This is a genomic window from Thalassospira lucentensis, assembly GCF_001613805.1.
GTDB lineage: Bacteria > Pseudomonadota > Alphaproteobacteria > Rhodospirillales > Thalassospiraceae > Thalassospira > Thalassospira lucentensis_A.
In genome coordinates this window covers 1-115,343 of record NZ_LPVY01000022.1, presented here as the reverse complement: position 1 = coordinate 115,343, position 115,343 = coordinate 1, and the positions used below count along the sequence as shown (strand labels likewise).

Annotated in this window: 111 protein-coding genes and 1 rRNA gene (1 of these 112 running past the window's edge); 49 read left to right on the top strand and 63 right to left on the bottom strand. The window is 55.4% G+C overall.

Going from position 1 to position 115,343, the window contains the following annotated elements:
- Positions 1-180, top strand: the end of a protein-coding gene (gene choW, locus AUP42_RS18695; protein WP_062953115.1) for a choline ABC transporter permease subunit. It extends 669 nt beyond the left edge of the window; the window shows 180 of its 849 coding nt (coding positions 670-849); the start codon falls outside the window, past its left edge; it ends in the stop codon at positions 178-180.
- Between the two features lie 2 nt (positions 181-182).
- Complete coding sequence (choV, locus tag AUP42_RS18690) at positions 183-1,379, top strand: choline ABC transporter ATP-binding protein (RefSeq protein ID WP_062953114.1); 1,197 nt, start codon at positions 183-185, stop codon at positions 1,377-1,379.
- Positions 1,380-1,442: 63 nt separating this feature from the next.
- Here the strand turns inward: choV and moaD are convergent, their stop codons facing one another.
- A complete protein-coding gene (gene moaD, locus AUP42_RS18685; protein ID WP_062953113.1) occupies positions 1,443-1,694 on the bottom strand; it encodes a molybdopterin converting factor subunit 1 in 252 nt (83 codons plus the stop codon).
- Positions 1,695-1,967: 273 nt separating this feature from the next.
- On the opposite strand from moaD, the gene AUP42_RS18680 reads away from it, so the two are divergent.
- From AUP42_RS18680 to aroQ, 4 genes are all read left to right on the top strand, one after another.
- Positions 1,968-2,969: a sialic acid TRAP transporter substrate-binding protein SiaP gene (locus AUP42_RS18680; RefSeq protein ID WP_062953112.1), complete on the top strand. Its 1,002-nt coding sequence runs from the start codon at positions 1,968-1,970 to the stop codon at positions 2,967-2,969.
- Positions 2,970-3,049: 80 nt separating this feature from the next.
- On the top strand, positions 3,050-3,598 hold the full coding sequence (locus AUP42_RS18675) for a TRAP transporter small permease (RefSeq protein ID WP_062953111.1): 549 nt from the start codon (positions 3,050-3,052) through the stop codon (positions 3,596-3,598).
- On the top strand, positions 3,595-4,896 hold the full coding sequence (locus AUP42_RS18670; protein ID WP_062953110.1) for a TRAP transporter large permease: 1,302 nt from the start codon (positions 3,595-3,597) through the stop codon (positions 4,894-4,896). Before AUP42_RS18675 ends, AUP42_RS18670 begins: the two co-directional genes overlap by 4 nt.
- A gap of 10 nt (positions 4,897-4,906) precedes the next feature.
- Entirely contained in the window at positions 4,907-5,359 is a 453-nt protein-coding gene (gene aroQ / locus AUP42_RS18665) for a type II 3-dehydroquinate dehydratase (RefSeq protein WP_062953109.1), read from the top strand.
- Here aroQ and AUP42_RS18660 read toward each other — a convergent pair.
- Together AUP42_RS18660 and AUP42_RS18655 are read right to left on the bottom strand one after the other, a co-directional pair.
- Entirely contained in the window at positions 5,356-6,042 is a 687-nt protein-coding gene (locus AUP42_RS18660) for a GntR family transcriptional regulator (protein ID WP_062953108.1), read from the bottom strand. The genes aroQ and AUP42_RS18660 overlap by 4 nt on opposite strands.
- A 203-nt stretch (positions 6,043-6,245) precedes the next feature.
- Complete coding sequence (locus tag AUP42_RS18655; protein ID WP_231858346.1) at positions 6,246-7,190, bottom strand: LysR family transcriptional regulator; 945 nt, start codon at positions 7,188-7,190, stop codon at positions 6,246-6,248.
- 152 nt (positions 7,191-7,342) lie between these two features.
- On the opposite strand from AUP42_RS18655, the gene AUP42_RS18650 reads away from it, so the two are divergent.
- The 10 genes from AUP42_RS18650 to AUP42_RS18605 all read left to right on the top strand — a co-directional run bounded on the left by AUP42_RS18650 (position 7,343) and on the right by AUP42_RS18605 (position 17,756).
- Positions 7,343-8,215 carry an ABC transporter permease gene (locus tag AUP42_RS18650; protein WP_062953106.1) on the top strand — a complete coding sequence of 291 codons (873 nt, stop codon included), beginning with the start codon at positions 7,343-7,345 and terminating at the stop codon, positions 8,213-8,215.
- A gap of 10 nt (positions 8,216-8,225) precedes the next feature.
- Positions 8,226-9,035, top strand: a complete 810-nt coding sequence (locus AUP42_RS18645; protein WP_062953105.1) for an ABC transporter permease — start codon at positions 8,226-8,228, stop codon at positions 9,033-9,035.
- Positions 9,036-9,143: 108 nt separating this feature from the next.
- Positions 9,144-10,298: an ABC transporter substrate-binding protein gene (locus tag AUP42_RS18640; RefSeq protein WP_062953104.1), complete on the top strand. Its 1,155-nt coding sequence runs from the start codon at positions 9,144-9,146 to the stop codon at positions 10,296-10,298.
- A 91-nt stretch (positions 10,299-10,389) separates the two neighbouring features.
- Entirely contained in the window at positions 10,390-11,487 is a 1,098-nt protein-coding gene (locus tag AUP42_RS18635) for an ABC transporter ATP-binding protein (protein ID WP_062953103.1), read from the top strand.
- 23 nt (positions 11,488-11,510) lie between these two features.
- Positions 11,511-12,884 carry an aspartate aminotransferase family protein gene (locus tag AUP42_RS18630; protein WP_062953145.1) on the top strand — a complete coding sequence of 458 codons (1,374 nt, stop codon included), beginning with the start codon at positions 11,511-11,513 and terminating at the stop codon, positions 12,882-12,884.
- Entirely contained in the window at positions 12,881-13,810 is a 930-nt protein-coding gene (locus tag AUP42_RS18625) for a 3-keto-5-aminohexanoate cleavage protein (RefSeq protein ID WP_062953102.1), read from the top strand. Before AUP42_RS18630 ends, AUP42_RS18625 begins: the two co-directional genes overlap by 4 nt.
- Before the next feature lie 55 nt (positions 13,811-13,865).
- Complete coding sequence (locus AUP42_RS18620) at positions 13,866-14,909, top strand: histone deacetylase family protein (protein ID WP_156484655.1); 1,044 nt, start codon at positions 13,866-13,868, stop codon at positions 14,907-14,909.
- On the top strand, positions 14,906-16,048 hold the full coding sequence (locus AUP42_RS18615; protein ID WP_062953101.1) for an NAD(P)/FAD-dependent oxidoreductase: 1,143 nt from the start codon (positions 14,906-14,908) through the stop codon (positions 16,046-16,048). Before AUP42_RS18620 ends, AUP42_RS18615 begins: the two co-directional genes overlap by 4 nt.
- A gap of 22 nt (positions 16,049-16,070) precedes the next feature.
- On the top strand, positions 16,071-17,366 hold the full coding sequence (locus tag AUP42_RS18610; RefSeq protein ID WP_062953100.1) for a M20 family metallopeptidase: 1,296 nt from the start codon (positions 16,071-16,073) through the stop codon (positions 17,364-17,366).
- Between the two features lie 42 nt (positions 17,367-17,408).
- Positions 17,409-17,756 (top strand): RidA family protein, encoded by a 348-nt coding sequence (locus AUP42_RS18605; RefSeq protein WP_062953099.1) that lies wholly within the window; start codon positions 17,409-17,411, stop codon positions 17,754-17,756.
- A gap of 86 nt (positions 17,757-17,842) precedes the next feature.
- Here the strand turns inward: AUP42_RS18605 and AUP42_RS18600 are convergent, their stop codons facing one another.
- A complete protein-coding gene (locus AUP42_RS18600) occupies positions 17,843-19,081 on the bottom strand; it encodes a bifunctional alpha/beta hydrolase/OsmC family protein (RefSeq protein WP_062953098.1) in 1,239 nt (412 codons plus the stop codon).
- 101 nt (positions 19,082-19,182) lie between these two features.
- On the opposite strand from AUP42_RS18600, the gene AUP42_RS18595 reads away from it, so the two are divergent.
- Positions 19,183-19,692 (top strand): GNAT family N-acetyltransferase, encoded by a 510-nt coding sequence (locus tag AUP42_RS18595; protein WP_062953097.1) that lies wholly within the window; start codon positions 19,183-19,185, stop codon positions 19,690-19,692.
- Between the two features lie 55 nt (positions 19,693-19,747).
- Here the strand turns inward: AUP42_RS18595 and AUP42_RS18590 are convergent, their stop codons facing one another.
- From AUP42_RS18590 to AUP42_RS18580, 3 genes are all read right to left on the bottom strand, one after another.
- Positions 19,748-20,248 (bottom strand): thioesterase family protein, encoded by a 501-nt coding sequence (locus AUP42_RS18590; RefSeq protein ID WP_062953096.1) that lies wholly within the window; start codon positions 20,246-20,248, stop codon positions 19,748-19,750.
- Positions 20,245-21,195 (bottom strand): ornithine cyclodeaminase family protein, encoded by a 951-nt coding sequence (locus AUP42_RS18585; RefSeq protein WP_062953095.1) that lies wholly within the window; start codon positions 21,193-21,195, stop codon positions 20,245-20,247. The genes AUP42_RS18590 and AUP42_RS18585 overlap by 4 nt, the downstream gene beginning before the upstream one ends.
- 138 nt (positions 21,196-21,333) lie before the next feature.
- Positions 21,334-22,185, bottom strand: coding sequence for an alpha/beta hydrolase (locus AUP42_RS18580; protein WP_062953094.1), 852 nt, complete (start codon positions 22,183-22,185; stop codon positions 21,334-21,336).
- Positions 22,186-22,387: 202 nt separating this feature from the next.
- Here AUP42_RS18580 and AUP42_RS18575 point away from each other — a divergent pair, with 202 nt between their 5' ends.
- Complete coding sequence (locus tag AUP42_RS18575) at positions 22,388-22,882, top strand: hypothetical protein (protein WP_062953093.1); 495 nt, start codon at positions 22,388-22,390, stop codon at positions 22,880-22,882.
- An 11-nt stretch (positions 22,883-22,893) separates the two neighbouring features.
- Here AUP42_RS18575 and AUP42_RS18570 read toward each other — a convergent pair whose 3' ends face one another.
- The 5 genes from AUP42_RS18570 to AUP42_RS18550 all read right to left on the bottom strand — a co-directional run bounded on the left by AUP42_RS18570 (position 22,894) and on the right by AUP42_RS18550 (position 28,512).
- The gene (locus tag AUP42_RS18570; protein ID WP_082824850.1) at positions 22,894-23,964 is read right to left on the bottom strand and encodes a D-TA family PLP-dependent enzyme; all 1,071 of its coding nucleotides are present in this window, start codon (positions 23,962-23,964) and stop codon (positions 22,894-22,896) included.
- A gap of 38 nt (positions 23,965-24,002) precedes the next feature.
- Positions 24,003-25,472, bottom strand: coding sequence for a M81 family metallopeptidase (locus AUP42_RS18565; RefSeq protein ID WP_062953092.1), 1,470 nt, complete (start codon positions 25,470-25,472; stop codon positions 24,003-24,005).
- A 90-nt stretch (positions 25,473-25,562) separates the two neighbouring features.
- Positions 25,563-26,618, bottom strand: a complete 1,056-nt coding sequence (locus AUP42_RS18560) for a DctP family TRAP transporter solute-binding subunit (RefSeq protein ID WP_170954019.1) — start codon at positions 26,616-26,618, stop codon at positions 25,563-25,565.
- A gap of 95 nt (positions 26,619-26,713) precedes the next feature.
- Positions 26,714-27,994 (bottom strand): TRAP transporter large permease, encoded by a 1,281-nt coding sequence (locus tag AUP42_RS18555; RefSeq protein ID WP_062953091.1) that lies wholly within the window; start codon positions 27,992-27,994, stop codon positions 26,714-26,716.
- Positions 27,991-28,512, bottom strand: coding sequence for a TRAP transporter small permease (locus AUP42_RS18550; RefSeq protein WP_062953090.1), 522 nt, complete (start codon positions 28,510-28,512; stop codon positions 27,991-27,993). Before AUP42_RS18550 ends, AUP42_RS18555 begins: the two co-directional genes overlap by 4 nt.
- A 375-nt stretch (positions 28,513-28,887) precedes the next feature.
- On the opposite strand from AUP42_RS18550, the gene AUP42_RS18545 reads away from it, so the two are divergent.
- On the top strand, positions 28,888-29,772 hold the full coding sequence (locus AUP42_RS18545; protein ID WP_062953089.1) for a MurR/RpiR family transcriptional regulator: 885 nt from the start codon (positions 28,888-28,890) through the stop codon (positions 29,770-29,772).
- Between the two features lie 28 nt (positions 29,773-29,800).
- Positions 29,801-30,751 carry a sugar kinase gene (locus AUP42_RS18540; protein ID WP_062953088.1) on the top strand — a complete coding sequence of 317 codons (951 nt, stop codon included), beginning with the start codon at positions 29,801-29,803 and terminating at the stop codon, positions 30,749-30,751.
- Here the strand turns inward: AUP42_RS18540 and AUP42_RS18535 are convergent.
- Both AUP42_RS18535 and AUP42_RS18530 read right to left on the bottom strand, forming a co-directional pair.
- Positions 30,745-35,163 (bottom strand): translocation/assembly module TamB domain-containing protein, encoded by a 4,419-nt coding sequence (locus AUP42_RS18535; RefSeq protein ID WP_062953087.1) that lies wholly within the window; start codon positions 35,161-35,163, stop codon positions 30,745-30,747. The two genes, AUP42_RS18540 and AUP42_RS18535, sit on opposite strands and share 7 nt — an antisense overlap.
- A complete protein-coding gene (locus AUP42_RS18530) occupies positions 35,160-37,154 on the bottom strand; it encodes an autotransporter assembly complex protein TamA (RefSeq protein WP_062953086.1) in 1,995 nt (664 codons plus the stop codon). The genes AUP42_RS18535 and AUP42_RS18530 overlap by 4 nt, the downstream gene beginning before the upstream one ends.
- 278 nt (positions 37,155-37,432) lie before the next feature.
- On the opposite strand from AUP42_RS18530, the gene AUP42_RS18525 reads away from it, so the two are divergent.
- Positions 37,433-39,406 carry a GNAT family N-acetyltransferase gene (locus AUP42_RS18525; RefSeq protein WP_062953085.1) on the top strand — a complete coding sequence of 658 codons (1,974 nt, stop codon included), beginning with the start codon at positions 37,433-37,435 and terminating at the stop codon, positions 39,404-39,406.
- A 31-nt stretch (positions 39,407-39,437) separates the two neighbouring features.
- Here the strand turns inward: AUP42_RS18525 and AUP42_RS18520 are convergent, their stop codons facing one another.
- The 3 genes from AUP42_RS18520 to AUP42_RS18510 form a co-directional block, all read right to left on the bottom strand.
- Positions 39,438-40,550 (bottom strand): GNAT family N-acetyltransferase/peptidase C39 family protein, encoded by a 1,113-nt coding sequence (locus AUP42_RS18520; protein WP_062953084.1) that lies wholly within the window; start codon positions 40,548-40,550, stop codon positions 39,438-39,440.
- A 100-nt stretch (positions 40,551-40,650) separates the two neighbouring features.
- A complete protein-coding gene (locus tag AUP42_RS18515; RefSeq protein ID WP_062953083.1) occupies positions 40,651-41,064 on the bottom strand; it encodes a TIGR01244 family sulfur transferase in 414 nt (137 codons plus the stop codon).
- Positions 41,065-41,190: 126 nt separating this feature from the next.
- The gene (locus tag AUP42_RS18510; protein WP_062953082.1) at positions 41,191-41,430 is read right to left on the bottom strand and encodes a YgaP family membrane protein; all 240 of its coding nucleotides are present in this window, start codon (positions 41,428-41,430) and stop codon (positions 41,191-41,193) included.
- A 195-nt stretch (positions 41,431-41,625) separates the two neighbouring features.
- Between AUP42_RS18510 and AUP42_RS18505 the strand changes: the two genes are divergently transcribed.
- On the top strand, positions 41,626-42,348 hold the full coding sequence (locus AUP42_RS18505) for a TenA family protein (RefSeq protein WP_062953141.1): 723 nt from the start codon (positions 41,626-41,628) through the stop codon (positions 42,346-42,348).
- Positions 42,330-42,827, top strand: coding sequence for a GNAT family N-acetyltransferase (locus AUP42_RS18500; protein ID WP_062953081.1), 498 nt, complete (start codon positions 42,330-42,332; stop codon positions 42,825-42,827). The genes AUP42_RS18505 and AUP42_RS18500 overlap by 19 nt, the downstream gene beginning before the upstream one ends.
- A gap of 47 nt (positions 42,828-42,874) precedes the next feature.
- Here the strand turns inward: AUP42_RS18500 and AUP42_RS18495 are convergent, their stop codons facing one another.
- The 8 genes from AUP42_RS18495 to pcaD all read right to left on the bottom strand — a co-directional run bounded on the left by AUP42_RS18495 (position 42,875) and on the right by pcaD (position 49,829).
- Entirely contained in the window at positions 42,875-44,215 is a 1,341-nt protein-coding gene (locus AUP42_RS18495; RefSeq protein WP_062953080.1) for a 3-carboxy-cis,cis-muconate cycloisomerase, read from the bottom strand.
- Between the two features lie 139 nt (positions 44,216-44,354).
- Entirely contained in the window at positions 44,355-45,560 is a 1,206-nt protein-coding gene (gene pcaF, locus AUP42_RS18490; protein ID WP_062953079.1) for a 3-oxoadipyl-CoA thiolase, read from the bottom strand.
- Between the two features lie 11 nt (positions 45,561-45,571).
- A complete protein-coding gene (locus tag AUP42_RS18485) occupies positions 45,572-46,345 on the bottom strand; it encodes a CoA-transferase subunit beta (protein ID WP_062953078.1) in 774 nt (257 codons plus the stop codon).
- A 14-nt stretch (positions 46,346-46,359) separates the two neighbouring features.
- Positions 46,360-47,214 (bottom strand): CoA transferase subunit A, encoded by an 855-nt coding sequence (locus tag AUP42_RS18480; protein ID WP_062953077.1) that lies wholly within the window; start codon positions 47,212-47,214, stop codon positions 46,360-46,362.
- 131 nt (positions 47,215-47,345) lie between these two features.
- Positions 47,346-47,933, bottom strand: a complete 588-nt coding sequence (pcaG, locus tag AUP42_RS18475; RefSeq protein ID WP_062953076.1) for a protocatechuate 3,4-dioxygenase subunit alpha — start codon at positions 47,931-47,933, stop codon at positions 47,346-47,348.
- Between the two features lie 3 nt (positions 47,934-47,936).
- Positions 47,937-48,638: a protocatechuate 3,4-dioxygenase subunit beta gene (gene pcaH, locus AUP42_RS18470; RefSeq protein ID WP_062953075.1), complete on the bottom strand. Its 702-nt coding sequence runs from the start codon at positions 48,636-48,638 to the stop codon at positions 47,937-47,939.
- 5 nt (positions 48,639-48,643) lie between these two features.
- Complete coding sequence (pcaC, locus tag AUP42_RS18465) at positions 48,644-49,036, bottom strand: 4-carboxymuconolactone decarboxylase (protein ID WP_037991466.1); 393 nt, start codon at positions 49,034-49,036, stop codon at positions 48,644-48,646.
- On the bottom strand, positions 49,029-49,829 hold the full coding sequence (pcaD, locus tag AUP42_RS18460; RefSeq protein WP_062953074.1) for a 3-oxoadipate enol-lactonase: 801 nt from the start codon (positions 49,827-49,829) through the stop codon (positions 49,029-49,031). The genes pcaC and pcaD overlap by 8 nt, the downstream gene beginning before the upstream one ends.
- A 130-nt stretch (positions 49,830-49,959) precedes the next feature.
- Here pcaD and pcaQ point away from each other — a divergent pair, with 130 nt between their 5' ends.
- The 5 genes from pcaQ (at position 49,960) to AUP42_RS18435 (ending at position 55,163) form a co-directional block, all read left to right on the top strand.
- Positions 49,960-50,901, top strand: coding sequence for a pca operon transcription factor PcaQ (pcaQ, locus tag AUP42_RS18455; RefSeq protein ID WP_062953073.1), 942 nt, complete (start codon positions 49,960-49,962; stop codon positions 50,899-50,901).
- Between the two features lie 233 nt (positions 50,902-51,134).
- Complete coding sequence (locus AUP42_RS18450; RefSeq protein ID WP_062953072.1) at positions 51,135-52,169, top strand: TRAP transporter substrate-binding protein; 1,035 nt, start codon at positions 51,135-51,137, stop codon at positions 52,167-52,169.
- Positions 52,170-52,252: 83 nt separating this feature from the next.
- Positions 52,253-52,756: a TRAP transporter small permease gene (locus tag AUP42_RS18445; RefSeq protein WP_062953071.1), complete on the top strand. Its 504-nt coding sequence runs from the start codon at positions 52,253-52,255 to the stop codon at positions 52,754-52,756.
- Entirely contained in the window at positions 52,749-54,140 is a 1,392-nt protein-coding gene (locus AUP42_RS18440) for a TRAP transporter large permease (RefSeq protein WP_062953070.1), read from the top strand. Before AUP42_RS18445 ends, AUP42_RS18440 begins: the two co-directional genes overlap by 8 nt.
- Before the next feature lie 102 nt (positions 54,141-54,242).
- The gene (locus AUP42_RS18435; RefSeq protein ID WP_062953069.1) at positions 54,243-55,163 is read left to right on the top strand and encodes a helix-turn-helix domain-containing protein; all 921 of its coding nucleotides are present in this window, start codon (positions 54,243-54,245) and stop codon (positions 55,161-55,163) included.
- A gap of 36 nt (positions 55,164-55,199) precedes the next feature.
- Here the strand turns inward: AUP42_RS18435 and AUP42_RS18430 are convergent, their stop codons facing one another.
- From AUP42_RS18430 to AUP42_RS18415, 4 genes are all read right to left on the bottom strand, one after another.
- On the bottom strand, positions 55,200-55,655 hold the full coding sequence (locus tag AUP42_RS18430) for a host attachment protein (RefSeq protein ID WP_062953068.1): 456 nt from the start codon (positions 55,653-55,655) through the stop codon (positions 55,200-55,202).
- 148 nt (positions 55,656-55,803) lie between these two features.
- Complete coding sequence (locus AUP42_RS18425) at positions 55,804-56,637, bottom strand: ABC transporter permease (protein ID WP_062953067.1); 834 nt, start codon at positions 56,635-56,637, stop codon at positions 55,804-55,806.
- Positions 56,627-57,400, bottom strand: coding sequence for an ABC transporter ATP-binding protein (locus tag AUP42_RS18420; protein ID WP_062953066.1), 774 nt, complete (start codon positions 57,398-57,400; stop codon positions 56,627-56,629). Before AUP42_RS18420 ends, AUP42_RS18425 begins: the two co-directional genes overlap by 11 nt.
- Positions 57,401-57,475: 75 nt before the next feature.
- Positions 57,476-58,537 carry an ABC transporter substrate-binding protein gene (locus AUP42_RS18415; RefSeq protein WP_231858345.1) on the bottom strand — a complete coding sequence of 354 codons (1,062 nt, stop codon included), beginning with the start codon at positions 58,535-58,537 and terminating at the stop codon, positions 57,476-57,478.
- Between the two features lie 382 nt (positions 58,538-58,919).
- On the opposite strand from AUP42_RS18415, the gene AUP42_RS18405 reads away from it, so the two are divergent.
- Positions 58,920-60,134 (top strand): TIGR03862 family flavoprotein, encoded by a 1,215-nt coding sequence (locus tag AUP42_RS18405; protein WP_062953063.1) that lies wholly within the window; start codon positions 58,920-58,922, stop codon positions 60,132-60,134.
- Positions 60,135-60,140: 6 nt separating this feature from the next.
- Here AUP42_RS18405 and AUP42_RS18400 read toward each other — a convergent pair whose 3' ends face one another.
- On the bottom strand, positions 60,141-61,856 hold the full coding sequence (locus tag AUP42_RS18400; RefSeq protein WP_062953062.1) for a reverse transcriptase family protein: 1,716 nt from the start codon (positions 61,854-61,856) through the stop codon (positions 60,141-60,143).
- A 230-nt stretch (positions 61,857-62,086) separates the two neighbouring features.
- Positions 62,087-62,278, bottom strand: coding sequence for a hypothetical protein (locus AUP42_RS18395; protein WP_062953061.1), 192 nt, complete (start codon positions 62,276-62,278; stop codon positions 62,087-62,089).
- A gap of 239 nt (positions 62,279-62,517) precedes the next feature.
- On the opposite strand from AUP42_RS18395, the gene AUP42_RS18390 reads away from it, so the two are divergent.
- From AUP42_RS18390 to AUP42_RS18380, 3 genes are read left to right on the top strand one after another with little or no spacing between them, the layout of a single operon-like run.
- Complete coding sequence (locus tag AUP42_RS18390) at positions 62,518-63,939, top strand: MFS transporter (protein ID WP_082824849.1); 1,422 nt, start codon at positions 62,518-62,520, stop codon at positions 63,937-63,939.
- Between the two features lie 45 nt (positions 63,940-63,984).
- Positions 63,985-64,455 (top strand): MarR family winged helix-turn-helix transcriptional regulator, encoded by a 471-nt coding sequence (locus AUP42_RS18385; RefSeq protein WP_062953059.1) that lies wholly within the window; start codon positions 63,985-63,987, stop codon positions 64,453-64,455.
- Between the two features lie 18 nt (positions 64,456-64,473).
- Positions 64,474-65,253 (top strand): siderophore-interacting protein, encoded by a 780-nt coding sequence (locus tag AUP42_RS18380; protein WP_062953058.1) that lies wholly within the window; start codon positions 64,474-64,476, stop codon positions 65,251-65,253.
- Between the two features lie 72 nt (positions 65,254-65,325).
- Here the strand turns inward: AUP42_RS18380 and AUP42_RS18375 are convergent, their stop codons facing one another.
- The 3 genes from AUP42_RS18375 to AUP42_RS18365 all read right to left on the bottom strand — a co-directional run bounded on the left by AUP42_RS18375 (position 65,326) and on the right by AUP42_RS18365 (position 67,164).
- A complete protein-coding gene (locus AUP42_RS18375) occupies positions 65,326-65,991 on the bottom strand; it encodes an exopolysaccharide biosynthesis protein (RefSeq protein ID WP_062953057.1) in 666 nt (221 codons plus the stop codon).
- A 107-nt stretch (positions 65,992-66,098) separates the two neighbouring features.
- Complete coding sequence (locus AUP42_RS18370; protein WP_062953056.1) at positions 66,099-66,776, bottom strand: hypothetical protein; 678 nt, start codon at positions 66,774-66,776, stop codon at positions 66,099-66,101.
- A 169-nt stretch (positions 66,777-66,945) separates the two neighbouring features.
- Positions 66,946-67,164, bottom strand: coding sequence for a DUF3126 family protein (locus AUP42_RS18365; RefSeq protein WP_062953055.1), 219 nt, complete (start codon positions 67,162-67,164; stop codon positions 66,946-66,948).
- A gap of 359 nt (positions 67,165-67,523) precedes the next feature.
- Here AUP42_RS18365 and AUP42_RS18360 point away from each other — a divergent pair, with 359 nt between their 5' ends.
- Together AUP42_RS18360 and hpt are read left to right on the top strand one after the other, a co-directional pair.
- Complete coding sequence (locus AUP42_RS18360) at positions 67,524-68,186, top strand: glutathione S-transferase (protein ID WP_082824848.1); 663 nt, start codon at positions 67,524-67,526, stop codon at positions 68,184-68,186.
- 195 nt (positions 68,187-68,381) lie between these two features.
- Positions 68,382-68,918 (top strand): hypoxanthine phosphoribosyltransferase, encoded by a 537-nt coding sequence (gene hpt, locus AUP42_RS18355; RefSeq protein ID WP_062953053.1) that lies wholly within the window; start codon positions 68,382-68,384, stop codon positions 68,916-68,918.
- A gap of 41 nt (positions 68,919-68,959) precedes the next feature.
- Here the strand turns inward: hpt and AUP42_RS18350 are convergent, their stop codons facing one another.
- The 4 genes from AUP42_RS18350 to AUP42_RS18335 all read right to left on the bottom strand — a co-directional run bounded on the left by AUP42_RS18350 (position 68,960) and on the right by AUP42_RS18335 (position 72,270).
- Positions 68,960-69,451 carry a hypothetical protein gene (locus AUP42_RS18350; RefSeq protein WP_062953052.1) on the bottom strand — a complete coding sequence of 164 codons (492 nt, stop codon included), beginning with the start codon at positions 69,449-69,451 and terminating at the stop codon, positions 68,960-68,962.
- On the bottom strand, positions 69,448-69,741 hold the full coding sequence (locus AUP42_RS18345; protein WP_062953051.1) for a DUF883 family protein: 294 nt from the start codon (positions 69,739-69,741) through the stop codon (positions 69,448-69,450). Before AUP42_RS18345 ends, AUP42_RS18350 begins: the two co-directional genes overlap by 4 nt.
- 241 nt (positions 69,742-69,982) lie before the next feature.
- Complete coding sequence (pobA, locus tag AUP42_RS18340) at positions 69,983-71,155, bottom strand: 4-hydroxybenzoate 3-monooxygenase (RefSeq protein WP_062953050.1); 1,173 nt, start codon at positions 71,153-71,155, stop codon at positions 69,983-69,985.
- A gap of 197 nt (positions 71,156-71,352) precedes the next feature.
- The gene (locus AUP42_RS18335; protein WP_062953049.1) at positions 71,353-72,270 is read right to left on the bottom strand and encodes a substrate-binding periplasmic protein; all 918 of its coding nucleotides are present in this window, start codon (positions 72,268-72,270) and stop codon (positions 71,353-71,355) included.
- A gap of 285 nt (positions 72,271-72,555) precedes the next feature.
- On the opposite strand from AUP42_RS18335, the gene AUP42_RS18330 reads away from it, so the two are divergent.
- Together AUP42_RS18330 and AUP42_RS18325 are read left to right on the top strand one after the other, a co-directional pair.
- A complete protein-coding gene (locus tag AUP42_RS18330) occupies positions 72,556-73,386 on the top strand; it encodes an HAD-IIB family hydrolase (protein WP_062953048.1) in 831 nt (276 codons plus the stop codon).
- Complete coding sequence (locus tag AUP42_RS18325) at positions 73,379-74,611, top strand: hypothetical protein (protein ID WP_062953047.1); 1,233 nt, start codon at positions 73,379-73,381, stop codon at positions 74,609-74,611. The genes AUP42_RS18330 and AUP42_RS18325 overlap by 8 nt, the downstream gene beginning before the upstream one ends.
- A 58-nt stretch (positions 74,612-74,669) precedes the next feature.
- Here the strand turns inward: AUP42_RS18325 and AUP42_RS18320 are convergent, their stop codons facing one another.
- Positions 74,670-75,509, bottom strand: a complete 840-nt coding sequence (locus tag AUP42_RS18320; RefSeq protein WP_062953046.1) for an SDR family oxidoreductase — start codon at positions 75,507-75,509, stop codon at positions 74,670-74,672.
- Positions 75,510-75,608: 99 nt separating this feature from the next.
- Between AUP42_RS18320 and AUP42_RS18315 the strand changes: the two genes are divergently transcribed.
- Entirely contained in the window at positions 75,609-76,508 is a 900-nt protein-coding gene (locus tag AUP42_RS18315) for a LysR family transcriptional regulator (protein WP_062953045.1), read from the top strand.
- A gap of 26 nt (positions 76,509-76,534) precedes the next feature.
- Here AUP42_RS18315 and AUP42_RS18310 read toward each other — a convergent pair whose 3' ends face one another.
- The 4 genes from AUP42_RS18310 to AUP42_RS18295 form a co-directional block, all read right to left on the bottom strand.
- On the bottom strand, positions 76,535-77,026 hold the full coding sequence (locus AUP42_RS18310) for a hypothetical protein (protein ID WP_062953044.1): 492 nt from the start codon (positions 77,024-77,026) through the stop codon (positions 76,535-76,537).
- A 90-nt stretch (positions 77,027-77,116) separates the two neighbouring features.
- Positions 77,117-77,587, bottom strand: coding sequence for a hypothetical protein (locus AUP42_RS18305; RefSeq protein WP_062953043.1), 471 nt, complete (start codon positions 77,585-77,587; stop codon positions 77,117-77,119).
- 136 nt (positions 77,588-77,723) lie between these two features.
- A complete protein-coding gene (locus AUP42_RS18300) occupies positions 77,724-79,538 on the bottom strand; it encodes an alpha-amylase family glycosyl hydrolase (protein ID WP_062953042.1) in 1,815 nt (604 codons plus the stop codon).
- Between the two features lie 236 nt (positions 79,539-79,774).
- Positions 79,775-80,347, bottom strand: a complete 573-nt coding sequence (locus AUP42_RS18295; RefSeq protein ID WP_197468315.1) for a hypothetical protein — start codon at positions 80,345-80,347, stop codon at positions 79,775-79,777.
- A gap of 173 nt (positions 80,348-80,520) precedes the next feature.
- Between AUP42_RS18295 and AUP42_RS18290 the strand changes: the two genes are divergently transcribed.
- The gene (locus tag AUP42_RS18290) at positions 80,521-81,417 is read left to right on the top strand and encodes a LysR family transcriptional regulator (protein WP_062953041.1); all 897 of its coding nucleotides are present in this window, start codon (positions 80,521-80,523) and stop codon (positions 81,415-81,417) included.
- A 45-nt stretch (positions 81,418-81,462) separates the two neighbouring features.
- Here AUP42_RS18290 and AUP42_RS18285 read toward each other — a convergent pair whose 3' ends face one another.
- The gene (locus tag AUP42_RS18285) at positions 81,463-81,879 is read right to left on the bottom strand and encodes a cupin domain-containing protein (protein ID WP_197468314.1); all 417 of its coding nucleotides are present in this window, start codon (positions 81,877-81,879) and stop codon (positions 81,463-81,465) included.
- A gap of 134 nt (positions 81,880-82,013) precedes the next feature.
- A complete protein-coding gene (locus AUP42_RS18280) occupies positions 82,014-83,729 on the bottom strand; it encodes a thiamine pyrophosphate-requiring protein (protein WP_062953039.1) in 1,716 nt (571 codons plus the stop codon).
- A gap of 137 nt (positions 83,730-83,866) precedes the next feature.
- On the opposite strand from AUP42_RS18280, the gene AUP42_RS18275 reads away from it, so the two are divergent.
- Together AUP42_RS18275 and AUP42_RS18270 are read left to right on the top strand one after the other, a co-directional pair.
- Positions 83,867-84,628, top strand: a complete 762-nt coding sequence (locus AUP42_RS18275; RefSeq protein WP_062953038.1) for an IclR family transcriptional regulator — start codon at positions 83,867-83,869, stop codon at positions 84,626-84,628.
- An 82-nt stretch (positions 84,629-84,710) separates the two neighbouring features.
- On the top strand, positions 84,711-85,340 hold the full coding sequence (locus tag AUP42_RS18270) for a LysE family translocator (protein WP_062953037.1): 630 nt from the start codon (positions 84,711-84,713) through the stop codon (positions 85,338-85,340).
- A gap of 25 nt (positions 85,341-85,365) precedes the next feature.
- Here AUP42_RS18270 and AUP42_RS18265 read toward each other — a convergent pair whose 3' ends face one another.
- Positions 85,366-85,878, bottom strand: coding sequence for an N-acetyltransferase family protein (locus tag AUP42_RS18265; RefSeq protein WP_331710672.1), 513 nt, complete (start codon positions 85,876-85,878; stop codon positions 85,366-85,368).
- A 92-nt stretch (positions 85,879-85,970) separates the two neighbouring features.
- Between AUP42_RS18265 and AUP42_RS18260 the strand changes: the two genes are divergently transcribed.
- Positions 85,971-86,543, top strand: coding sequence for a helix-turn-helix domain-containing protein (locus AUP42_RS18260; protein WP_062953035.1), 573 nt, complete (start codon positions 85,971-85,973; stop codon positions 86,541-86,543).
- 19 nt (positions 86,544-86,562) lie between these two features.
- Here the strand turns inward: AUP42_RS18260 and AUP42_RS18255 are convergent, their stop codons facing one another.
- Positions 86,563-87,504, bottom strand: a complete 942-nt coding sequence (locus AUP42_RS18255; RefSeq protein WP_062953034.1) for an AraC family transcriptional regulator — start codon at positions 87,502-87,504, stop codon at positions 86,563-86,565.
- A 125-nt stretch (positions 87,505-87,629) separates the two neighbouring features.
- Here AUP42_RS18255 and AUP42_RS18250 point away from each other — a divergent pair, with 125 nt between their 5' ends.
- The gene (locus AUP42_RS18250; protein ID WP_062953033.1) at positions 87,630-88,838 is read left to right on the top strand and encodes an MFS transporter; all 1,209 of its coding nucleotides are present in this window, start codon (positions 87,630-87,632) and stop codon (positions 88,836-88,838) included.
- Between the two features lie 128 nt (positions 88,839-88,966).
- Here AUP42_RS18250 and AUP42_RS18245 read toward each other — a convergent pair whose 3' ends face one another.
- Positions 88,967-89,902 (bottom strand): pirin family protein, encoded by a 936-nt coding sequence (locus AUP42_RS18245; RefSeq protein ID WP_062953032.1) that lies wholly within the window; start codon positions 89,900-89,902, stop codon positions 88,967-88,969.
- 500 nt (positions 89,903-90,402) lie between these two features.
- Here AUP42_RS18245 and AUP42_RS18240 point away from each other — a divergent pair, with 500 nt between their 5' ends.
- On the top strand, positions 90,403-94,176 hold the full coding sequence (locus AUP42_RS18240; RefSeq protein ID WP_062953031.1) for an SIR2 family protein: 3,774 nt from the start codon (positions 90,403-90,405) through the stop codon (positions 94,174-94,176).
- Positions 94,177-94,314: 138 nt separating this feature from the next.
- Here the strand turns inward: AUP42_RS18240 and araD1 are convergent, their stop codons facing one another.
- Both araD1 and AUP42_RS18230 read right to left on the bottom strand, forming a co-directional pair.
- On the bottom strand, positions 94,315-95,304 hold the full coding sequence (gene araD1 / locus AUP42_RS18235) for an AraD1 family protein (protein ID WP_062953030.1): 990 nt from the start codon (positions 95,302-95,304) through the stop codon (positions 94,315-94,317).
- 66 nt (positions 95,305-95,370) lie between these two features.
- A complete protein-coding gene (locus AUP42_RS18230) occupies positions 95,371-96,144 on the bottom strand; it encodes an SDR family NAD(P)-dependent oxidoreductase (RefSeq protein WP_062953029.1) in 774 nt (257 codons plus the stop codon).
- Positions 96,145-96,783: 639 nt separating this feature from the next.
- On the opposite strand from AUP42_RS18230, the gene AUP42_RS18225 reads away from it, so the two are divergent.
- Positions 96,784-97,533, top strand: coding sequence for a FadR/GntR family transcriptional regulator (locus AUP42_RS18225; protein ID WP_007092507.1), 750 nt, complete (start codon positions 96,784-96,786; stop codon positions 97,531-97,533).
- A gap of 425 nt (positions 97,534-97,958) precedes the next feature.
- Here AUP42_RS18225 and yjfF read toward each other — a convergent pair whose 3' ends face one another.
- From yjfF to AUP42_RS18205, 4 genes are all read right to left on the bottom strand, one after another.
- On the bottom strand, positions 97,959-98,936 hold the full coding sequence (gene yjfF / locus AUP42_RS18220) for a galactofuranose ABC transporter, permease protein YjfF (protein ID WP_062953028.1): 978 nt from the start codon (positions 98,934-98,936) through the stop codon (positions 97,959-97,961).
- Positions 98,926-99,954: an ABC transporter permease gene (locus tag AUP42_RS18215; RefSeq protein WP_052268416.1), complete on the bottom strand. Its 1,029-nt coding sequence runs from the start codon at positions 99,952-99,954 to the stop codon at positions 98,926-98,928. Before AUP42_RS18215 ends, yjfF begins: the two co-directional genes overlap by 11 nt.
- A gap of 41 nt (positions 99,955-99,995) precedes the next feature.
- Positions 99,996-101,501, bottom strand: coding sequence for a sugar ABC transporter ATP-binding protein (locus tag AUP42_RS18210; protein WP_062953027.1), 1,506 nt, complete (start codon positions 101,499-101,501; stop codon positions 99,996-99,998).
- 173 nt (positions 101,502-101,674) lie between these two features.
- Positions 101,675-102,625 (bottom strand): ABC transporter substrate-binding protein, encoded by a 951-nt coding sequence (locus AUP42_RS18205; protein WP_062953026.1) that lies wholly within the window; start codon positions 102,623-102,625, stop codon positions 101,675-101,677.
- Between the two features lie 178 nt (positions 102,626-102,803).
- Between AUP42_RS18205 and AUP42_RS18200 the strand changes: the two genes are divergently transcribed.
- From AUP42_RS18200 to AUP42_RS18185, 4 genes are all read left to right on the top strand, one after another.
- Positions 102,804-103,823, top strand: coding sequence for an aldose epimerase family protein (locus AUP42_RS18200; protein WP_331710671.1), 1,020 nt, complete (start codon positions 102,804-102,806; stop codon positions 103,821-103,823).
- A 704-nt stretch (positions 103,824-104,527) separates the two neighbouring features.
- Positions 104,528-105,349: an alpha/beta fold hydrolase gene (locus AUP42_RS18195; protein WP_062953139.1), complete on the top strand. Its 822-nt coding sequence runs from the start codon at positions 104,528-104,530 to the stop codon at positions 105,347-105,349.
- A 167-nt stretch (positions 105,350-105,516) separates the two neighbouring features.
- The gene (locus tag AUP42_RS18190; RefSeq protein WP_062953025.1) at positions 105,517-106,326 is read left to right on the top strand and encodes an SDR family NAD(P)-dependent oxidoreductase; all 810 of its coding nucleotides are present in this window, start codon (positions 105,517-105,519) and stop codon (positions 106,324-106,326) included.
- Positions 106,292-106,603, top strand: coding sequence for a hypothetical protein (locus AUP42_RS18185; RefSeq protein WP_062953024.1), 312 nt, complete (start codon positions 106,292-106,294; stop codon positions 106,601-106,603). Before AUP42_RS18190 ends, AUP42_RS18185 begins: the two co-directional genes overlap by 35 nt.
- A 9-nt stretch (positions 106,604-106,612) precedes the next feature.
- Here AUP42_RS18185 and AUP42_RS18180 read toward each other — a convergent pair whose 3' ends face one another.
- From AUP42_RS18180 to AUP42_RS18165, 4 genes are all read right to left on the bottom strand, one after another.
- Positions 106,613-108,196 (bottom strand): gamma-glutamyltransferase family protein, encoded by a 1,584-nt coding sequence (locus AUP42_RS18180; protein WP_062953023.1) that lies wholly within the window; start codon positions 108,194-108,196, stop codon positions 106,613-106,615.
- A 156-nt stretch (positions 108,197-108,352) separates the two neighbouring features.
- Complete coding sequence (locus AUP42_RS18175; protein ID WP_062953022.1) at positions 108,353-109,678, bottom strand: TRAP transporter large permease; 1,326 nt, start codon at positions 109,676-109,678, stop codon at positions 108,353-108,355.
- Positions 109,679-109,684: 6 nt separating this feature from the next.
- Positions 109,685-110,281 (bottom strand): TRAP transporter small permease subunit, encoded by a 597-nt coding sequence (locus AUP42_RS18170; protein WP_062953021.1) that lies wholly within the window; start codon positions 110,279-110,281, stop codon positions 109,685-109,687.
- Position 110,282: 1 nt separating this feature from the next.
- Positions 110,283-111,401 carry a TRAP transporter substrate-binding protein gene (locus AUP42_RS18165; RefSeq protein ID WP_062953020.1) on the bottom strand — a complete coding sequence of 373 codons (1,119 nt, stop codon included), beginning with the start codon at positions 111,399-111,401 and terminating at the stop codon, positions 110,283-110,285.
- Positions 111,402-111,760: 359 nt separating this feature from the next.
- Between AUP42_RS18165 and AUP42_RS18160 the strand changes: the two genes are divergently transcribed.
- Positions 111,761-112,477 (top strand): GntR family transcriptional regulator, encoded by a 717-nt coding sequence (locus tag AUP42_RS18160; RefSeq protein ID WP_062953019.1) that lies wholly within the window; start codon positions 111,761-111,763, stop codon positions 112,475-112,477.
- A gap of 2 nt (positions 112,478-112,479) precedes the next feature.
- Here AUP42_RS18160 and AUP42_RS18155 read toward each other — a convergent pair whose 3' ends face one another.
- From AUP42_RS18155 to rrf, 5 genes are all read right to left on the bottom strand, one after another.
- On the bottom strand, positions 112,480-113,028 hold the full coding sequence (locus AUP42_RS18155; protein ID WP_082824845.1) for a DoxX family protein: 549 nt from the start codon (positions 113,026-113,028) through the stop codon (positions 112,480-112,482).
- Positions 113,029-113,031: 3 nt separating this feature from the next.
- Positions 113,032-113,790 (bottom strand): DNA-binding domain-containing protein, encoded by a 759-nt coding sequence (locus AUP42_RS18150; RefSeq protein WP_062953018.1) that lies wholly within the window; start codon positions 113,788-113,790, stop codon positions 113,032-113,034.
- Positions 113,787-114,674, bottom strand: coding sequence for a DUF692 domain-containing protein (locus AUP42_RS18145; RefSeq protein WP_062953137.1), 888 nt, complete (start codon positions 114,672-114,674; stop codon positions 113,787-113,789). Before AUP42_RS18145 ends, AUP42_RS18150 begins: the two co-directional genes overlap by 4 nt.
- A 58-nt stretch (positions 114,675-114,732) precedes the next feature.
- Complete coding sequence (locus AUP42_RS18140) at positions 114,733-115,032, bottom strand: DUF2282 domain-containing protein (RefSeq protein WP_062953136.1); 300 nt, start codon at positions 115,030-115,032, stop codon at positions 114,733-114,735.
- A 227-nt stretch (positions 115,033-115,259) separates the two neighbouring features.
- Positions 115,260-115,343: ribosomal RNA gene (rrf, locus tag AUP42_RS18135) — 5S ribosomal RNA — on the bottom strand; the annotation flags it as partial.

The window sequence follows — 115,343 nt, the reverse complement described above, 5'->3', positions numbered from 1 at the left end:
CTTTCAATGGTGGTGATTGCCGCCCTTGTCGGGGCTGATGGACTTGGCAAACCGGTTGTTCGTGCCCTTAACACGGTCAACATCGCCCAAGGGTTCGAGGCAGGCCTTGCAATTGTGATCCTTGCCATTGTGCTGGACCGCATCTGCCGCCGCGACAAATCTGAAAATACGGGGCAGTAATCATGAGCAATGCTGTTGAATTTGATAATATCGACGTCATTTTCGGGGATAAGCAGGCTGAATCGCTCGCCCTCCTCGACGCCGGTAAAAACCGTGACGAAATAGCCAAGGAAACCGGCAATATCCTTGGTGTTGCCAATGTCAGCTTTGACGTCCCGCAGGGTGAAATCTGCGTCCTGATGGGGCTTTCGGGCTCGGGTAAATCCTCGTTGCTGCGCTGTGTAAACGGGCTTAACCGCGTTTCACGCGGATCGCTTCGGGTACATGACGGAGACTGGATGGTCGATGTCACCAGCTGTGACGCCAATACGCTGCGCGACCTCAGGCGCAAATGCGTTGCGATGGTGTTCCAGCAATTCGGTCTGTTCCCGTGGCGCACCGTCGAAGACAATGTCGGCTTCGGGCTTGAGCTTGACGGCATGGGACCGAAGGAACGCCGTGAAATCGTGCGTGAAAAGCTGGCCCTTGTCGGGCTGGATCAGTGGGCGGGTAAATATGCCCACGAACTTTCAGGCGGCATGCAGCAACGTGTCGGCCTTGCGCGCGCCTTTGCCACCGATGCACCAATCCTTCTGATGGACGAACCGTTTTCAGCCCTTGATCCGCTGATCCGTAACCGCCTGCAGGACGAGCTTCTTGATCTTCAGGACAAGCTCAACAAGACCATCCTGTTTGTCAGTCATGATCTAGACGAGGCCATGAAACTGGGCAATTCAATTGCCATCATGGAAGGTGGCTATGTCGTGCAGCATGGCACGCCCGAAGACATCGCCCTGCGTCCGGCCAACGGATATGTCGCCGATTTTGTCGCCCATATGAACCCGGTCAATATCCTGCGCGGTCGCGCCATCATGCATCGTGTTGACAGGGACCAGCGCAACGATTCCGGCGAACTTCCTGTAGAGGATGAAGACATTCGCATCACGCTTCAGGACGGGATCATCAAGGCCGCCCACAATGGCAAACGGGGCGAGCTGCGACTGATCAACTATACCGGTGAATTGCCGACTGATCTTGATGCGACCGACAATTCGGTCATCTTCGTTGCCGATGACACCGTGCTTCTCAAGGATCTGATCGAAATGCGAAGCATCACCCAAAACCCGGTTCTGCTAACCCGCGAGGGACGCATTTCCGGCACCCTGGGCCGCAAGGAATTCTTTGAAAGTCTAACGCAAACCGCGACCGTCGCAGACTGACCATCAAAAAGGCGCCCCACAAACCGGGCGCCTTTTTTTAATAATACTATTGAACTTCTCGTTTTATCCGCCGGTTACCGGCGGGAACAGCGCGATCTCACTCGAACCGCGTACATCGCGATCGCCTTGCGCATATTCCTGATCAACTGCCACCCGGATAATCGCCGGATCGGCCAGCGCATCGGCGTAATTCGCCCCCCTGCCCGGCATCCATGCCAGAAGGTCGGCAACGGTTTTCACATTTTCCGGCAGTTCAATATCTTCCTCGGCCATGCCGATACGGTCTTTGACCCAGGAAAAATAAACCAGCTTCATCTTCTATCCCGTTCGCTTCAGTTCTGTGCTTGGCCGCATGCTTGCGCAAACAAGGATTTAGCGCAAGCGCAGATCCTGTTTCCCCCAGAGATTCTAAAGCATTCCTGCGCCAAAAGCATAGCCTTTGCCAATCTCGGTCGCATGGCATGTCAATCACATCCCTGATCGGCGGGCCTATCAAACTTGCAGAAAGTCAATTTTTAACGTATATAATTAAAATCACCATACAAAAATAATAGTAACTTACAATTCACGTATCTAGGGAGACTACACATGACACGGACCATCACCCGCAGAAAAGCTATTGCTACGGGGCTTGCTGCACTCGGTACTGTTGCTATGATCGGATTGGGAAATGTGGCGTTGGCTGCCGAGGCGACCAAACTGCGTTTCTCCGCTGTCTTTTCGGAACAAGACATCCGTGCCGACATGATGAAGCAACTCGCCGGGGCGCTGGGCGACAAGTACGAGTTCGAACTTTATTACGGTGGCAACCTGTTTAAACAGACCACCGAAATCCTTGCTATCCAGCGCGGAAACCTTGAAATGGGCAACGTCGCACCGCAGGATATTGCCACCCAGATTCCCGCCTTCTCGATCCTCAGTTCCGCCTATCTGTTCCGTGACGCCGATCACCTGCGGAAATTTTTCGCAAGTGACGCCGGGACCGAGATGAAAACGATGGCCGAAGAACAGCTTGGCATCCACATTCTGGGCCCGACCTATTTCGGCACCCGTCAGGTCGGTCTGCGCATCGACAAGAAAATCAACACCCCCGAAGATATGGCAGGCGTCAAACTTCGCATGCCAGGTGGTGATGCATGGCAGTTCTTGGGAACGGCCCTTGGCGCCAACCCGACACCGATGGCTTATGCAGAAGTTTATACCGGCTTGCAAACCGGGGCGATCGACGGTCAGGACAACCCTCTGCCGAACGTTCAGAACATGAAATTTTATGAAGTCATGAGCCAGATCGCGATGACGTCCCATCTTGTCGGGTACGATCTTCTGGTCGTCTCGGCCAAGGTTTGGGACGGCATGAGTGCCGAGGAACAGGAAGCCTTCCAGAAAGCCGCCGATGAGGCAATCAACTGGAGCCAGGAACAACACCTGAAGAAGGAAAAGGAACTGTCTGATTTCTTCAAGGAACAGGGGCTTGAGATTTATACTCCTGACGTTGATGCATTCCGTGCCCATGCCCAAAAGATGTATCTTGAATCCGAACTTTCGAAAGACTGGCCGGAAGGAATGCTTGAGCGCATCAACGCGCTTTAATATCGCCAGCCTGTGATTTGAACGAAACCAAAGCGTGCGGGATCTAATTCCCGCACGCCCCGGACCGGAAATTACGATACATGACGGACAGGATCAGACAGGTCGGCCTATGGCTGCACCGTCGGGCCGAAAATATCGCAGCACTGATGCTGGCGGTGATGTTCGGTGCCTTCATCGTGCAGGTGGCATTCCGCTATCTGCTGAACTTTCCCATCGGCGGCGCATCCGAACTAACCATTATCATGTGGCTCTGGATCGTTCTGTGGGGGGCGGCCTTTGTTGTGCGCGAACGCGATGAAATCCGTTTTGACATTCTTTACAGCACAGTAGGTCCGAAAATTCGCCGCGGGATGATCATTGTTACGGCCCTCGCACTCCTGTTTCTTTATGGCATATCCCTGCCCGCAACCTGGGATTTCGTGACTTTCATGAAAATTCAGAAGTCATCGTATCTCGACATCCGGTTTGACTGGCTTTTTTCGATTTATGTGATCTTCGCGGTGGCCGTGATCGTGCGTTACCTGTGGATACTAATTGCTGCAATTCGGGGCAAAGGCGGACAACATGAAATCCTTCCCGAAGAAGCTCATGAAACCATAGAACATTCCGAAACGGATACCCGCCCATGAGCCTTGCTGATCCCTTCACTATTTGCATTATCTCAATCATATTTCTCAGCCTGCTGGGCTTGCCGATTGGACATGCAATGATTGCATCATCCATTCTGTATTTGCTGCTTTCCGGTCTGGATATGGGCACCGCATCCGAGCAGCTCCTGAACGGAATGTTTTCAAGCTACATCCTTCTCGCCGTTCCGCTGTTCATCCTTGCCGCCGAGCTGATGAATTCCGGCTCCATGACGTTAAGGCTGCTGAGTTTCTGCAACGCTGTTGTCGGTCGCTTTCCCGGCGGTCTTGCGCTGGTGAATGTCGTCCAAAGCATCATTTTTGCTGGTATGTCGGGCTCCGCACTTGCCGATGCAGCCGGCACGGGCAAGCTGATGCAACGCATGATGACCAAGGATGGCAAATACCCACCAGCATTTGCCGCGGCACTTACCGCTGCTTCGTCCGTGATTGGCCCGATCATCCCGCCTTCAATCCCGATGGTTGTCTATGCGCTCGTTTCTGATGCATCAATCGGTTATCTGTTTCTGGCGGGTGTAGTGCCGGGCCTTATTATGGGCCTGTTTCAGGCCGGATATATTTTTTCATCCGCATATCGCCGGAACTTTCCGGTCGAAACCCCTGTGCCTTTACGTGAACTGCCAAAGGTTACCCTGAATGCATTTCCGGCACTGATGATGCCGGTTGTCCTTCTGGGGGGTATTTATGGTGGCGTGACCACCCCGACCGAGGCGGCCGCAATCGCCGCCCTTTATGCCCTGCTGATTTCGGCTTTCCTGTATCGCAGCCTCAGCCTGAGTGATCTTTATTCTTCACTGCTGTCAAGCGCACGCACCACCACCTCGATCGGTATGCTGATCGCAGGGGCACTGGTATTCAACTATGTCGTGACTGTCGAAAACATCCCCTCTGCGCTTAATATCTGGCTGGGCGGGTTCGATCTGTCGCCATTGACCTTCCTATTGATGGTCAACCTGATCCTGCTGGTACTGGGATGCCTGCTGGAAGGCACGACAATCCTTCTGGTGATCGTGCCGGTATTCATTCCCACCGCAAATGCGCTGGGTATTGATCTGGTTCATTTCGGCGTCGTGTGCGTCATAAATATCATGCTGGGCCTGATCACACCGCCCTATGGCCTGCTGTTATTCGTCATGACCGCCATTTCCGAACGCCCATTGCGCGAAATCGTACGCGAAATACTGCCCTTCCTTATCGCAATGCTTTTTGCGTTGCTGTTATTCACACTGGTGCCCGATATCGCACTCTGGCTGCCCAGACTTTTTGGCTACAAAGGTTAAGAGATCCCCCATGTCAAAACCCATCTATATTCTTAACGGACCAAACCTGAACCGTCTGGGCAGGCGCGAACCCGAAATTTATGGCCGCACCACACTGGCAGATATCGAGGCGATGTGCCGTTCTGCGGCTGGCGATACCGCGGTGGAATTCCGGCAAAGCAATTCAGAAACGCAGTTGATCGAATGGATTCACGAAGCCACGGATAATGCGGCGGGGCTGATCATCAATCCGGCCGCATATACCTTTACTTCAATGGCAATCATGGACGCGTTGAAAATGTTTTCCGCCCCGGCCATTGAACTGCATATTTCCAACATTCACCGGCGTGAACCGATGTATCACCATTCACTGATGTCCGGTGTTGTTACGTCGGTCATCGCCGGTTTGGGCGCACGCGGTTATCCAACTGCGGTGCAAGTCTTGAAAGAAATGATCAGCGAAACGCAGACTGTCGCGGCCTAGGCCGGGATTTTGCCGGTGCCGAGCACGTGGTTCAGCCCGCTTTCCACATGGCTGGTAAGCAAGGCAACCGCGCCCTCGGCATCGCGCGCGATCACCAGATCGCGCAGGCGGGCATGTTCTTCGGCCGCCGGTTTCCCACGAAAATCAAGAACCAGCATGTGATAACGCAGGAAACGGTCGAAAGCGGTTGAATGTGCCGCCATCATCGCGGGCGACGCACAGGCAGAAATGGTCGCATGATGAAATTCCCAATCCTGCTGCACCCATTGCTCAACCTGGCTCATGTCACCTTCGATCAGTTTGGTTTCCACCACTTTGAGCATGTAGTGGGATGAAACAACTCGTGCCTCCCACTGCAGATCCCCTGTTGCGATTGATTGCCGCAAGGCATGCGTTTCCAGCAGCAGACGCAAGGCTGCGATATCGCGAAGACCAGCTTCGGAAATACCGGTGACTTCAAACCCCCGCTGACCTTCTGCAACAACAAAGTTCTCTGCCGCCAGCCGACTGAGGATTTCGCGCAAGGTCGAAACAGCAACACCATAGTGCGATTTTAGTTGATCAAGACGCAGCTTCTGCCCCGGCTTCAACCGCCCTCGGATGATATCTGACCGGATATTGCGAAAGGCAATGTCACCAACGGTTTCGTTATCAGAAGGCAGGAATAAGGACTTGTGTTTCATCTTTGGCTTGATCTCTGAAAGGGTGGCAATCTGGTCACAATAGGCTCTGGGACTGATATTTTCTAAAATACCAGATAAAATAGGGAAATAAAGATCATTTGGCAAAATTCGTAGTATTTCAGGAAATGAGCCTGAAAGTATCAAGAGGCATTTTTCAGCATAAAGCCTGACATAACTCTCGTTTGGTCATATTCTTGAAATCCTTACGGATAAACAAAATAACCATCCGGCGCATTGCCAAGCCGCCCGGTCAGATTGTCGATGAAAAACCGTTCCGCCCGGCCAAGCGACATGCGCGGATTGGTCACCAGATAGATATCAATTGCTGGCGGTGCATCGTAGGGTGGCAGGCGCCATAACTGCCCGCGTTCCATCGCATTTTGCACGACATGGATCGGTAACGGACCAATGCCGAGCCCGGCATTGATCAGGCGGCGCACTTCTTCCAGATGCGGGCTGGTGGCGATCACCTTGCCTTTCATGCCTTCGCGCGCACGCAACACCGCAACCGGGGCCAGCGCATCGGAAAGCTGATCGGTGGAAAACGACACGAATGCTTCGCTACGCAGATCGGCAAGTGTCAGGTTTTCCCGGCCAAACAAATGATGTGTCGGCCCGCAAAAGAACCCGAAATGTTCACGATACAGTTTGCGATATTCCAGCCGGGGATGCTGTTCATTCACAAGACAAATGCCGAAACTTGCCTGCTGGGACAGGACCTGACTTGTGACATGGGCGGATGTCGCAACATTGATTTCATAGGTGACTTCGGGATGTTCGCGATTGAATTCAAACAGCGCATCGTCAAGCGGCGGAAACACCACGTGACTTGCCAGCCACAAGTGCAAGTGCCCGCTTAGCTGATTGCCACTGTCCGACATCACATCGGAAAGTCGGCCAATCGCCCCGCAAATCTCGCGGCATTCATGATAAAGCGCCAATCCCTGTTCAGTGACTTCAAACCGTCCACGATCACGATCAATCAGGCGCGCACCGATCTGATCTTCAAGCCGTTTAAGCGCATTGCTGACACTGGGCTGGCGCAAAAGCAGCCGGTTGGCCGCCCCGGTGATCGACCGTTCTTCGATAATCACTGTAAAGGTATGCAACAGGTTCCAGTCGAATTGCCGTTTTAAAAGGTCGCTCATTTCCCCACCCATAGCAATTGGCTATGCAATCCATTCTACTTATCTATTTGCGCTATGTGCAAGTCTGGGGTGAAATGGTCAGACATATTCATTCACGGCCAGATAACCGCGCATGGCAGGCAATTGCCAGAGCACAATAACGGGAGGCAAAAATGGCCGCAGATGTAGCCGGGGCACGCAGAACGCCCTGGGCCCTGCTATCGCCGTCACTGGCGACGATATCGCTGTTATTGATCATCCCGATGATGTTCATCGTGGTTTATTCATTCTGGCTGCGCACCGCAACCGGTGCCGATCAGGTCGGGTTTTATCTTGATAACTGGGTCGAAGTCCTTGGCGACCGGTTTTACCGCGACATTCTGTTTCAGACCTTTGCCATTGCCTTTTACACCACGGTGATCTGTGCGCTGGTTGGCTATATCCCGGCTTATTTCGTCGCCAACACGCCGATGAAATCCAAAACGTTCCTGCTGTTGATGCTGATGCTGCCCTTCTGGATCAGCTACATCATCCGCACCATGTCCTGGATCAACATCCTTGGCACTTCGGGCGCGCTCAACACATTGATGCTGTCGCTTGGCATCATCGATGAACCGATACAGATGCTTTATAACCAGACCACGGTTGTTCTGGGCCTTGTGCATTATCTGCTGCCCTTCATGATCCTGAATGTCTATGTCAGTCTGGATGGTATCGACAAAAACCTGACCGAAGCGGCTCAAAGCCTTGGCTGTACCGGCTGGCAGGCCTTCCGCGAAGTCACCCTGCCGCTGTCCTTCCCCGGTCTGGCTGCCGGATCCCTGTTATGTTTTGTGCTGGCCGCAGGCACCTATATCACCCCGATTGTTCTGGGCGGGCCGCGTGACGCAATGTTTGCCAATCTTGTGTTCGAGGCCATCGTGACACAGCTTAACTGGCCGCTGGGGTCCGCCCTTTCGCTTGTGCTGCTGGCGCTTCTGGGTGCGCTGGTTGTCATTTACACCCGTTATCTTGGCGTCGATCAGATCGCCAAAAGCTTCAAATAGGGGGAATGTAATGATGTCCGGCTGGTCCCTGATCCGTATCGCAACCATCCTTGTTTATCTGTTTCTTTTTGCGCCGGTTGCGGTTGTCATTCTGCTGGCCTTCAATGCCAACCAGTTCGGCGCCTTCCCGATCGAAGGCTTTTCCATGCGCTGGTTCGAAGCATTATGGAACAATGATGCGATTGTACGGGCATTCAAAACGTCCCTGATACTCGGCGCGCTGACCAGTGCCATTTCAACGACACTGGGCACGCTCGCAGCCCTTGCCATGGTCAGGTACGATTTTCCGGGGAAACGCTCAATCTCGACGCTTCTGGTTGCTCCAATCCTGATACCCGAAGTCGTCCTGGCTGTGGCTCTTTTGCTGTTTCTGCAATTCCTCTCCATGCCCAAAAGCTTTGGCCTGCTTCTGATGGGGCATGTCGTATTTACCCTGCCCTTTGTGGTGCTGGTGGTTCAGGCGCGCCTTGTATCAATCCGGCGCGACGTCGAAGAAGCTGCCATGAGTCTTGGCGCGACACCGATCCAGACATTCTTTGAAATCACCCTGCCGCTAATGATGCCGGCCGTCATGGCCGGGATGCTGTTTTCGTTCACCATCTCGTTTGACGACATCACCGGCACTCTGTTCTGGAAACCGGGCGGGGTTGAAACCGTCCCAACCCAGATTTTTGCCATGCTGCGCAATTCCATCAGCCCGGAAATCAATGCACTGGGCGCTGTGATGGTGATCTTCACCATCGCGCTGCCATTGATTGCCACCGCCATTGCACGCATCGCATCAGCACGAAAAATACGGGCACAAAAAGCCGCTGCCTAACAAACAACAGATACCGCGGGAAACCGCCAAAACCAACAACAAGACCATAAAAAAGAAGACCATAAGACCGACAAGAAAACGGATAAAAACCTTTATCAGGAGGCCTAAATGGACGAGACGAAACGCTATGAACGCCTGCTCACCCGCCTTAAAGACGGCGACATCAACCGTCGCACTTTCCTGACCGTTCTGGGGGCTGCAGGTGTCACCGCCGGGATCACCGGTGGCCCGATGGGCATGCTGGCCCGCAACGCCCTTGCCGCAACACCAGAACAGGTCCGTTTTGATGGCTGGGGCGGCGTGGTATCCGAAGCATTCGAAAAATACGCCTTTGCCCCCTATACCGAAAAAACCGGTATCAAGGTCGTATCAGGCACCTTTGGCGGTGCGGATGAATATATTGCCCGCGTTAAGGCGGGCCAACCGGGCGAGTTCAACCTTGCCCACCTGTCGGGCGTGTTTGACTATGCCCGCTATCATGGTCTGGAACTGACGTCCGAACTGAACGAAGCCAATATTCCGAACCTGAAAAACGTCATTCCCGGCCTGATCGAACCGCTGCGCAAAATCACCGGCGGCACCATTTCGGCAGTCCCGTATGATTACGGCACCACCGGCATTGCCTATAACCGCAAATATATCAGCGACGATGAAGCCAAGGCCAAAGGTGCCAAGCTGATGGTCGATGAAGCTTACAAAGGCAAGATCGGCGGCTGGGGTGAATGGAAAACACGCGTCTGGTACGGTGCCCTCCAATCCGATCAGGACCCGAATGCGATCAAGGATATCGATGCCGTCTGGGACATGATTCGTGCCCATCGCGATCTCGCCCTGAAATACTGGAGCTCAGGGGCCGAACTGATGAGCCTTCTGGCCGAAGAAGAAATCTATGTCACCGAAGGCTGGTCCGGCCGCATCAAGGCATTGCAGGATCAGGGCCACGATATCGGCTATCACGACCCGAAAGGCGGTCTGGGCTGGCAGGAATGCCTGTTCGTTCTGCGCGGAAGCCCGATGGCCGCCTGTGAAGAACTTCTGAACTTCATGCTTGAACCCGAAGTCGCGATTGCGGTTGCCGAAGGCCAAAGCTACCCGCCTGCTCTTGATCCGCAGAAAGTCGAACTCGGCAAAGTCATCCCGACCCTGCCAGCGTTTGATCCATCCGGCACGCTCAAGGAACTCAGCTTCTTTGATCCGGCCTACTGGAACGAAAACGAAGCCGACTGGTCGAAAACCTTCTCGCGGGTTCAGCGCGGCTACTAGGCCGGACTGATCGCATAAACCGGATCTCCGGTCGCTGTTTTCAAACTGGCGACCGGGGCACCACCGCCTTTTTCTGACAGGGTTATTTGTGATGGCTGACATCGAAAATGCGGTCGAACTGCAAAATGTCGTCAAGCGTTACGGCGAATTTACCGCCGTGCAGCGCATGGATCTGACCGTGCCTGACAACAGTTTCGTGACCTTTCTGGGGCCGTCGGGTTGCGGCAAGACCACGACACTTCGCATGATTGCCGGACTGACCGACATTACCGAGGGTGATTTGCTGATCCGTGGCAAACGGGTTAATGCCCTGCCGATCCACAAACGCAATCTGGGACTGGTGTTTCAGAACTACGCCCTGTTCCCGCATAAATCGATTTACGACAATATCGCCTTTGGCCTGAAATACCGCAAGGTGTCCAAATCCGACATCCGCGACAAGGTCAATCGTGCCCTTGATCTCGTGCAACTGCCTCATGTCGCCGACAGGTACCCCAATCAGCTTTCCGGTGGTCAGCAGCAACGTATTGCACTGGCGCGTGCCATCGTGATCGAACCCGATGTGTTGTTGCTTGATGAACCGCTATCTGCCCTTGATGCCAACCTGCGTGAAGAAATGCGGGTCGAACTTAAACGCATTCAGCGCGAACTGGGTATTGCTACGGTTTTTGTGACCCACGATCAATCCGAAGCCCTTGCCATGTCCGACAAACTGGTGGTTATGAATAACGGTGTCGTCGAACAGGAAGGCGCGCCAGAAGACGTTTATAATAATCCCGCATCGGCCTTTGTTGCCGACTTCCTTGGTCATTCCAATATCATCCCCGCCGCCCTTGGTGCACCGGATGCGGCCTTTACCAATGTCGCCCTGCAAAGCGGCGAGACGTTGCTGACGACATCCGAACAGACTGCCAAAGCCAACGGATCAAAAGATGTCCGCGCCGTTATCCGAGCTGAAAAAATCGGGCTATCGGATCAGAACGGTGCCACAGACGGCGTGATCGCCATCCCCGGCAGGATCAAAACGGTCGACTATCTGGGGCAGCAGGCCCGCTATTTCGTCACGGCCAATGGCCGTGACTGGCAGGTGATCAACCCGATTGATGCCCGCCCCCATCACGAAGGTGCCGATGTGTTCATGCACATTGCCGCCCGAAATTGTGTGTTGTTGCCCGGTCATCACGACTGACCGGATTTGGAGTGCCACCCGAAGTGACGCATGATACCCCCAAAACCGGCCATAACCGGGAATCCCGCCTGTTTTATCAAAGCCGTTCGCGTCGGCCGCTGATCGACCATGCCAAGGGCGTCTATATGTGGGATGTCGATGGCAAACGCTATATCGACGCCTCCAGCGGGGCGATGGTCAGCAATATCGGCCATAGCGACCCGCGCGTGATTGCCGCGATGAATGCGCAGCTTGAAAAGGCCAGCTTCGCCTATCGCCTGCATTTTGAAAATGACGCGGCCGAAAATCTGGCATTCCGCCTGGCCGAACGTGCACCGGGCGATCTTGAACGGGTATTCTTTGTCTCCGGCGGGTCAGAAGCCGTCGAAAGCTGCATCAAGCTTGCCCGGCAATATGCCTTGGCGAAGGGGCAAGCCCAGCGGACCAAGATCATTTCGCGTTTCCCCAGCTATCACGGTTCAACCCTTGGTGCGCTTGCCATCACCGGCTATACGCCAATGCATGCGCCCTTCGCCCCGATGATGGTGGACCAACCCAAAATTCCGGCCCCGACCTGCTATCTGGATCGCGATGATCTGAGCGATCATGAACGCGGCCTGAAATACGCCAACATGCTAGAGGCCGAAATACTCAAACAGGGCCCGAAAACCGTTCTTGGCTTCATCATGGAACCGGTTGGCGGGGCTGCGACCGGCGCGCTGGTCGCGCCCGACAGCTACTATGCCCGCATTCGTGAAATCTGCGATCAATACGGCATTCTTCTGATCTATGACGAGGTCATGACCGGTGCCGGGCGCACTGGCAAATATTTCGCTGCCGAACATTGGGGCATCACGCCTGATATTCTGGCCGTATCAAAGGGATTGGCGGCGGGTTATGCCCCGCTGGGTGCGATGATTGCGCCTGATCGTATTGTCGGACCGGTTCTTGATCATGGCGGTTTCATTCACGGCTATACCTATGCCGGTAATCCAATGGCCTGTGCGGCGGGAAATGCGGTTCTTGATGTCATCGACGAAGACAATCTTCTGGAAAATGCCGCCCAAAGCGGTGCGGCATTAAAGGCCGAACTTGGCAAACTTGCCGATGAATTTCCGATCATCGGCGATGTGCGCGGCCTTGGATTGCTGCTTGCCGCCGAACTGGTCAAAGACCGTGAAACCATGGAACCGATTGATCCCAAACATCTTGCGGCTGCCCGCCTTGTGGATATTGCCTATGACAAGGGCCTGATCATTTACTGGCGTCGCACCCGCGGCGGTTATCGCGGTGATCATGTGATGGTCTGCCCGCCCATGACGATCAAGCCAGATCAGTTTGACGACATCCTCATTCCGTTGCGCGCCGCCCTTGGCGACCTTCAGGACGAACTCACCCGTGCCGGAGCCTTCGCATGAGCCGGAAAGTCATCATCACCTGCGCAATCACCGGATCGGTTCACACCCCGTCCATGAGCCCGCATCTGCCAATCACCCCCGACCAGATTGCCGATCAGGCAATTGCGGCGGCAAATGCCGGGGCTGCGATCCTGCATCTGCATGCCCGCGATCCCGAAACCGGCTTTCCAAGCCCGGAACCGGCTGTTTTCGACCAATTCCTGCCACGCATCAAATCGGCTACCGACGCGGTGATCAACATTTCGACCGGCGGCGGCATGACCATGACGGTCAAGGACCGTATTCGTGCGGCAAAGCAGGCCGCGCCCGAAATGGCGTCGCTGAACATGGGCACGATGAATTTTGGCCTGTTCCCGGCCCTTGCCGGGCGCAGCGACTGGAAACATGACTGGGAACCGAAATTTCTCGAAGACAGTCGTGATTTCGTATTCAAAAACACCTTTGCCGATATCGAAACCATTCTGGCCGATCTGGGTGATGCCAATGGCACAAGGTTTGAATTTGAATGTTATGACGTCGGGCATCTTTATACGCTGGCCCATTTTGTTGATCGCGGCCTGATCAAGGGTCCGATTTTCATTCAGTTCGTTCTGGGCGTTCTGGGCGGTATCGGGGCCGATCCCGACAATCTTGCCCATCTGAAACGCACCGCCGACAAACTGTTTGGTGATCAGTACCAGTTTTCGGTTCTGGGTGCCGGCCGTCATCAGATGCCGCTTGCCACGATGTCGGCCACCATGGGCGGTCATGTCCGGGTCGGGCTTGAAGATAACCTGTATCTGCGCAAGGGCGAACTCGCCCCGGACAACGCATCACAAGTTCGCAAAATCCGTGAAGTTCTGGACGGGTTATCCCTTGAAATCGCAACACCGGACGAAGCCCGCACCATGCTGGGCCTGAAAGGTGCCGATCAGGTCGCCTTTTAAGAAATAACAGACTGCCACCAACACCACGACGCAAAGCCAACGAAAGGCGGCGCCCATGATGCATGCCTATTTCTCAGCCGATCAGCTTCGCCATCACGGCCAGACATTCATGGTCGCAGGCGAAGCACGGCCAATCCCCGAAGTCCCCGAACGGGCGGAAATCCTGACCACGGCCATTAAACGGCTTGGCCTTGATTTGCGCACCCCTGATGATTTCGGCATGGGTCCGATTGCCGCCATTCATGCGCCCGAATATCTGAAATTCCTGCAAACCATCCATGCCGAATGGAAGGTTTTTGGTGGTTCTGATCTGGTCGTACCCGGCATTCATCCGTTTGACCGGCTTGGCCCCTATCCAAGGTCCCCGGCGGGCAAGGCCGGTTTTCATATGGGCGATACATCATGCCCGATATCGGCAACCACCTGGCAATCGGCCTATGCCAGTGCGCAAACCGCGATTGCCGCCACCCGCCGTGTCCGCGATGAAAATGCCCAATCGGCCTATGCCCTGTGCCGCCCGCCCGGCCACCATGCCAGCCGCGATATTGCTGGTGGTTTCTGTTACCTGAACAACAGTGCGATTGCCGCACAGGAACTGCGCGCCAAATATGACCGGGTTGCGATCCTTGATGTCGATCTGCATCATGGTAACGGCACGCAGCATATTTTCTATGCCCGTGATGATGTCATGACGCTGTCGATCCATGCCGATCCACGCGATTTCTATCCGTTTTTCTGGGGCCATGCCGAAGAACGTGGACAGGGTGCAGGACTTGGTTTCAACCATAATTATCCCCTGCCCCTTGGCAGCGGTGATGATGCGTTTCTGGCAACCCTTGATCGCGCGCTTGCCATGATCGATCATTTCAGCGCCGATGCAGTTGTCATTGCACTGGGTCTGGATGCATCATCGGATGATCCGTTTGGCGGACTTGCCGTGACACCCGGCGGATTTGCCAAAATCGGTGAAAAAATTGGCAGCCTCAAATTGCCAACCGTGCTAGTGCAGGAAGGTGGTTATGTCAGTAACACACTGGCTGAAAACCTTTTTCAGTTTATCAGCGCCTTTGACGCCACCACCGCTGGGAGCCCCAAATGAAAACATCCGATATCCTGATCATTGGCGGCGGTATTGCCGGCATGTCCGCAGCCTATTTTCTGGCCAAACGCGGCAGGTCCGTCACGGTTCTCGAACGCGAAGATCAGCCCGGCTATCACAGCACCGGCCGGTCAGCCGCACTATACAGCGAAACCTATGGCCCGCAGATCATCCGCAAAATGTCGACAGCCAGCCGGGAGTTTTTCCTGAACCCGCCCGAAGGTTTCACCGAAAATCCGATCCTGACCCCGCGTGGTGTGATCCTGACCGCCGCCCACGGCAATGAAGGCGCGATTGACGAACTACTGACCGAAGGCTGCGCAAATGGCGCGAATGTTGTCCCCCTGACAGCCGATGAGATCAAAAAACTGATCCCGATCCTCAATACCGATCTGATCGCGTGCGGTGCCCTTGAAACCGATGCCATGGATATTGATGTTCATGCGCTGCATTGGGGCTTCATCCGTCATTTCAAAAAGCTTGGCGGTGATCTGGTGGTCAAGGCCGATGTCACCGCAATTGCAAAAACCACAACTGGTTGGCAGGTCACGGCGGGCGGCGAAACCTATGAGGCACAAACCATCGTCAACGCATCCGGTGCATGGGCCGATGAAATCGCAAAACTGGCGGGCGTAACACCGCTGGGCATCACCCCCAAACGTCGTACGGCGGTAATGGTTGATCTGCCATCTGATGTCAATGCGCATGGCTGGCACATGGTATCAGACGTGGGCGAAGGCCTGTATTTCAAGGAAGACGCCGGGCGCCTTCTGGTATCGCCATCCGATGCGACACCGACGGTTCCCCATGATGTCCAGCCCGAAGAACTCGATATCGCCATCACGATTGATCGCCTGATGACGGCAACCACGCTTAAGGTCAATCGCCCCGGCGAAGCTTGGGCGGGCTTGCGCAGCTTCTTTGCCGATGGTGATCCGGTATCGGCATTCGACCCGGATGCGGATGGCTTTTACTGGCTTGCCGGTCAGGGCGGCTATGGCATTCAAACCGCCCCGGCCATGGGCGAATATGCCGCCAGCCTGATTTGCGGCGATGGCGTGCCAGACAGGATGACGAAACTTGGCGTGACCGAAGGTGCCCTTGCCGCCACCCGCCCCGGCCTTGCCCGAACCGCGTAAGGAAGAATACGGAAATCGTGCCATGACCCATTTTGATCGCAATGAACTGCGCCGTAGCGTTGCCAATCGCCGTGATCGTGCGATTGACGACCTGTGTGCATTGGTTCGCCATGACAGCCTTCTGGGCAATGAAACATCGGCCCAGAACTGGATTGCGGATCGTTTTGCCGATATGGGACTTCTGGTCGAACGGGTTGCGATCAATGTTGACGCATTGCGAGATTTACCGGGCTTTTCCCCGCCAGTTACAACGGAATATAGCGGACGGGAAAATATCGTCGGCATTCATAAACCAAAACATCACACCGGACGCAGCCTGATTTTAAACGGGCATATTGATGTCGTACCCACCGGTCCGGTGGCGCAATGGCGCAGGTCCCCGTTTGATCCCTATGTCGAACGCGACTGGCTTTATGGTCGCGGGGCTGGCGATATGAAGGCCGGGATCATTGCCTATTGCCATGCCCTGGCAGCCCTTCATGATCTGGGCCTTGAGCCCGCCGCCCCGGTGATCCTGCAATCGGTTGTCGAAGAAGAATGCACCGGCAATGGCGCGCTGGCCTGCCTGCATGCCGGGTATCGCGCCGATTGTGCGATCATTCCCGAACCGTTCAATCAGACGCTGATGACCGCCCAGCTTGGCGTGATGTGGTTTCAGCTTCATGTCACCGGAAGTCCGGCGCATGTGCTTGATACCTCGGCCGGAAGTAATGCCATTGAGGCCGCCTTTGGCTTTTTTGAAACCCTGAAAGAAGTCGAAGACATCTGGAACCACCCCACCCACCGTCATGCGGCCTATGGCGCGCATGTCCATCCGGTGAATTTCAATCTGGGCAAGATCGAAGGCGGTGAATGGGCATCAACCGTACCGCCGGCGTGTTCGGCTGATATCCGTGTCGGCTTTTATCCCGGTATGGAATTATCCAAGGTCCGCGAAACCATCGAGGCGGTTGCACAAAGTGCGATGGAAAATCACCCGGCCTGCAAGGGTGCTAAATTCGAGATCACCTATCGCGGTTTTCAGGCCGAGGGATGCGTGATGGACGAAAGCCATCCGATGATGACGATGATCGGCAACATCCACCACGAAGTCACCGGCAGTGCGATCAAAAATTATGCCTCCACCGCGACAACGGATGCGCGGTTCTTCCAGATTTACGGCAATATCCCGGCCACCTGCTATGGCCCGAAAGCCGAACGAATTCATGGCATTGACGAACGGGTCTCGATTTCCAGCATGATGGAAGTCACCGAGGTCCTTACCCTGTTCATTGCCGACTGGTGCGGCGTTACCAAACGTGATAATCACGCCGCATAAACCAACCAAAACCTAATCATATCTTGATATCAGGAGACTTTGATGAGCATTCAGCGTTTTCACACCGGCCCGCGCATGAGCCAGGCCGTTGTCCATGGCGACACCATCTATCTTGCCGGCCAGGTTGGCGAACCGGGCAGCGACGTTACCAATCAGACCAAGGAATGCCTTGCCAAGGTTGATGCGCTTCTGGCCGAATGCGGCGCGTCAAAGGAAAACATCCTGTCGACCACCATCTGGCTGGCCGATATGGCTGACTTCGCCAAAATGAATGAAATCTGGGACGCATGGGTCCCGCAGGGCCACACCCCGGCACGTGCATGCGGCGAAGCCAAACTTGCCACCCCGGACTATCTGGTTGAATTCATCGTGGTTGCGGCAAAACCGTAATCCGGTCACTTCCGAACCGAATAAAAAACGCCCGGCTGATTTCGCCGGGCGTTTTTGTTTGCACTTTGCGTCAAGGAAGACCGGCTTTACCGATCCCGCTCATCGCGGGTCACGATCAGCGACTTGGCTTCAAGCGTGCGATGCACCGGGCATTTATTGGCAATCGCGATCAGTTTTTCGCGGATTTCCTCGGTAAAATCACCATGCAGGGTAATGATCCGTTCGAAACGGTCGATCTTGCCGCCCTTCTGTTCGAATTCCGCCCCGCATTCCATGCAATCCGTCGCATGGATTTTATCATGCCGGACTTCAACCCGAATGCCATCGACCGGAATCTGTTTCTGATCGGCATACATACGCATGGTCATCACCGTACATGATCCAAGGGCGGCCGCCAGAAAATCATAAGGTGACGGTCCACTATCAAACCCGCCGACACCTTCGGGTTCATCGGCCAGCATTCTGTGATGCCCGGCCAGAACCATCGCCTGAAACTTGCCAAGCCCGGTTTCACGGACAACCACTGCCCCATCGGGCACGTCCTCGTTGACCGGTTCTTCGTCGGTGATATACCGCCGCGCCCATGCACTGATCACTTCCGCGGCATAGGTCGCATCATCGGGATCACGCAACAAATGGTCGGCACTATCAAGCGACACAAAGCTTTTCGGATGCTTGGCGGCATCAAAAATTCGCGCCGCATTTTCAATACCCACCGTCTGATCCATCGGCGCATGCAGCACCAGCAACGCCTTGTGCAATTTGCCGACCGATTTTCCGATATCATGGGCGCGCAGATCATCAATGAAATGCTTCTTGATCACAAAGGGTCGACCGCTTAACGAAACTTCGGCCTGCCCGTCGCGTTCGATATCTTCAAGGTAACCGGCGAAATTATGGGTCACATGCTCGACATCTGCGGGTGCACCAATCGTTGCAACCGCGGTTGCCTCGGGCACGCTATCGGCAACGGCCAAAACCGCCGCGCCGCCCAACGAATGCCCGATCAGCAAGCGGGGGGCGGCAAATTCATGCCGCAGGAAATCAGCCGCGCGTTTCAGGTCATCCAGATTGGATGTGAAATTGGTTGATGCAAAATCACCGCCCGATCCGCCAAGCCCGGTAAAATCGAACCGCAAAACCCCAATCCCCTGCATGGTCAGCGATTGCGCGATCTTGCGCGCCGCCGTCAGGTCCTTGCTGCATGTAAAGCAATGCGCAAACAGCGCATAGGCCCGAACCGGCCCCGTTGGCAAATCCAACCGCGCCGAAAGCTGCGCACCAAGTGCACCTTCAAAGCTAAGCTTAATTGGCCTTACAGCCATATCTGACCTCCGCCGTCGGTGTTTCGCGAATTCGTTATTTGTTTATACACTTTCTGCGTTAGCATGCGTATCCGCCACCACGAAACCAAGGGTAATACAGTATGACAATACTGGAAACCAAAAGAACGCTTGTCCGTCATGCGACCCATGATGATGCCCCCTTTATCCTGCAACTTCTGAACGAACCGGGCTGGATCCGGTTTATCGGGGATCGCAATATTCGGGATCTTGATGCCGCACGTGACTATATCGATGAACGGCTTCTCAGCAGTTATCTGAAACACGGTTTCGGTTCTTACATTGTGATCGAAAAGGCAACGCATATGGCGATCGGTCTATGCGGCTTTGTCAAACGCGACACCCTTGATGCGCCCGATATCGGCTATGCCATTACCGAAAGCCGTCAGGGCATGGGCTATGCGTTTGAAGTCAGCAACGCCCTGATCGACTATGGTTACGACACCCTCGGGTTTGAGCGGATATTTGGCTATACCCTGCCCGACAATACCGTATCACTAAAACTGCTGACCAAACTTGGCCTGACCTATGAACGGGATCAGGACGTGAATAACAGCGGCGAAATCTGCAAGCTGTTTGTAAAGGTCGCCTGAATGCAAAAACCCGCATCACCTGATGCGGGTTTGATCGTTTCAGGGATGACTATCATCATCCTGCGCGACGAATACCGATCTTGCGCCCGACCCCGCTTGGCACCGGCAAATCGCGATGCGCCACACGGATCAGATCAAGCGTCTTTTGAACATCATCGGGAAATGGTGCCGAACGCCGCGTTTTCATATCGATATGCATCGTGATGATTTCATTGGTCGCCGAAAGCCACCCTTCGGTCCCATGGCGCAATTCATGATACATGTGAATGCGTTTGTGATCGCAATCAAGGATTTGCGTATGGATCACGAACGGATCATTCAGATGAATTTCCCGGTCATAGGTAATGTGCATTTCAAGCGCAAAGGTCGAAAATCCGCGCCGCTCGGGATATGTCCGCCCCATCCCGACACCGTCCAGAAACGCAACAGATCCCAGATCAAATCCGACCACGTAATAACCAACATTGACGTGACCGTTAAAATCGATCCAGTCCTGCGGCACCGTCCCGCGATAGCATTCCAGCATCTCCGGGGCGAAAAGATCGGTACTGATCATTTGCCAGCCTTCCCGACGGCATCGACAACCGCAACCGCCGCAACGAAATCTTCCAGCGAATGGCCAACGGATTTGAAAACGGTGCATTCTGCATCGGTTTGGCGTCCCTTGACCTCACCACGCGTCAGGCCAAACAGATCGCCCAGAATATCGGATTTTGAAATCGATCCGGCATTTAGCGGCTGCACCACATCGCCGCCTTCGGCCGCTGCTCCTTCAAAACTATCAACATAAATCCGGCATTTCTGCATCAGGGCATCATCGGTTTCTCGCATGGTCGGCTTGAACGCCCCGACAAGATCCACATGGGTTCCCTCACGAAGCCATTCACCGCGCACCAGCGGCTCGGTCGAAAGTGTCGCGCATGAAATCAGATCGGCACTCTTGCAGGCCGTTTCCAAATCATCCGTGCCCACCGCCTCAAACCCAAGGGTGGCGGTTTCGGCGGCTAATGCGCGGGCCTTGTCGCCATTGCGGTTCCAGATCGTGACCTTTTTGATCGGACGCACCGAGGCATGCGCATTAATCAGATTGGGTGCCATTGCCCCGGACCCGACCATGACCATTTCGCAGGCGTCCTTGCGTGCAAGGTAATCTGCCGCCAATGCCGATGCCGCCGCCGTGCGGCGTGTGGTCAATTTCGTGCCATCAATAACGGCCGATGGCTGACCGGTCACGGCATCAAGCAGGATATAAGTCCCCGAAACCGCAGGCAGGTTACGCGCCGAATTGCCCGGCACCACGGCCGCAACCTTGACCCCGGCCGCGCCATCCTTTTGCCAGGCAGGCATGATCAGAAACGTCGCGTCATCCTCATTGCTGCGTTCCATGTTGAAATGGCTTCGCAACGGAGCTTCGCAACCGTCGGCAAATCCTTTGCGGAGCGCCTCAACCAGATCGCGGGGCGAGACGAATTTATCGATTTCTTCAGCAGAGATGAAACGCATGGGCCTTCCTGTAAATTTATTTTCGATTTCAGCGTGGTAGCGTGGATATCTTATACCACGTCAAAGGACATGCGTCACAGGATCGCACGCTGTTTTTCACTTTGTTTCTGGTGAATAATCTGCCCGCCTGTTGGCTGCTTAACGCTGCAAAAAGCGTTTCAGATGACCAAACAGCGAACCGGTCCCAAGGTAAAGCTCTTCAAGCACCGTAAAATGGTTCGCACCCCATGCCTTATAGACCGGGACCTTCAATCCCTCGCGCCCGCAATAGGCAGCATAGGCATCACTTTGGCGAACAAATTCGGGGCTTTCGTTACTCCCGACCACGACCATCATTTTGACGTCATGCGGGATAGCATCAAGCATCGGTGAATTGTCCGCCGCCGTCGCAGCATTAAGCCGCACATCGTCATTGATGCTGGTAAAACGGATCGGTTCCAGATCGAAAACCCCCGAAACCGGAACAATCGCACAAAACGGATTGGCATCATCAAGGGTGTCTTCCCAATGATGCGCCGCAAGGCGTGCGACAATCTGCCCGCCTGCCGAATGACCGGAAATGCTGATGCGATCCCGATCCCCGTTAAAATCGCCGACATTCTGATAAATGAAAGTCATGCAACGGACCGCCTGCAGGGTAATTTCGGCAACCGTGACGTCCGGACAAAGATCGTAATTCGGGCAAATGACAGTAAAGCCCGCGGCATTCAGATCGCGGGCAACAAACGCATAATCTTTTTTGTCCTGGCTTCGCCAATAGCCACCGTGGAAAAACACATGCACCGGTGCGTCCGGCTCGGCCGCCGGGTAAACGTCCATGGTTTCCTTTGGCCCGCCACCATAGCGGATATCGGTAATGTGGCGGACACTGGCACGCGTGTCATCGGACAGACGCACAAAACGATCAAAACAGGTCATATATTCCGGCACGGTTTCGCGCGGATTATACTGCCATTCAAGTTCGGCAAGGGTAAAACCACCCCAACTCATCTGAACCTCGTTTGCTCTGCCCGGACCGGAATTATTATCGGTAGATCAAGCCTGTCCGATAATCTTTCTTTATTTTTCCGGTTTTTGCAAATGCTTCACACAGGGGCATAATTTCCGCCACCAAACACTGTGTCGTAATTGCACTGCGGGCACGTCAATGGCAGAATATCGAAAATCAATTTTAAAATCAGTCGGATAGACCATGAGCAACCGCACATTCCAAAGCCCGTTCCCCGCCGATGACGCGGATCGCAACCAGATTTGGGAAATGCTGGTGCCGCGCGATATTGCGGCCTTCGTCGCGGCCGACTGGTCCATGGTCGAAGATGATTTCAAGGCCGACGGCTTTTACGCCATCGATGCCTGCAAATCCGACGATCCTGACGACTGGAAAATGATGTTCCCCGATCTTGCGGCCTATCGCGATGAATGGCTGCGTCAGGCCATCGCCGCACAGGAAATCGACTATGCCGAAGACCTGTTTGATGGTGTTTTCCGTGCAACCGACCTTTCGAAAATCGATATCACCGGCAACCGTGCACTGGTGCGCAAACATTTCAACGGCACGATAAAAAAAGCAGACGGATCAACCGACCGTCTGCTTTGGAAAACCCATTATTACTGCGAAAAACAGCCTGACGGAAAATGGTTGATTACCGGTTTCACCGGCTATCTGCCCAATCACGATCCGGCATAGGCAATCGTGCCTTAAAGCACGCAACCACGCGCGGCAACATCAACCGTTTCAATGTCGCCATCGCGCACCAGATGCACCTGATCAAGCATGTTGCTGACAACGCAGACATGGTTCGGAATGATTTCAATCCGCTGGCCAATCTCGAACGGCTGTGTCACCGGATCAAAATGCAGAATGCCATGTTCTTCCGAAAGCGATTTGACCGCGACATCGGGGTACCCGACGACATAGCCATATCCTTCAAGGCCCAGAAGATCAGACGTCAGGACCTTTGACCCGGCATCAATGATCGCCCGGCCCGGGGTTGGCAAGGATACGATTTCGGTCAAAACCCGAAGCGCGCAATCATCTTCCTTGCAAACGCCGCGCGCCATCAGGGACCGGTCGTTATAGATGTAGGTACCAATGCGATGTTCGGTCACGGACGGTACTTCGTGGGCCAACCACATATCGGGCGTCCCGCCGGAACTGCGCACCGGGCATTCAATGCCAATCGCATCCAGTTCCTTCATGGCCGTGGTAAAAAATACCTCAACCTTGGCACCACCGCCGGTCGCCGGATAGGTCATGAGCCCGGCAAACCTGATCCCCGGCAATGATTGGATTTTCTTTGCCAGCTCAACGGCTTCTGCCGGGTTCTGCACCCCGCATCGCCCGCCGCCGGTATCGCATTCAATCAGGATTTCAAGCGGCTTGTCACTATCGGCAAAGGCCTTGGACAATCCCTCAACCACAACCGCATTATCGGCCACCACGCGCAGGCTTTTTACGCGGTTAAACAATGCCCGCAATCGCGCGAGTTTGCGTTCGCCCAATACGTTATAGGTCAGAAGAATATCATCCAGCCCCGCATCTGCCATCACTTCGGCCTCGCCGATTTTCTGGCAGGTGATCCCGATTGCACCAGCCTTCATCTGCTGGGCGGCAAAGGCCGGGATTTTATGGGTTTTGATATGCGGGCGCAGCCCGATCCCGTGTTTGTCGCAATAAGCCTGATAACTTTCGATATTGCGGTCGACAGTATCAAGATCAACAACCGCGCACGGCGTATCAAGTTCGGGATATTGGGGCATTCCGGTCATCGGGGCAGCGTCCTTATCAAATCCGGTGGTGGCAGAAATCAGCTTGCGATGGCCGCAAACGGGTCATCGACAATCGGCCAAAGCGGACGGGTCAAATGGCGATATCCGTTGGTTTTCGGATCGGACGGATAAGGTCCGTGGACATCGACATAAATGATCTCGCCCGCGATCTTGGCGAACGCATCGTAGAAGTGATTGGTCGATTTGATAAACAGATATTTTTTCGCCGTCGGATCAATGCCCATATTCGAAAACAGGCTGGGGTCGAAACTTTGCGATCTGTTGGAATTCAGGATCACCTCGCCCCCGCCCGGAAGCTCGATTACCGCGCAATCACCCAGCGGCACGATGCTGTCACCGAAATACTGCCATGACTCACGGCGGATCTTTTTGACACGCACTTCGGCATCAATCGGTGCCCCGGCATGTGCACCGGTTTTCCCGCCAAAGCGTAACGGTAATGTCGCCCCCTCACCGGCCGAAATGCAAATCCGGACCGCCATCGGGTCCCAGATGGTGCCAACCGCAAAATCACGAAGCCCGCGTTCCATCGCCGCACGCAACAAAATCGTGCTGTCACCCGGAACACCGCCACCCGGATTATCCCAGACATCGGTCAAAACGATGGGTTTGGCATCGCTTGCCAATGCCTGATCAAGAGCAGCATCAGGCGTCAGGAAACTGGGTCTGGTCACCCCGCGGAACCCGAAAAGCTCCTGCCCCAAAAGCTGGGCAATATCATGTGCCTTGTCCGGATCATTGTCGGTGGTCACAATCACCTTTGCACCAAGATCGGGCACATCACCAGCCATAAAGCCGTGAATGAAAGATACCGACAGGACTCCATCCGTTCCTTCAAGGGCTTTGGCGCGATCAATATAGGATCGCATCGGCTCCCGCGATGTCGGCAAAACTTCGATCATATGGCAGTCAAATACCGCCTTGATCGGCTTGATATCGCCGCGCAGCGTGCGCAATACAAGATCAACAACCGCACGACCGGTTTCAACGAAATCGGTATGAGGAAATTCCTTGAACGCAACGATGATATCGGCGTTGGAAACACGCAGCTCCGTCAGATGACTGTGCGGATCAAAACTGGTACCGATAATTACGTCGGGGCCAACGATTGCGCGGATACGCGAAATCAGATCACCTTCGCAATCCAGATATCCTTGCGCCACCATCGCCCCATGCAGGCCCAGAATAACCGCATCAACCGGCATCGCTGCACGCAACTGGCCCAGAACCTCGTCACGCAACTGTTCATAGGTTTCCCGATTGACCAATCCTCCCGGCTCCGCCCAGGTGGCAGTCCCTTCGATCAGATCCCAGCCTTCCTTTGCCGCCCGCACACGCGCCTCGGTAAAGACGGCACTGCACAGTGTCGGGGTCACCGGATGCTGTCCGGGCGGTGCATAGAAGCTTTCCTTGAAATCGGAAAAATCGGTGCGCAACGGCGAGAATGTGTTGGTTTCGGTCGCAATAGAGGCGCAAAAAATCCTCATGACCCCATCCTTTTTGTTCTTTGTAATCATCATATTTTATGTGCAAAAGAAAAAAGCGTGCGGGTGAAGCACCACCCGCACGCGCATGGATTATTCCATGTAGCGGTGGGCGTTGGCTTTATCGACTTCCGTCTGGAACAGTTCGAGAAGTTCAACGCCTTCCGTGCCCAGGGATTCCTGAACGTGTTTGACCACGACCGGCTGGGTCACATCTTTAAGCTTCTGACGCTCTTCCGCGCTCAGTGCCGTGATTTCCATTTTGTCGGTCAAACCGGCAAGACCACGATCAGATGCCTCGATCACGCGCGATACACCACGGCTGGCAACAACGCAGGACTGCGCAGCATAACGGATGATTTTCTGTTGGTCGGCAGTCAGATCATCCCAGAATGCTTTCGACAGCATGAAGGTGTAAGGCGAGAACAGGTGATTGGTCAGGGTAAGATAACCCTGCACTTCGTTGAATTTGGCAAAGGTCACGGTCGGAACCGGGTTCATCTGGCCATCGATCACGCCCGTCTGAAGACCGGCATAAACTTCGCCCCACGCCATCGGATAGGCTTCTGCACCCAGTGCCTGCATGATTTTCTGATGCGACGGCAGCGACATGGTGCGAACACGAATGCCCTTGAAATCGTCCAGCGTCGCAATCGGATGCTTGGAGTTGGTCACGGCAAAGAACCCACCGGTATCCGGGAAACCAAGAACCTTGACATCGCCAAGGGTGTTTTCGATGTCGCTTGCCAGTTTCTGACCGAACGGACCATCAAACACGTCATAGGTCGATGCGTTGCTGTCGAACGCGAATGCGAGGTTCAGAACATCGATACGCGGATAATAGGATGCAATCGCCCCGGTCGAGGTCAGGGTCGCCTGAATAAGACCATCGCGGACCATCTGCACATGCTCGGCGGCCGAACCAAGCTGGTTGGACGGATAAACCTCAACCTTGATCTCGCCATTGGTGTCGGCTTCGACAATGTTGGCGAAAACAGCGGTGCAGGCATGCGCCGGGTTTTCAAACGGGTCCATTTTGTTGTCATGGGCAAATTTCAGAACCTTTGGCTCTGCATAGGCCAATGACGTCGTGCTGGCCAGCATGGCCGTCGCAAGGGCAAATGCCCCCAAACGTTTCATCGTTTTCATTCTACCTCTCCTTGATTAAGGCCTTTTATTTCTGTCCGCTTGTCACCTTTCGGTGCCCCGGTCCGGACCTGACCGGGGCGTTTCATTGCCGCCGGTTACCTGAAACCAAGCAATCGCGGGATCGCGAGTGCAAGATCGGACCAGAAGGCAAACAGGAACAGCACACCCAGTTCCGCCAAAAGGAACGGCCAAAGCTGGGCGGCAATTTTTTCAAGCTTTTCACCTGTGACTGACGACAGCACGAACAGGCACGCACCCACGGGCGGCGTCATCAGGGAAATGTTAAGCGCAAGGACAAAGATGATCCCGGCATGGATCGGGTCCATCCCGATCTGGACCGTCAGCGGCACCAGAACCGGGGCCAGAATGATCAGGATTGCATTGATATCCATGACCATCCCGATCATCAGCAACAGGGCAACGATCATGAAAATGACCATATAGGGATCAGACGACAGCCCCAGAACAAGGCTCGCGACTTCCTGTGGAATGCGATTGAAGCTCAGCCACCAGCCAAGGATCGACGCAAAGGCAATGATGATGAAAATCACCCCCGTAACGCGCGCGGTGCGGATCAGCATCTTGAAGAAGTCGGCAAATGTCAGCGCACGGTAAATAAAGATACCGATAAACAGCGCATAGGCGACGGCGACCGATGCCGCCTCGGTCGGGGTAACAATACCGCCCAGAATACCGCCCAGAATGATCAATGGCATGATCAGGGCCGTGATCGATGATTTGAAAATCTTCCAGATTTCCAAAAGGTTCGCACGACGTTCATTTTTCGGCAGGTTCTTGGACCGTGCGGTCACCGCAATCACCGTCATGCAGATCAGACAGATCATCAAGCCCGGCAGGATACCGGCGGCAAACAGCCCACCGATGGAAACCCCCATCAGCGATCCATAAACAACCATCAATCCCGACGGTGGAATGGTCGGGCCGATGATTGACCCGGCCGCGGTCACCGCACAGGCATAATCCCGGCGATAACCCCGTTCCACCATGGCCGGCACCAGTGTTTTGCCAAAGGCCGCCGCATCGGCGGTCGCCGCCCCGGTCAGTCCGGCAAAGAAAACCGATGCCAGCATATTGGTGTGCGCCAACCCACCACGAAAATGCCCAACCAGCGCCTGCGCAAACAGCACAAGGCGGCTGGTAATCCCGATATGGTTCATGATCTCGCCAGCCAGAATAAAGAACGGCATGGCAAGAAACGGAAATACGTTCAGACCGTTAAAGACCTTGCTGGGCCCCTGAACAAGGAACATGCCCCCGCCCATGTCATAAAGGCCAATAACCCCGGCAACGCCCAGCGCAAAGCCGATCGGCATGCCCAGAACCATCAGAACGACAAAAGTAATACCGACGATCATTCTGCGCCCTCCGCGAGATCAATGGGAACGAAGCGGCCCTGATCGCGAAGCGCGACCAGCAATAACTGAATGGCAGCAAGAAGGGATGCAACCGGCACCGCGGCATAAGGCAGTGCCAGCGTCATGCCAAAGATCATCGCCTGACGGCGCATACCGCCCGCGGCAAAATCAAAGCCGTAAATCGCCAGATACAGAAATGCACATAGCGCAATCAGATCGACACAGAACAGAACCGTGCGCTGCACGGGCATCGGCGTGTTAAGGATAAACATCCCGATGCCGATATGTTCGCGCCGGGCAATCCCGGCCGACACCGCCAAAAGTGCCGCCCAGATCATCAGGTAGCGCGCAAGTTCTTCGGGCCAGGGCAGTTGCCAGTGGAAAATGTAACGATCAATTACGCCCAGCCAGACATCCAGCACAAGGGCCAGCATCAGGACGGCAATCACACGTTCGACCACCCAGTTTAGCGACCGGCTGATCATTGCGGCTGTGGTTTCAACACGGCGCAGCGCCATCTTACTTAATCTCTCCGCTGATGAATGTTTTATGTAATTTTTCTACATCCTGAGGATATTTTTGTAGCTTGTCTACATATTTTTGAGTCATAATTGCAAATATCACCACGAATGATCCGCGAACAATGACATTATAGGTAGTTAAACTACATTTTTACCTATATTGTTTGGGCTACCCACCCAAAACCACCGGAAGACAACAACGGCGATCAAACAATTCGGCAATCAACGCCCTACCCGCTTTACGGTTAAATCCGGCAGGATGGATAATCTGGGGACCAAGATCGAAGCTATCGCCAGCAAACCAAAAAGTGATATTTATCAGCGGGGTGCCGACAACAGCACCTCATATTCGAGAATGATCGGAACGCTCGCATGCAACCTACTGTCGATATCATCAGCCTCCTGCGTCGAAAGGCCGGTACCTTTCCCGCACGTGAACAGCGGGTTGCCGACTACGTTCAGGATCACCTGCAGGACGTCACCACCATCGCCCTTTCCGATCTTGCGCAAAACGTTGGCGTCAGCGAACCGACCGTGATCCGGTTTTGCCGGACCCTTGGCTGTGACGGATTTCGCGATTTTAAAATACGGCTGGCACAGAACCTTGCGGTCAGCATGCAATATCTGGCGCCCGAGGACCTTGCCGACGATACAACTGCCGCCGACGTGCTTTCCAATCACGTGCTGGGCGTGATCGTCGATAATCTGCGCTTGCTGCGCGAACAGCTTTCAAGCACCGAAATCGACAGGGCCGCCGATATTCTGGCCAATGCCCGCCAGATCGCCTTTATGGGGGTCGGCGGCGGCTCCACGACGGTTGCCTTTGATGCCGCCAACCGGTTTTTCCGCCTTGGCATTCCCGCACAGGCCCAAAGTGATGGCTACCTTCAGCGCATGCTGGCATCGACCTTTGGCGAGGAGGATGTTCTTTTTGCCATCTCCACCAGCGGCCGACCGACCGAACTGATCCACAGTGCCGCCATTGCCCGCCAATATGGCGCAAAGGTCATCTCCATGACCCACCCGCAAAGTCCGCTTGCCGCCGAAAGCGACCTTGTGATTGGCATTGATATGCCTGAAAACCCTGATATTTATAAGCCAACGGCCACCCGGCATGTTTTTCTGGCAACCATCGATATCATTGCCACCGCGGTTGCCCGGCGCACGCCGGACCGAACACTTGAAAAACTTCGCCGGATCAGGTCATCTTTGCTGACTCTCAATCCGCCGACCGGCCGCCAGCCTATCGGCGACTAATTACGCCACCATCCCCATCGAGGCCCCAATGACCCGTACTGCCTTTATCGGCGAATGCATGATCGAGCTTGCCGGAACATCCCCCGGCAGCATTTTTGGCGCAGCCAATCTCGGCTTTGCCGGTGATACGCTTAATGGTGCGACCTATATGGCACGCACCAGCCGCCTGCTTGCAACGCCTGATACCGATGTTTCCTACATCACGGCACTGGGTACGGATCCCTATAGCGACGCGATGATTGCCGCCTGGCAGAACGATAATATCGACACGACACTGGTCCGCCGGATTGATGGCGCCCTGCCCGGTCTTTATGCCATCCAGACCGATGAAACCGGTGAACGCAGCTTTTCCTACTGGCGCAATAATGCCGCCGCCAAACAGATGCTTCAGGGCGGCCACGATACCGTGTTGCGCGATGCGCTTGGCGGGTTCGATTGCCTGTATCTTTCGGGTATCACACTGGCAATCCTGTCTGAAAAGGATCGCCAGACCCTGATCAGCATTGCCAGGGATTTTGCCAAACAGGGCGGCAAAGTCTGCTTTGACACCAATCATCGGCCGCGCCTTTGGGCCGATCAGGACGATGCAGTGGCAACCTATCTGGCGATTGCGCCTCATTGCCACACCGTCCTGCCGACATTTGACGACGACAGCGCGCTGTTTGGCGATGCAACGCCTTCTGCCACCGCCAAACGCTGGCATTCGCTGGGCGCGGACGAGGTTGTTGTCAAATGCGGTGGTGAACCGACCTTTTATTCGATCAGGGACGGCGAAAGCGGCACCGTAACGCCGCCCAAGGTCACCGATATCATCGATACGACCTCGGCCGGGGATTCCTTTAACGGATCATACCTTGCCGCCCGCAATGCCGGGCGCGATGTGCCTGCCGCCATTGCCGTTGCGCAAAAGGTCGCTGGTCGCGTGATTTCACGGCGCGGCGCGCTTGTTGATATCAGCGATATCAAACTTGATCAGTAATCCAGCCGGAACTGAACACCGGCTTTGCTGTCGATTTCGGTGGTTTCGCTGGTCACGCTGATATTTGGCGTCAATTCAATCTCGACCTCGACACCGCTTGACCCCGGGGTCGTGCCGGTCTTGGTGCCGACATAGACCCCGTCCGTCAGGTATTTACCCACCTTGACGTTCGGGCCGTCTTCGCCACCGCCCACCTGCAAAACATCCGCCCCGATAAAGCGACGCACCGAACCGACGATATCAAGTCCGCCGCCCCCGCCCGAAAGCTCGTTCACCGCACTGGCAAGCTGGACCGCCTCAATCGCACTCAGGCTTCCCTGCGATTTGCCAAACAGCACCTGCGACAGGATTTCGTCCTCCGGCAGGGATGGGTTGGATGTCAGAACCAGTTCCGGATCGCTTGCCGGTCCCTGGAACCCGGCCGTCACCGTCAGGTCGTCGGTGGTATAGACCCCTTCAATGTCCAACAATGGATCGGGCGGTGTTGCACCCGAAAACGTGATCTTGGAATCCTTGATCACGAATGTCTTGCCAATGATATCCAGCTGCCCGCGAAGCGCCTGCAATTGCCCGACAATGATCGGCTCTGCGGTTGTCCCGCTGATATCAAGCTTGCCACCCCATTCGGAATCAAGCCCCCGCCCGCGCACAAACAAACGCCCCGGAATATCAACCGTCACATCCAGATTGCCGACAAAACCCGATGCCGCTTTTTTCTTTTCCTCTTCTTCCTCGCGCTGCTTGGCGTCCTCGATATTCTCGACATCAAGGGTCGAAACCGACGCAGGCAGCGCAAGTGTCAGGTCCACTTCACCACGGCGAAGCGTTACATTGCTTTTGATATCGGCGGTTTTTTCGGTCCCGGTGACAGATGTGTTCACATCCGCCCAGAATTGCAGCTCATCCTTGCGCGACAGGGCTGCGTTATCAATCTTAAGCTCCGCCTTGTAACTGACCACCGGATCGTCATCCAGTGTCACCTCGGCCGAGCCACTGATCCGGCCATTCCCGCCATCCGTTGCCGTAATTTCCGGCACCCGCAAACCGTTCTGATCAAAGTCACCATTGATCGTGATCTGCTTCAACAGCGTGCCATATTCCAGATGCTCATATGCCCCGTCAGACAGGGCGATATCGCCATTCCAGTCAAGCGCATCAAGCGTTCCCTTGGCAACCACATCCAGTTTGAGATGCCCGGACATCACATGATCAGGTGCCGGGACATAAGGCCAGAATTGTGCAATTTCGCCGTCCACCTTGACCTGTGCATCAATCGGCGCATCGGGGTCCAGTGTGAAATCCTGTTTGAGGATGGAAACACCCAAAGGCACGGTACCACGCGCCTCGACAATCTGTGCCTCTTCATTGCCAAGGGTGGCATTGCCGTCAAACTGACCGTCCTGCAACGCCAGATCAAGCACCATCCCAAACGGCGCCATATCCTTTACAGCCGCCGTCGTAATGTTTTCAATTCCGCCCTTGACGGTCGCAATCGGCAATTGCCCGGACGCTTCGGATATATCGGCGGTCACATTCATTGTACCATCCAGCCCGCTTAACCCGAACATCTCCCCCCACGGCCCCAGCACAAGCTCCGCAATTTGCGCATTGGCGGCAAAATTGCGCTTTGGCCAATGGTCAAGTTTAGCCGTTACCTGCCCGGCACCGACATTCAATGCCGCGTCAAGTTTCTGCTGTCCGTTTTCGGTCTGGGTAAATAGCAGTGGCTCACGAAGGGCGATGTTCTGGCTACCGATACTGATATCAAGCTGATCGGCACGAACATTGATCCCGTCTGAAAGACCAAGTTCCATATCGCTATCAAGCTTGACCGAAATGGTATCGCGAAGCTGCCCGTTTGCATTCATCGCAATCCCGATAGCCGAAAGATCGCCGCTAACCTCGGTCTGCAACTGATCAATGGCAAGCGGCACAAAACGAATATCACGCCCGTTCAGGGCCAAATCAAAGCCGGGCTTTTCAAACGCGTTCAGGATCGATCCCGCCAGAACGACATCCTCGATCGCAGGTTGCTCCGCACCTTCTTCGGCGGCAAGCCGAATGCCTTTGATATTCGCATTCACATCAATCTGTTGCTGACCCGATTTCGGTACAAACGCCACATCCGCCATTAACGCACCATTCGTCACCGGCGCCCCGAAATCAGACAGCATCACCGCATCCAGTTTACGCACCGAAAGCTTGCCACGCATCGGCACGGCATAATCTGGCAACATCAAGCTACCGACAAGTTCAAGCCGTTCACCCGTCAGGGCAATATTATCCACCCGCAAACCATCTGCGGGCAAAACCACATCTGCCGCCAGATCGTAATTGCGCCCCATCAAACCAAACCCGGCCTTGTTGATCAGCGACAATACCGCCTGATCGGACCAGCGCAATTCCGTCTCAAGATCAAGCTTTTCAAACTTCTGCCCACCCGCCAGAACCGATGGTGTCGCAAGCTTGATCGTTCCCGCCGGTGCCGCGATATCCCCGTCAAGATTGATCGCAAGCGTCGCCGGGGCGATGGAAACACCAATATCGGGCGGCACCACACCAGGCTGAACCGAAAGATCAGATTTGACTGACAAATTGCTGAATTCATTTGAAATATCGATTTGCGCCGGGCCAGAAACCATCGCGGTGGCAATCTGATCAAGTGTGATCGACAGATCAAATGCATCACTGACCGCAAGCTTGCCATCAATGGTGGGACTCAGACCGACAATACGGTCAAGATCGGCAATACCAAACCCGGTCTGATCGGCCTTGATTGCAATACTAGCCGTACCACCCTGCTCAACCGACCATGCAAGATCGCTTATCGCGACCTGTCCCGTCCCGACCAGATCAAGGCCCGAAATCGGTGCAAAAATCGCAAGGTCACGGATATCGGCAATCAATTCGCCATCCGTCACCGCCATCACGTCATTGATATCGGTCTTGCCGTTAACCGAAATACCCGGCGTCGTGATATTGATTTTGCCAAGGGCAAACTTGCTGAAATCCGGTGCAATTTCCGCATCAAGGGCAACCTGCTGCGTAGTGCCCAGCATCGCGCTAAGATCGGCATCCTGCCATTCATTGCCCGAAACATCGATCCGGCTTTGAACAGAAAACCCGTCTTCATCCCCGCGCAGATCGGCATCAAGTGCCAATGTTCCGATGGTTGATAACGGTGTCGCAACCTGATCCCCGCGCAGCATTACGGTCACATCGGGCAATTCAAGCGGCCCTTCGGCATGCGCGGTCAAATCAAGCCCGCCCCATGTCACAGCATCCTCGATCAGGCCCGATACCGCCGGATCGATATCACCGCGCAAATCGGCCAGAACCGTGCTGTCATCAAAATTGATTTCCGTCGTGGCTGCAATCGTCGCAAATCCGGATTTCGCGATATCACCGCGCGTGATCGACAGAATACTGGCATCCGCATCAAACTGCCCGCCAATCCCCAAATCGACATCGCCCCGCAACGGTTCCGGAAGCTGCCCGGCAAGGTCGCCCTGCGTTGCCAGAACACCATCAAGGTCAAACCCGATCCGGCTTTCCTCCAACCGGAGCCCCAGATCACCACCAAGCGTCATCAGATCACTTGCCGCAAGTTCGATCCGCCCTTTCCAGCCTGTCGCCGGGCCATCGCCCTTAAGGCTGATCGTGACATTTGGCGCATCTTCGGGTGCCAGCCCGGCAAGGGTCATCACCAGCCCTGCACGATCAAGCTTGCCGTCAATGTCAGCTTTCAACCTCTGCTCATCGCCATCAAAATCAATATCAGCCTTCAAATGGTCGATGCTGTCATCAAGCGGTTGCAGATCAAGCGACAAGGCCGCTTCAAGGTTTTCGCGAATTGCCGCACTGGCGCTTAGACCATATTCAAAGCTTTTGCCACTGGCCGGGTCGGAAATACGCACATTGCCAAGCGCCAGCTTGCCAAGTTCAATGGCAAGCGGCGGCGCAAAACCGCCCGACGCGGTTTCTTCTTCCTCGACCGCGTCTTCCGATCCCGACATATCGGGCAGAACGACATCAATCGCGGCACTTTCAATCCGATCAATACGAAGCGTCCCACCCAAAAGGGCCAGCGGGGACCAGTCAAACCCGAACTGACTGACATCCACGGCCAGGCCATTTGACGGCATCGACATCGACAGCCGGTCAAGCGAAAGCCCCGTCCAAAGGCTGCCCTCGATCCGGCCCAGTTCGAAATCGCCCTCTATCGCCTCTGCCACCGTGGTGTTCAACCACGGCGTTATCGCACGCAATACCGGCCCGGTTCCCGCAATGCCGACAATCGCGATCATCAGCAGCAACAGGCACGCAAACGCAATCGCGCCACGTCGCGCCCATTTGGCAACCTTTCCGCGTTTGGTGGTTCCGGATGGTTTGGGATCGTCAGGCAACGTCAAAATGCTTGTCCAAGGCTAAGATAAATCTGGAAATCGTCATCAACATTGTCACGCTTATCAAGCGGCACGGCGAAGTCAAAGCGCAAGGGGCCGACAGCCGTGTAATAACGGAAACCAAGCCCCGCCGCCCAAAGCAGATCAAGGTCTTCGGGGTCGCTCGCCTCAAAAACATTACCGCCTTCGATAAATGGCACGATGCCAAAGCTTTCCGTAACCCGTGCCCGGAATTCCAGCCCGGCCTCAAGCACCGAACGCCCGCCAAGCGGATCGCCATCCTCGTCAAGTGGCCCGACTTTCTGATATTCGTAACCGCGAACCGATCCGCCGCCACCGGAATAGAACCGTTTGTTGGCTGGAAGATCCGAACGATCTTCACCGATAATCATCCCGGCACGCCCCCGCCCCGCAAGGACATAATCGCCTTCTTCGTCAAAGGCGAAATATTGCGATCCGTTCAATGAAACGGATGTGAATTGTGCGCTCGGACCGCTCAGACTGGTATAGGGCGACACGTTGAATTCAAGCCGGTTGCCTTCGGTCGGATCAAGCGGGTTATCCGTGCTGTCACGCCGCAAAATACCCCGCAACCCACCAAGATAGAATTGCTCGTTGGGCGAATCAGCCCCGGTCAGATCGGAATATTCCGCCGTCGGGCCCAGCGTGACAGACCAGTAATCACCAATCTTGCGTTCAACCCCGACAAAGGTTTCGACAAGTTCACCGTCATAGGCATCCGTGCTGTAATTCTTGGCCGATCCATCGGCCACAAGCGCCTGCCTGCGTTGCAGGAATTGCGGCTTGCGGAATGTTGCCTCAAGCCCCTGGCTTTGTCCCGATCCTTCGATACCAAGTCTGAGCCGTTCACCCGCCCCGAACAGATTGCGGTTTTCCCAGAACGCATTCGCCCCCGGCCCGTCGGCGGTTGAAAAATCAACCCCGCCGCCGATTGTACGATGCTTGCGTTCGCGCACTTCGATCTCGACGGGGATTTCACCATTTTTGGCGACCGGCCCGACCGGCTTGACAATCACGCTGTCAAACAGGTTCGATTGCGCCAGATCACGGCGCGTTGTCCGGACTTCTTCTGGGGAATATTTCTGCCCCGGTTTCCAGCTGCGATAACCGGCGATGAAATCCTCATCAACGGTCTCGGCTCCTTTGACACTGACCTTGCCAAAATTGGCTTCCGGCCCGGTGACCAGCTCGTACGTCACGGAAATGGTTTTTTCCGCCGTATTGGCAATGACCTTGCGCTTTCCCGCTTCCACCAGCGGGAAACCGCGATCTCGCATGAAATCAACCGCATATTGCTCGGCCAGAATGATCGGGTCGGCGGCGGCACGCTGCCCAAGATGCAGATTGGTACGTTCCAGTTCCTCATCCGTGGCTTCGCGGCGCGTCGTATGATCCGGGCGGACAATAACCAGTTTCACTTCCGACAGAAGATAGGGCTGATTGACATCAATCTGATAAACCAGATCAACCGGATCGGGTTGTTCCCCACCTTCCGGTGCGCCGGCTGCCGGTTCGCTTGCCGCACTGACAATGTCATCGCTCTCCCCGCCATTTTCACCGTCCGGTGTATTCTGATCATCGGGTTCGGCTTTGCGGATATTGAACGATACCTGTCCGTCATAGAACCCGAATGACCGCAAAACGGTTTCAAACCGTTCCACATCATCCTCGGCACGGCGTTCAAGCCCGGCAAGCGATGGCGTCGGGCGGGATTGCAGCCGGATCGACGTGCTGACATCGCGTAACGCAGCTAACAGTTTTTCTTCCTGCGGGTCGATACCTTCGATCTGGACTTCATAGGGGATTTTCGCACCCAAGGCGTCCTGTGCGGCACTGTCGCTGTCCTGTCCGAAACCAAATTCGGATAAAACATTATCTCCCGAACAGGCCGAAAGCGCCGTTCCCATCAGCAAAACAGACACAACACCAATGCCGCGCAATCTGGATTTGCGGTTGTAGCGTTTATCCGTATTCACCAACGACGTCCCCAATATCTTCACTCGGTCCCGATAGACTTATGTAACGTCCGGCCGCATTCATCGCACAGGCCGATCCGTTTATTGTTTTAAGGCACTTGCCAAGCGTCTACCATATTTTCATTCTATACGCAGGTCGAATGCACCAACGATCAAACAGCATGAAAAAATGGCATGGCTGTGATCGGTAATCGCACTTGTCAGAAAAAACTGTTCCGCTTACTCGAAGTTGAAAGCAATCTGTTTGCTGTTGCCACCCAAAAGCCGGAGGCCACCCATTGACTCCAAACGTGACTTCAACCCCGTCCCTGCCCGTCATCATCCGCAACGCCACCCGTTCTGATCTGGATGGTCTTTGCGCCCTTGAAAGCGGCAGCTTCACAAGCGACGCGATTTCGCGGTCCGGCTTTTCGCGCTTCCTGCGTCAGGCATCCGCCCGTCTTCTGGTCGCCGATGCCGGCGAAAGCGGCAAACCCGACATTGTCGGCTATGGCCTGCTTTTGCTGCGCGCCAACACGACGACCGCGCGCATTTATTCGCTGGCGATTTCCGATAACTGGCGCGGCAAGGGTCTGGGCACACAACTTCTGGCCGGTCTTGAAAACCTTGCGATGGATGCCGGATGTATCCGTATCCGCCTTGAAGTGCGCGTTGAAAACAGCAATGCCCGCAATCTTTATGACCGCCACGGATATCAGCAGATTGCCGACCTGCCCGGCTATTACGAAGACGGTGCCGATGGCATTCGTCTGCAACATGATCTGTATGACATCCCGACTGAACGGTCGCCAGCCGTCGCAACCGGTGCGCCGCTGATCCTTGTCGACCGTTTGAAAGACCTGCCGTTTCAGGTGCCCGGTGCACGCATCATGCGGGTGCGCGAATATCTTGCGCTTGATCACGGGGTACGAAACCGCCGTGTCATCAACCTGTGCCAGTCCTATGAATATCTGTCGCGGGGTTATTATTGCAGCCTTCTGGCCGCCGCACGCAGCGAACGCGTAATCCCCGAAGCCGATGTCCTTCTGGATCTGAACTGGAAACGGCTGCAAAAAACCGCGCGCGCGGAAATGAGCCCGCAAATCGTCGAGGCACTGGCCAAACCTGGCGATCACCCGACCAAGATCGACGTATTCTTTGGCCGCACCGTCGATAAACGCTTCCGTGATATTGCCCAGCGCGCCTTTGACCAGTTCCGCTGTCCGATCCTGCGTCTGCATCTGAACCCGTCGGACAAGAAAATCCTGCGCGAAATCGAAGCCCCGGCACTAAGCCAACTGGGTGCTGAAGACCTGCCCGCATTCGAAAGTGCCATCCGTGCCTATCTGCGCGGTCGCGTACGCAAACCGGCGGCTGGTGGCAACCCGCCAAGCGCGCTGGTAGCGATCCTGCATGATCCCGATGCGGTCCTGCCGCCCTCCGATAGCGATGCATTGGCCCTGTTCATTCAGGCCGCATCCGACCTTGGCGCCAAGGCCGAACTGATCACGGCCAAGGATTTCCATCACCTGTCGGAATTTGATGCGCTGCTGATCCGCGAAACCACCGCCCTTGATCATCACACCTATCGCTTTGCCAAACGGGCGCGCAAGGAAGGCATTCCGGTGATTGACGATCCGGACTCAATCCTGCGCTGCACGAACAAGGTTTACCTTGCCGAATTGCTGCGTACGCACCGTATTCCGGCCCCGCGCAGCATGATTTTCGATAAACGCCGCATTGCCGAAATCGGCCAGCAATTCAGCTTCCCCTCGGTGCTTAAGGTACCTGATGGCTGCTTCTCGCGCGGGGTGCGCAAGGTGAAATCCCCCGAACATCTGGCCGAAGTCGCGACCGAGATGTTCAAGAATTCCGAACTTCTCGTCATTCAGGAATATGTCGAAACCACCTTTGACTGGCGCATTGGCGTTCTTGGGGGCGAGCCACTCTTTGCCAGCCGCTATTTCATGGCGCCGGGCCACTGGCAGATCGTCAAACACGAAGATGACGGCAAATCGTTCGAGGAAGGCGGCTTTGAAACCGTCGCCGTCGAAGATGCCCCGGCTGATATCGTTTCCACAGCCTTGGCTGCGGCCCGCCTGATGGGCGATGGTCTTTATGGTGTGGATATGAAGGAAACCCCGCACGGCCCGATGGTGATCGAAGTCAACGACAACCCCAACATCGACGGCGGGGTCGAGGATGTCGTGCTCGGCATGGACCTGTATCGCCGGATCATCGCCCACCTCCTGGGCAAGATCGCACGTCCGTAATGCATTCCAATCGAAATGAAAAAGGGCCGGTTTATCCGGCCCTTTTTTCAATAAATACCGCCGCCTGAAGCTTGTCGCGGCCATAACGAACCATAAGGTCAAACTCGTTGCGCAGGATCGGTGTCGATACGCAATCGCTGCCGCTGAATGGTTCGTGATCCTCGCCAATATCCGGATCGGTGACATAGACATACCGGTCATCAAATCCCGAAACCACAACCCAGTGCGGGATTTTATCGCCGTAAATACGATACTGGCTGATCAGGACAAGCGCGATCTTGCCCTGTTTTGACCGTTCCTCGATTTCTGCAATGCTGAACGGCCCGCTGGTTACCGGAATACCGGCCTCGCGTGCCTGACGGGCGAAATCATAATGCACCAGTTCCACGACTTCGCGGTTCTTGGGTTTACGTACCGTATCAACAAAAAGCGGCCCGTCACGGCTGCTTAAAACCTCGACATCAAAACCGCGTTTGTGCGCCGCCAGTCCAAGGCCAAGCGGCCCGCACCCGCCATGCCCCGATGTCATGAAAACGGTCGTTGCCTCACGCCAAAGCGCAATTTCCTGATTGCGATCCATTTCGACATTGGGATCAAGCGCGTTCATCGCCATCATCAACGCCGCCGGGCCACAGGTGAATGGCATGGTCTGGTGATAAAAATGGATCGGCGATGGCCGACGCAGGGATTGCGGCACCAGAACACGTTCCATACGCAGCGCGTCGGAATGATCGGGATAATAGTCGGGATAAAGGGCAAATTCGCGATATCCCGCCGCCTTGAACAATCCAATCGCCGTTTCGTTATCCGGATTGACTTCAAGCCGCAGGATCGGGGCCCCGAAATCAAGGCTGAGTTCCTCGGCCCGGGTCAGAAGTGCCCGGCCGATCCCCTGCCCGCGATGCGTCTCCAGAACCGCCATGGAATAAAGCCGTGCCATCGCGACGTTGGATCGGAAAATCACCAGGGCATAGCCGATAACCGCGCCATCGCGTTCGGCAACACAAAGGCGCGCCGTTTCGCTGCCAAGGAAACGCTTGAAAGCGCGGCGTGACAAACGGTCAATATCAAATGAACTGTTTTCGATCTCGCACAGGGCATCAAGGTCCCCATCCGTTGCGATACGAAGGTCAAGTTTGGTCAAAAGGCACCCGAAGCATCAATACTTGCCGATCCCATGGATCAAGGCGGTTTCACCCATTTCGCCATGAAACGGATGAAACCGGAAGTGCATTTTCGGCAGGTTAGCTGCGCGCGGCAATCCGGGGTGCCAAAGGCGACATGTCATATCCCGCCCCCGCAGCCGTTTTGACAATGTCTTCAACCGGCAAATTGCCAGCACTGGCAAGCGACCAAAGGATCGTGCAGCGCGTGCCACTACGGCAATACGCGAAGACCGGTTTTTCAGCTTCGCTCAGAACCTTGGCAAAGGCATCGGCATCGGCATCCGAAACATTGCCGCTTGCAACCGGAAGAAACACGGCGGCAAGACCAAGGCTTTTTGCCTTTGCCTCGACTTCGGCGAATGATGGCTGACCGGGGTCCTCATTGTCCGGGCGATTACAGACAATGGTCTTGAAACCGGCCCCGGCGATATCATTAACAGCATCAAGGGACATCTGCGGCGAGACGGTCAGTTCATCATTCAGGCGTTTCATCGTTGCGGGTCCGTTTTCCTGGGTCACAAGGACCGCTTATGCGCTTGGAACGTAAAAGCGGAATACCAGGATTACGGATGCCACTATATCCGTCGGCTGACAACTCCCCGACGTCATAAAAGTCGATTATCTGGCGGATTTTGTATCAATCGGGCATGTCCGGATACCCAGAATGCGATACAGCGGGCAAAACCGCATCCCACCGGTCAGGATCATGATTGCACCGGCAATCATCGCCACCCAGCCAAATCCGCCAAGTGCTGCAAACGGACCGGTCTCCGTCGCAACAACAAACGGCAGCGCAATCAGAACCACGCCAAGAATAACACGCAAGGCGCGATCAATTTTTCCGACATTGGATTTCATCGGGAACTCCTGTTTCTGAAAACCACGGGATCAATATCACCCTGATAATATATAATATTATAATTAACAAATGTAATTTTATCATTTATTTGTGTTAAAACTGATCTATCGCAAGGAATGCGGCACATGATCCGGTTGCAGGCCGTGAAAACGCGTGCTACGCCCTTGTTTGATTTGCAGGAAAAGGGCCCCGCCATGACCGATAAATTCGCACCCGTTGCCGATTGGCCGATCTGGCACGATCAAAATCCGGGCGGCACTTTTTCCCAATGGCTAAAGGCATGTGTTGCCGATGACTGGCACAAGGTCACCCATCATCCCTTCACCGATGCCTGGGGCAAGGCTGCGGTCCCTGACCGCAACCTTAAAAACTATCTGATTCAGGATCACCGTTTTATCGACCGGTTTGTCGCTCTTCTGGCTGGTGCCGTATCGCGTGCCCCGACCCTTGCCGACAGGATTCCGGCCTGCCAGTTCCTGGCCCTTCTGACCGGACCGGAAAACACCTATTTCGAACGGTCACTTGATGCGCTTGGCGTAACCGAACAGGAACGCTGCGAAATGCCGGATTGGGATGTCACGAGCGACTTCAAGGACCTGATGCGCACCGCCATGGAAAGCAACAACTACGCCAGTATGCTGGCGGTTCTGGCAGTGGCCGAAGGCACATATCTTGGCTGGGCGGACCGGGTTCACAATGAAATCGAAAGCCACCCCAAAGAGTTCTGGTACGCCGAATGGCTTGATCTGCATATCGGGACCTATTTCGAAAGCGTCGTCGCCTTCCTCAATGATCAGCTCGATAAAACCGGGCCGACACTGGATGACGCTGCCCGCGCAAACTGTCTTTCCTGTTTCCGCAAGGCAACCGAACTTGAAGTCCGGTTCTTTGACGCGGCATGGGGTTCACAAACGTGATCACCATCCGCCAGTATCGCGCAACCGATGCATCGGTGCTGACCGAAATTTATACCCGTTCCGTTATGGAACTGGGATCGCGTGCCTATAACCCCGATCAGGTCGGCATCTGGGCAACCCTTGCTCCAACCGCAGAACGGTTTGCCGAACTGATGGAGGATGGTCGGCTGCGCCTGATCGCGGCGGATGCAAACGACCAGCCCGTCGCCTTTTGCGATCTCGAAGCCGACGGACACATCCATTTCTTGTATGCCCTGCCCGAACTTGCCGGGACCAGTGCGGTCACGACACTGTATGACGCCCTCGAAAAAGCGGCACGTGATCGCAACATCGCAAAGCTTTATTCCGAAGCCAGCGAACTTGCCAAAGGCTTCCTGTTAAAACACGGCTTTCACGTGCTTGAACGCCGGGATTTTGAAGTCGCCGGTGTCCCGATCCATAACTATGCCGTCGAAAAACGCCTGCGGCCCGTGACCTGATCGTGTGCAAAATCAAAAGACGGTCATTTCCCGACCGCCTTTTCATGTCAACTGTCCTTGATCGCCCGACGGGCGGTTGTCACCACTCGCTCGACAAAGGCATCGGCCTGCCCGATATAATGCGCCGGATCGCGCAGCTTGGCCCAGTCGATCCCGACATCGGTCAGTTTCGGCAACTCATCAAACAGATTGCTTTGATTGGCCGCAGATCGCGAAAGCGCATCTTTTACCAGCTTGTCCGCCCCGTCACGCCCCAGATGCTCGGCAAGGGCAAAGGTCGCGGCTTCCGCCAGCATCGCACCGCGTGACAGTTCCAGATTGGCCGCCATCCGGTCAGTATTGACCTTAAGACTCGGCACCATATCAACCGCCTGCGCCAATCCGGCCCCTGTCGCCATGATCATCTGCGGCAATGTCAGCCATTCCAGCAACCAGCTTGCCCCGGATCGTTCATGTTCATGGATCTGGCTTTGCGCAAATGTGCCAAGCTGCCCGGCATTGAACCGCGCCAGCGTGATCAGCATCTCGGCCTGAACCGGGTTGGATTTATGCGGCATGGTCGATGATCCACCGCCCTTGCCCGGCTGGACTTCGGCAATTTCGGATTGCGCCAGCAACACCAAATCCTGCCCCATCTTGCCAAGCGCACCGCTAAGTGCGGTTAACTGTGCGGCAAAATCGACCAGAACATCGCGCTGGCTGTGCCACGGCATATCGGTCGGCGGCAGTTCCAGTTCATCGGCCAGATTGCGTTCAACCTCAATCGCCTTGTCCCCGATGGATGCCAGTGTCCCTGCCGCCCCGCCAAAACTTAACCGGAACAGATCGGAACATAACGTATCAATCCGATGATCAATCCGCACCAATGGTGCCAGCCATCCGGCGGCCTTAAGCCCGAATGTGGTCGGCACGGCCTGCTGGGAACGGGTGCGTCCGATCATGACCGTCGCCCGGTGGGTTTCGGCCTGTGCAATCAATGCCTTGATCAGCTTGCGCGTCCGACGGCGAATAATCCCCACCGCATCACGAAGCCGCAACACAAGCCCGGTATCAACCACATCCTGACTGGTCGCGCCAAAATGAACATAACGCGCATCATCCCCGCCAATCTCGGCCTTAAGCGCCTTGACCAATGCCGGCACCGGCACACCGGCACTTGCCGTTCCCGCCGCCAATGTCGCGGGATCGGGGCGAAATTCGCGGCACACATCGGCAATACGGTTCGCACTTGCTTCCGGGATCACGCCTGCGCGTGCCTCGGCCGATGCCAATGCCGCCTCAAACAGCACCATCGATGCGATCTGCGCATCATCGGTAAACAGGGCGGCAATTTCCGCATCGGCAAACAGATTGCCAAGCATCGCGGAATCAAAGGGCGAAATTGTCATCTGGTTTGGTCCACCGTTTAAACAGGTGTTATTTCAGGTCGTTAGTGTCGCGCCGCGACTGCGTTCGGTCAACAACACAAAAAGAAGCCCCTGCCCGTTCTTCAACGGCACAGGGGCCCTTTTGAAATCAAACGATCAATCAGACCGCTTCAAGCACAATGGCAATACCCTGTCCGACGCCAATGCACATCGTCGCCAGCGCATATTTACCACCGGTACGTTTCAGCTGCATCGCAGCCGTCCCGGTGATACGTGCGCCCGACATGCCAAGCGGATGACCAAGGGCAATCGCCCCGCCATTCGGGTTCACACGCGCATCATCATCGGCAATGCCAAGATCGCGCAATGTCGCCAGCCCCTGCGAGGCAAACGCCTCGTTCAATTCGATCACGTCAAGCTGATCGGTGGTAAGGCCAAGACGCGCCAGAAGCTTCTTGCTGGCCGGTGCCGGGCCAAAGCCCATGATGCGTGGCGGGACCCCCGCCGTCGCACCGCCAAGCACCTTGGCAATCGGTTTCAGGCCGTATTTCTTGACCGCCGCCTCCGATGCAATGATCAATGCCGCCGCACCGTCATTCACACCCGATGCGTTACCCGCCGTCACCGAACCACCTTCGCGGAACGGGGTCGGCAGTTTGCCCAGCTTTTCGGCTGTCGTGCCAGGACGCGGATGTTCATCCTTGTCAACGATGATCGGGTCGGCCTTGCGCTGCGGAATGGTGACCGGCGTGATTTCCGCGGCCAGATTGCCGTTTTCCTGTGCGGCCACCGCCTTGTCCTGCGACCGGGCGGCAAAGGCATCCTGATCGGCACGGCTGATCTTGAAATCCTCGGCCACGTTTTCACCGGTTTCCGGCATGGAATCAACGCCGTACTGCTTTTTCATCACCGGATTGATGAAACGCCAGCCAATCGTGGTATCATAGATTTCCGCATTGCGCGAAAAGGCGGTTTCCGCCTTTGGCATCACAAACGGCGCACGCGACATACTTTCAACACCGCCGGCAATCATCAGATCAGCCTCGCCCGATTTGATCGCGCGTGCGGCCATGATGATCGCATCCATGCCCGATCCGCACAGACGGTTGACCGTCGTGCCGGTAACATTTTCCGGCAACCCGGCCAGAAGCGACGACATGCGCGCCACGTTGCGATTGTCTTCACCGGCCTGGTTGGCACATCCGAAAATCACGTCATCGACATCGCCGAAATCGATATTCGGGTTGCGTTCGATTAACGCCTTCAGCGGAATGGCACCAAGGTCGTCCGCACGGACCGACGAAAGACTGCCGCCAAAACGGCCAATCGGGGTGCGGATAAAATCGCAGATATAAGCATCAGCCATATTCAAAGTCCTTACTGCTGGCCTTCATGGGCCTTGGCGGTGCGGGCATGCAAGTCACGCAGGACCTGAAGCTCGTGCGCGTCGGGCACCGGAGTTTCGGCGACTTCATCCGCAAATTCAACAGCCCAGCCGGTGTTTTCGATAATATCTTCGCGCGTCACGCCCGGATGGATCGATGTCACGATGAAATGCTTGCCAACCGGATGCGGTTCCATGATGCAAAGATCGGTAATCAAACGCGACGGACCTTTGGTATCAACACCATAAGATGCGCGGTCATCACCGCCCTTGCCATGACCAAGCGAGGTCACGAAATCGATCTTTTCAACAAAGCCGCGCTTGCTCTGTTTCATCACCAGAAACACCTCGCCACAGCTCGTCGCGATTTCCGGCGCCCCGCCACCGCCCGGCAGGCGGACTTTGGGATCGTCATAATCGCCGATCACGGTGGTGTTGATGTTGCCATATTTATCAAGCTGTGCCGCACCAAGGAAGCCGACGGAAATCTTGCCGCCCTGCAACCAGTAACGGAACATTTCCGGCACCGGCACGGTATTGACCGCCGTTTCGCAAAGCTCACCATCGCCGATGGACAGTGGCAACACATCGGGCTTCGTGCCAATCGTGCCGCTTTCATAAATAAGGGTCAGTTCCGGCGCATGGGTCAAACGTGCAAGGTTGCACGCTGCCGACGGCATGCCGATGCCGACAAAGCACACATCGTCATTCTTGAGTGCGCGCGAGGCAGAAACCGTCATCATTTCGGTAGGGGTATAGTCAACCATGATCTTTCCTCCGCTTACCCTTTGTTCGCGTCGCGCTTGGCGGCGAAATCTTCGGGGCCGCCCTTCATGACATGCTCATCGATCCATGCGGTGAAACTGTCGCGATCATTGGCGATCTTGTCCCACGCCTTGTAAAACGCGTTGTCGCGCTTGTAATAGCCCTGGGCATAAGACGGATGTGCACCACCCGGCACCTCGACAATCGCGGTCACCGCCCAATTCGGCAGCATCACGGCGTTGTAGGGAACATCGTCAAAGTTATCGACGATCTCCTCGACCGTAATGATCGACTTCTTGGCGGCCAGAACAGCTTCTTTCTGAACCCCGACAATACCTTCAAACAGGACATCGCCCTTTTTGTTGGCTTTCTGGGCATGGACAACCGCCACATCCGGGCGAATGGCCGGAACAGCGGCCAGGCTTTCACCGGTAAACGGGCATTCGATGAATTTGATATTCTTGTTCACGCGCGGCAATTCCGCCCCGCGATATCCCTTGAACACCGCACAGGGCAGCCCCGCCGCCCCCGCGTCATAGGCATTGGCCATTGCCGCGTGGCTGTGTTCCTCGATCTCAAGCTTGTGCGGCCAGCCTTCCTGAACCGCATCGCGCAACCGGTGCAGCGACCCGACACCGGGGTTCCCGCCCCACGAAAACACCAGTTTCCTTGCACAACCAGCCCCGATAAGCTGATCATAGATCATATCGGGCGTCATCCGGATCAGGGTCAGATCCCTGATCCCCTGACGAATGACCTCGTGCCCGGCGGCATGCGGGATCAGATGCGTGAAACCTTCCATCGAGACGGTATCGCCATCCTTGATGCAGGATGCGACAGCCTCTTTAAGCGACATGAAACGTGCAACCACGGTAAAACTCCTGTGGTAACCAGAACAATAAAACGCGGCATATCTCAGCCGGATGCGTTGGAATGATTTGGATGGCTGTGACCACCGGCTTTCCCCAAAGCAGCGAACACAGCCATCCAGACCGAAGCGACTTACACGTCGAAGAACACGGTTTCCGCGTCCCCCTGCATATGAATGTCGATCCGGTATTCAACCCCAGTACGGGTTTCGACACGCTTGGCAATCAGCGTGTCACGGCGATCGGCGGGAACCGATTGCAGGATGTCATCCTTGGCGTTCAATGCCGCCTCGTCATCGAAATAGAAACGGGTAAAGGCATGAACCAGCATGCCGCGCATGAACACGATGACATTGACAAACGGGGCCGTGCCATCGGCAACAACACCCGGTTTGACCGTGTCAAAATAAAAGCGGTTCTGCGCGTCCGTGCCGGTGCCACAACGGCCAAGGCCCCGGAAACCCGATGATGCAACATCAACCGGATTTTCGGTATAGGCACCGTTGGCATCGGCCTGCCAGATTTCGATCATCGCGTCATTGACGACATCACCATTGCCATCAAGAACACGACCGGTGATGCGGATATGTTCGCCTTCGGCATCCGGTCCGGCAATCGTGGCGTCTGCAATATCGGTAAAATCATAACCATACTGCCCGGCCGTCAGGCCATAGGCGAAATAAGGGCCAACCGTCTGCGAAGGGGTTTCACCATAAGACATGACCTAGTCCTCCATCGGGGTGGCATTGCGTCCGCGAAGGACGATGTCGAACTGATAACCAAGGGCAAAGCCTTCCTCGGTTTTCTCGATTGAAAATTTGGAAATCAGGCGTTCGCGGGCGCTCGCATCCTGGGTTTCAAGGAAAATCGGATCAAGCTCCAGCAACGGATCACCCGGGAAATACATCTGGGTCACAAGCCGCGTGGCAAAGCCCGGCCCGAACAGCGACAGATGGATATGGTTCGGACGCCATGCATTGAAATGGTTGCCCCACGGATAGGCACCCGGCTTGATCGTATAGAAAACATAATTGCCATTGGCGTCCGTCATGCACCGCCCCGACCCGCGGAAATTCGGGTCAAGCGGCGCGTCATGCTGATCCACCTTGTGCACATAACGCCCCGCCGCATTGGCCTGCCAGACTTCAACAAGAATTTCGGGCTGCGGGCGGCCATCGGTATCCATGACCTTGCCATGCACCACAATACGTTCGCCCAGCGGTTCACCATTGGTGATGCCGTTCTTGGTCAGATCGAAGTCAAGCTTGCGCACCGATGCCGGGGCAAAACGCGGGCCGGTGCCCTCGCTCAATCCTGATTTGATCGCAAGTGGTGCCTGCGTCGGGCCGCGCAGGATGGTGGACTTGTAACCGGGTGCGATAAAGGGGGCGTGGGAACCCCAGTCGCGCGGTTTAAAGGTGGACATGGCGTTTACTCTCCCTTGGCGGCCGCATCGATCTCGGCATAGGTTTGTTTGGCAATGCGGAATGCCGTATTGGCGGTGGGAACACCGGCATAGACCGCAACATGCATCAGAACTTCACGGATATCTTCGCGTGTGGCACCGGTATTGAGCGTTGCACGGATATGCATCGCCAGTTCTTCTTCATGGCCAAGCCCGGCCAGAAGCGCGATGGTCACAATACTGCGTTCGCGTTTGGTGAACGCATCGCTGGTCCAGACACCATTCCAGACATTCTCGGTGATGTAACGCTGAAAACCGGCATCGATTTCCGTGACATTCGCCGATGCGCGATCCACATGGGCATCGCCCAGAACGGAACGGCGGGTTTTCATACCGACTTCATACCGGTTCTCAGACAAGGTTCTTCTCCTTGATAAATCGGTCGATCAACCGGGAAAGCAATTCAGGGGTTTCAAGGCACGGCAAATGCCCGACCCCGTTTATAAGTTCGAATTGGGCACCGGGGATCATCCCGGCCATCTCGCGCACCACATCGGGCGGTGTCGCCAGATCGTCCGATCCGCAAATGCAAAGGACCGGCACCGAAATCCGGGTCGCGGCATCGCGCAGATCCCCATCGCGAAGGGCAACGCACGTTCCGACATAACCTTCGACCGTGGTGCGCACCAGCATGTCGCGATACATCGCGGTTTCAACCGGCCGTTCACGGCGATATGTCGGCGATAACCAGCGTTCGATGATGGCATCGCCAAGAACCTCGATACCACCTTCCCTGATGGCATTGATGCGCATGTTCCAGCCATCCGCATCGCCAAGTTTCGGCGCGGTATCACACAGGATCAGGCCGCGAACGCGGGCGGGCACCAGTTCCGTGACCTTCTGCGCAATCAGTCCACCGACCGACAAACCGCAAATAATGACGTCCTTGACGCCCAGATAATCCAGAAGCCCGATCAGGTCATTGGCATGCAGGTCGATATTATAATCCGCCCCGCCAATGCCCGATAAACCATGTCCGCGCTTGTCATAGGTTATGACGTTGAACCGGTCGGCAAAGGCCGCAACAACATCGTTCCAGATACGAAGATCCGTACCCAGCGAATTTGAAAACACCAAGGCCGGGCCGTCTTTCGGGCCGGTCTGGCAATAATGGATATGTGTCCCGTTGATCGGGGCGACTTGTAAACTCATGTTATTTCCACCCTGACTTGTTACCCATAATCTGGCAGGCAGTTTTGGTTATGTAAAATGAGGATTTGCGTTAATTGCATAACTATACAATTATATAAACTTGCAAGATTTGATCTCTGGAATGGTACGCATGCTTGATCAACGCATTAAATTCCGCCATCTGACCTGCTTTCTGGAGGTCGCGCGCCAGCGCAGCGTCGTCAAGGCCGCCGACACATTATCCATCACCCAGCCGGCCGTTTCCAAAACCATCCGCGAGCTCGAAGAACATCTTGATGCCCGTCTGTTCGACCGCTCCAAACGCGGCGTCACACTGACCGATTTCGGCAAGGTGTTCCTGCGTTATGCCGGGGCCAGCGTCACCGCCCTGCGTCAGGGTGTCGACAGCATCAGCCAGGTCCGCATGCAGGGCGGGCTTTCGATCAATCTTGGTGTTCTGCCAACCGTCGCCGCCAGTGTCATGCCAAACGCCATCCGCCGGTTCAAGGCGCTAAGCCCCGACACAACGGTCAAGGTCGTCGCTGGCCCGAACGTGATGCTGATGGGGCAATTGCGCGTCGGCGAACTTGATCTGGTGGTCGGCCGCCTGGCCGAACCCGATCAGATGTCGGGTCTGTCCTTCATACATTTATATTCGGAACATATCTCGCTGGTCGCACGTCCGGGCCATCCGTTGCTGGCCGATAAAAACCCCGACATCACGCGCATCCGCGAATTTACCGTTCTGGTGCCGCCCAAACAGGCGATCATTCACCCGACCGTCGATAAAATGCTGATCGCGCATGGCATTGGTGCCCTGCCCGACCGGATCGAAACCGTTTCAACATCCTTTGGGCGTGCCTTTACCCGCGAAACCGATGCGATCTGGATCATCTCGAACGGGGCTGTGGCATCCGACATTGCCGAAGGCCATCTTGTCGAACTGCCGATCGATACCAGCGATACCTTTGGCCCGGTGGGCCTGACCACCCGCATCGACAGTCCGGTATCCCCGCCGGTCGAAATGCTGATCAATGCCGTCCGCGAAGAAGCCACCCGGCATCATTCGACCCATTCCCGACACGATACATAATCATTTGGTTATGAAAATGTGCGCCAATATCATTATACATAACCATGCGGGGACGATTAGATTGATTACAAATTGGCATGGCAGCTGTGCATAAACGGCAACCATCCGAACAAAAAGAACAATAAAAACAACAAGAAAAAACTTCTGGAAAACTTCGCAGATAAAAAAAACGCATCATGGCTGAGACGTTTGATGGCGTTTGGCTACGCCAGGGGACGTTAAAAGGAGGAAGAATGAAACACATTACAAAATTGCTGGCAGGTGCCGCCGTCGCGACCATGGTGTCGTTCGGCGCACATGCACAGGAAGTAACCCTGACGATCCATCACTTCCTGGGCCCGAAAGCACCGGCCCAGGCCCAGATGATGGAACCGTGGGCGAAAAAGATCGAAGAAGAATCAAACGGCCGTATCAAGTTTGAAATCTTCCCGTCCATGTCGCTGGGCGGCAACCCGCCGGAACTGTATCGTCAGGTCCGTGACGGTGTGGCCGACATTGTCTGGACCCTGCCGGGTTACACCCCGGGCGTCTTCCCGCACACCGAAGTTTTCGAACTTCCGGGTGTCCATCTGGGGGATGCACGCGCGACCAACCTCGCGATCTGGGACATGATGGAAGACATGGCACCGGACCTTAAAGACATTCATCCGCTGGCCGTTCACGTCCATGCCGGTCAGGCCATCCACCTGACCGAAAAAGAAGTCCGCACCGTTGCCGATGTCAAAGGCCTCAAACTGCGTACGCCGACCCGTACCGGTTCCTGGGTGATTGAATCCTGGGGCGCAGAACCGGTTGGCATGCCGGTCCCGGCCCTGCCGCAGGCAATGTCGCTTGGCGTGGTTGACGGCGGCCTTGTGCCGTTCGAAGTCGTCCCGCCGCTTAAACTGGCTGAACTGGTTTCCTACTCGGTCGAAGGCCAGGGCGTTAATTCCCGCTTTGGCACCTCGGTCTTCCTGTTCGCCATGAACAAGGATCGTTACGACAGCCTGCCGGACGATCTCAAAGAAATCATCGACCGTAACTCCGGTCGCGATTTTGCCGCCCAGATCGGTGACGTTTTCAACAATGTCGAAGAAGTCGGCAAGAAAATGATCAACGATGGCAAGGGTCAGGTTGTTGAACTGACGCCTGAAGAAAAAGCAACCTTCGACGATGCATCCGCATCGGTTGTTGATCGCTGGATCGAAGAAGCAAAATCGAACGGCATCGACGGTGCCGCACTGGTCGAAAAGGCCAAAGCCGCCGTTCTCGCCAATACCAAACAGTAATCTTTTCAAGTTACTGGCAAATCTGACGGGGTCACGTATCATATATTTACGTGACCCCTCATTCCCGCAAGATTGTATGACACATGAAACACGTGCTGAATAAGGCCGCATCCTGGTTTGCCGTGGCTGGCGGTTTTTTGGCCCTGCTGATTGCCGTGGTCACGATCGTGAACGTTACCGCATTCGGCCTGGACAAAATTGCGCGCCTGTTTGGTGCCAATTTCCCGGCAATTATCGGCTATGAAGACTTCGTCAGTATGATTGTCAGCTCGGCAGCCCTGATGTTCTTCCCCTATTGCCAGACCCGCTACGGCCATGTCGCCGTCGATGTCTTTATCAAAATGTTTCCCCAATGGTTCGCGCGCGGCGTGGATATCATCTCGGGCGTCCTGATGACGCTTCTGGCCCTGTTCCTTGGCTATATGATGATCCACGGCCTGATCGAAGTGCGCAGCGACAATACCCTGTCGGCAATTCTGGGTTGGCCGATCTGGCCGTTCTATGTGCCGGGCATCGTATCGATGTTCCTGTGGGCGCTGATTGCCGCAAGCCAGATTTTCGAAAGCGAGGCCCCGGCCAATGTCTGAACGCGAATTAATCGGCCTTGGCGGTCTCGTCGTGCTGTTCTTTATTCTCGCACTGCGTGTTCCTGTCGGCCTTGCCATGATCGGTGTCGGAATTGGCGGCAACTATGTGCTCAGCCTGTTCTTCCCGTTCCTGCGCTTTGAACCCTATCTGCAACAGTTCAAATCCCTGTTTTACGGGATTGTCTCGAACTATGAACTGTCGGTCGTGCCGCTGTTTGTCCTGATGGGCTATCTCGCCAGTCAGGCCAACCTGTCACGCGATCTGTTTCAGGGCGTAAACGCCATTCTGGGTCGTTTCCGGGGTGGTGTTGCCATGGCTGCCATCGGGGCCTGCGCCGGGTTTGGTGCGGTTTGCGGATCATCGCTTGCCACCGCATCCACCATGGGCAAGGTCGCCCTGCCCGAATTGCGCCGTCTGAATTATTCGCCGCGCCTTGCCACCGGTACGCTGGCGGCGGGCGGCACGCTTGGCATTCTGATCCCGCCGTCCGTCGCACTTGTGATCTATGCCGTCACGGTCGAGGCATCCATCATCCAGATGTTCCAGGCGGCCATCATTCCCGGCCTGATCGCGGTTGCGTTCTTTATGGGGGTGATTGCCATTCAGGTCCGCCTGAATCCAAGTCTCGCCCCCATCCCCGAACCGATGGAACCGGCCGAACGCCGCGAAGCATTGCTGCGCCTGATCCCGGTCATGGTGATTTTCGGCTCGATCATTCTCGGTCTTGGGGCCGGTCTGTTCACCCCGACCCCGGCCGCTGGTGTGGGTGTGTTTGCCATTCTGGTTTACGGCGCGTATATGCGCCTGCGTGGCAAGGGTGGCCTGACATTTTCCGGCCTGAAACAGTCGCTGCGCGATACGGCTGTCACCACCTCGATGATCTTCTTCATCCTGCTGGGTGCCGAAATCCTCAAGGGTTTCTTCAGCCGTGCCAACCTTCCGGCCTATATGGCCGAAGCCGCCGCGACCAGCGGCCTTGATCCGTGGTTGATCATGGTTCTGATGCTGCTCGCCCTGATCGTTCTGGGTTGCTTCATGGAAAGCCTGTCGATGATCGTGGTGGTCATCCCGTTCTTCTGGCCGGCCCTGGTCGATATCAATGGCGGGGACTGGGCAACGGCGGCATCCGCAGCATACGGCATGGGGGCCGAGGACCTGAAAATCTGGTTCGGTATTCTGGCCCTGATTGTCGTGGAGCTCGGATTGATAACGCCACCGGTGGGATTGAACGTGTTCATCATCAACGCCCTTGCCGATGGCGTCCCCATGAGCCAGACCTTCCGCGGTGTCATGCCCTTCTTTGCCGCAGAAATCCTGCGCATTCTGCTGCTGATCTTTGTGCCGGTGCTGACACTGTTTGTGCCGACATTGCTCGGCGGTTAGCAACGCGCATCATAAGCTTCCGAAAAGCCCGCCCGATCTGGCGGGCTTTTCTTTTGGTCAAACCCGAAAACCGCTAGACTGTCGCAAAGCAAACAGCAAAACATGATCATGGTCGCAACCCGCAACAGCATTCCGGTCTACAAGCTTTACGGTGAAACCGGCGAAACCGCGCCCGGAACCGCCGAACAGGTTGCCATTTCCGAACCGGAATTCTTCCATCTCGAAAGCATCCCGTCGCGATCCAAACTGCATGACCTGCACATTCAGCCGCACCGTCACGCCAATCTGTTTCAGCTGCTTTACATCACACGCGGCCATGCCGGGATCGAATTTGACGACCGGCAATTCACCATGCAGGTCGGGCAGATCCTCACCATGCCGCCCGGCACCGTTCACGGCTTTCGCTTCAGTCCCGATATCGATGGCTGGGTTATTTCACTGACCGATTACCATTTGCAGGAAATCCTTTCCCCTGCCCCCAAACTGCTTGCGCGCCTTGACCGGCCGCTTTGTGTCGACGGATCGGGAACCGCCGATCAGCCAGGCCCCACCGATTTCCTGATCCGCCAACTGGTCGCAGAATATTACGGACATAATACCGGGCGGTTATATGCGCTGCGTAACATATTGGGGTTGCTGTTGCTCGGCATCGGACGCGATGCCCCGTCGGGGGATCCGGCGCGACTTAGCCGCAAGGAACAGAAAACTGCCAAGTTCCGCAAATTCCAGTCGCTGATCGAAACCTTCTACAAACAGCACAAACCGCTGGAATTTTACGCGCGTGAAATCGGCATCACCACGACACAGCTAAACCGCATTGCCAAGAACATCTATGGCATGACCGCCATCGAAGTCGTCCATCACCGCCTGATCCTGGAGGCCAAACGCACCCTGATCTATACCGACATCGCGGTTCAGCAGATCGCCGATGAACTGGGTTTTCGCGATGCCGGATATTTTTCGCGCTTTTTCGCCAAAAAGGCCGCGATGTCACCGATGCAGTTCCGACAGGACCATCGATAACATCCCGGCCTTGATATACCGTTTAAGGATTACGGGTTAAAGCCAGCCACCCGTCCCGCTCAGATGCTTGGGCAAGTCATCAAGCGGTATCTTGGTCAGGTCCTTGACGATTTCCCCGTCAAGCGCCTCGGCCAAGGGTTTGGGCATTTTGTTGCGCACCTCACCCATCACCTTGGGCGGGGCAATCACGATCAGATTGTCGAACTTGCCATGCTTGCGTTTGTCGGTCAGGTAATTGACGACATCATCGACAAATTCCATCTGCGCATGTTCATGCGGGTCGGTCGATGGTGGCATGGCGTGGCGCTGCTGGTTGCCGCCGGGATTGTTAAAACCGCGTCCCGGTTTGTCACTGGCGATTTCCCGGCTCGACCTGTTATCGGCCTGCATTTCCGTGACCGTTTCCAGATGCCGCCCTTCGGCATCAAACGTGACGGCCACCACATGGGCGCGACCGCCGTCGGCAACAAGTATCCATTGGTTTTTATGCATATTAACCTGCCTTTCTGTTGCGACTGTCCCCGGAACGTCCCCCACCCGATCAAGGTTCCATAAAAGTCGTTTTCAACATCAGGCCATATAACAAAAAGGCCGGTCCGCATGTCCGAACCGGCCTTTGATATCATGGGTCAGGAACGGCTTATCGCCACGCCAGCAACCAGCGATCCAGCCGCCCCAGAAGCCACGAAACACAAAGCCCCAGAAGCGACAGAACCACCACACCGGCAATCAACTGATCGGTCTGATACAGGTTCCCGGCTGCTAAAATAAGCGCCCCGATGCCGTATTGCGCCCCGATCATTTCGGCCGCGATCAGAAGGATAATCGCGATCGACGATGAAATACGGAACCCCGACAGGATGGTCGGCAACGCACCGGGCAGGATGATCTTGCGGATCACCGACCACATCGGCAGATCAAAGCTTTGCCCCATGCGGATCAGGTTGCGCTGCACGTTATCAACCCCGCCGAATGTATTGATCACGGTCGGGAAAAACACGCCAAAGGCAATGGTGGCAAATTTCGATGGTTCACCAATCCCAAACCAGATGATGAAAAGCGGCAGAAGCGCAATTTTCGGGATCGGGAAAAGTGCCGATACAAACGCCACACCGGGCGAGCGCGCCCAGCTAAACATCCCCACCAGAAAACCGACAAAAAGCCCGGCCACCGTCCCCATGATCCAGCCACCGACAAGCCGCTGCAACGACGCGCCAAGATGCAGCCAAAGATCACCCGTGACGATCAATTGCCAAAGCGCCTTGGCCACCGCAACCGGGCTTGGCATCGCAAGTTCGCTGATCACCCCGGTACTTGATCCCAATTGCCAAAGCGCAATCACGGTCACAAAAAATCCCCACGCCGCAACCGGATTGGCCTTCGGGTTAAAGCCCGTGGCACGAAACCGCACCTGACTTGCCGGCGACGCTGCACTTTGTGGTTCTGCCCGGACTTCGCTGATATCATGCGACATTTTCAAGCTCCTTATCAGCCGCAATCGCCTCATCCCGGATCAGGTTCCAAAGCGCGCTCTCATGCGCGATCAGCTCCGGCATGCCTTCGCGCCGCTCTGCTATCGGAATATCGATTGTATGGATTTCCTTGATCGTGCCGGGGCGACGGCGCAATGCCACCACCCGGTTGGCCAGCCGCACGGCCTCGTTCAGGTTATGCGTCACATAAACCGCCGTCATGCCGGTCCGCGCAAACAGGGCGGCAAATTCATCCAGCAGCAAAATCCGCGTCTGCGCGTCAAGGGCTGATAACGGCTCGTCCATCAGCAAAACCGCCGGGCGCACCGCCAATGCACGCGCAATCCCGACCCGCTGCTTCATCCCGCCCGAAAGCTGCTTTGGGTAAGCATCGCGGAAATCCCAAAGATTGGTCTGCTCCAGCACCTCCGCCACCCGCGCATCGCGGTCCGCCTTGGATAATCCGTGGTCTTCCAGCACAAGGCTGATATTGCCCGCCACCGTCCGCCACGGCAAAAGCGCGAAATCCTGAAACACATAAGTCAGCGGGTTAAGGCATCCTTCCGGCGTCGCCTTGTCGCAAATCAGAATCTCGCCGCGTGTCGGGGCCAGCAACCCGCCAATGATCGACAATAATGTCGATTTGCCGCAGCCCGACGGCCCGATCAATGCCACGACCTCGCCCGGTTCGATCCCGAAATCGATATCGCGCAGCGCCTCGACCTGATCATATGAATGGCAAATGCCCTTGATTTGCAGCCGCATGGCACAATCCGTTTATCTGAAATCTACAAATGAAACGACCGGGCCAGAAGATGGCCCGGTCGGAGAAATATCGCCTTACTCGGTCAATGCCGGGATGAAGCTGGTATCGATGAATTTCGCCGGATCGGCATCGGCGGAAACAAAGCCGCGATCCTGATACCATTTGACCTGCGCCTTCACATCGGCAACGTCAAGTCTGGCTTCTTCGGTGATGAACATCGCGCCATTGCGGATTTTCGGATAAGCCTTGTCCGCCGGATCGTTGGCATAGACATATTTATGCACGATCTCCAAAATCTCCTGCGTGGTGTCGCTTTCAACAAGCTTGCCATCCGCATCGGTCGCCAAAAGGGCTGCACGATAATCCGCGACACCCTTTTGATAGGCGCGAACGAACTTTTCGACCATCTCGCGGTTTTCTTCGACATTCTCGGTCGATGTAAACAGACCACCCACCTGATAAGGCACGTAATCCTTCACCCAGCCGATAATATGCGCCGCCCCGGCATTGGCCAGCGGCTTTGCGATATGCGGCACGATGATCATGCTATCGACCTGCCCGCTTTTAAGCGCACCGATCATGTTGGGTACGGACTGCAACGGTTTAAGCGAAACACTTTCCGGGTCAAACCCGGCCTTCTCGGCCACATTGCCGATCATGTAATGGAAACTTGATCCTACCTGCGACAGGGCAAAACTATGACCGGGCAATTTATCAACCGATGTCAGACCGGCCTCAAACGCCGCATTGGACGCCAGAATGGCCGATCCGTCATAACCCGGATCTTCATGCAACTGCGCACCAATAACCTTAAGCGCCCCCTTGGCCGCAAGGTTAAAGAACCCGCCCGTAAACGCCGTCACGCCAAAATCGGCATCGCCCGATGCAATCGCAACCGCCACCGGCTGGGCCGCCTGAAAGATCGAAATCTCGGCATCAAGGCCCTCGTCGGCAAGGTAACCCTTTTCCTTGGCAATAAATAACGGCGCGCTTGAAACAAACGCCAATGCCGCAATATCGACCTTCTCATTGGCCTGTGCGCCAAACGCCACAAGGGCACTCGCCCCCATCGCCAATGCCGCAACCGATCCACGCGCCAGCCGTGCCGCGCCCGCCATTCCCCTAATCGAAAGCATGTTTCCTCCACAGGATCATTTTTTTGAATGCATTATAACCTTCGGAATTTTGTTAGCCGATTTATCGACAAATTGCCAATCTTTGCCGCATTTTTCCGCCAAAAGGGTCGTTTTCACCCTTAATGCGCAAGTCACAGCGAACCCTATTTCCGCCAAGGTCGAATTTGCGCGGGTCTCCCGCCATTGCCGTACCACACTCTCCCATCTTTCCCGCGTCCCTCTACCGTCGCCTCGCCCCTCTACCGTCACTCCCGCGAACGCGGGAGTCCATCGTGCCACCCGCTCCCACGCCGCCCCCAGTCTGCGAACAATCCCGCAAATTGCCATCCCCTGCCAAACCGGATAAAACCGCGAGACATAACCCTGCGCACAAAGGCCCCGCATGTCATCAAACCCGGACACCCCAACCCCAAAACCAAACGGCAAAACCGCGATGATCATTGGTGCGGGTCCGGCGGGGCTGATGGCGGCCGAACGCCTCGCCGGGTCCGGTCATGCGGTCACGATCTATGAGGGCATGCCAAGTGCCGGGCGCAAATTCCTGATGGCGGGGAAATCGGGGCTCAACATCACCCATGCCGAAGACCTCGAAACCTTTCTGTCGCGCTATGGCACCTCGCGCGCACGGCTCGAACCGCACTTACGCAAATTCGGCCCCAACGAAATCCGCGACTGGTGTGCGGGGCTTGGTATCGAAACCTTTGTCGGCTCCTCTGGCCGCGTCTTTCCGACCGCGATGAAGGCAAGCCCGCTTTTGCGCGCATGGCTGCGTCGTCTGGATGGTTTGGGCTGCAAAATCCATTACCGCCATTACTGGACCGGCTGGGATGAAACCGAAAATGCCGTTTTCAAAACCCCGGACGGCGAAGTGACCGCCACGGCCGATATCACCGTTCTGGCATTGGGCGGCGGAAGCTGGAAACGGCTGGGATCGGATGGCAAATGGATGGAAATCCTTAAATCCGCCGGGATCAGATGCAATCCGTTCAAACCGGCCAATTGCGGCTTTGACGTCGCCTGGACCGACCATCTGATCGATAAATGCGCGGGCTCCCCGGTCAAGGCCGTGACGCTGACGGTTAAAACCAAATCCGGCCCACAAACCGTGCGCGGCGAATTCGTGATTTCCAGAACCGGGATCGAAGGCAGTGCCGTCTATGCCATCTCGGCAGCCCTTCGCGATCAATGGCTTGAAACCGGCGATGCTACCGTCACGCTCGACCTGACGCCCGACCGCGACCTGGCCGATGTCACAGCGCGCCTTGCCAAACCACGTAGCAAAAACTCGCTTGGCAATCACCTGCGCAAAACGCTCGGTCTGGACGCCACCAAAACAGCCCTGATTTTCGAAACCACCCCGCGCGAAACCCTGAACGACCCCGCCAAACTGGCAACCGCGATCAAGGCCCTGCCGCTTAGAATCACCAAACCCCGCCCGATTGACGAAGCCATCAGTACTGCGGGCGGTGTCGCATGGGAAGAACTCGACGACACCTTCCAACTCAAAAAACGCCCCGGCACCTATTGCGTGGGCGAGATGGTCGATTGGGAAGCGCCGACGGGGGGGTATTTGTTGAGCGGGTGTTTCGTATTCTAAGCTAAATTAAATTTTTAGCTTAGATTTGGAGAATGGGTTCCTTCGAGTGAAATGCTGGTTGGTCGTCAAATCGGATACAACCTTAATTTTGTCACGCAACATTTCGAATTGGAGGAATTTACGTGATTTAGCACCTCCGCTCACAGTCTGGTTATCCTTTATATATCCAGCAAAACATCCAAGCAAAAAATCTGGAACAGAAACCCCCAAGCACTCTTTCCCAACAAACGAAACATTTCCCTTAGGAAGAATAACTCGTTTATCATTTAAATGATAACTATTAACATAATCAACAACACCATAAATATCGTCATTACTTATTTTGCTATTTCTCTCTATTGATACAAAAACAATTGACCTATCTATTTTATAATAATTTCTCATGATAATATTCTTAAAATTTTCAATATATCTATCTCGATAATTACTCTCGCCAACTGCGTTAATAGATATATACCCATTAAAAGGAAGTATCTGAAGGCACTGAATAAATTCCTTCTTTAAGTCCTCGGTGCAATCTACATAATGAAGACCACGCTCTTTAATTAAGTCAACTTTACCATCAGACCATGGATTTGATAGAAAATTATCTAAAATCTCGAAAATTGAATTGTCAATTTCACGTTGTTTATTCGTCACCGATGCGGCAAGCGCTAAGTAATTAGTTCCATTGTGTGAAAATTCAGCTTCATCAATGATAATGTTGAACACTTCGTATTCTTGCTTATGCGCTGAAAAATATGGTCGAAAACCACTATCTCGGAGAATTTTTTGCCATATAGCATTAATTTCGAAAGATTTTCTAGGCTCATGATAGCTCACATAATGCACAAGCCCATCAATTCGGTTTACTTCTCTTTGAACATTCTCGTGCTCATGAATTCCTAAACGACCAAAATGATCATAAATTCCAAATTTATCCATGTAGTATAGTGATTTTCGAAGGTCTTTCTTTATCTTTCTTGGAACATGCGGGGCCTCCGTATCTGAAACACTTAACCCAGTTACGTAATGAGCTTGACCAGATTTGGAGAACTTTATCTTCTCGTGTGCCAAACTAAAATTATGCCTAGCAACTATTTCTTCGATATGACTTATCTCCGGCAAAATCTCATCACTAGAGAATGTTAAATCATCAACATATCTTGAATACTGACAATTGAACTTTTCCGCCAGATCCGACAATTCACAATCCATTTTGTGCGCAAGCACGTTGGCTATGACAGGACTGGTAGACAACCCCATTGGTAAACGAGATGAAATAGTGAGAAATCGAGAGAGAATTTGAGAAATTTTTTCGTCAACCCCACAAGAAACAAATAAAAGTCTTACTTTATCCGCACTGATACTATCAAAAAAATTGCACAGATCGGCATTCAATAAGTACTTTTTCCCAACATGTTTCTCGGCATTTCCACGTGTATTTCGGCCTCCCAAATACCCGTAAGAACAAGAATGTGGATAAGTTTCAATCTGTTTCTGGAAAAAAATATCAAGCTTTCGCGAAAAGCTTTTGTAAACGTCCCTTAAATCCATCAAGGCTTCCCAGACGACCCTTTCTCCTCGATTTGGATTCTTCTTAGGTATTTTGTGGCAAATAAATAGCGGCATGGACAGCATATAAATTCGGCTGTTCTGCTCAGAAAATGAATTGCTACTTTCAGAATCAAAATCCAGCACTAAGTCTAACAAATCAGACTTAACACCAATAAACCTCTCCAACTGATTTCTTTGAGAAACCGACGTTAAATCGTATTTAATATCAGTATCCCCATGGAAATTGAGCGGTTGGGACAGTACCGAACACCTAAGAAAGTGGTACTTTAACAGCAGATGCGACTCGCACCTTAAACCTTGTTCAAAAATACTGTCCCGATTACTTTTTAACAGAGATTATCAATTTATCAATTCAAGAAAAATGGTGTAATTTTGGCCCTACTTTAAAGCAACACTCAATGACAATGCACCGACCCCACCCTGTTATCCATATGGCAACACTGCCCCGGCGGGGAGCTTTTGCGGCAGCCGCCGCCATGTTCAACCGCCGGATCAAACGCGATTGAACCCTGTGCGGCATATGTCGGCACCGGCGCGGTCCCCATCGCAAACAGCGCACTGATCCCCAGAACCACCATCATTTTCATCAATCTGTCCTCCCTTATTCATCCCGAATGATACACCTCTAATATACCTTCGAATACTACTCCTAAGGACAGCCCCAGAAAACAAGTTGACAAAATCAACCAGATTTCATATTGGTTGATAAAGTCAACCATATAGCCGTGCCCGCAACCGCGATATCGGGTGGCATTTTGCCCCGTTTGCCCGCTCCTCGCGCCGCCACTTTGCCACCGCACGCTTTGTTTTCGGAATGTTGCCCCACATGAAGATATCAAAAACCATCCACGCCGACGGATTGCCGCAGCCCCAGCGATCCTTCGCCATGATCGCCGTGTTGCTAACCGTCATGATGGCCGTGCTTGACGGGTCGATCATGAATGTCGCCCTGCCCGCCATCGCGCAGGATCAGAATGTCAGCCCGGCGCACGCCATCTGGGTCATCACCGCCTATCAGTTGGCGGTTGTCGTCGCCCTGCTGCCGCTATCCGCCCTTGGCGAGGCGATTGGCTTTCGCAAGGTCTATCTGGCCGGGATGGTGATTTTCGGCATCGCGTCCGCCCTGTGTGCCTATTCCCCCAATATCGAATTCCTGACATTTGCCCGCGTATTGCAGGGTCTGGGGGGTGCGGCCCTGATGAGCATCAATGCAGCCCTTATGCGCCACAGCGTCCCGCAGGCAAAGCTTGGCCGCGCCATCGGTTTGATTGCCATGGTGGTGTCGATCTCGGCCGCGGCCGGGCCGACCATCGCCTCGGCCATTCTGGCGGTGACGACATGGCACTGGCTGTTTCTGATCAATATCCCGATATCAATCGTGGCAATCGGCCTCGGCACATTCGCCCTGCCCTATACCAAACCGACCCGCACCCGGTTTGACTATATAAGCGCGTTTCTGAACGTGCTGGCATTCGGCGGGCTGATTTCGGCCCTTGGCAATGTCGGCACCCAAAGCCACCCGACGCTGATCGCCGGCCAGTTCGTGATAGCAATCACCGCCGGTTTCTTCCTTGTGCGTCGGCAATTTTCGCGCGAACGGCCGATGCTGCCGCTTGATCTGCTGGCCCGTCCGGTCTTTGCCTGCTCCATCGGGTCATCAATTGCGGGCTTTTGCGCGCAATTCATCGCCTTTGTCGCACTCCCGTTCTATTTCCATGACGTGCTGCATTATAGCGCGGTTGATACCGGCCTTCTGATGACGCCATGGCCCGTCGCCACCGCCATCATCGCCCCCATCGCCGGGCGGCTGGCTGATCGATATTCACCGATCCATCTGACCGGCATCGGCATGGGGATTTTTGCCATCGGCCTGTTTGCCGTCACCCTGATCCCGGCCGGAAGTCCCCATACCGCCCTTGCGATCATTGCCTGTCTGATGATCTGCGGCGTTGGCTTTGGCCTGTTCCAGTCACCCAACAACCGCCTGATGATGACAAGCGCCCCACGGGATCGAAGCGGCGGTGCCGGCGGCATGCTGGCCACCGCCCGTCTGACCGGGCAATCGGTTGGGGCCGCCCTTGCCGCCATCCTGATCGGCACGGGTGGCGCGTTTGATCTGACCGCGATCATGGGGGTTGCGGCGGGCTTTGCCCTGATCTCGGCCGCCATTTGCGAGGGCCGCAAATATGCCATCCGCACCGGCATCATCGCCCCGCATGGTGCGGATGCCGTCGCCAAGCAGTCATGACAAACCCCGCAACACCTTGCGCACCGGCAAGACAGAAACATATCGATGAGTAAGCCAATGGAAACGCCAGAAACCAACCCCGCAAATGCGCATGTCCCCGGCGAAACCCTTCACCGGCTGGTCCATGCCTTCAAGCGTGCGATGCGTGAAGGTTTGCAGGATGCCGATATGCCCTTGCCAATCTCGCAGATGCGCACGCTGAAATGGATCATCAAAAGCCCCGGCGTCACGGCACAGCAAATCGCCACCCGCACCGGGCAGGACAAGGGCCGCATCACGCGGCTTATCAAGGAACTCGAAGAAAACGGATTGATCGAACGCCGCCCCCATCCCGAAGACGGGCGAAGCCAGACCCTGCATTTGACGCCAAAGGGCGATGCGCTGATGGAAGAATATCGTGCCGTAGAAGCCAAAATCCGCACGCGCATGGCCACCGGTTTAAGCCAGAAACAAATCACGGATTTCAACGAAATTGCCAGCCTGATGGCCGACAATCTGGAATCTGAAAACAGATAATCCCTACAGGAGCTTGGAATGAACAGACCAGCACCCCGCGATCTGACCGTGATCCGCAAAACCTATGTCACGCCCAACATGCTGCGCGTGACCCTGGGCGGTGACGGCATCGCATCCTTCCCCGACGATCAGGAAAGCGCCTATGTCAAACTGATCTTCCCGATTGACGGCGATGAAAAGGACCGCGTTCTGCGCCGGACCTATACCGTGCGCCATGACCGCATCACCGATCAGGGCCGCGAGATCGATATCGATTTCGTCATGCATGGCGATGGTTCCGATGATAACGATCACGGCGGCCCGGCCTCGAACTGGGCGGTCAATTGCAAACCCGGCGATCTGATCACCATCGGGGGCCCCGGCCCGAAAAAGCTGGTTGATCCGACCGCCGACTGGTTCCTGATTGTCGGCGATATGACGGCCCTGCCCGCCATTTCGGTCAATCTGGAAACGCTGTCATCCGATGCGCGCGGTTACGCCGTGATCGAAATCGCGTCCGAGGCCGACATGCAGGATTTGCAAAAGCCCGAAAACGTCACCATCGAATGGGTGATCAACCCGCATCCGGGCGAAAATGCCAATGCCCTGCCCGATGTCGTGAAAAAACTGCCCTGGGCCGATGGCCGCCCGTCGGTCTGGGCCGCATGTGAATTTACCGCGATGAAAATGCTGCGCGATCATTTCCGCAATGATCGGGGGCTTGGCAAGGATGATCTTTATATCTCAAGCTACTGGAAACTTGGCCTGAACGAAGACAACCACAAGGTCATCAAGGCCGAGGATGCGCAGGCCGCCTGATCGTGGCCCGGCGATAACCGTTAAAACAAAACGGCTGCGATTGATTTCACAGCCGTTTTTGTTTGCAAGCGATCACGCCGCCAGTGCCGTCACGCTATACCATGTCAGGCCCGCAATCCCGGTTGCCGCCACCCCGCCAACCAGAATCCCGGCGGCAATCGCCACCCCGTCTGACAGCACAAGCCCAAGCCCGACAACGACAAGGCAAAGTGCCGGGATGCTATTCGCACCGGGAACCGGGATCGGAATGGCAATGATGAAGGCAATGACAAGACAGATCAGCCCGATCACCGGCATGCGCTGCGCCGGGACAAAGAACTGCCAGCGGTCCGACATCCGGTTTTCAAGCCAGATCAGCCGTGGCCGCATATGCCGGTAAAGCCCGCTCAGGCGACGGCGGCCAATCCTGCGGCGGCGCATCCAGTCGGGCAGATAAAGTTTCTTGCGCCCGATCACCAGTTGCAGCGCCAGAAACGCCAGCGGAATGGTCAGGATCGCGTTCGGCCCCGGTACCGGCACACAGGCAATCAGCGCAAACAGGACAATCAACGCCCCCTGGCTTTTCTCACCCATCGCATCAAACAGCGCGCCCAGGCTGATATCAGGACTGATATCGGGATCAACACCCTGCGCCGCGCCATTTGCGGGCGGCACAACCTGATCATCATTTAACAGGGCATCAAAGATCGATGAAAGCCTTGCCCCGTCTTCGGGAAGCGGATCGTCGGTTCGTGTCATGATATTCCGTAACTGATTGCGATCACCCCTGATATGTCCAACGATTGTGATCAATCCGTGGCGATATGATGAAATGGCTGGCCGGGATACTCTTGGTTTTTCCCGGCTCAGATATATTGCGAATGCAGTCTGCCCATCTCGCGCCGCGCGAAAAAGCCGGTATGCTGTGTGGTTTTGATTTCTTCGGGACGCAACCGGAATTCCCGGTCATAGACAAAGGTTCGGCTGGCCCCGATCACACCCTTTTCGGAACTGTAAACACCGATCACGATGATCTCGATCCGGCAATCGCGATCCTTTTCCGGGAATTTCTGTTCGTTATCGTCCGATGTTCTTGCGATCTGGCGGCGCACCCGGGCCAGCAGACGATTGACCGAACCAAGTTCGATACATTTCCCCGGCGGCAACGGCCCCTGCAGCGTAACATCGTCAAGCCGTTCGGAAAGCGCACGGCTTTCATCCATCCCGTCATGCGCCCCGTCCTCGTTCCGGGCATCATATCCCTCGCCGGGTTCGGCATCGGTGATAACCTGACAGACACGGTCATTGCCGTTATCAATGCACAGCAAAACCGTTTCGATATGGATGGCTTCCTGGCTCATATTGCTGATCAGGAACCGCGCGGTTTGCGCATGATCAAGCAACTGGTTGATCACGATTTTGGGGCGTCTGGCCCGGCGATAGCTTTGAAAAAGCAGTTGGGCATAGAAAATCCAGACCAGCAATGTCGCAAAGCTGATCAGTATCTGAAGCATTGTGCCGTGCTGCTCTATCCATGCGATCATCGATACCTCGTCTAACGGTGGCGAAATGTGCAGGCTGCACGCGGGCCTTGGCGGCCCCGTTAACGAACGTATCAGCGGGCATTTTGTTTCAAACCGTGCGATGCCCAAACAAAAACGCCCCGGCCATTACTGGCACGGGGCGTTTTTTAGAACCTTGTGGCAACCGGTCTTAGGGGGCCGGCGGCAGGTCTTCTTCAAGGATCACGATATTCAGCGAATAGCTGACTTCACCTTCGTCCTCGTCACGATGCACAACACCGACAAATTCGTCGCCAACGCGCATTTCAATCGGGTGGCCTTTGCGCTTGGGCGCATCGACGGCAATTTTCGGATTATCAAAAGTACGGCGCAGATAATCGGTAACGCGCGCGATTTCGGTCGGTGTCATGTAACTGGTCCCTTGCTTCTGTCAGGTCGGCTTTGGTCTTCTGACCACGTCCGGGGCAAACGGCGCGGCATGCGCGCCAGCACGTCCCCCAACGGGTCTTGCGAAATAAATGACGGGCATTGTCCTTTCACAAACTGTGCCATGAAATCAACCCCGCTTGCGCAAAAAAGGGGCGTTTGACCCAAGTTTTTTGCCTTAACGCTTTCGGGCGATCCCGTTTTGCCCCTGCCACGAAATGAATATCCGTCTTTCCCTTTCCAGAACATGGGAAGGTTGTGGGTGAATGTCTAACGCATGACAATGGAATTTGTGCCCGATAAGCGGTTGCAAAGCGGTGCGCCAAAGGCTAATCGGGTAATATGAGCAAGCAAACAGCATGTCCGGTTTTATACAGTTTCCGTCGCTGCCCCTATGCGATGCGCGCCCGCATGGCCCTGCTGGCAAGCGGGATGGATGTTGAACTGCGCGAAGTTGTCCTGCGCGACAAACCCCAATCCATGATCGATGCATCGCCCAAGGCCACCGTGCCCGTGCTGATCCTGCCCGATGGCAGCGTGATCGATGAAAGCCTTGAAATCATGGTCTGGGCGCTGGCGGAAAATGATCCGGAAAAATGGCTCGAACCCGAAAGCGGCACGCTCGAAGACATGCTGGCCCTGATTTCGCAAAATGACGGCCCGTTCAAACATCATCTCGACCGCTATAAATATTTCAACCGCTACGAGGATGCCGATCCGGCCGAACATCGCCGTGATGCGGAAAAAATCCTTAACCGGCTTGATGGCCGTCTGGCGGTTGGCAAATATCTGTTTGGCACCCGACCGGCCCTGGCCGATTTTGCGATTGCGCCCTTCGTCCGCCAGTTCGCCAATACCGACAGGGACGCGTTTGACGCCGCACCCTTTGTCCATCTGCAACGCTGGCTTGATGATTTCCTGAATTCCCGCTGGTTTGAAACCGCGATGGTCAGATATGACCAGTGGCACGAAGGCGATGAACCGGTGATATTCAAAGCCGCCTGACCGGTCGCCGCCTGCCTGTTTCCATCTGATGAAAAAGCCGTCGTATAGTTATGCGCCCTGTTGCACAATCAGGGCGCGTAACAGGGTATGAATTTTACGGGATTATACTTCTGTTACCATTCACGGGCTGGTCATGGGGGGCGGCTTGTGATAGCAAGCGGGAAATCATCCCATAACGCTTCAGGACCGAGATTGATGGCCGATTATGATGTCAAGCCGCTGATAACGGCGGACGAAATTGCCACACAGATCGATGCGCTTGCCGCCAGGATCAATGAAAACTTCAAGGATACCGAAAAACTGATCGTTGTCGGTCTGCTGCGCGGATCGTTCGTTTTCATCGCCGATCTGGCCCGCAAACTGACCGTTCCGGTCGAAGTCGATTTCATGGTCGCCTCAAGCTACGGCGATTCCACCGAAAGCTCGCGCAATGTCCGCATCATCAAGGATCTTGATGGGCAGATCCGCGGCAAGGACGTGCTGCTGGTCGAAGACATCATCGATACCGGCTATACGCTTTCGGAAGTGGTCCGTTTGCTTAAAACCCGCGATCCGAACCGGCTTGAAATCTGCACCCTTCTGAACAAGCCGTCGCGCCGCGAAGTCGAAATTCCGATCCATTATTGCGGCTTTGACATTCCCGATGAATTTGTCGTCGGCTATGGCATTGATTACGCCCAAGCCAACCGCAACCTGCCCTTTATCGGCACGGTGCATTTCCACGGCGAATAAGGTTTCGGAAATCTGAAATGAAAATGGCGGGAACCATATGGTTATCCCGCCATTTTTGTATCCGTTTCTGGTGCTGGACGATCCGCATCGTCATTGCCCGCCGCATTGGGAAAATCAAACGCGCCAAGATCGGATAAATCCCGCGCCAGCTTGTCCAGCCCCGCCTGCATGCGTTTCGGGTCACCCTGCCCGGTGGCATAACCGGCAGATGCCGCATGGATCAGCATATCAAACAGCATCGCATCCTCGCTGCGTGCCGGTGCTTTTGCAGAACCACTCTGCTTTGCCACCGCATCGCTCGGATCACGCTGCATCATGACCGCAAGTGCGACAAGGCCAAGGGCGATCAAACCCGCACCAATGCCGGTTGCAGCCGCAATCGCCCCGAACTTCGCGGCAAGCCCGACATAGGCCGCCGCCAGCAAAAATCCGATACCGGTCAGAACGATCAGGCCGATCGCGGCAAAAGCCGCAAGCTTGATTGCCGCGGCTCTTGCCATCTCACCGATTGCGTCGGTCAGTTGGTCGATCATTTCTGCAACAGACGGCCGACCAGCATGCCGACACCAAATGTCAGGGCAACCGTTGTCAACGGGCGCTCACGCACCTGATCCACCGCGACTTCGCGCGCATGGTCAAACTGGTCACGTGCCTGGCCCGATACTTCACGGACACGTTCGGCTGCGGCCTGTGCCTTGGTTCTTGCGCTTTCGTTACCCATCGCCTTGAGCGTCTTGGTAACCTCCGAAAGATCCTTGCGCAGGGCATCAACATCAGCCTGCAGTTTGGCATTGTTGGCGGCAGTTTCAGTATTGGCAGCCATTTCGTGCTCCTGTCTTCATTGGGATATTCGTTTTCAACACCCCTTTAACGGCACAGGCACCCTCATGGTTCCCCAAAAGATTATGATCATTTCGGGGCAGGCCCGGCAAGACAGGGCGCAGGCTTTGCCCCACCTTTAAAAAACAGAACGGCCCGTCGTGGGAACGGGCCGTTCATCCCTTGCAGAAATCTGGGCGGATTACGGAGCGTGGGGCTCCGAACCATGCCGGCCAGCAAGATAATCAGTAAGGCAAACCGACATAGTTTTCTGCAAGCGTCGTCAAACCTGCCTTGGATGACAGGATATATTCCAGCTCGGCCTTGCGGATGCGGCCGTCAAAATCGTGATGGTCATCGAATGTGTGCAGCATCGATGTCATCCACCAGCTAAACCGCTCCGCCTTCCACACGCGCGCAAGTGCTGTATCGGAATAGGTTTCAAGCAAATCATCCCGGTTCTGCTTGAATTTCCCGATCAAGGCTTCTGACAGGTAATGCACGTCACTCGCCGCAAGGTTAAGCCCCTTGGCCCCGGTCGGCGGCACGATATGCCCCGCATCGCCCGCCAGGAACAGACGCCCGTGGCTTAGCGGCTCGGCAACAAAGCTTCGAAGCGGTGCGATGCTTTTTTCAAACACCTCGCCCTCATTGACCAGCTCCGCATCGGCCTCGCCAAGCCGCAGGCGAAGCTCGTTCCAGAACCGGTCATCGGACCAGTCTTCAATCTTCTCGCTGCTCGGTACCTGCACATAATGGCGCACAACACTTTCGGATCGCATCGAACAAAGCGCAAATCCCCGGTCGTGGCTGGCATAAATAAGCTCGTCGGCCACCGGCTTCGCCTTCGCCAGAACACCCAGCCAGCCAAACGGATAAACCTTCTCGTAAGTCTTGAGTTTCGATGACGGCATCGTCTGCCGCCCGACCCCGTGGAAGCCGTCACAGGCCGCAATATAATCGCATGTCAGCTCAACCGGATTGCCATCCTTGACATATCGAACACGCGGCTTTGCCGTTTCGATATCATGCAGGCTGACATCCTCCGCCTCGAACACGATCTCGCCGCCATGATCAAGGCGCGCCTGTATCAGATCCTTGGTCACCTCGGTCTGGCCGTAAATCATCACGGTCGCGCCACCGGTCAGTTCTTCGATATTCACATGCTGGCGCTTGCCATTGACGCTGATATAGATCCCGCCATGAATGATGCCCTCGCGCTTCATGCGGGCATCAACGCCGACCCGCTCCATCAGGCCGACCGTCCCCATTTCAAGAACACCGGCCCGGATGCGCCCCTCGACATAGGCGCGGTCCTTGCGTTCAAGGATCACACTGTCAATTCCCTGCACATGCAGCAAATGCGAAAGCAGCAACCCCGAAGGACCGCAGCCGATAATGGCGACAGGGACATGCATGACGTAATCCTCACTCGACTATTCTTGTTGGTTTTCTGGAACAAGAACCGTTCCAACAAGGAAAGAATACGCCTGATTTCACACGGGAAGAATGGATAAACCGGGAAAAGGATGGGACAAATCGAACATCTATATCGCAATGGTTATTGCAACATATCCCGATGGTTTTGATCGGGGCGCTGATGGTCAAAGGATCATCAAAAGGCGGTCAAAAAACCGCCTACCTGATCGGTTGCCAACGATGCAGCGCCGTGACTGTTAATGATGCCACCTGTCCCCGGCATGGCTTGTGCAGTCTGTTCGCACAACCCCCATCCCCGGCACATGGCCTGACCTTCCGGGGTATCAAGGAACCCGTCGAATGCATCGCGCAACACGGCCCCTTGCGGATTTTTGCGGGAAAACAGGATGAACATCTTGTCCGACTGCACCGGGTCGGTCATCTCATAGCGCGTCAACGCATCCTCGCCCAGTACGCGCGCCATATCCAACAGGCCGACTTCTTCTTCCTCGATATAGATGTCGGCCCGCCCGGCATCCAGAAACCGCCACGCGGCCTCCGATGTCGTCACGATATCAACCGGAATCCCCTGACGGCGAAATTCGACTTCATACCAGTAACTGGCAACCCCGACCGGACGCAGCCCAAGCGGACCAAGATCGGCGATTTCGTCGATATCAAGCCCGGCGGGGAACCTATCCTTGCGATAAAAGCCTTTCTGCTGTGCATTTGCGATCGGATAGCGCGGATAAAACGCCTCTGCGGCGCGCTCGTCGGTCCAGATCCAGCTGAATGTCCCGGCATATTCCCCGGCGATGGTTTGCTCATAGGCCCGTCGCCACGGCACAAAGACATACCGCACGCGATATCCGATTGCCTCGAATGCTTCGGTTACGCGCTCTGTATGGATGCCAAAACCCGGTACGTTTTCCGTGATCATCGGGGGCCATTCGCCAACCGCAAACAGCACTTCCGGTTTTGGCTGTGATCTTTCCGGGCCTGCGTTCCCTTCCTGCGCAACAGCCCCGGAAATGCCCCAGACCGTCCCCCAAACGATCTGCAACAGCATCACCAGCCACCGTGGCACGATAACGCCCGTCTGTCTTTTCCCCACGCCCTGCTCCTGCATGGTTACGGCATTGAATGCCGCCTCACCCCGATAAGTCGATTTTATTGTTTTTCGGCATTTGTTTATGTTGATACGCCGTGCCTGACATTAAACGATAGAAATCACAGTTTTTATAGCGTCGAATTAAAATGCATTTAATTTCATCAACATGAAACATCGCATAAAATTTAATCTTTCGGCTGTCGCCCTGCCCCGACCTGTATGCTAAGGTAACTTCCGGTCACTGCACCGGCCCCGTCAAAAGCCTTCTGAAACCGACCAAACGGGACGATGACAGAACACAGTCACTACGTAATCTTCACCGATCTTGACGGCACCCTGCTTGATCATGACACCTATTCCTGGGCCCCGGCGGCCCCGGCGATTGCCCGCGTAAAAAAGCTTGGCATTCCCCTTATCGCAATCTCGTCAAAAACCCTGGCCGAACTTTCCCATATCAATGCCAAGGATCATCTGTTTGATGGATTGATCGGCGAAAATGGCGGCGTCATCCGCCTTGGTGATCAGACCGAACAACCCGGCCCTGCCACCGAAACCATCGATGCCGCCCGTGGTGCGATCCGGGCGGCCGTTGCGGTTCCGGTACAAAGCTTCCGCACCTCATCGCCCGACATCATCGCTGATGCCACCGGGCTTGCGATTGATGATGCCGCGCGCGCCGGGGATCGTTTCTGTTCCGACCCGCTGATCTGGCAACCCGATGATGCCGATGTCGCCACCGCCCGGACCATTGCCGAAACATTCGGCCTGAAACTGGTCAAGGGCGGGCGTTTCCACACCCTTTGCGGCCCGACCGACAAGGGGGCTGCAATGGCGCGCATGGTGGAACTATTGGGCCAAAACGGCGTTCTGTCTTCAACGGGTTTAACGCCGCGCACAATCGCCCTGGGGGATTCCGCCAATGACGCAACCATGCTGGCCGCGGCCGACTTCCCGATCCAGATACCGCAAAAACATGCTTCGGTAACAACCGCATTGATAAAGGATCAGAAACTGATCATCGCCCCGGAACCCGGCCCTTCGGGCTGGAACGCGGGCGTCAACGCCCTTCTCGATCAATTGACCAATACCAATAACAAAAGCGAGGTACTTCATGGCTGATTTTCATCAGGGCGGGCCGATCACGACCCTGCACCGCATCATCGACCGCAACCCCGAAGAACTCGCTTATGAAATGACCGCCTTCGCCCGCCAGCGTCGGCAAACCCTGATCCTGCCCTGCCTTTATTCCGAACTTGAAACCCCGGCCATGACCACGATCCTCGAAGGATTGAAACAGGCCACCTATATCGATCAGATCGTCGTCGGGCTGGACCGGGCCGATGCCACGCAATACGCCTATGCCCGAGAATTTTTCAAGGACCTGCCGCAACATGTCCGGATCCTGTGGAACGATGGCCCGCGCCTGCGCAGCGTCCATGATCGTTTGGCCGAATATGATCTGGCCCGCTATGAACCGGGCAAGGGTCGCAATGTCTGGTATTGCCTTGGCTATACACTGGCATCGGGCCGAAGCTCGGTCATCGGCATTCATGATTGCGACATCGCAACCTACAAGCCCGATCTGCCCGCCCGCCTGATGTATCCGATTGCCAACCCGGCATTCAATTTCGCCTTCGCCAAGGGATACTATGCCCGCGTTGCCAATGGCACGCTCAAGGGCCGGGTCTGCCGCCTGTTTGTCACCCCGCTGATCCGTGCGCTTAAACAGGTCGTCGGCAAAACCGAATTTCTCAATTACCTTGATTGCTTCCGCTATTCGCTTTCGGGGGAAATGGCCATCCGCACCGACGTTGCCTATGGCCTGCGGGTTGCGTCCGACTGGGGGCTTGAAATTTCAATGCTCTCGGAAATGTATCGCAACCATACGGTCCACCGTCTGGCGCAGGTCGATATCGCCGATATCTATGATCACAAACACCGCGAATTTGACCCCGCCGAAAAGGATGACGGCCTGTCACGCATGGCAAGCGACATCGCGAAATCCCTGTTCCGCAAACTCGCAACCCAGGGCACGGTTTTCTCGCATGAAACCTTCCGCACGCTCAAGGCCACCTATTATCGCACCGCCCTTGACCTGATCGAACAATACCGGGCCGATGCGCTGTTTAACGGCCTTAAAATCAATCGCGACGAAGAAGAAAAATGTGTCGAGGTCCTGGCCGAAGTCATCATGAGTGCCGGTCAGCATTACCTTGATAACCCGCTCGAAAGCCCCTTCATCCCAAGCTGGCAACGCGTTGAAAGTGCCATGGACGATATCTTCGAACAGCTATCGGCTGCTGTCGAAGACGACCTGAACGATGCCGGAATTGGCAAAAACTGATGCGCCAAAAACCAAAAGGGCAGCCGCCAGGCTGCCCTTTTTCTTTGCCCATGGTCCCTTAACCCTGCATGTCGACCTCAAAGAAACCGCGCATATGGGCCATGTAATCTTCGTCGCTGTTATGCTGGCGCGCCTTGATGAAACCGCGCGCATCGTCACCAACAAAATACCGTAGCTGGCGGCTGTCATCGGTTACGGCCTGCACGACACCCCCCGCAACATAACCTGCACTCATCAATCGGCCACCGGCCATTCTCCCGAACATCGCACGGGTTCTGGCAAGAAACGCATCATAGTCTTTCAGCCGGTCATCCGAAACGAAGTCTGCCGCAGACCTCTCGTGGAAACGGGTCTGATCAATCCCGCCATGCGGAATGACCAGCTTGGCGATGATATTCTGGGATGCCAGTTCATAGGATAGCGCTTCGGTAAAGCCATCAAGCGCGAACTTGCTCGCACAATATGCCGAAATCATCGGCAATCCGAAAATCCCCGCACCGGAACTGACATTCACGATCACCCCGCCACCTTTCGCCCGGAAATGCGGCAAGATGGCACGTGTTACATCCATCACGCCAAACACGTTCACATCAAACTGGCGCTGTATCCGGTCACGATCAAGGGCCTCGAACAAACCATACTGGCCAAAACCGGCATTGTTGACCAATGCATCAATGCGCCCAAACCGCGCGATGCCCGCATCCACCGCCGCCGTGATTGATGAAATGTCCTCGACATCCAGCCGCAATACCATCACCTGATCGGCATGACGGAAATCCGGCACCTTGTCCGGATCACGTAGGGTCGCAATCACGTTCCAACCTGCTTCGGCAAACAGGTCGACGGATGCATACCCGACCCCTGATGACGTCCCGGTAATCAAAACCGTCTTTGGCATTGCTTTCTCCTTTGGCAATTCGATAGGCCAAAGGTAGACAGTCTTTATTATTCTGATAATTGCGATATTATTGCATGAACTAATGCAGGATTTCGCACAATGTACCGCGCAAGCCTTCTGGAACTTCATGGCGTTACCGCCGTCGCCGCGCATCGCAACTTCCGGGTCGCGGCTCAGGAACTGGGGATTTCGCCCTCGGCGCTCAGCCATGCGATTTCGATGCTCGAAACCCGCATTGGTGTGCGGCTGTTTAACCGCACGACCCGAAGCGTTGCGCTGACCGATGCCGGAACCGCCTTTCTTGATCGCATCACCCCCGCCCTTCAAGATATTTCGGCGGCCATGGAAACCGCTAATCTTTATCGTGACAAGCCGATTGGCACACTGCGCATCAACACATCCGAAGACGCCGCAACCCTGACCCTGATGCCGATCATCAATGATTTTCTCGCCCGCTATCCCGACGTTAAAATAGACATCGTCACCGAAGGACGGCTGATCGATATCGTCGCCGACGGCTTTGATGCCGGTATCCGGCTGCTTGAAAACGTCCCCCAGGATATGATCGCCATCCCCGTCGGGCCGGAACAGCGTTTTGTCGTTGTTGGCACACCCGACTATTTCAAATCCCATCCGGCGCCAAGAACCCCGACCGATCTCGCCAGTCATGCCTGTGCAAGGCTGCGATTGCCCGGTGGCAGCATCTATCGATGGGAATTTGAACGCCGGGGTGAGCAGATGCGCATTGACGTCAACGGTCCGCTGACCATCGGCAGTTCAAAACTGATCACCGAGGCCGTCCTTGCCGGAAAAATGCTGGGTTACGTCATTGAACATTCTGTGGCCGAACATCTCAAAACCGGGCATCTCGTCACCTGCCTCGAAGACTGGACACCACCCTTCCCCGGCCTGCATCTTTATTATCCGGGGCATCGCCACGTCCCTGCGGCCTTGCGCGCCTTTATCGACCTTCTGAAAGAACATCGCCGTATGGCATGATTGATCGCCATCAACACCGGCAAAGGTCAGATATCATACTGGTATTCATAGTCGAACCGGATGCCAAGTATCTGGTCGACAGGATAGCCATCCCGGTTCCGCGTGCGCACCGGCAGAAGAACGCGCAGCCAATGCTGATCGGCGCGCACGGCAAGGGTAACATGGTAAAATGTCGGCTGCCCGCACATCATGGTATTGAACAATGCCGCCGTCAGGCAGGACCCGTATTTCATATCGATCTCGCGTGGGCTGGCACGCTGAAAGCTTTCGCCGTTCAACGCCACAATCGACGGCGCATCAATCCGCACAACGAAATCTTCCTTTAACGGCATATATTCATAGATGGTGATATCGTCGATCCACGGGCGCAATCGCTCTGCGGTCAGAATGTCGCGCGATGGGACAATCTGCTCCGGATCCTCTGCGCGCGCCTCATACCAGACCCTGACCAGATCGGTGACATGCGGTCCGATATTTTCGGGTAATTCATCAAGTTCGAAATCTGTCGTCTCGGCCATTCTGCGGTGTGACCTTCTGCCTCTCCCAATATTAGTAAAATTGGGAATACAAGGTAAAATAACAAGTCCCGGCCGAAAAATCGGCCCGTATCACACCTTATAAAGAAAATGCACTACCAGAACCTGAATGACCGGCGCACCCTTCCGGCACCGGGTTCGCACCGGCAACATCAACCGCAGCCAGTTTTCCCACTCTATGCGCTCAACCCCGATCATGTGAATTTGCGCCTGCCCGGTTCTGACCACCTCGCACAGGGTCGGATAGACCGCCGTTCCGAAATCCAGATCAATCTGACGCGGGGTTGACCCCTGATAATTCTCGCCACTGGCCGCAATCATGTTCGGCGCATCAATACGGATCAGGAAATCGTTGCGATCAGGCTGATATTCATAAATGCCGATATCATCGCGCCACGCCGACAGAACCTCGCAGCTTAATTCACCCCGATCGGGAATATCCCCGTCTCGACAGGCATCCTGCCAAAGCGCAAGCAATTGCGAAACATGCCCGTCCACATCGTCCGGCAAGTCATCCAGCCGAATTTCCTGCGCATAGGCCATCACGCAACACGCTCCCCGACACGTCCATTCACTCTGTATCAATCATAGGAAAGCATCACGACCCAATGCAAGGCGCAAACATCAGGCTTTTCTGATTTTAAGTATTACAACGTAGCAACCGGGCCGAAAGCCTTCCTCAGACCGGCATCGCATCACGATAGCGTTGCAGCAACCGGCTATCAATGCGATTGCGTCCGTCGATATTTGAAATCCACACGATCTGATAGGGTGCCAGCGCAAGGATACCGTTGAAATCCTCGATCACCTGCTGGGACAGAAGATCGGTCCAGCCCTCCGTCATGATCAGGTTGATCTTCGAAAGATCAAGGTCCTGCACCTGATCGGTCAGGTTGAACACACAGAAAATGCTCTGATCATTCAGATGGCTTTGCCGCCACACGCCCAGCAATTCCGACCCAAGATTAAGCGTATATTGCGTTGCATTGGGATGGAATGCCGGCTGCCCCATGCGGATCGACATCAATGCGCGCAACTGGCCAAATGCCCGCTTGGCGATGCCTTCTTCGGATAACCGTTCCTCCGCCTCCTCAAGCTGCCAGATTTTGCGGTTTAGTCTGCGCGGAATGCCGGTTTCCTCATATCCCGCCTGATCGTTTTCGGTGGCAAAGATCGACTGCACATAAATCGCCGGAACCCCCTCAAGCGACATGGCAATCGCCTGGCTCATCACAAACCGCTCAAGCCCATAGGTACGATCCCCGGCAAAGTTCTCGGCCAGCATGCTAAACAGCGTGACATTCAGCTCATAGGCCTTCTGCCCGCCGCCTTTAAGCGACCGGTAACTGACCTGCCCGCCCATCTTGCGCGCATGGTCGGTCATGGCATCGATCTCCGCATCCGGGATCAGGTTTTCGGCCGGGCGCAGGCCAATGCCATCATGGCTGGCGGTGAAATTGAAAAATGTGCAGCCCGCCGGCGCTGGTGGCATCGACATGATGCATTTGCGAATGCAATCACTCCGCCCCGATAACAGCGCATGAATGATCACCGGCGGCAGGCTGAAATTGTAAATCAGATGCGCCTCGTCCTGATTGCCGAAATAGGACAGGTTTTCAAGCAGCGGCAGATTGGTTTCGGTAATAAACAGCACATCCGGATGCACCGCCGTCGTGGCAAGCCGCAATGCCTTGATGATCTTGTGCGTCTGATCCAGGTTGATCGAACTGGTCCCGGCCACCTTCCAGATAAAGCCGATGGCATCCAGCCGCACCACCCGCACCCCGTGTTTAAGATATTCCAGAACGATCTTCAGGATTTCAAAAAACACATCCGGGTTGCCGTAATCCAGATCAACCTGATCATAACTGAACGTGCACCAGACATGCTTTTCCCCGTCCGATGTCGTGACCTTGCTCAGCAACGGATGGCTGCGCGGGCGCACCACATCGGAAAGATCATCATCGGGACTGGCGGTTTTGATGTAATCGACACCGGGCTTGTCGCCAGCAAGGAACTGCTGAAACCAGATGTGGGACGCCGAAATATGGTTCGCCACCAGATCGGCCATCACGGTGGCATCTTTGGACAATGCCTTCACATCATCCCATGTGCCAAGTTCCGGTCGCAAGCTACTGAAATCGCTTACCGAAAACCCATCATCGGATGTAAAGGGGTGAAACGGCAGGATATGAATGCCCGTCAGCCAATCCTTCAGCCACGTGCGATAAAAATCGCCAAGACTTTGCAAACCATGATGCCCACCGCGCGAAATGCTGTCGCCATAGGTGATCAGAAACGCATCGCGCTGATCCCATTTGCGCAGATATTCCTCGCACGGCTCCGCCCCGTCACCCTCAAGCGGCAGGTCCAGCACTTCAAACACCCGGCGCACCAGATCGGCGTGATCATGTTCCGGATACACATCCGCAAGCAGATTGCGCATTGCACTTGCGAACGCAATACGCCCCGAGGTTCCAATAACGCGATCCATGCTGGCTCCTTTGGGCAGGCAAATCAGGAATTCACCTTAATCAAATAATGATTTTGCCTATGATGCAAGCAACGATTTCAAAGTGCTAACAAAGCAGGCAATCAAACCCTTCAGAAGCTTATACCGCCCCAAAGGCGGCCAATTACGTCGCAGGAAAACCTACCCGGCACATGGCCGGGTAGTGATTGAAATCCTTATATTCCGCATCCAACAGAGAGCATCCCGACTGTTTCCGGCTATTCGGCAACCGCCCCTGCAACAAAGCCGGCAGACGGCACAACCGATGACCGACGTTCAAGCTGACGCCGCAACACCGGCCTTACGAACAAAATCGCAACGAATAGCCCGGCCGCCAGACTGATGCCATAAAACAGCATGAAGTGCTGGTAACCCAGCCACGGCGCAACCACGCGCGCGGCCCCGAACGCAGATGCACAAAACCACGACACGGAACTTACCGCACCAAGGATCGTACATATCAAAAGCCTGACCGATGACGCTTTTCCCTGTTTGTCGGCAAATACCGGAAAAGCATAAAGGTGAAGGAAAATGCCATTGATCGTCAGGATAGTGACGACCGTAACCTTGGCAAATACCTTGCCGTTCGCGGTGATGGCAGCAACATCAAACCCGATACCAAGCCCGATCAATGCGACCCCGGACACCCAAAGCAGCCCCAACAGCCAAGCCGTGTAAACGGCATCCCTGCCGAGGTCATACCTGCCTTCCTGATACTGACCACGCAGCATCGCAATGTCTGCCCGCGCCACCAGAACAAACGCAAATGCGAACGCAAACAGGTGCATCATCAAAACGGACTGCCGTATCAACGGCACTAAAAATTCATGGGGATCAACGCCCAGCACGATCTTACACTCCTTGTGCCCCTCCCCTATTTCGCTCCTGCACAAAATTTACGAGTGCCAGACCATAAAAAAAATTCTATATTTATGATCATCTCATTCAAAAAAGTTGAAGCTTCATGTCCGGCATCACTCTTGATCAATTGCGGGTCTTCGTCACCATTGCCGACCTCGGAAGCTTCGCCGCCACCGCGCGGCATCTGAACCGGACACAATCGTCGGTCACCTACACGATCCAGAAACTCGAAGAACAGACCAATCTGGAACTGTTTGACCGGACGGCCTATCGCCCGACCCTGACCAAGGCGGCACATTCCCTGCTGCCCCACGCGCGCAAGGTCATGGCGGATATTTCCAGCTACCGCCAACACGCCAAAGGCATCGCTGACGGGCTCGAAGCTTCGATCACGATTACAATCAGCCAGTTTGCATCAAACGCCCCGCTGATGGATGTCCTTGCGGTTCTCGCCCGGAAATTCCCGACAGTCCGCGTAAGCCTGTCGACGGTCACGATCCAGACAACCGAAGTCCTTGATAACGGCGCGTCCGATCTTGCGATTTTGCCGGAATTCATTCCCTTTGGCTCCGACTATGCCCGGGCCGCCTGCGGGCAGGTCAGAATGTGCGCCGTGGCACGACCGGACCATCCGCTCGCCTGGTTTCCGGGAAAAATCCATATCGATGCGATGCACGCCCACACCCAGATCATCACATCGGCGCGCGATACCCCGACCCTGCAACGCAATCATGCCGTTCAGGCCCTGAATTACTGGAAGGTCAATGACCTTGAAACCAAACTTGCTATGATTTTACGCGGGATTGGCTGGGGCGGCATGCCCGAACATATGGTCGCGGACCATATCCGCAACGGAACCCTCGCCCTGCTCGATCCCGAAAGCTGGGACGGACTGGATCACATGCCGACCCTCGATATTGTCGTCGCCCACCGTCAGGACAGGCCGCTTGGCCCGGTTGCACAGTGGATTTTTGACCAGCTAAAAGACACACCCCGGTAATCGGCCCCACCGCATCCACGATCACCTTGCGACCACCTTGCAAAATCAGTCGTCGCCGGATGGGTCTTCGGGCTTGTAGATCACGTTTTCCGCGCCCTCGGCCCCCATGAAGACGACAACGACACGTGCGGGAACATCACCGTCATTGATCCCTTCATGCCAGTAATCCATCGCCTCAAGCACGCCTTCCCCGGCGCGATAGGTGGTTTTTCCCCCGTCGCCGTAATCAACCGTGATCTGCCCTTCAAGGATATAGCCATAGGTCGGCACGCCATGCTTGTGCCAGCCGGTTTTCTGCCCCGGCGCCATCGTCGCCAGCACCGATTTGATGCGTGCCTTGCCCGGCGGATAGGAAACCTGCTCGCCGACAAAATTCACACCACTATCAAGCAGCTTCACCCCGTCATGGACATCCACAGCCGCCCCGCCTTGATCCGAATGATTTTCCGTCGGTTTCTTCATGTCCCGCGAACGCCCGCCGTTTTGATGTTGCACAATCCGGCGATCATAATCCGGCAACACGCTTAAATCATAAAAAAACCGGGCATCATCACCATGACACCCGGTTTTCATCAACGGTTCAGTATCGCTCACCCTTACGGCGCAATCGTCACCTCGACCAGCGCATGGGTGCGGTTGGTATCGATATGGGCAATCGCACGGCGCAGGATTTCCGGCAAATCGGCCGCCCGTTCGGCCTTGGCTGTCCAGGCCCGGCTGGCTTCCGCGACCTTGGTGAAATCGGGGCTCGGTTTAAGCCCGGTCAGGGGCATTTGATTGGTTTTTGCGGCATAGCCATCGGGATACATGCCCGTCACCGACTGGCGCACCGCCCCCCATTCATTGTTGTTCAGAACAAGGATCAGGATCGGAAGCTCCAGCGCCTCGGCGATCTGGTGGCACGCCGTCGGGTTGGCAAACATATACGATCCGTCGCCCATGGTGGCGATCACAAGCTTGCTTTTATCCGCCAACTGATAACCCATCGACGCCGGGAAGGACCAGCCAAGCCCGCCGGAATGTGGCTCCTGATACCAGCTACTATGCTCCGAAAGCGAAAGCGGCTCCAGCGGGCAACCAAGCTCGGAAAACACCGTCGCCGACCGCCCGGCAATCGCCTCCGAAAGACACCGCGAAACAAAGGCCTTGCTCATCGGATCAACCGATCCGGCATCTGCCGCCGCCAGCGCCTTTTTGCGTGTCCCCGCATTGATCGCCGCGACCTTTTCACGCCGGTCCGCGCAGGTTTCGCGATGATCGCCATGATGACGATCCAGCACATCAGCCAGCGCCATGATCACATCGCCGGTTTCCCCACTCAGCGAGAGGTCGGCGGCAAAATTGCGCCCCGGAAAACGGGAATAAAGCGGGTTCTGCCCGATCTGGATCACCTTGCAATCGGGGCGGAGCGTATGAATATCGGGCGACCACGGGGCAAGGCAATCAATCACCAGAACCGCATCGGCATCTTTGAGCCACGGTGCCGGGTCCATCCCCGCCATCATCGGATGACCGGTGCCAAGGGCAAGCTGGATCGCCCAATATTGCACCACCGGAATGCCCCACTGATCGACCAGTGACGACAGGCGATCAAAGGCTTCGTGCGTGCCCGTGCCACGCTGCGCGATGATCACCGGATTTTTCGCATTGGCAAGGATGCGCGCCGCATCCTCAAGGCTTTCCTTGGGCGGCATCACCCGGACCGGCTGCATGCGAAGCGGCGCGTCAATCGCATCCCCCGGGCAGGGTTCGCACAAAACCTCGCGCGGCAGGGACACATAAACCGGCCCCTTGGGCACGGACGATGCAATCGCATAGGCCCGATCAACCACATCGGGCACCTGTTCGGGGAATTTAAGTTCATATTCCCATTTCGATGCCTCGCGCACCATCGCGGCCTGATCGCGCATTTCCTGGCCCCAGCCAATGGGAACCGTGCGCGCGCCAAGCCGCCCCTGTTCCATCACAGGCGTTCTGCCTGACATCAGGATCACCGGCACATGCTCCGTCGCGGCATTGATCGCGCCAATCGCGCAATTGGCCAGCCCGACATTGGTATGCGCCATCACCGCCTGGGTTTTGCCGGTCGCAAGGTAATAGCCATGCGCCATACCCATCGCGGCATTTTCGTGCGGCATGACAAGCGCGTGGGGAAGCTCGATATCCTTGGCATTGGCTTCGGCCAAGCCTTCGATGATCGGCGGAAAATCGGTGCCGGAATTGGCAAAGATATAATCCACCCCGATCGCCTTCATCCGCGCCAGAACGGCCCCGCCTGCGGTGAGCGTGATTTGCGCCTTGTCACTTTTCATTTGACGTTCCTGCCATATTTCTATATTTGAAATTTAATTTATAATATAGTTTATTATCGAAATCGGGCATGCGTCAAGGCACCGCGATGCAAAATCATGCGCGTGCAGCACAAAACCACCAGACCAAAGGAAACAGGATGCCAAGCCAGCTTAACGGATCGGTGCTCAAGGCGTTTCGCATTCTTGAACTCTTTGCCGAGGGACGAACCGAGCTGACCGCCAGCGACACGGCGGCGGCCCTTGGCATCAACACCATCACCGCCCACCGGTTCCTGCATACGCTGGAACAGGCAGGCGCGCTTCGCATGGTTGCGCGCGGGGTCTTCCGGCTGGGTTATGTCTTTGCCGATCTGGGGGATCGTGTGCTGCGCGATGGCAGCCTGCCCAATCTGATCCAGCCGGTGCTGGACGATCTGGCCCGCAAGGTGGGAGAGGCCTGCATGGCCACCGAATTTGACCGCGACATGGCCGTCTGCATCGCCAAGGCCCTGCCGGATCGTTCGCTTTATGTCGATATCCGCATCGGGTCGCGCCTGGATGCCTTTTGCACCGCCCATGGCAAATTGTGGCTGGCTTTCATGGGCCCGGATCAGCAGGACCGCTATTTCGATAGCATCCGCCTGACCGGCATGACCGAACGCACCATCACCGATCTGGCCGCCCTTAAATCCGAACTGCGCACCATCCGCGAACAGGGTTTTTCAACAAATAACGGCGAACGCGAAAGCGACATTTACGCCCTCGCCGTCCCGATCCTGACCCAGCATGGCCGCATGGTTTCGGCCATTTCAATATTCGGTGCCTCCCCGACCCTGATCGAACAGAAACGCGATACGCTGCTTAATGCCTTGCGCGACGCCGGCGAAAACGGCACGCGCGCCCTTTACGGGCATTTCTGATCGTCACAATCGTTCAAGACGACATCCGGCAAACCATGCGACATTTCCGGCGATGGTCCGAAAACCGGAAAGGCACGCAACTATGGTGATTGAAAATCTGCTGCTGCTTTGGCTTGCCGCCCTGCCGCTGATGGGAAGCCCCGGCCCCGCGACCATAAGCCTGGCCGCAAGTGGTTCGGCCTTTGGCATTCGGCCAAGCCTTGGCTATCTCGGCGGGATCATCATCGGCACCACGGCCGTTTTGCTGCTGGTCGCCACCGGCATTGCGACCGCCCTTCTCGCCCATCCAATTGCCGGTCAGGTCCTGACGGCAATTGCCGCAATCTATATCCTATATCTGGCGTGGAAAATCGCCACCGCCCCGATCAGGCCAGCCAGCAAACCAGCCCATCAGACCCAAGCCAGCCCTAAAGCCAAAGCCCCCGATTTCCGCGGCGGCGTGATGCTGGCAATCGCCAATCCCAAGGCCTTCGCCGCCATCGGCGCTGTCTATGCCGCCCATGCCATCACACCACATTCCCTATGGCTTGATAACACCCTTAAAATCGCGGCGCTGACGCTGGTGATCGTGCTGGTCAATAGCCTGTGGCTGATTTTCGGGGCAGGCTTTGCGCGCCTGCTATCCGATCCGCGTCTGGGGCGGATCATCAACATCCTGTTTGCCGCCCTGCTGATCGCATCCCTCGCCATGGCCCTGCTGTCGCTATCCTGACGGCAACAGGAATCTTCTGCGTCATTTACGCGCGAGCATCCGGCTCGTTTAAAAAAAGCTGCATCGTCACAAGATCAAGCCACCGGTCAAACTTGCGCGCAACCTGCTTGGCGCGGCCGACCTCGACAAAACCAAACCGCTCATGAAATCGAATGGAATTGACGTTTTCCGCATCAATGCCGCCAATCATCACATGCATACCGGCCTCTTTGGCCATCGGGATCAGCGTCGTCAACAGCGCCCTGCCAATTCCCGTGCCACGATGATCGACATGCACATGCACGGAATGCTCGACCGTAAAGCGATATCCCCAGCGCGCCCGCCACGGGCCATAGGACGCAAAGCCCAGAACCTTGCCATCGTCTTCCGCGACAAGCACCGGGAAGCCCTGCTGATTGCGCCCCTCAAACCATTCGCGTCGCTCCTCAAGGCTGGATGGCACATCGTCATAAATCGCCGTACTGTCGCGAAGAACCTGATTATAAATTTCAAGAATTTCCGGAAGGTCCCGTTCCGTCGCACCGCGCACAAGCATCATCGTCTCCGTCTTTTCATACCGATAATCTCTTGTCGACGATAATCCATTATAGTAGACAGTCAATATCGATTTTACGGAAAATAAACACCATCATGATCATTATAGAAGACGAAACCACCGCCACCCTTGCTGCCCGGCTTAAGCGCGAACGCGAAATCCGCGGCTGGTCACTGGCCCAGTTCGCCGATAAATCCGGCGTCTCCAAGGCCATGATCAGCAAAATCGAACGCGGCGAAGCCAGCCCGACGGCAACGGTTCTCGGCCGGCTTTCCGGGGCCCTGTCGCTTACGGTTTCGGCATTGCTCTCGTCGGCAAGCCCCGTCCATCATGGCGTACGGAAACACGCAAAGCAGCCATTATGGTCGGATCCCGAAACCGGTTATGTCCGCCGTCAGGTGCTATCGGGGCAGAAAATCCCGCTCGAACTTGTCGAAGTCACCCTGCCCGCCGGCAAACAGGTCACCATGCCCGCCTCCGCATATACCTTCATTCAGCAGGCGATCTGGGTGCTTGAGGGAACATTGCTGTTTCACAAAGGCGACAGGGTGCATCACCTCGACACCGGCGATAGCCTTGAACTCGGCCCGCCGCAAGATTGCATATTTGAAAATAAAAGCCCTGAAAACTGCCGCTATCTGGTCGCCGTCGTACGCAACTCGTACTGACGGGAAACCGCGCGGCTGGCTATGCCGCCCGCATGGTGCCCGGCGATTTGCCGGTTGTGCGTTTGAAGGCCCGGCTGAATGCCGCCTGCGAGCCATAGCCAAGCCGCTCCGCCACCACATCAATCGACATACGATCACGGGTGATCCACTGGCTGGCAAGGCGCATGCGAAGTTCCGTGACATAGCGAAGCGGCGTCACCCCGGTGACCTCAAGGAACCGTTCGGCAAAGACCGACCGCGAACTGCCCATTTCCGATGCCATCGCCTCGACGGTCCAGTTACGACCCGGATCGCGATGGATGGCGGCAATCACACGCCCCATGCGCGGGTCGCGCAATGCCTCGACCCAACCTTGCGCATCACCGCAACCGCATTCGACCCAATCACGCACGATCGATGCCGATACCACATCGGCAAGCCGCGTCAGAATCCCGGCAAAACCGGCGCGCTCGGTCGAAACTTCGCGCGCCATGGCTTCCAGCACCGGTAAAAGTTCGGGGTTTCGATCAATCAGGGTGCCGACCTGCATCACCTCGGGCATCATGCTGACCAGCGGATGCATCCCGCCAAGGTCAAATTCCATGCAGCCGCTGAAAATCAGCGTATCGGTGCTGCGGCACAGCTCCGCCTTGCAGGCATGAATATCATCCACCCGGCGGCAGATCGTCGTGACACTGTAATCGGTCACGTCAAGGCACGGGATGGACGGATCAGACAGCAGCGCATGAATGCCCCCGCGCGGCAAAAGCACCGCATCACCGGCCTCAAGCGTATGGACAACCCCGCTATCGGTGCGCAGGTAAACCCGCCCGCGCGCGATGAAATGAAACTGTGCGCGCGTCGGATCATCGCCAAATCGCACGCCAAAGGGCGGGGAAATCTGGATGCGGTTGTAATGCAGCCCGTCAAGCCGCATGCCGAGCAAAAGCTCGCTGATCAGGTCACTGGAAAGCATCTGCATGTCATCCGTTCCGGTGTTTTTTCGGACGATTGATCAATAATCAAGGAGAAACTGGCATAGCCCGTCCGGCGAGTCCACTCTATTCTGTTTGCAATGCACAAACACTCTATCCGAGAGGACATTCGATGACTGAGACAGTAAATAAGCCCACGGCTGCTGCTGCGCAAGGCGCGCCGGCCTGGTGGGCGGTTATTTCCATGACATTGGGGGTTTTCGGGCTGGTCACGGCCGAATTCCTGCCCGTAAGCCTTCTAACCCCGATGGCCGATGACCTGCAGATTACCGAAGGTCTGGCGGGTCAGGCAATGTCAACCACCGCCGTTCTCGCCCTGATCACAAGCCTTCTGACCGCGACCGTAACCCGCAGCATTGACCGCCGTTATGTCCTGCTGGGCTTTTCGATCCTTCTGACCATCTCGAACATCATGGTCGCCACCGCGCCAAGTTTCGCGGTGCTGCTGGCCGGTCGTGTTCTGCTGGGGATCGCACTTGGCGGTTTCTGGACCATGTCGGCCGCCACCGTTATGCGCCTTGTGCCGGAAAAAAGCATTCCGCGTGCGCTCTCCATCCTGTTTAGCGGTGTTTCGGCCGCCACCATCTTTGCCGCCCCGCTCGGAAGCTATCTTGGCGATGTGATTGGCTGGCGCGATGTGTTCCTGCTGGCTTCCCTGCTCGGTGTGCTCGCCCTTGTCGTGCAGTTCCTGACTTTGCCGAAAATGCCGCCGCGGGGCCGTGCAACGCTGCGTACATTGGTCGAGGTCATCAGCCGCCCGCGCATGAAATTCGGCCTGTTTTCGCTCGTCCTGATCATCACCGGCCATTTCGCCCTGTTCACCTATGTCCGGCCATTCCTTGAAAACATCACCGGCGTTGCCACGGCGGGCGTTTCGGGCATTCTGCTGGGCTTTGGTCTTGCCAATTTCATCGGCACCTATGTCGGCGGCGCGCTGGTTGCACGCTCGCTACGCATGACGATTGCCCTGATGCCGATGATCATGGGGCTTGCCGGGATCGGCATGGTCACCATTCAGGGTGCGATTGTCCCGACCACCGTTCTTGTCGCGATCTGGGGCATGGCCTTTGGTGGCGTTCCGGTCGCATGGTCCACCTGGATCACGCGCACCGTCCCGGACGAAGCCGAAAGCGGCGGCGGCCTTTTCGTCGCAGCTTTCCAGCTTGCGATTGCGACGGGCTCTGGCGTTGGCGGCCTTCTGTTTGACGCCAGCGGCGCACTTGGCGTCTTTACCATCGCCGGTATGTTGCTGGTGGGCGCATCGATCATCGTTACACTGGGTCTGCGGACCAGCCCTGTTCCCGCAACCGAACAGGCCTGAGGTCAGGACCGAGGCATCGCCCCACCCCCACCCTGATGCCTGATCAGGCGGGCCCAGTGCACCCCGGCAGTGTCACCACTGCCGGGGTTTCTTTATGCCAATTCACTCGGCTAATTCACTCTGGCAATTCACTCTGGCAGCGGGATAAATTCATCCCGGTCATCAACCGGCAGATCAAACCGCCCCTTGCCCCAGTTTTCCGCCCGCCAGTCGGCCTTGGCTTCCTCCAGCCGTTCCCTGGACGAGGCCACGAAATTCCACCAGATATAACGCGGGCCCGAAAATGTCGCCCCGCCAAGGATCATCAGCCGCGCACCCTGTTCCCCGGCAATCACCGTAATCCTGTCACCGGGGCGGAACACCATCATCTGCCCGGCGTCAAAATCCTGTCCCGCGACCGAAATCGAACCCTCGACGATATAAATCCCGCGATCCTCGTGATCATCGGGCATCGGCAACATCCGCCCGGCGTCAAGCTTCACATCGGCATAGAAGGTTTCGGAAAACATCGTCGCCGGGGCGACCTCGCCATAGGCATTGCCAAGGATCAGGCGTACCGAAACGCCATCTTCCTCGATCACCGGCAAGGTGCCCCTGCCGTGATGGGCGAATGTCGGGGCGATATCTTCCTGTGCTTCGGGAAGGGCCAGCCACGTCTGTATGCCAAACAGGCTGTTGGGGCCGCTTCGCGCCGTGGCCGATGTCCGTTCGGAATGCGAAACACCCCGCCCGGCCACCATCCAGTTAAGCTCGCCTGGCTTGATGATCTGATCGGCCCCGGTGCTGTCGCGATGATGGAAATCACCGCGAAACAGATAGGTCACCGTACCCAGCCCAATATGGGGATGCGGCCGGACATCAACGCCCTGCCCGGTCAGGAATTCGGCCGGTCCCGCCTGATCAAAAAAGATGAACGGCCCGACCATCTGGCGCTTTGGCGCGGGCAAGGCACGCCGGACCTCAAACCCGCCCAGATCGCGGGACCGCGGAATGATCAGGGTCTCGATGGCATCACTATCGACAATATCGGGGCAGCCGGGTTCAAGTGCGGGGTTCCAACTCATGGGCGTCATCCTTTTGCGGGTCTTTGGACGGGTATGGCGATTTTATCGGCCCTGCCGGTGCGACGGCCCGATGGCGATGATGCAGACTGGCGCGCGCACGGCCATCCGGCTAGTCCCCCGAACCGCCACGCTGTGTCGCCAAAAGCGGAACACAGAACGGAGCCCAAAGCAAAGCCCAAGGCCGAACACACAGCTTGCACCCAACCGCCCCGCAAGTCACCCAGAACCGCCAAACCATCCCGACACCATGCCAAGCCAAGCCATGCCGAACCAACCCAAGCCACCCCACCCCGTCATTCCCGCGAAAGCGGGAATCCATCTCGCAAAGCGCACTCTCGTAAAAGGCGATCCGATCAAGTGCCAACCAACCGATCGCGTGTTGACGACTAAGTCGCTAAAGACCTGTCCACTGGCAATTATTCGGTTTACCGTATCGTTCAAGAACCACCATTGACGAAGCCTAATCTCGCAGGCTCCGGTTGAATTATTTGAGGTATCTGATGCGCTTCACTGAAAACGGGCCGGACATCCCGCACGAATTAATTGCCGCGCAACGGAATGGACAGGTAATCTTTTTCTGCGGCGCAGGCATATCTGTTCCGGCGGAACTCCCCGGATTTAAATGCCTCACTGAAAACGTGGCGCAAAAGCTCCACGCAACCGATCATGATATTGTAAAGAACATGATCGAACGGGGTGAATATGACAGAGTATTTTCTTGGCTGCGGCAACACTATCCCAGCGACCAAGTGGATTATCATATTTTAAACTCATTAAAAGTACCTCGCAGCCCAAAATTAGAAAACCACCGAAATCTTCTAAAACTATCGAAAACACCGCTCGGCGAACCGCTAGTGGTCACAACGAATTTTGACCGATTATTTGAACGCGCCCAAGAAGGCCTAAAACACTATACCGCACCATTTCTGCCAGACTTACAAATGGATAGAGACGCTTCTGGCATTATTTATCTTCATGGCCGCTGGCAGAAACCAAATCGCAAAAATCCCACAAAATATAATCTCGTTATTAGCTCTCAGGATTTCGGAAAGGCTTATTTGTCACATGGTTGGGCGGCACGTTTTCTGTCCAATATTCTTCGAACAAGAACCATTATCCTGATTGGCTATTCAGGCGATGACACACTGGTCAGATATCTTCTCGAAGGCTTGAATTCTGAAACAGAAAACATTCATACAAATGTGTACGCCTTCGACTGCGGTTCAGAGGGTGAGGTAAAACGGAAATGGTCCTCTCTGGGTGTCAATGCGATCCCTTATCCTGATCACAGCGACCTTTGGAAAACCATTGAAGAATGGTCAAAACTTGCTGCGACACCGGACTACTGGGAAAACTATATTCACAATATAGCTCAGAGTTCTCCTCGCAGCTTGCTACCATTCCAACGTGGACAAGTCGCTTCTTTCATTTCAGATCAAAAAGGTGCCGAAAAGTTTGCTGCATTTAATCCACTACCACATGCGGAATGGATTTGTGTTTTTGACAGAAACGTAAGATTCTTTAAGCCCAAAAGCTACTTTCCCGAAACTGAAGCCACAATAGACTTACTTGATGATTACGGCACTGATCGCGACCCTTCACGAGCTGAACTGGAGCGTAGCAGCGATCAGAATAACTTTCTTATCGGCGATGACTATGTGAGCATCCTACCAACTCACGAAACGTCAAAACTTTCCGAACGTTTATCTAATCTCAACTATTCTGAACTTTGGCGCGTTAATTCCCGGACAACTGCGCTGTGCCACTGGATAACCAAAGTAATCGATCAACCTGAAACGATTTGGTGGTTACTAAAGCAAACGACCCTTCATCCTATAATTCTGAATTGCATCGCCTCTAAAAGCTTTGAAGCGCCGGACAGCCCCCTCACTAAGCTTGAGAAATTCTGGCCGTTGTTTTTTTATTTTCACAAAAATAAATCGACTAACAGCGACTATGAATGGTTTAAATTAAAGAACAAAATTGATACCAAAGGATGGAACATTTCGATAATTGATCAGCTTAGTGAAATAACACGGCCTGAATTATTACCTAAAACCTACCGAACTCCAGATGTTCCTATAAATAGCTTCAATGAGATCGAAAGTATCATACCTGCTTTCGAAGTTCATTTTCCCCACCTGACATACATGGAACTGTCTGTTCCAGATTCTTGGATATCACAAACTCTTGAGGCTCTAACAAAATCCTTGAAGAAGGCTGTCGATTTATTAAAAATGATCGAATATTCAGCAGTCGAATTCCGCCACTTTGACTTTCCACCGCTTACATCAAATAAAAACGGCTTTTCCTCACACATCGACACTTTCGGCAAGTTAATTTTGCTAGCAGCTGATCTAATTGAACGACTAGTGCATATTGATGCTCAAGAACTATCAAAAATCGTAAATAAATGGCCAGCTTCTGAACCAAATGTCTTTGACAGATTGAAACTTTTTGTCTGGCGGTTCGATAACATCATCCCGACATCTAAAGTTGCTGAACAGCTTGATACCATATCAAATGAAGTATTTTGGGACAGCTACACAACCCCAGAATTACTGGAAATGCTAAACATTCGCCTTTCAGGTTTTTGCGAGAAAGATCGTTTGAAAATTGAAAACCGGATATGGGCATTTACAGATAAATATGAATGGGAAGATCAAAAGAGTTTCGAAGAGCGTAAGATATATTGGCTCGGACGAATTTTCTCCAAAATCGACGAAACGTCTGCAGGGTTAACGAGCTCTGGAAAAACCCGACTGAATCAAATCAAAGCATCTGAACATTGGAAAGATGAATATCTTGAAGATGAGTTTTCCAGCGGAGGAGTTAAAGGCGGCTTCGTTTCGACTGACACCTCAGCCGACGGTCTGGAAAAACTTGGAGGGACTGAACTTTTCGAGGAAATTTTGCGCCGTGAAAGCGACCACTCCGTTTTTTTAAAGGAGAACAAGCCATTCATCGGGTTAATTAAAGCAGATCCTATAAAGATAACAACAGAACTACTTTCTGAGCTAGAAAAAGGCGAACATAGAAAGCATTTCTGGCAACAGCTATTTTCCCATTTCCCTGAAGCCGCATCAACCGAAGACATAAAATTTATTGCAAAAACAATCCCTACCCTCCCGGAAGAGGTCGTTTATGAATGTAGGTATACCTTAACAAGTTGGATCCAAAGGCAACTCCCTAAAACACTGAAAAACGAACAAAAAATCTTTTGGGAGATTTGGGACCACGTATTCTTCCAATTGAACAGCTATGGCCTACAGGCGACAAAAAGCGCTATCGGAGAGACCAGACGTGCAGGACGTATCGTTCGAACCTCCCGTAAAACCATAAACCACGCCTTAAACTCACCAATCGGTCATCTGGTGGAAGCGATTTTCCAAACTATTGAAAGCTGGTCACTCAATCACGCAACCAACGATTTCACGGCCATACTTAACCGACTGGCTCTTAGCCTGAACGCAATTGGTGATGGATCGGCAAATGCCGCAGCCATGATCGCCCTTAGGTACAATTATCTGTTTCATTGGTTCCCGGATTGGGCGAAGGAACACCTTGTCCCAGTATTTGCAGTCGAACATGAAAACGCGGAAGCCGCTTGGCGAGGGTTGGTAAACCAAAGAAAATTAACTGTTGGCGATGCATTTTGGTCAATAAAATCAGAAATGATAAAGGTTCTTTGGTCCCAGGTAGAATGGGAAGATGAGGGAGATTTCAGGAGAAGTCTTGCATGTATTGTTGTTGCTTATGCTTATTTTTACGGACATAGAAAAAAGTACCTTCAAGATTATGAGATACGAACGGCCATCAGGAATTTCGACGATGAATCTCGAGCTCATGCTCTTTGGCAGCTATGGCGAATTGTTGAGGATCACGATTGCTGGCCAACATTCGGAAAGGTCTTCTTTAAGAGATATTGGCCTTTGGAACGAGAGTATCAGTCCCGAAAGACTTCTAGTCAGCTGCTTATGTTAGTCTCAAAGTCTGGCAATCACTTCCCAGACATTGCAGAAACAATCATACCTTTTCTTGTTCCAGCAGAGAGAGGAGATATGTTCACTCACAGCATTATCTCTGAATCTCCCTCAATCGCGTCTCAATGGCCTGACGTGGTCTTACGCATTTTTGACCGAATTTATCCAACCTCAATGTCGACAGCCCCATACAATCTTCGTGAAGCCTTAGATGAGATCGCCCAGGCATCCGCTCATTTAAGGGTAGATCCAACTTGGAAGCGGCTTGACGAAATTTGTCCGGTAAGGTGATGATCACTCGCCCAAAAACAAAACCCCGGCCCAATAACTTGAGCCGGGGCACGAAGTGCTCTGGAGGGAGACGGGGCTTTTATCGTGGCCCCTTGGTAAAACCCTGATATCCCTTGGGCATCAGATCGATCCGATCAATCAGATCGACCTGATCGTCACCTTGCGTTCCGCCTGTGTTTTAAGCCGGTTGCGAAGCGCGCGGCCAAACGGGGCGGCCTCGATCTCGAATTCGTCGCCATCCTGCGTTTTGATGCCATCGGCAAAGGAAAGCGTCGCCGTGCCAAAGAAATGCGCATGCACATCGCCCGGGCGGCAGAACAGATCATATTTGAAGTGATGATATTCAAGATTGGCGAGAGAGTGAGACATATTGTCCTCGCCACTCAGAAACGGTTTTTCCCAGATGACCTTGCCATCGCGATAAAGCCGCGACGTGCCTTCAACATGGCTTGGCAGATCACCCAGAAGCAGTTCCGGCCCCATCGCGCAGGCACGCAGTTTCGAATGCGCCAGATAAAGGTAATTCTGGCGTTCCATCACATGGTCGGAAAACTCGTTGCCAATCGCAAAGCCGATGCGCACCGGATTGCCTTCGGGGTCAATCACGTAAATCGCGGCAATTTCGGGCTCTTCGCTGCCATCAAGGGCAAAGGACGGGCTTGGGATATCCGCACCCGGATTGGCCACGACCGAGCCATCACCCTTGTAAAACCATTCCGGCTGCACGCCCTGTTCGCCCGCTTTCGGCTTGCCGCCCTCGACCCCCATGCGAAACATCTTCATGGAATCTGTTTCATCCGCCGCCTTGTTATCGGCCTTGTGCATGTTGGCCCGGGCCGACGCAGAGCCAAGGTGGGTCAAACCCGTTCCGGTGACAAGGAAATGCGCCGGATCGGCATGGGTGATCGGCGGGAGCAACCGGCCGGATTTGGCGACCTCGTCATAATCAACGTTGGTGTCGCCCAGGCGGGCCTTTGCCGCCTCGATCATCGTGACCCCTTGCGAAATCGCGATGCTGGCAAGCTCGCGCGTGGAGGCAACCGCCTTAAGCGGGATCAGGGTTTTGGCATCCTCGACCACGGCCACATGCTGCGCGCCGGCGGTATCCTTGTATTGAACCAGTCTCATGAAATCTGTCCTGATAATGTCTCTGTTCGTAAAATCGGGGGTATTTTCCGGCCGATCAGACCGCGATCAGACCCAGCCGCCATCAACGATAAAGTTCTGTGCCGTGACCATGCGGCTTTCGTCCGAGGTCAGGAAAAGCGCCATGCGCGCGATATCGCTCGGCATCACCCTGTTTTTAAGGCACTGGCGCTCGTCAATCTCGCGCTCGGCGGCTTCGTCGACCCAAAGGTCAAGCTGGCGCTGCGTCATGACCCAGCCGGGCACCAGCGTATTGACCCGGATGCCATCCTTGCCAAGGTCGCGTGCCATGCCGCGCGTCAGGCCATGGGTTGCGGCCTTTGCCGTGGTATAGCCCGGCATGCCGCCCTGCCCCATCATCCAGCTTACCGACCCGAAATTGACAATCGCACCACCACCGGCCTTCTGCATCATCGGGGCGACCGCCTGAATGGCAAAAAACGACGGGCGGATATTGATCGCCTGGCGCTCATCCCAGTATTCCGGCGTCACGTCCTGCCATTTATGGCGGGTATCGTTGGCGGCATTGTTAAGCAACGCCGTGATCGGGCCATTGGCCTTGGCAGCCGTTGCTACCGCATCCTGAAGCGCCTTGATATCGGTAATGTCGCATGTGATGAAAAGCGGCTTGTTCTTGGCATCCTTGCCCAGCTTTTCAACAAGCGCATGGCCTGCTTCCTCGGCAATGTCGACAAAGGCGACTTTCGCGCCCTGCTCGACAAAGGCGGTTACAAGCGCCTCGCCAATGCCCGTGGCACCGCCGGTAATGAAAACCGATTTATCGGCAAGGCTGGTATAGTTCGTTGGCATGCGATCGGACATGATCGTCGGCTCTCCCGTCATCTGGTCTTGGTGTGCCGATCCCTGATCCGGGTACCGGTTCCCTCCGGCACGCCATGATCGGGGATCAGGGTTCAAACTGGCAGGATGCACCCGATAAGGGGTACGTAAGGGGCATCGCATCGCATCACATCACATCACGTCAGGTGATCGGGTAACTGCAAAACATCTCGCCCGCCTGCCCGCAAATTTTGCGAAAATCCACCATCGCGCATCTTTCGGGCCGGATTATGATCTCCGTTTACAATACCCGTTGCCGTGCGATGGGGTGCTTCCTCCTGACAGTCTTGTTCTTTTATTCTTCATACAATAACATTAATTATCAGGATGTGGCTTGCTGTCAAGCCGCAAACCGGCAACATCCGGGTCCGGGACGATGCCAAACTCACTGCTTCTTATTTGGTGATAAGTGGTCTATAAAAATGACACCTCCGATAGGGTGCAATCGCACACGGCGCACAGCCACCGAAATAAATATATGCGTTGCAGCACAAGGCATTATCGGGCGCACGGAAGTTGCCCTTAAAATAAATTCATATTATATGAATAATGTCAGAGTGCGGTCACCGACCCAGCCACCGCTTTCCACAGATATCAAAAGACCGCACCGGAGGAATTTGAATGCCATCGTCCATGTCACGAACCTATGCCAAACGCAGCCTGCACAGCATCGTTGCCCATGATCTGGGATCACGGATCGTTTCGGGCAAACTGGCACCGGGCGATGTCCTCCCGACCGAGGCGGCCTTGAGTGAATCGCTTGATGTCTCGCGCACGGCCCTGCGCGAGGCGATCAAGATCCTCTCGGCCAAGGGGCTGATCGAAAGCCGTCCGAAAACCGGCACGCGCGTCAAACCGCGCACAAGCTGGAACCTTCTGGACCCTGATGTTCTGTCCTGGCATTTCCCCGATCCCGATCCGGCGTTTCTCTATGGCCTGTTTGAAACCCGCATGATCATCGAGCCCAACACCGCCGCCATGGCCGCCGAACGCGCGACCGAGGAACAGCTCGCCACGATCGAGGCCGCCTATACCGGCATGGAAAATGCCGAACTCGGCACCGAGGCCGTCTATATCACCGACCTTGTTTTCCATCAGGCGATTTTGGATGCGTCGGGCAATGATTTCATGAAATCGTTCGGCATGCTGATTGAAACCGCGCTGATCGGCTCGTTCCGCCTGTCGTCGGGCGGGCCAAAGGCGCATGTCAAATCCCTGCCTGACCATTTCGCGGTGTATCGCGCCATCGCGCACCGCGAACCCGGCGACGCCCGCGAAGCCATGCGCAACCTTCTCAGCCGCACCATGCTGCAACTCCGCCAGCAGCTCGGCATGAAAAGCGAACATGACTGGGATGTGATCGGTCTCTGATACTGCTTTGATGTCGCCTGACGGACCCGGCGATGTCATCGCACCCATACAGCAGCAAAAGACAAAAACGGGGCTGTCATCAGGACGGCCCCTTTTGTATTCCTCATACAAATAAAAAGCCGTTTTTCGTCTCATAACGGCCAAAACCCGTATTCCTCACACAAATAAAAGCCGGTTTTTCGTGCCCGAAATGCATGGTCACGATCTTCGCCACGCCGCTTCCCGCTCCATTATTCACCAAAAATGAAAAATCGGATCGATTATGAAAAATAACTTCATAAAAAAACCGGATCGCAAAGCCGCGTTCTGACCGCCGGAATGAACGCCCCTGAAAACACTTCGGGCCGAAGCAGCCCTGCCGCCCCGGCCCGAATTTAACGCCATGATATGACCGGATGATATGACCGGTTTCAGCCCCCGATAGCTTACCCCGCCCCGGCCCGCATCCCCGAAAATGACCGTGTAATCAGGCGTTGCAGCACGATAAAGCCAAACAAAAGCGCCCCGATCATGATCTTGGTCCACCAGCTATTGAGCGACCCGTCAAACGCGATCAGGGTCTGGATCACCCCCATGATGATCCCGCCAAAGAAGGTCCCAACCACAAAGCCCATGCCCCCGGTCAGAAGCGTTCCGCCAATCACCACCGCCGCAATCGCGTCAAGCTCCACCCCGACGGCTGCCAACGGATAGGCCGATGCGGTATAAAACGCGAAAACAACCCCGGCCAAGGCACTGAAAAAGCCCGACAAAGTATAAACCCGGATGATCGTGCCCTGCACCGGAATGCCCAGCAATTCCGCCGATTGACGGTCCCCGCCAATGGCATAGACATTGCGCCCGAACCGGGTGTAATGCGCGATCACCACCCCGGCAATCACCGTAATCAGCATCAGCAACGCCGCCGCACTGATCCAGCCACGACCGGGCAGCGGGATTTTAAATCCGCTGAAATCGGCGACAAACGGATGATCAATCGGCACGGAATCAAGGTTGATCAGGAAACACATCCCGCGCAGGAAAAACATCCCCGCCAGGGTGATGATAAAGGGCTGGATATCGAATTTGGCGATAATCACCCCCATGAAGGCCCCGAAAAGCGTCCCCACCGCAATCGAAATCACCACCGCCACCAACGGATGCATACCAAACCCGGTGACAAGCTCGGCCATCAATACGCCGACAAAGGCAATCATCGAGCCGACCGAAAGATCAATCCCGCCCGACAGGATGACAAATGTCATGCCGACCGCGGTAATGATCAGAAACGCATTATCGGTCAGAAGCGCACCCAGAACATAGGTATCGGAAAACGCCCGATGTTCGGCAATCCCGTAACCGTAAAGCAGGGCCAGCACCGCCAAAGTGGCGAGCAACGGGTAATAACGTTCATTAATTTTCATCGGAATTCCCCCGCACCTTCCGGCTGCCGATCTTTTCCCACGCCTTGCCCGCCAGTTCGCGGGATTTCGGCGCCTGCACCAGCAGAACCACCATCACCACCGCCGCCTTGACGATCAGGGTATATTGCGACGGCAAACCCGACAGCAAAATGCCCGTGGTCAGCGACTGAATGATCAGAACCCCGATCACCGTCATGCCGATAAAGAACCGCCCGCCCATCAGCGACGCGCCCCCGATCACCACCGCCAGAATGGCATCCAGTTCAAGCCACAGCCCGGCATTATTGGCATCCGCGCCGCGGATATCAGCCGCAATAATGATCCCGGCAAAAGCCGCACACAGCCCCGAAATCGCATAGGCCAGAAGCTTGATCCCGCGCGCATCAATACCCGCAAGTCGGCTGGCGCGTGCATTGCCGCCAACCGATTCAACAAACAGGCCAAGGGCTGTTTTGCGCATCACGCCGTAAAGCGCCCCAATCACCACCGCAGCAATGATCACCCGCCACGGAATGCCCAGCAGATAACCGCTGCCAATCCCTTCGAAAAACGCCCCGTGGAAGGTCACGATCTGCCCATCAGTGATCATCTGCGCAATCCCGCGCCCGGCCACCATCAGGATCAGGGTCGCGATGATCGGCTGGATATCAAGATAGGCCACCAGCATCCCGTTCCACAGCCCGCACAGCACCCCGGCGCCAAGGGCGGCCAGGATGATGACCGCCGGATGCAGATCGGTATCACGGATCAGAACCGCCATCACCGCGGCCGAAATCGCAATCACCGATCCGACCGAAAGATCAATGCCCCGCGTGCCGATGACCACCGCCATGCCGACCGCCACAAGGGCTGTCGATGCGCCGCGATGCACCACATCAACAAGCGACCCGTAAAGATGCCCGTCAACAATGCGAATATCAAAAAAGTCCGGCGATATGATCCCGATACCCAGAATGATCAGCACAAGGGCCGCCACCGGGCCAAACCATTGCCGGCTCAGCAAAGAAGATGCAGACATGGCGCTGCTTTCCCGTAATTTCTTTTTGTCCTGCAAGCTGGTCATCGTGCAATCGCCTCGATGATCCTGTCCTGCGTGATTTCGGCACCCGTCAGTTCGGAAACCTTTTGGCGGTCGCGCATCACCGCCACCCGGTCGGCAAAGGCAACGATTTCCTCAAGCTCGGATGACGCCACCAGCAGGGCCAGCCCCTCGTCACAAAGCTCCTTGATCAGCTTGATGATATCGGCATGCGCGCCCACATCAATGCCGCGTGTCGGCTCGTCAAGAATAAGGAAAATCGGCTTGGACACCAGCCAGCGCGCCAGAATGACCTTCTGCTGATTGCCACCGCTCAGTTGCCCGACAGGCTTTTCGCTGTCCGGTGTCGCAATCCCCAGCGCCTTGATCATCTCATCGGCGGTTTTCTGCTGCTCGGCGCGTGCAATCGGGCGCAGCCAGCCCCGCCGCCCCTGAAGGGCCAGCATGATATTTTCACGCACGCTAAGCTCCGCCACAATACCATCCTGTTTGCGGTCCTCGGGGCAAAGCCCGAAACCCGACCGGATCGCATGGCGGGGGGATCGCAGCATCACTGGCTCGCCGTCAAGGAACACAAGACCGCTATCGGCCTTTTTCGCCCCGAAAATAAGCTCCGAAAGCTCCGTCCGGCCCGACCCCAGAAGCCCGGCCAGACCGACAATCTCGCCGCCCGAAAGGTCAAGCGTCACGGGCTCCAGCACGCGCTTCTTGCCCAGATTCTTGATCTGGATCTGGCGGCCCTTGCCGGTGAAATTGCTTTCATCCTGATGGCGATGCGAACTGACTTCGGCCAGTTCCCGGCCCAGCATGTGATTGATAAGGTCAATCTGCGCCAGTTCTTTGGTCACAAACGTGCCAACAAGCCGCCCGTTGCGCAAAACCGTGATGCGGTCCGTGATCGCGTAAACCTGATCCAGGAAATGGGTGACAAACACAATGCCAAGCCCCTTGGCACGCAGTTCGTTCATGATGCGAAACAGGGTGCGGATTTCCTCGGCATCAAGGCTTGCGGTTGGTTCGTCAAGGATCAGAACCCGCGCATCCAGTGCCACCGCACGTGCAATCGCGACCAATTGCTGGATCGCCACCGAATAGGAACCCAGCGGCCGGTTGACATCAATATCAAGCCCCAGCGTTTCAAGTGCAGCCTTGGCGTCGCTTTCGGTTTTCTTCCACGAAATAAACCCGAATTTCAAAGTCTGGCGTTCCAGCATCAGGTTTTCGGCAACCGACAGCGTGGGAACCAGGTTCACTTCCTGATAAACCGTCGAAATGCCAAGCGCCTGTGCGTCGCCCGGATGGTTTGGATGGATTTCCTGCCCGTCAAGCAGGACCGTACCGGCATCGCGCGGATGAACCCCGGTAATCACCTTGATCAGGGTCGATTTCCCGGCACCGTTTTCACCCAGAAGCGCGTGAATTTCACCGGATTGCAAATCGAAATCGACATCCTGCAAGGCTTTGACGCCGGGAAAAAACTTTCCCGCCCCGCGTACTGACAGCACGGATTGCGTCTTCTCAGACATGGATAGCCCCTCTCCCTTTATGTTCACTGGCTTTGACACATCATACACGGCACGAAATTCATGCCCGGATGCGTCCAAACGCACCCCCGCCATCAGACGGGGATGCGTTCAGACATCACGCCAGTTGCGTCACCCCAACCGCACGGTAAGGCGCACGGTTGCGGACAACGGCCTTACTTGCTGCGCATTTTGTATTCTTCGGCAGCGGTATCAGGCAGATAAAGCGGACCATTGGCCTTGATCCATTTCGGCACTTCCTGGCCATCCATGGATGCCTTGATCGCGTCAAAGGCCGGTGCGCCCAGATGCGGGTTCAGCTCGATGGTGGCATTGGTATCGCCATCGGCCATCGCCTTGAAGATATCAGGAACCGCATCGATCGATACGATCAGGATGTCATCCCCCGGGTTCAGACCGGCTTCCTTGATCGCCTGCACCGCACCGAGCGCCATGTCATCGTTATGCGCATAAACCGCACAGATGTTCTTGCCGCCATCTTCGGCTTTCAGGAAGCTTTCCATGACTTCCTTGCCGCCCGAACGGGTGAAATCACCCGACTGGGAACGGATGATGCTGATGCCCGGGAAGTTGCCGACAACGGACTCAAAACCTTCCTTGCGGTCATTGGCAGCCGACGAGCCAACAGTGCCCTGCAGCTCGACAACATCACAAACGCCGTTGGTTTCCGCTGCAAGCCATGCGGCTGCAAGCGCGCCTTCCACCACGAAGTCGGATGCAACCTTGGTCAGATACAGGCTTTCATCGGCCGCAACCCCACGGTCGACCAGAACGACGGGAATACCGGCATCCTTGGCTTCCTGAAGCACCTGATCCCAGCCGGTTTCAACAACCGGTGCCAGCAGAATGCCATCAACGCCCTGGGCGATGAAGGAACGGACTGCCTTGATCTGGTTTTCCTGTTTCTGCTGCGCATCCGAGAATTTCAGATCAATGCCGCGCTTTTCCGCTTCGGCCTTGATTGATTCCGTCTCGGACGTACGCCAGCCGCTTTCCGACCCGATCTGCGAAAAGCCGATCATCATTTCGGCCTGTGCCGCAAAGGACAGACCAAGTGCAACACCGAGTGCTGCCGTCGAAACTGCAAGCTGCTTGAGACTTTTCATTATTTCCTCCCTAAAGGCTGTTTTATTGCTAAAAGCCATATAGTAATACAATATGATTTGAAGGAACTCAACGGCCTAAATGCGCCTCCCCACTTTCGCGTAGAAAGCGTGGTTGACAGCGGATGAAAAAACCGCAAAGTCTAAATAAAACAGCTATTTGCAGATAAAATGAGGCGACATGTCGAAAAACCCGACAGCAATCCCGATGAACCCGGCACCGGCAGGAACCCTGCAAATCAGGACCGCAAAAATGCGAATCCTGCTATCCCCCTATGGGGCGCGTATCCGGGCGCTTTGGCTGCGTAATGACGACGGCACGGAAACCAATATCACTGTCGGCCTGCCCGATGATGATGCCTACGCCACCCATGACAGCTATATCGGCGCGGTCTGCGGGCGCTATGCCAACCGCATCGCCAATTCGGCCTATATCGCCCCGAATGGTGACCGGGTGACACTGGCCGCCAATGAAGGCCCCACACACCTGCATGGCGGCATCACCGGCTTTGATCGACACGACTGGTCGGTTACGCAAAACTCTGATCACAAAATCGCGTTCCACCTCGAAAGCCCTGATGGCGATCAGGGATATCCGGGGAATTTCTCGGCCACCGCGACCTATTCGATTGTCGCTGAAAATCGCCTGCGCCTTGAAATCACGGCAACCTGCGATCAGACCTGCCCGGTCAATATGACCAGCCACGCCTATTGGAACCTGACAGGGCGGTTTGATAAATGCGCGGCCCTGCATATCCTGCAAATCAATGCCGATGCCTATCTTCCGATTGATGATCGCCTGATCCCGCTTGCCGGGCGCCGCGACGTTGCCGGAACCAGCTATGATTTCCGAAACCCCGCCGTGATCGCACAGAACCTTCTGAATGCCGATCAGGGCTTTGATCACAATTTCTGCCTCAATGGCGCGCGCGGACCGCTTAAACAGATCGCAACCCTGTCCGATCCCGATAGCGGCCGGACGATGAAACTGTTCTCGACCGAGGCCGGATTGCAATTCTACCTATCGCAGCATTTCACCGATGCGATGAAAATGCCCGACGGCAAAAGCCTCCACAAATCCAGCGGCATCGCCCTTGAACCCCAAACCTTCCCCGACAGCCCCAACCGCCCGGACTTCCCAAGCCCGTGGCTCAATCCGGGCGAGACATATAAGCACGTGATCGAGTGGGAATTCTCCTAACAAAGACAGCTGCTGCCTCCGGCTCATGGTCATCAAAATATCATCGAAAGTTGTATGACGCAGCGCAATAACGCGCTGGTGTAAAACAACTTTTGTGATACCTTATAGTCATTCCATTTGAGAAACCCATCTGGAGGCACACCTCGCGGAATGTCCGCAGGGTGATCGTTGCGTGGAAGAAGAGCTTTCATTCGGCCCCTTCACGTTCTTGCCTGCCCGACGTGCTCTTTTGCGCGATGGCAAAGCCGTGCCTGTTGGCAGCAGGGCAATGGAAGCCACTAAACAGGCATCGGGCTTCATCAGCAATATTCCCGGACGCGGATACATCCTCATTGCAACGCTGCAACACGGCACAGGATCGTCAGCCAGCAATCAAGGCAACAATTCACCCGCCGATAACATCACTACGCCGACATCCGATGCAACCCCGCCCCGCCATCCTATGGCCATGCCAAGGCCTTTGTCGCCGGCTTCTGTTCGCAATCAACGGGATGAAAACCCGACAAAACGGCTGCCCGTCTCCAGGCTGCTGACCATTGTCGGCCCGGGTGGATTGGCAAAACGAACAGTCAAATGCGTTTTCGATGGAAATATCACGGCGAAATCTTCTTTTGGCGGGCGGGTCGGCCGTCGTGGCCAACGAACTTCCCAAAATGTCCTTTGCCGCAACCAATCCGAACCCGACAAAATCAGGAGTACAGAGCATGTCGTTTATCAAAACCAAGGATGGCACCGAAATTTTCTACAAGGACTGGGGCAAGGGTCAGCCGATCCTGTTTTCTCATGGCTGGCCGCTATCGGCCGATGCATGGGATGCCCAGATGGTGTTTTTTGGCCAGCAGGGATATCGCGTAATCGCCCATGACCGCCGCAGCCACGGCCGTTCCACCCAGACTTGGGATGGCAACAATATGGACCAGTATGCCGATGATCTGGCCGAACTGATCGACTATCTGGACCTGAAGGACCTGATCATGATCGGCCATTCGACCGGCGGCGGCGAAGTGGCGCACTATCTGGGTCGTCATGGCACCAAACGCGTTGCAAAGGTCGTTCTGGTCGGCGCGGTTCCGCCCCTGATGCTGAAAACCGATAAAAACCCCAACGGCTTGCCAATGGACGTGTTTGACGGCATTCGCAAGGGCACGCTTGAAGACCGGTCGCAATTCTTCCGCGATGTGACCATTCCGTTCTATGGCTATAACCGCGAAGGCGCGAAAATTTCCGAAGGTGTGCGCGAAAGTTTCTGGGCACAGGGCATGATGGGCGGCATCAAGGGCCAGCTTGACTGCATCCGCGAATTTTCCGAAGTCGATTACACCGAAGACCTTCGCAAGATCGATAAACCCACCCTGATCGTGCATGGCGATGATGACCAGATCGTTCCGATTGTCGCATCCGCGCTTGAAAGCTCGAAAATCGTCAAGGGATCGGTTCTGAAAATTTACGAAGGTGCCGATCACGGCCTTTCGCAAACCCATACCGAACGTTTCAATCAGGATGTTCTCGATTTCATTCGGGCCTGACATCCGTTTTCGATGATTGCCTGAACCGTTACGCAGAACAGAACCGCTTTCCGGGGCTGGATTGATGCCCCCGCCAATCCATCCCCCGGAAACGGCCCGATCTGCCTTCGCCCTTTCAAGGACAATTCGCATTAATCGTTTCAAACCTCAGGAAGCAGGAGCCCGCCATGTCAAAGGGAACCGCACTTGTTACCGGTGCCTCGTCGGGCATTGGTGCCGTTTATGCCGACCGACTTGCCAAACGCGGCTATAACCTTGTGCTTGTTGCACGCAATGCCGGACGCCTTGAACAGCTTGCCACCGATCTTTCCACGCAATACGGTGTCGCGGTCACGGCCCTTCCGGCGGATTTGACCAATCATGACGATCTTGAAAATGTCGCAGCCCGGCTCGCGACCGGCGACGACCTGACACTGGTTGTCAATTCGGCCGGTATTGGCCCGAATGCAAATGTTCTGGCTTCCGACCCGGACAGCCTGCGCCAACTGGTGTTTCTGAATGTCGATATCCTGCACCGGCTGACACTTGCCGCCGCCCACAATTTTGTAGATCGCGGTCGCGGCGCCATTATCAATATCGCATCGGTCGTGCCGCTGATGCCCGAACGTTTCAATGCATCCTACTGCGCCAGCAAGGCATTCGTCCTGTCACTGACCCAGTCCCTTGCCGCTGAAATCGGCCCGCGCGGGGTGCAGATGCAGGCGGTTCTTCCGGGCTTTACCCGCACCGAACTTTTCGAACGTGCCGGGCTCGATATCAACGTGATCCCGCCGGAAATGATGATGGATGCCGGTGACATGGTCGATGCCGCCCTTGCCGGCTTTGATCAGGGTGAATTGATCACCATCCCGTCCCTTGCCGATCCGGCGATGTGGGATGCCATGGAAACGGCCCGCCATGCAATTGCCCCGTTCCTGTCCCTCGCCCAACCCGCACCGCGTTATGCCAACCTTGCCAAAACAGGTGAACCAGCATGATCCGCGCGGCATTCCCCCCGATGCCAGTAACACCAAACGACTTGCCGTCCTGCAAATGATGGGGAGGGATGCCTGCACAAACGAGATCATCTTTTTTGCCCATCCCGCTTGGCATTTCGGCTTTGACACAGTCCCGGAACAGGCCCTTGCCAACCGGCAGATGCTGCTTGATCGCGCCGCCTTGGAAGAAATCAGGATGCTCGGCTATCACGGGACCTATCCCGGCGTCGGCCACGCCGAACGCCGCGGCAGTGCCTACCGGTTTGTTAGGGCCTGAGTGATATGATCAAAGCCCCGCAACCACCCCATCCGCCCGCGGGTCGGTCGCCCCTTCCATCACGCCATTGGCGCGCAGCAAAATGCCCCCCGCATGGCCCATCATGTCTTCGAAATCACCGACGACTTCGACCGCATGACCGGCTTTTTCAAGCTGCGTGATCAGGGCCGGATCAAACCGGTTTTCAAGTTTCAGGGTCGTTGTTTCCGCCCCCCATGTCCGGCCCAGCAGCCAGCGCGGTGCCGTGACTGCGGCCTGCAAATCCTGTCCGAACAGGACATTGCGGGTAAACACCGCCGCCTGGGTTTGCGGCTGCCCCTCGCCCCCCATGGTGCCGTATGTAAGGACATCACCGTTGTTCAGCCGTGCCATCGCCGGGTTGAGTGTGTGGAACGGCAACCGGCCGGGGCCGAGCTGGTTGGGACCGTCATGCAGTGTAAAGCTCGCCCCGCGGTTCTGCCACAGGACCCCGGTTTCGGGCACGACAACGCCCGATCCGAATTCCCAGAAAATGCTCTGGATGTAGCTGACGACCGTGCCGTTTTTATCCGTCGCCCCCATCCAGATCGTATCGCCGGGCTTGGCGATGTGCGGCCAGGGCAATGCAGTTTTCATATCGATTTTCGCCGCCTCGGCATCCAGCATCGCATCACTCAGAAGCGACATCGGATCAATATCCATCCGGCCCGGATCACCGATATGGGCATCACGTTTGATAAAGGCGCGTTTGGTCGCCTCGATCACGCCGTGGATATGATCAAATCCCTCGCCCGTTTTCACACCCAGCCGGTCAAACAGGCCAAGAATCATAAGTGACGCAGCCCCCTGCGTTGGTGGCACCATATTGAAAACGGTGCCGCTTGATAGCTTCACCGAAAGCGGCGTCATGGTTTTGGCGTGATAGGCTTCAAAATCCGATAGCCGAAGCGGGCTTCCCGCCGCCTCAAGCCCCTTGGCATTGGCGCGCGCAATATCACCCCGGTAAAAATCATCAAGCCCGACGGCGCCAAGCCGTTCCAGCGTTGCGCCAAGGGCCGGCTGTTTCAACACATCACCAATTTCGGGCACGCCATTTGCGGCATAGGCCGCAACATACCCCGGCGCACCCAGAAGTTCCGGCAGCTTGTCACGCGTCAGTTCATGCTGCGATTTCGTAATCGGCACACCGGTGCGCGCATGATGCACCGCATCGGCCACAAGGCGCGCGATGGGCAATGTCCCGCCCAGTCTCTGGGCGATTTTTGCGGCCTCCATCCAGCCGCCAATCGCCCCACCCACGGTCAATGCCGCCAGCGGCCCGCGCGCCGGGATTTTGTCATGGCCAAGGTCACGGTAAAATTCCGGGCTTGCCAAGCCTGCCGCCCCGCCGCATGCCCGGATCGCCACCGGGTCCTTGCCCGGTTCGGCAATCAGCCAGAACCCATCCCCGCCAATCGCATTCATATGCGGATAGACAACCGCAATGGTGGCGGCCGCCGCAATCATCGCCTCGACCGCGTTGCCGCCATCGCGCAAAACATCGCGCCCGGCCTGGGCAGCCAGATGATGCGGGGCTGTGACCATCCCGCCAAGGCTTGTTCTGGTTCTAAGCATTTCGGGGCCTCCTGATGGCGCAAAAATCTTTGGCATGCCGTGCGTCCGGCATGCCCTGTTGTTCTTTGAAATCTATCGTGAAAACGATCCGGGTATCAGGCGATTTTCACATCGTGGACAAATCGCCTGATATTTCGGATCAGGACCTATCTGTTGCTACCAGCCGATAAGATCCGGTAGCCAGCTTGTCAGCCCTGGGAAGATAAACAGCAGCACAAGGGCCAGCGCCTGAATACCGATAAACGGAATGACCCCGCGATAGATATCCATGGTCGATACCGATTTTGGCGCCACCCCTTTCAGGAAGAACAAGGCCCAGCCAAAGGGCGGTGTCAGGAAGCTGGTCTGCAGGTTCATCGCCACAAGGATCGCAAGCCACGCCATGTCGATGCCGCTATTCATGAACACCGGCAAAAACATCGGCAGCGCGATATAGGAAATCTCGATCCATTCAAGAAAGAACCCAAGAACAAAGATCACCGCCATCATGAACAGAAGGTTACCCATGTCGCCACCCGGCACCCATTCAAACATGGCATGCACCAGTCCCTCGCCGCCAAGTCCGCGGAAGGCAAGGCCAAAGGGCTGCGCACAGATCAGGATGAAAAACACCATCGCACTGGTGATCAGGGTATCGCGCAACACATCGCGCATCACCCCGAAATTAAGCCGCCCGGTAAACAGCGCCAGAAGCAGCGCACCAAGTGCGCCCATCGATGCGGCTTCTGTCGGGGCGGCAATCCCGCCAACGATGGAACCCAGAACCGCAAAAACAAGTGCCAGCGGCGGCAGCACGACCTTGGCGATCTTGAGCATAAGGTCACGGGTGGCGAGTGCATCGCGCTCATCCTGCGGGATCGCGGGCACCATGTCGGGTTTGAAAATACCCAGAAGCACAAGATAAAGGGCGAGCATCCCGGCAAGGATCAACCCCGGCACCATCGCGGCGGCAAACAGCGTCCCAACGGACTCACCAAGGATATCGGCAAGCAGGATCAGAACAAGGCTTGGCGGGATGATCTGCCCAAGCGTGCCCGATGCGCAAATCACACCGCACGCCACCCCCTTGTTATAACCGCGATTGATCAGCGGCTGAAGCGATAGCAACCCGACCGTCACCACCGTCGCCCCGACCACACCCGAAGACGCCCCCATCAGAACCCCGACAATCACGATCGCAAGCCCCATGCCGCCGCGAAGGCGGCCCATGGCATGGCCGATCACATCAATCAGTTCTTCGGCCAGTTTCGACTTTTCAAGCATCACCCCCATGAAGATGAAAAGCGGCAGGGCCAGAAGTGTATAGTTGGTCACAACCCCGTAAATGCGCGCGGGCAGCAGGTTAAAAAGCCCGGTACCAAATCCCAGAATGCCAAAGGCAAAACCCGAAATCGCAAGCGATATCGCCACCGGCACCCCAAGAACAAGGAAGCCGAAAAAGCCGCCGACCATGCCGATGGCCAGCCATTCATTACCAGTCATGTTCGATTATTCCCCAGGCACTTCGGTGGCGGTTTTATGGGTGGCATATCCGGCATCATCAGTATCATCGGCGGTCCGGGTCGCCCCGGTCACCTGCCGGAAATTGATGAGGGCCTGCGCAATTGCCTGCACGAAAAGCAACCCGAACCCGACCGGGATAAACGCCTTAAGCAGGAAACGATAAGGCAATCCCCCCGGATCGGGTGATCCTTCGCCCATCATGATCGACTGGTTCACATAGGGAATGGCAAACCAGATGATCGCAGCCCCAAGAATGACCATCAGCACCGCCGAAAACAGATCAATCATCGCGCGTGCCCGATCACTTAGCCGGTCATAAAGAAAATCGACCCGTACATGGCCGCCATGCCGCATGCCATATGCCATCCCCAAAAGGGCAATCGGCGATACCAGATGCCATTCAAGTTCCTGCATGGCGACACTGCCGGTATTGAACACATAGCGCAGCAACACATTGCCGCCGACCACCAGAACAAGCGCAAGACCGCTTAACGCGGCCGCCCATCCGGCAAAATCGACGATATATCCCAACACACGGTCGGGAAGCGGTTCTGCCAGCGATTCAGTACGGGTCGAATTCATATCAGCTCATCCCGTCTTTGGATGAAATGATACCGTGATAGGGCTTTTCACTCACCGCCGCCCATTCACGGTGGGTATCGCGGAACGCCATGAATGCGTCATGGACCTTTTTGGTCAGCGGATCCTTGGCCGCTTCTGCTTCCAGCGTCTCTTTGGTGATGCCTTTAAGCTTGTTGACGACATCATCGGGAAGGGTCTGGGCGATAACGCCCTCATTCTCGACCAGATCACGAAGGGCCGCGGCATTGTTGGCCTCGCACCAGGAATGACTGTCAAGGTTGCACGCCTGTGCGGCGTTTTTGACAATCGCCTGAAGATCGGCCGGAAGGCTTTCCCATGCTTTCTGATTGATCAGAAGCTCGGTCACGTTGGATGGCTCATGCCAGCCGGTGGTGTAGTAATATTTGGCTGCCTTCTGAAGCCCCAGACGACGGTCCTGATACGGGCCGACAAACTCGGCGGCATCAATCACGCCACGTTCAAGGGCCGGGAAAATCTCGCCCCCCGGAAGCAGTTTCACCTCGACCCCGATCTGCTGATAGACCTTGCCGGCAAGGCCCGGAATACGCATTTTCAGGCCATTGAAATCATCAAGGCTTTCAATCGGCTCGCGGAACCAGCCGGTCATCTGAACGCCGGTATTGCCCATCGGGAACGCAATCAGGCCATAGGGCTGATACAGCTCATGCCAAAGTTCAAGCCCGCCGCCATGATACAGCCACGCATTCACACCCTGGAAGTTCAGGCCAAACGGAACAGTGGTGAAATACTGTGCGGCAAAAATCTTGCCCGCCCAGAAATAGGCATTGGCGGCATTCATTTCGACCGTACCGGCCTGAACGGCATCAAAGCCCTCAAGTGCCGGGATCAGTTCACCCGCGGCAAAATGCTGGATGTTCAGACGCCCGCTCGACATTTCCGTAACACGTTTGCAGAAATCCTCGGGGCTGCCCGGGCCGGTCACGTAGAACGGTGAACCCGGACCATAGGCATTGGTCATTTTCCAGTTGAAGCTCTCCTGGGCACGCGCGATATGCGGCGTGGCAAAAACAGCCGCCCCGGCGGCTGCCGTGCCAAATGCCGACTTCGTCAGAAAGTCGCGTCTTTTAAGGTTGGTCATCGGTGTCTCCCTGATAGAGAAAGCGCAATACGCGGATAATATCATCGAACGGATCTTGGTCCGCATTGTGTATACACCGTGCAACCGACGTGCCATTTGTTGAATTTCAATAACTTAACTGATTTACGGCCTCAACATACCCGATTTTACTGTTCATTTTTTAATCATATATAATTGTTGCACTGCATATATGCATATTAATTAAACATATTACATATGATCGCCGGGGACGGAATCCCGCACGCGACAGTTGCGCTTGGATTTTACGGGAAATATCATGTATACATCGGTTGTATAGGGTGCCCCGAAAGAGCCCCGGAACATTAACCGACAACAAGATCAAAGGGTCGAAACGGCACATGATCCATCTGCAGCAGGCCCAGCAACCTTCGCCCGAACCGGTCGGCATTGCGCAAAAACTCTGCCAGTCCCTCGAAGACGATATTGTTACCGGCGTGCTTGTTCCTGGTGCCCGGCTCGAAGAAACCCAGCTTGCAAAACGCTTTGGCGTGTCACGCACCCCGGTCCGCGAAGCCCTGCAATTGCTGACCGCGACCGAACTTGCCGAAAAAATCCCCAATCGCGGGGTTTATGTCTCGCTTGCAACGCCGGAACGATTGACCGCGATGTTTGAAAGCATGGCCGAACTCGAAGGCACCTGCGGGCGACTTGCCGCCAAACGCATGACAAGTGGTGAGCGCCACGCGCTCGAAGAACTCCATCACGAACTGGCCCATGCGATGCGCGCGGGCGACAGCCCGGCTTACGAAAGCCAGAACCGTGAATTTCACAATGCGATCTATGTCGGAACGCACAATGACGTTCTGGTCGAAGTCACCCAGGCCGTGCGTCGGCGGGTCGCCCCGTTTCGCCGGGTACAATTCAACAGCCTGCCGCGCCTCGCCTCCTCGCACGAGGAACATCAGGGCATCGTCGATGCCATCCTGCGCGGCGATCACAAGGCCGCCGAAGAACTGCTTTACGCCCACATCATGTCGGTCCATGACGTCAGTCAGGAATATCTGGCAACGCTCCGCGCCGAAAGCGACCATCGCGCACTCATGATCGCCAAATAATCTCATCCGTCGCGCGCACGCCGCCCCAGAACATGATCAAGCGAAAATTTACCCGCCCCCTTGATCACCAGCATCAGCAACACAAAAACCCACAACATCCGCTGATCAATCAACTGATCGGGCAAGCCGTCAAAAAGCGCGCCCGCCGCCGCACCATGGGCTGTGACATCCACCACGGTTTGCACCGCCACAAACCCGATCATGCCAAGCGCACCGAGGCGCGCAAACAGGCCCAGAACGATCAGAACCGGCAAAACAAATTCCGCCAAGGTCCCGGCAATCACGATGATATGCCACGGGAAAAACGGAATGGCCGCCGTGTCATACAGATATTGATCGGCAATCGACGGCACGATCTGCGCAAACGCCCCTGCACTGGGGAAACTATCCCCCGCCAGCTTGGTCATCGCGCTATTGAAATAATAGGGCAGCAAAATCGCGGCAAACCACAACCGTGCCGAAAGCCCGATGAACCAGCCATCGGTCCGCGCTTCCAGACCACCAAACAGGCTGGCATGCAGGTCGGTCATTCTTTTGATCGCTGTTTGCATTTTTCACTCCCTCAAACCGGCAAACGCACCGACCGCTATCAGTTGGGCGAACGCGGATGTCACATCAAATTGCGGATCACACTCGATTGCCGCGTCATAACCCTCGGCAACCGTCATGCCGTCCAGAAGGCATCGGGCAAATACCGCGCCCCCATCATCCAGTACGATCTGGCGCACCGTCATACCGGGCCGGGTAATCAGGATATTTTCCGCCTGCTGCACGACGGGTGCTGCTTCTTTGCCGTCCTGATCCGCCTGCTGCCGCAACCAGATCGCATGGATCGGAAAGGACGAGTTCACCAACCGGCAGGCGCTATGCGCTACAAACCGGCAGGCCGCCAGATCATCGCCAAAAGCCGCAAGTGAATTGGCATCCAGCACCACCTCATCGGCTTCATGCAGCACCTCAAGCCGCGCCCGTTCCAGCCGGGCAATGTCGGAAAGATACGGCACCGACGCCGCCGCATCGAAACCATCGATAAATTCGGCAAAACCGGCACCATAAAGCGCAAGCGATCCGGTGCGTGCCTTCTCGGCCCGGAAAAACGCCTGCGCCATCGCCCGAAAGAAATCCTCGCCCACCAGCTTCGCCACCACCGGATAGGCCGCGATCAACGCATCGCCAAGCCCGCGATGCACATTGTTGCGATAAATCGCAAACCGTCCCGCCATCGCCGGGTCAAGGCCCACAGGCTGCGCCGACGGGTCTACCGCCATCAGAGCGCGGGAAAATTCCGCCCTGAAGGCCCCTGCGTCACTCATGACGCCGCCCGCACGGGATCGGCACCCGAAAACTGCTGAGGACGCCCCTCAAGGTGCAAGTCCGCAAGCGCCGCCTCGGCCCGAAGTGTCGCCCAGTCGGGCACATCATTATCCCATTCAATCAGGGTCGGCCGCGCCCCGATGCGCGCAATCAGGCGATCAAACAGATCCCAAACCGGATCGGCCACCGGGCGCGAATGGGTATCGATCAAAACCTTCTCATTGCTATTGGCATCCGCCTCATGCCCGGCCAAATGGATTTCCCCGATCAGATCACCGGGGATCGCATCAACATAATCGCTGGCATCAAAACCCAGATTACAGGCCGAAATGTAAATGTTGTTTACATCAATCAGAAGCCCGCAGCCCGAACGCCGTGCGACTTCGGTAATAAAATCAATTTCGGGGATCGAATTTTGCGGCAGCGCCAGATAGGACGTCGGATTTTCAATCAGGATTTTCCGTCCCGTTGCCGTCTGCACCTCGTCAATCGCCTCGACCAGTTGATCAAGCGACTTTTGCGTCATCGGTGTTGGCAAAAGGTCGGCCATATAAAGCCCGTCATGACTTGACCATGCAATATGTTCCGACAGCATCGCAGGCTCAAACCGGTCCACCAGCCGCTTGAGATCGGCCAGATGATGGGGATCAAGCCTTTCCCCGCCGCCAAGTGACAATCCAACCCCATGCATCGATATCGGATAATCGGCGCGCAATGCCTCAAGCACCGCAAGGCGCGGCCCACCGGCCACCATGTAATTTTCCGGATGGATTTCAAACCAGCCGACCTGTTTTGGCTTGCCGATCACATCATCGGCATGCGCGCCCTTGAAACCGACACCGGCCCGGTCGGGCAATCTGGTGCCATGCGGGTTACCAATCATCGCAAACCTCCCGGAAAAAAGAATGTGCCGACCGCCCAGACCGGTCGGCATCATCACATCAGGATTTCGGAAGATCGCGCTCAAGCGCCTCAAGGCTACCCATGACTTCACGGCCATCCGCCGTCGTAAAGCTCATATCCTCGCATGTCCCGGCCGGAACCAGCTTCCAGGCATTGCCCTGATAATCAACTTTCGATGTGCCGGCACATGTGGTGCCCGGCCCCGCTGCACAATCATTCTGCCCGGCAAGTGAAACACCGAAACATTTTTCCTTGGCACCCTGTGCCTGCGCCTGACCAACCGCCGCAAGCGAAACCGCCGCCGAAAGTGCCGCGCCCAGAACCAATGCGTTTTTCATGATGTCATCCTTGTTGCGTGAAACCTGATCGCCTGTCTGGCGATGTCTTTTGGTAACAGGCGAACGGATCACCGTCATTGCAACTTCGGCACACGAAACATCAAGTCAGTGTGAGAGTTTTCCGACATTTCATCACGGATGCGTGAAACGACAAAACCCCCGACCATTTAAGGTCAGGGGTTTCATGAAATCGTTGAACAGGGAATATGTTTTGCTGTGTTTAGAAGGCCCGGCGGTGACCTACTCTCCCGTGCCTTAAGACAAAGTACCATCGGCGCAGGCAGGTTTCACTTCTGAGTTCGGGATGGGAT

Excerpts from the sequence above, each read along its gene's own strand:
- choV (WP_062953114.1), top strand. The coding sequence starts at position 183 with ATGAGCAATGCTGTTGAATTTGATAATATCGACGTCATTTTCGGGGAT.
- moaD (WP_062953113.1), bottom strand. The coding sequence starts at position 1,694 with ATGAAGCTGGTTTATTTTTCCTGGGTCAAAGACCGTATCGGCATGGCC.
- AUP42_RS18680 (WP_062953112.1), top strand. The coding sequence starts at position 1,968 with ATGACACGGACCATCACCCGCAGAAAAGCTATTGCTACGGGGCTTGCT.
- AUP42_RS18675 (WP_062953111.1), top strand. The coding sequence starts at position 3,050 with ATGACGGACAGGATCAGACAGGTCGGCCTATGGCTGCACCGTCGGGCC.
- AUP42_RS18670 (WP_062953110.1), top strand. The coding sequence starts at position 3,595 with ATGAGCCTTGCTGATCCCTTCACTATTTGCATTATCTCAATCATATTT.
- aroQ (WP_062953109.1), top strand. The coding sequence starts at position 4,907 with ATGTCAAAACCCATCTATATTCTTAACGGACCAAACCTGAACCGTCTG.
- AUP42_RS18660 (WP_062953108.1), bottom strand. The coding sequence starts at position 6,042 with ATGAAACACAAGTCCTTATTCCTGCCTTCTGATAACGAAACCGTTGGT.
- AUP42_RS18655 (WP_231858346.1), bottom strand. The coding sequence starts at position 7,190 with ATGAGCGACCTTTTAAAACGGCAATTCGACTGGAACCTGTTGCATACC.
- AUP42_RS18650 (WP_062953106.1), top strand. The coding sequence starts at position 7,343 with ATGGCCGCAGATGTAGCCGGGGCACGCAGAACGCCCTGGGCCCTGCTA.
- AUP42_RS18645 (WP_062953105.1), top strand. The coding sequence starts at position 8,226 with ATGATGTCCGGCTGGTCCCTGATCCGTATCGCAACCATCCTTGTTTAT.
- AUP42_RS18640 (WP_062953104.1), top strand. The coding sequence starts at position 9,144 with ATGGACGAGACGAAACGCTATGAACGCCTGCTCACCCGCCTTAAAGAC.
- AUP42_RS18635 (WP_062953103.1), top strand. The coding sequence starts at position 10,390 with ATGGCTGACATCGAAAATGCGGTCGAACTGCAAAATGTCGTCAAGCGT.
- AUP42_RS18625 (WP_062953102.1), top strand. The coding sequence starts at position 12,881 with ATGAGCCGGAAAGTCATCATCACCTGCGCAATCACCGGATCGGTTCAC.
- AUP42_RS18620 (WP_156484655.1), top strand. The coding sequence starts at position 13,866 with ATGATGCATGCCTATTTCTCAGCCGATCAGCTTCGCCATCACGGCCAG.
- AUP42_RS18615 (WP_062953101.1), top strand. The coding sequence starts at position 14,906 with ATGAAAACATCCGATATCCTGATCATTGGCGGCGGTATTGCCGGCATG.
- AUP42_RS18610 (WP_062953100.1), top strand. The coding sequence starts at position 16,071 with ATGACCCATTTTGATCGCAATGAACTGCGCCGTAGCGTTGCCAATCGC.
- AUP42_RS18605 (WP_062953099.1), top strand. The coding sequence starts at position 17,409 with ATGAGCATTCAGCGTTTTCACACCGGCCCGCGCATGAGCCAGGCCGTT.
- AUP42_RS18600 (WP_062953098.1), bottom strand. The coding sequence starts at position 19,081 with ATGGCTGTAAGGCCAATTAAGCTTAGCTTTGAAGGTGCACTTGGTGCG.
- AUP42_RS18595 (WP_062953097.1), top strand. The coding sequence starts at position 19,183 with ATGACAATACTGGAAACCAAAAGAACGCTTGTCCGTCATGCGACCCAT.
- AUP42_RS18590 (WP_062953096.1), bottom strand. The coding sequence starts at position 20,248 with ATGATCAGTACCGATCTTTTCGCCCCGGAGATGCTGGAATGCTATCGC.
- AUP42_RS18585 (WP_062953095.1), bottom strand. The coding sequence starts at position 21,195 with ATGCGTTTCATCTCTGCTGAAGAAATCGATAAATTCGTCTCGCCCCGC.
- AUP42_RS18580 (WP_062953094.1), bottom strand. The coding sequence starts at position 22,185 with ATGAGTTGGGGTGGTTTTACCCTTGCCGAACTTGAATGGCAGTATAAT.
- AUP42_RS18575 (WP_062953093.1), top strand. The coding sequence starts at position 22,388 with ATGAGCAACCGCACATTCCAAAGCCCGTTCCCCGCCGATGACGCGGAT.
- AUP42_RS18570 (WP_082824850.1), bottom strand. The coding sequence starts at position 23,964 with ATGACCGGAATGCCCCAATATCCCGAACTTGATACGCCGTGCGCGGTT.
- AUP42_RS18565 (WP_062953092.1), bottom strand. The coding sequence starts at position 25,472 with ATGAGGATTTTTTGCGCCTCTATTGCGACCGAAACCAACACATTCTCG.
- AUP42_RS18560 (WP_170954019.1), bottom strand. The coding sequence starts at position 26,618 with ATGAAAACGATGAAACGTTTGGGGGCATTTGCCCTTGCGACGGCCATG.
- AUP42_RS18555 (WP_062953091.1), bottom strand. The coding sequence starts at position 27,994 with ATGATCGTCGGTATTACTTTTGTCGTTCTGATGGTTCTGGGCATGCCG.
- AUP42_RS18550 (WP_062953090.1), bottom strand. The coding sequence starts at position 28,512 with ATGGCGCTGCGCCGTGTTGAAACCACAGCCGCAATGATCAGCCGGTCG.
- AUP42_RS18545 (WP_062953089.1), top strand. The coding sequence starts at position 28,888 with ATGCAACCTACTGTCGATATCATCAGCCTCCTGCGTCGAAAGGCCGGT.
- AUP42_RS18540 (WP_062953088.1), top strand. The coding sequence starts at position 29,801 with ATGACCCGTACTGCCTTTATCGGCGAATGCATGATCGAGCTTGCCGGA.
- AUP42_RS18515 (WP_062953083.1), bottom strand. The coding sequence starts at position 41,064 with ATGAAACGCCTGAATGATGAACTGACCGTCTCGCCGCAGATGTCCCTT.
- AUP42_RS18510 (WP_062953082.1), bottom strand. The coding sequence starts at position 41,430 with ATGAAATCCAATGTCGGAAAAATTGATCGCGCCTTGCGTGTTATTCTT.
- AUP42_RS18505 (WP_062953141.1), top strand. The coding sequence starts at position 41,626 with ATGACCGATAAATTCGCACCCGTTGCCGATTGGCCGATCTGGCACGAT.
- AUP42_RS18500 (WP_062953081.1), top strand. The coding sequence starts at position 42,330 with ATGGGGTTCACAAACGTGATCACCATCCGCCAGTATCGCGCAACCGAT.
- AUP42_RS18495 (WP_062953080.1), bottom strand. The coding sequence starts at position 44,215 with ATGACAATTTCGCCCTTTGATTCCGCGATGCTTGGCAATCTGTTTGCC.
- pcaF (WP_062953079.1), bottom strand. The coding sequence starts at position 45,560 with ATGGCTGATGCTTATATCTGCGATTTTATCCGCACCCCGATTGGCCGT.
- AUP42_RS18485 (WP_062953078.1), bottom strand. The coding sequence starts at position 46,345 with ATGGTTGACTATACCCCTACCGAAATGATGACGGTTTCTGCCTCGCGC.
- pcaG (WP_062953076.1), bottom strand. The coding sequence starts at position 47,933 with ATGTCTTATGGTGAAACCCCTTCGCAGACGGTTGGCCCTTATTTCGCC.
- pcaH (WP_062953075.1), bottom strand. The coding sequence starts at position 48,638 with ATGTCCACCTTTAAACCGCGCGACTGGGGTTCCCACGCCCCCTTTATC.
- pcaD (WP_062953074.1), bottom strand. The coding sequence starts at position 49,829 with ATGAGTTTACAAGTCGCCCCGATCAACGGGACACATATCCATTATTGC.
- pcaQ (WP_062953073.1), top strand. The coding sequence starts at position 49,960 with ATGCTTGATCAACGCATTAAATTCCGCCATCTGACCTGCTTTCTGGAG.
- AUP42_RS18450 (WP_062953072.1), top strand. The coding sequence starts at position 51,135 with ATGAAACACATTACAAAATTGCTGGCAGGTGCCGCCGTCGCGACCATG.
- AUP42_RS18445 (WP_062953071.1), top strand. The coding sequence starts at position 52,253 with ATGAAACACGTGCTGAATAAGGCCGCATCCTGGTTTGCCGTGGCTGGC.
- AUP42_RS18440 (WP_062953070.1), top strand. The coding sequence starts at position 52,749 with ATGTCTGAACGCGAATTAATCGGCCTTGGCGGTCTCGTCGTGCTGTTC.
- AUP42_RS18435 (WP_062953069.1), top strand. The coding sequence starts at position 54,243 with ATGATCATGGTCGCAACCCGCAACAGCATTCCGGTCTACAAGCTTTAC.
- AUP42_RS18430 (WP_062953068.1), bottom strand. The coding sequence starts at position 55,655 with ATGCATAAAAACCAATGGATACTTGTTGCCGACGGCGGTCGCGCCCAT.
- AUP42_RS18425 (WP_062953067.1), bottom strand. The coding sequence starts at position 56,637 with ATGTCGCATGATATCAGCGAAGTCCGGGCAGAACCACAAAGTGCAGCG.
- AUP42_RS18420 (WP_062953066.1), bottom strand. The coding sequence starts at position 57,400 with ATGCGGCTGCAAATCAAGGGCATTTGCCATTCATATGATCAGGTCGAG.
- AUP42_RS18415 (WP_231858345.1), bottom strand. The coding sequence starts at position 58,537 with ATGCTTTCGATTAGGGGAATGGCGGGCGCGGCACGGCTGGCGCGTGGA.
- AUP42_RS18405 (WP_062953063.1), top strand. The coding sequence starts at position 58,920 with ATGTCATCAAACCCGGACACCCCAACCCCAAAACCAAACGGCAAAACC.
- AUP42_RS18395 (WP_062953061.1), bottom strand. The coding sequence starts at position 62,278 with ATGAAAATGATGGTGGTTCTGGGGATCAGTGCGCTGTTTGCGATGGGG.
- AUP42_RS18390 (WP_082824849.1), top strand. The coding sequence starts at position 62,518 with ATGAAGATATCAAAAACCATCCACGCCGACGGATTGCCGCAGCCCCAG.
- AUP42_RS18385 (WP_062953059.1), top strand. The coding sequence starts at position 63,985 with ATGAGTAAGCCAATGGAAACGCCAGAAACCAACCCCGCAAATGCGCAT.
- AUP42_RS18380 (WP_062953058.1), top strand. The coding sequence starts at position 64,474 with ATGAACAGACCAGCACCCCGCGATCTGACCGTGATCCGCAAAACCTAT.
- AUP42_RS18375 (WP_062953057.1), bottom strand. The coding sequence starts at position 65,991 with ATGACACGAACCGACGATCCGCTTCCCGAAGACGGGGCAAGGCTTTCA.
- AUP42_RS18370 (WP_062953056.1), bottom strand. The coding sequence starts at position 66,776 with ATGATCGCATGGATAGAGCAGCACGGCACAATGCTTCAGATACTGATC.
- AUP42_RS18365 (WP_062953055.1), bottom strand. The coding sequence starts at position 67,164 with ATGACACCGACCGAAATCGCGCGCGTTACCGATTATCTGCGCCGTACT.
- AUP42_RS18360 (WP_082824848.1), top strand. The coding sequence starts at position 67,524 with ATGAGCAAGCAAACAGCATGTCCGGTTTTATACAGTTTCCGTCGCTGC.
- hpt (WP_062953053.1), top strand. The coding sequence starts at position 68,382 with ATGGCCGATTATGATGTCAAGCCGCTGATAACGGCGGACGAAATTGCC.
- AUP42_RS18350 (WP_062953052.1), bottom strand. The coding sequence starts at position 69,451 with ATGATCGACCAACTGACCGACGCAATCGGTGAGATGGCAAGAGCCGCG.
- AUP42_RS18345 (WP_062953051.1), bottom strand. The coding sequence starts at position 69,741 with ATGGCTGCCAATACTGAAACTGCCGCCAACAATGCCAAACTGCAGGCT.
- pobA (WP_062953050.1), bottom strand. The coding sequence starts at position 71,155 with ATGCATGTCCCTGTCGCCATTATCGGCTGCGGTCCTTCGGGGTTGCTG.
- AUP42_RS18330 (WP_062953048.1), top strand. The coding sequence starts at position 72,556 with ATGACAGAACACAGTCACTACGTAATCTTCACCGATCTTGACGGCACC.
- AUP42_RS18325 (WP_062953047.1), top strand. The coding sequence starts at position 73,379 with ATGGCTGATTTTCATCAGGGCGGGCCGATCACGACCCTGCACCGCATC.
- AUP42_RS18320 (WP_062953046.1), bottom strand. The coding sequence starts at position 75,509 with ATGCCAAAGACGGTTTTGATTACCGGGACGTCATCAGGGGTCGGGTAT.
- AUP42_RS18315 (WP_062953045.1), top strand. The coding sequence starts at position 75,609 with ATGTACCGCGCAAGCCTTCTGGAACTTCATGGCGTTACCGCCGTCGCC.
- AUP42_RS18310 (WP_062953044.1), bottom strand. The coding sequence starts at position 77,026 with ATGGCCGAGACGACAGATTTCGAACTTGATGAATTACCCGAAAATATC.
- AUP42_RS18305 (WP_062953043.1), bottom strand. The coding sequence starts at position 77,587 with ATGGCCTATGCGCAGGAAATTCGGCTGGATGACTTGCCGGACGATGTG.
- AUP42_RS18300 (WP_062953042.1), bottom strand. The coding sequence starts at position 79,538 with ATGGATCGCGTTATTGGAACCTCGGGGCGTATTGCGTTCGCAAGTGCA.
- AUP42_RS18295 (WP_197468315.1), bottom strand. The coding sequence starts at position 80,347 with ATGATGCACCTGTTTGCGTTCGCATTTGCGTTTGTTCTGGTGGCGCGG.
- AUP42_RS18290 (WP_062953041.1), top strand. The coding sequence starts at position 80,521 with ATGTCCGGCATCACTCTTGATCAATTGCGGGTCTTCGTCACCATTGCC.
- AUP42_RS18285 (WP_197468314.1), bottom strand. The coding sequence starts at position 81,879 with ATGAAGAAACCGACGGAAAATCATTCGGATCAAGGCGGGGCGGCTGTG.
- AUP42_RS18280 (WP_062953039.1), bottom strand. The coding sequence starts at position 83,729 with ATGAAAAGTGACAAGGCGCAAATCACGCTCACCGCAGGCGGGGCCGTT.
- AUP42_RS18275 (WP_062953038.1), top strand. The coding sequence starts at position 83,867 with ATGCCAAGCCAGCTTAACGGATCGGTGCTCAAGGCGTTTCGCATTCTT.
- AUP42_RS18270 (WP_062953037.1), top strand. The coding sequence starts at position 84,711 with ATGGTGATTGAAAATCTGCTGCTGCTTTGGCTTGCCGCCCTGCCGCTG.
- AUP42_RS18265 (WP_331710672.1), bottom strand. The coding sequence starts at position 85,878 with ATGATGCTTGTGCGCGGTGCGACGGAACGGGACCTTCCGGAAATTCTT.
- AUP42_RS18260 (WP_062953035.1), top strand. The coding sequence starts at position 85,971 with ATGATCATTATAGAAGACGAAACCACCGCCACCCTTGCTGCCCGGCTT.
- AUP42_RS18255 (WP_062953034.1), bottom strand. The coding sequence starts at position 87,504 with ATGCAGATGCTTTCCAGTGACCTGATCAGCGAGCTTTTGCTCGGCATG.
- AUP42_RS18250 (WP_062953033.1), top strand. The coding sequence starts at position 87,630 with ATGACTGAGACAGTAAATAAGCCCACGGCTGCTGCTGCGCAAGGCGCG.
- AUP42_RS18245 (WP_062953032.1), bottom strand. The coding sequence starts at position 89,902 with ATGAGTTGGAACCCCGCACTTGAACCCGGCTGCCCCGATATTGTCGAT.
- AUP42_RS18240 (WP_062953031.1), top strand. The coding sequence starts at position 90,403 with ATGCGCTTCACTGAAAACGGGCCGGACATCCCGCACGAATTAATTGCC.
- araD1 (WP_062953030.1), bottom strand. The coding sequence starts at position 95,304 with ATGAGACTGGTTCAATACAAGGATACCGCCGGCGCGCAGCATGTGGCC.
- AUP42_RS18230 (WP_062953029.1), bottom strand. The coding sequence starts at position 96,144 with ATGTCCGATCGCATGCCAACGAACTATACCAGCCTTGCCGATAAATCG.
- AUP42_RS18225 (WP_007092507.1), top strand. The coding sequence starts at position 96,784 with ATGCCATCGTCCATGTCACGAACCTATGCCAAACGCAGCCTGCACAGC.
- yjfF (WP_062953028.1), bottom strand. The coding sequence starts at position 98,936 with ATGAAAATTAATGAACGTTATTACCCGTTGCTCGCCACTTTGGCGGTG.
- AUP42_RS18215 (WP_052268416.1), bottom strand. The coding sequence starts at position 99,954 with ATGTCTGCATCTTCTTTGCTGAGCCGGCAATGGTTTGGCCCGGTGGCG.
- AUP42_RS18210 (WP_062953027.1), bottom strand. The coding sequence starts at position 101,501 with ATGTCTGAGAAGACGCAATCCGTGCTGTCAGTACGCGGGGCGGGAAAG.
- AUP42_RS18205 (WP_062953026.1), bottom strand. The coding sequence starts at position 102,625 with ATGAAAAGTCTCAAGCAGCTTGCAGTTTCGACGGCAGCACTCGGTGTT.
- AUP42_RS18200 (WP_331710671.1), top strand. The coding sequence starts at position 102,804 with ATGTCGAAAAACCCGACAGCAATCCCGATGAACCCGGCACCGGCAGGA.
- AUP42_RS18195 (WP_062953139.1), top strand. The coding sequence starts at position 104,528 with ATGTCGTTTATCAAAACCAAGGATGGCACCGAAATTTTCTACAAGGAC.
- AUP42_RS18190 (WP_062953025.1), top strand. The coding sequence starts at position 105,517 with ATGTCAAAGGGAACCGCACTTGTTACCGGTGCCTCGTCGGGCATTGGT.
- AUP42_RS18185 (WP_062953024.1), top strand. The coding sequence starts at position 106,292 with ATGCCAACCTTGCCAAAACAGGTGAACCAGCATGATCCGCGCGGCATT.
- AUP42_RS18180 (WP_062953023.1), bottom strand. The coding sequence starts at position 108,196 with ATGCTTAGAACCAGAACAAGCCTTGGCGGGATGGTCACAGCCCCGCAT.
- AUP42_RS18175 (WP_062953022.1), bottom strand. The coding sequence starts at position 109,678 with ATGACTGGTAATGAATGGCTGGCCATCGGCATGGTCGGCGGCTTTTTC.
- AUP42_RS18170 (WP_062953021.1), bottom strand. The coding sequence starts at position 110,281 with ATGAATTCGACCCGTACTGAATCGCTGGCAGAACCGCTTCCCGACCGT.
- AUP42_RS18165 (WP_062953020.1), bottom strand. The coding sequence starts at position 111,401 with ATGACCAACCTTAAAAGACGCGACTTTCTGACGAAGTCGGCATTTGGC.
- AUP42_RS18160 (WP_062953019.1), top strand. The coding sequence starts at position 111,761 with ATGATCCATCTGCAGCAGGCCCAGCAACCTTCGCCCGAACCGGTCGGC.
- AUP42_RS18155 (WP_082824845.1), bottom strand. The coding sequence starts at position 113,028 with ATGCAAACAGCGATCAAAAGAATGACCGACCTGCATGCCAGCCTGTTT.
- AUP42_RS18150 (WP_062953018.1), bottom strand. The coding sequence starts at position 113,790 with ATGAGTGACGCAGGGGCCTTCAGGGCGGAATTTTCCCGCGCTCTGATG.
- AUP42_RS18145 (WP_062953137.1), bottom strand. The coding sequence starts at position 114,674 with ATGATTGGTAACCCGCATGGCACCAGATTGCCCGACCGGGCCGGTGTC.
- AUP42_RS18140 (WP_062953136.1), bottom strand. The coding sequence starts at position 115,032 with ATGAAAAACGCATTGGTTCTGGGCGCGGCACTTTCGGCGGCGGTTTCG.